Raw genomic sequence first — 114,985 nt, 5'->3', positions numbered from 1 at the left:
AACGCGCCTACGAGCACGTTTTCGTGATCCTCGCCGCGGCGAGCGCGGCTGCCGCCGGGATCGCCGGTGCCCGTGTCCTGCTTGACGAGGCCCTGGCCGTGTTCGACGAGCGCTTCTGGGAGCCGGAAGCGGGGCTGGCGGCCGACGTCTGGGACCGGGCGTGGACCCGGCTCGAGCCCTACCGCGGGGCGAACGCCAACATGCACGCTGTCGAAGCCCTGCTGGCGGCCGCCGAAATCACCGGCGATCCGCGGCTGCTCGATCGCGCCGCCGGTATCGTCGAGCGACTCGTCGGCCAGGTCGCGCGCGGCCACGGCTGGCGGCTGCCCGAGCACTTCACGGCGGACTGGACCGCGGTGCCCGAGTACCACCGCGATCACCCGGCCCATCCCTTCCGGCCGTACGGCGTCACCATCGGGCACCTCTTCGAATGGGCCCGGCTGGCGGTGCACGTCCGGACCGCGCTGGGCACCCGCGCGCCGGATTGGCTGCTCGAGAGTGCTTGTGCACTGTTCGACACCGCGGTCCGGGACGGCTGGTCGGTCGACGGCGCGGACGGCTTCGTCTACACCACGGACTTCGCGGGGACGCCGGTGGTGCGCGGCCGCCTGCACTGGGTCGCGGCCGAGGCGATGGCCGCGGCTTGGGTGCTGCACCAGACGACCGGGGACGCGCGGTACCTCTCCTGGTTCCGGCGGTGGTGCGACTACGCGGAGAAGTACTTCGTGGACCGGGAGGCCGGGTCGTGGCACCACGAACTCGACCACGGCAACACCCCGGCGGCCAGCGTGTGGCCGGGCAAGCCCGACGTCTACCACGCCTATCAGGCCGCGCTGATCACCGTGCTGCCGGTGTGCGCGTCGTTCGCCGGTGGCCTGGTGGCCGGCCGCGCGGTGTCAGGAGGCGGGTGACAGCGGGGGTTCGGACGGCTGGAGGTTCTCCGGTAGCCGCAGGCCGCTGTGCAGCGGCACGAGCTCGGACTGCAGCACCATCGCGGCGGCGCCGATCGCCGGCGCCGTCGCCGCCGCCCGGGACAGCCGCATTTCGACGCTGTGGTTGGCGCGGGCGAAGAACGTGCTGTGCAGTTCCCGTTCGACCGCCGGCAGGTAGCTCGGTCCGGCGATGGCGAAGCTGGGTCCGGTGAGCACCACGGCTTCGAGGTCCGTGATGTTCGCCAGGTTCCGCACCGCGACGGCGACGTAGCGAGCCGAGCGCTCCAGCAGGGCGACCGCGCCCTCGTCGCCGCGTCGCGCGGCCCGGCTGACCGCGGCGAAGTCCGGGATCACCGACTGATCCGCTGAGTGGTCCCGCCGGGACAGCCCGGCCGCGCGGGCGAGCCGCCGGTCGGCGCGCGCCGCGGCCACCACCGCGGCCGGTCCGGCGAGGATCTCGAGGCAGCCGCGCGCGCCGCACCAGCACTCGGGACCGTCCAGGTCGAGGCAGATGTGGCCCACCTCGCCGGTGTTGCCGCTCGCGCCCCGGTAGCTGATCCCGTTGACGATCAGCCCGGCACCGATGCCACTGCCCATGTACAGCGCGGCGAAGGTGGCCGGCAGATCGACGCCGCCGGACCAGTGCTCGCCGAGCGCCGCGGCGGTCGCGTCGTTGTCGAGCACGACCGGCAGGCCGGTGGCGCGGCGCATCTCGGCGCCCAGCGGGAAGTCGGCCCACTGCCGCATGGCTGGTGGCGTGATCGCCATTCCGTCGTTGGCGCTGAGCGGCCCGGGGAAGACCAGGCCGAACCCCAGCAGGCGCTCGCGGTCGACGGCGGCGCTCGCGACGAGCGCGGTGGCCTCTTCGGTCATCCGCTTCACCACCGCTTCCGGAGCGGCGTTCCCCGCGCCGGGCCGTGAGATGCGCGCGACCACGGCTCCCGCGAGGTCGGTGACCACGTACGTGATGTCGGCGTGATCGAGGTGAATGCCCACGGCGTACCGGGCCGACGGGTTCAGCTGCAACAGGACCCGGCGCTTGCCGCCGGTGGATTCGGCGCGGCCGGATTCCCGGACCAGGTCGTCGTCGATGAGCCCGCGGACGACGGTGGAGATCGTCGCGCCGGTCAGGCCGGTGGCGTTGACCAGGCTGACCCGGCTGATCGTGCCGGCGGCCCGGATGACGTCGAGGACCGCCGCCCGGCTACTGGTGTGCGGGGTCGTCCTGGTAGGCGTGCTCATCCGAACTCCTGATGACTTACTTAGGTCGGTACGCGAAGAGTAGCAACCTTGCCGTCCAGCTGGGTGCACTCTGTGCGCCTCGGCGAGCAGATGACACTCAAGGGTTGACTTAATTTCTTCGATGACTTAACAATGCCTCCAGTCTTGCGTCTGCCGTGATCGGCGGAAGGTCAACGGAGCCCAGCCAGGAGGACTTGATGTCGGTTCACCCATCGCGTCGCCGGATGTGCGGCGCCGTGCTCACCGCGGTCGCGGCCACCACGCTCGTCACCGGCTGCGGGTCGTCTGTCGGCGGATCCGCCGCGGACAGCACGCTGGTCTCCTACACCGGTCAGTCAGGCGACTACCAGATCAACTTCAACCCGTTCTCCTCCAGCACGATGGAGGGCCCGGGGACGATCTTCGAACCGCTGTTCTTCTACAACATCACCCAGGACGCGAAGCCCCTCCCGCTGCTGGGCACCGACTTCGCCTGGAACGCCGACGGCACGCAGCTGCTGGTCACCCTGCGGCCGAACGTGAAGTTCTCCGACGGCACCCCCTTCACGGCGAAGGACGTCGCCTTCACGCTCGACATGGTCGCGAAGAACAAGACCATCAACACCACCGGCTACGACGGCAAGGCCGTCGCCACCGACGACACCCACGTCAAGATCACCTTCTCGAAGCCGGCGTTCATGCAGGGCGCGCAGGTCCTCGGCAAGACCTTCATCGTTCCCCAGCACCTGTGGTCGAAGATCCCCGACCCGGCCAACGACGTGATCGCGCAACCGGTCGGCACCGGCCCGTTCGTGCTCGAGGAGTTCAAGCCGCAGGCGTTCACGTTCAAGGCCAACACCGGCTACTGGGGCGGCGAGCCCGCCGTGAAGCGGATCCGCTACCTCGCGCTGGCCGGCAACCAATCCGGCGCGGACGCGCTGAAGAGCAAGCAGATCGACTGGCAGACCGGCCCGGTCCCCGACATCAAGAACGTCGCGAAGAACTACCCGGGCTACCAGGCCATCACCGTCCCGATGAACCAGATGAACCTCACGACCTGTTCGAACGCCGCCCTCGGCTGCACCGGCCCGCAAACCGACCCGGCCGTCCGCAAGGCGATCTACTACGCGATCAACCGCACCCAGCTCAACTCCCTGGCCTTCGAAGACACCGCCTCCGACATCTCACCCGGGTTCACGCTGCTCGGCCGCGACGCCAAGTACGTCTCGCCGAAGCTGCAGGAGAAGCTCGCCCCGAAGTCGCCCGACCTGACCCGCTCTGCCGGGCTCCTGCAGGGCGCAGGCTACGCGAAGGGCCCGGACGGCCTCTTCGCCAAGGACGGCAAACCGCTGGAGCTGACGGTCCAGGTGCCTTCGGGCTGGACTGACTACATCACCGCCATCAACACCATGGCCCAGCAGCTTCTGCCCGCCGGGATCAAGCTGCTCGCTCAGCAGGTGTCCTACAACGAATGGGCCGACGCGCGCGTCCGCGGCCGCTTCCAGCTGCTGATCGACGCGATGAACCAGGGTCCGTCGGCGGATCCGTTCTACGACTACAACTATTACTTCTCGACCGAGACCACGGCCAAGGTCGGCGAGTCGGCCTACCCGAACTACAGCCGCTACTCCAACCCCGAAGTCGACGCGGCGCTCAACGCGGTCAAGGGCATCGACTCGACCGACGCGGCGAAGCGGCAGCCCTACTTCGACGTCGTCCAGACCCGGGTCGAACAGGACATGCCCTACATCCCGATCCTGACCGGCGGCACGACCAGCGAGTACCACTCGGACAAGTTCACCGGCTGGCCGACCAAGGACAACCTGTACGCCTTCCCGGCGGTGTGGAGCCGGCCGGACCAGGCCCAGATCTACAAGACGCTCAAGCCCGCCGGTCAGTGACGGGCGAGCCCGTGAACTACTACGTCCGGAAACTGGCGTTCTACCTGGTGGCCTTGTGGGCGGCGCTGACGCTCAACTTCTTGATCCCGCGCCTGCTCCCCGGCAACCCGGTGGACGTTCTGCTCGCGAAGCTGGCCCAGCGCGGCGCGACACCCGATCCGTCGGTGCGCCGCGCCTACGAGCTGCTGCTCGGCACCCACAGCGATGAGTCGCTGTGGGCCCAGTACCTCAGCTACCTCGGCCGGCTGGCGCACGGCGACCTCGGCGTGTCGGTCAGCGTCTTCCCCGCCAAGGTTTCCGACGTGATCGCCCAGGCGCTGCCCTGGACGGTCGTCCTGGTCGGCATCGCGACGCTGCTGTCGTTCGTGCTCGGCGTCGGGCTCGGCATGTTCGTCGGCTGGAAGCGCGGCACCTGGCTCGACGCCCTCGTGCCGGGGACCACGGTCCTGGCCGCGGTCCCGTACTTCTGGCTGGCGCTGCTGCTGGCGGCGCTGCTCGCCGGCGCCCTCGGCTGGTTCCCGCTGCTCGGCGGCTACGACGTGGCCCTCGACCCGGGGTGGAACGCCGACTTCCTCGGATCCGCCGTTTACCACGGCACGCTGCCCGCCCTCACCATCGTCGTCTCGTCGGTCGGCGGGTGGCTGCTCGGCATGCGCAACATGATGGTGTCCACCGGGTCGGAGGACTACGTGCTCACCGCGCAGGCCAAGGGACTGCGCGACGGACGCGTGATGCTGCGCTACGCCGCCCGGAACGCGGTCCTGCCGTCGGTCGCCGGGTTCGCGATTTCGCTCGGCTTCGTGGTGTCCGGGTCGATCGTCACCGAGCAGGTGTTCGCCTACCCCGGGATCGGCTCAAAGCTGCTGCAGGCGGTGCAGAACAACGACTACGCGCTGATGCAGGGCATCTTCCTGATCATCACGGTGGCCGTGCTCGGCGCCAACCTCGTGATCGACCTGGTGTACGGGCTGATCGACGCGCGCACCCGCGCCCGGGCCTGAGAAGGAGAACGACTCGTGACGAATCTCAGTCCCGAAACCACCACCGGTGCGCCGATCCTGACACCCGTCCGCCGGGGACGCGTCAGCGGGCTGCGCGCGGTCCTGCCGACCTGGTCCCCCCGCCTCGGCGTCGGACTCGGCCTGGTCACCGTCATCGCCCTGTTCGGGATCTTCGGCCCGCTGTTCGTCGGCGACCCCGACGCCATCCGTGACGCCGGCCTCGCCCCGCCGGGCGACGGTCACCTGCTCGGCCTCACCCAGACCGGGCAGGACGTCTTCGCGCAGCTGGCGTACGCCACCCGCGGCTCCCTCCAGATCGGCCTGATCGTCGGGGTGCTGGCGACCGTGCTTTCCGTGTTCTTCGGCGTCATCGGCGCATACGCGGGCGGCGCCGTCGACGAAGTGTTTTCGCTGTTCTCCAACATCATGCTGGTCATCCCCGGGCTGCCGCTGGTGATCGTCATCGCCGGGTTCGTGCCGCCCGAATCCCGCGGCGCGTGGACGGTCGCGCTCGTCCTGGCCATCACCGGGTGGGCGGCTTCGGCCCGCGTCCTGCGTGCCCAGACGCTGTCGCTGCGCAATCGCGACTACGTCGCCGCCGCGCGGGTCGCGGGGGAGAAGCGCTGGCGCGTCATCACCGTCGAGATCCTGCCCAACCTGCTGCCGCTGCTGGCGTCGCAGTTCGTGTTCGCGGTGATCGCGGCGATCCTGTCCGAGGCCGGGCTGTCGTTCCTCGGGCTCGGCGCGTCGAACTCCTCGACGCTGGGGACGATGCTCTACTTCGCCCAGAACGGGTTCGCCCTCCAGCGGGACGCCTGGTGGTGGTTCGTCCCGCCCGGGCTGGTCATCGCCCTGTTCGGCTGCGGGCTCGCGCTGATCAACTTCAGCATCGACGAGATCATCAACCCGAAGCTGCGGGTGGCGGGCCGGCGCCGCCGGGCCAAACGGCCGGAAACCCGGGCGGTGGCCGAGGTCGGGGCCGACGTCGTGCTGAGCGTCGACCACCTCGACGTGGTCTACCGCACCGCGAACCCGGTCCACGCGGTCAAGGACGTGTCCCTCACGCTCCGGCGTGGCGAGATCCTCGGCCTGGCCGGGGAGTCCGGGTGCGGGAAGACCACGCTGGCCTACGCGATCAACCGGCTGCACCGGCCGCCCGCGGAGGTCACCGCGGGCGCGGTCGTCCTGCACGGCCGCGACGGGCCGGACATCGACGTGCTGGCCCTGGAACACGAGGAGCTCCGCGCGTTCCGCTGGGACCGCCTCTCGATGGTCTTCCAAGGCGCGATGAACGCGCTGAACCCGGTGACCACCGTGCGTTCGCAACTGGCCGACGTGCTGACCACCCACCGCCCGGAAATGCCGAAGGCGCAACGGAAAGCCAAGTGCGAGGAGGTCCTGCGGCTCGTCGGCGTCGATCCCGGCCGGCTGGGCTCGTACCCGCACGAACTGTCGGGCGGGATGCGGCAGCGCGTGATGATCGCGATGGCCCTGCTGCTCGACCCGCAGGTGATGATCATGGACGAGCCCACGACCGCGCTCGACGTCGTGGTGCAGCGGGGGATCCTGAAGGAGATCCTGCGGCTGCGGGACGAGTTCGGCTTCGCCGTCATCCTCATCACCCACGACCTGCCGCTGCTGCTGGAGATCGCCGACCGGATCGCGGTGATGAAGGACGGCGAGATCGTCGAATACGCCGCGGCCGAGCAGATGTACCGCGCGCCGTCGCACCCCTACACCCGGACGCTGCTCGAGTCGTTCCCGAGCCTGACCGGGGAGCGCGGGGCGTTCCTGCGCGACCAGGCCCTCGCCGAAGGAGGTGTCCGATGACCGAGCTGGCGGTCCGCGACCTGGTCAAGGACTTCCGGATCCGCGACGGTGTGCGCCGGTCCCGGCTGCGCGCGGTCGACGACGTGTCCTTCACCCTGACGGCCGGCCGGACGACGGCGCTGGTGGGCGAGTCCGGGTCGGGGAAGTCGACGATCGCCCGGATGGTCGCGCGTCTCGAGTCGCCGACGTCCGGCCGGATCGTGGTCAGCACCGACGACGGCACCGAGGTCTCCGGCCGGACGTATCGCGACCACGTGCAGATGGTCTTCCAGGACCCGTTCGCGTCGCTGAACCCTTTCCACACCGTCGAGCACCACCTGGCGCGGCCGCTGCTGCTGCACGGGCGCACGCGGGGCCGGGAGGACACCTGGCGGCAGGTCCTGCACCTGCTGGAGCGGGTCAATCTGACCCCGGCCGAAGAAATCGCGAGGCGGCGGCCGCACGAACTGTCGGGCGGCCAGCGCCAGCGCGTGGCGATCGCCCGGGCGCTCGCGCCCGGGGCGAAGGTGGTGATCGCGGACGAGCCGGTGTCGATGCTCGACGTCTCCATCCGCCTCGGGGTGCTCAACCTCCTGGGGCGGCTGCAGCGCGAGGACCGCCTGGCCGTGCTGTACATCACGCACGACCTGGCTACAGCCCGCCACTTCGCCGACGACGTCGCGGTGCTCTACCGCGGCCGGATCGTCGAACGCGGACCGGCCTCGGAGGTGATCCTGCGGCCGAAGCACCCGTACACGCAGCTGCTCGCGGCGGCGGCCCCCGATCCCGACAAGCGGGGGACGGTGGTGGCGGAGCCGGCCGATCCGGTGGGCGGCGGACTCGGTCCCGGCGTCCACAGCGGCTGCACGTTCCGCGACCGCTGCCGCTTGGCGTTGGACGTCTGCGCCACGACCCCGGTGGAAGAGAAGGTGGGTGACGCGCACTTCGCGCGATGCTGGTTGTATGGGCCTAAAGATCGTTGACTTACTTAAGTCAGTTGAGTAACAATCTCGTCAGAGGACGTCCCTGTCGCGTTAGGAGTGCCCCAGATGAACCGCCAGGAACTGCACGAGGGCTGGCGGATCGAGGCCGTCGACGGTCCGGTTCCGGACGCGATCCGGGGCCGGGCGCTGCCCGCCACCGTGCCGGGCTCCACCCACCTGGACCTGCTGGCCGCCGGCCTGATCGATGATCCCTACCTTGACACCGCCGAGGCCGAGGTGGCGTGGATGCACCGAACCGGGTGGCGCTACACCCTCGAGTTCGCGTCCTCGGCACCGGCTGCGGCGGAACGCGCGGATCTCGTCTTCGACGGCCTCGACACCGTGGCGACCGTGACCCTCAACGGCTGGCAGCTCGGACGGGCCGCCAACATGCACCGCACGTACCGCTTCGACGTCCGCGGGGTACTGCGCGACGGCACGAACACCCTGGTCGTCGAGTTCGCGAGCGCGCTGACCCACGCCGAGTCGGTCGAGGCGGAGCTGGGCTGGCGCGACCACGCCTACCCGAGCCCGTTCAACATGATCCGCAAGATGGCCTGCTCGTTCGGCTGGGACTGGGGACCCGACCTGCAGACCGCGGGTATCTGGAAGCCGGTCCGGCTCGAGCGGTGGACCACCGCCCGGCTCGCGTCGGTGCGGCCGCTGGTGACGGTCGACGAGGACGGAACCGGTCGCGTCACGGTCCACACGGACGTCGAGCAGGCCACCTCCGGGGCCGGTGAGCGGCTCGAGCTGGTGGTGTCGATCCCGGGCGCGGACCTGACCGCTCGCGCCGTCATCGAACCGGGCGAAACCCGGGGGATCGTGACGCTGACGGTGCCGGACGTCCGGCTGTGGTGGCCCGCCGGCTACGGCGAACACCCGCTCTACGACCTCGAAGTCGACCTCGCCGGGTCCGGGACGGCGCTCGACGCCTACCGGCGCCGCATCGGTTTCCGGACCATCGCCGTCGACACCGAACCCGACGCGATCGGTACCCCGTTCACGTTCGTGGTCAACGGCGCGCCGGTGTTCGCCAAGGGCGCCAACTGGATCCCCGACGACCACTTCCTCACCCGGATCGCCCGCGACCGGCTCGCCCACCGGGTCGACCAGGCCCTCGGGGCGAACCTCAACCTGCTGCGCATCTGGGGCGGCGGGATCTACGAGACCGAAGACTTCTACGACGTCTGCGACGAACGCGGGATCCTGGTGTGGCAGGACTTCCCGTTCGCCTGCGCCTCCTACCCAGAGGAAGAGCCACTGTGGACGGAGGTCGAGGCGGAGGCGCGGGAGAACGTCGCCCGGCTGACGCCGCACGCCTCCCTCGCCCTGTGGAACGGCAACAACGAGAACCTCTGGGGATTCGCCGACTGGGGCTGGCCCGAACAGCTCGACGGCCGCACGTGGGGCCTGAAGTACTACACCGAGCTGCTGCCCGCCATCGTCGCCGAGCTGGACCCGACCCGCCACTACGCACCGGGGAGCCCGTACAGCCCCGGTGACGTCCACCCGAACGACCCCGACCACGGCACCCGGCACGAGTGGGACGTGTGGAACCGGATCGACTACACCCACTACCGCGACCACATCCCGCGGTTCTGCTCGGAGTTCGGCTTCCAGGGCCCGCCCACGTGGGCCACCCTGACCAAATGGATCCACGACGACCCGCTCACGACGACCTCGCCGGCGTTCCTGCGGCACCAGAAAGCCGAGGACGGCAACGGCAAGCTCGACCGTGGTCTCGCGGCGCACCTGCCGCGGCCGGAGGCGTTCCCCGACTGGCACTGGGCGACCCAGCTGAACCAGGCCCGCGCGGTCGCCTTCGGGATCGAGCACTTCCGGTCGTGGTGGCCGCGCACGGCGGGGACCGTCGTCTGGCAGCTCAACGACTGCTGGCCGGTCACCTCGTGGGCCGCGATCGACTCGGACGAACGGCTCAAGCCGCTGTGGTACGCGCTCAAACACGCTTTCGCCCCTCGGCTGCTGACGGTCCAGCCGCGCGACGGCGAAGACGTCGTCATCGCGGTCAACGACACCGGCACGCCCTGGTCGGGTGATCTCGAGCTGGAAACGCGGACGGTCGCCGGGCAGATCACCGGGCGCCGTACACTGCGGTTCACCGTGCCGGCCCGCGCCACAGCCGAGCTGGCACCGGCCGGGACCGGGGAGGAGGTGCTCGTGGCGACCACCGAGGACACCCGGCTCGTGCACGTCTTCGGCGAAGACCTCGAGCACGACTACGAGCCCGGTCCGCTGACCGCCGAGGCCGCGGCGGTGCCCGGTGGCTACCGCGTCGACGTCACCGCTTCCGCACTGGCCCGGGACGTCGCCCTCCTGGTGGACCGCGTGGCGCCCGACGCCGTCGTCGACGACATGCTGGTCACCTTGCTGCCCGGCGAAACCCGGTCGTTCGTGGTCCGCACCGCGGACACTGTCGATCCGGCCGCTTTTGCCGACCCGCTGGTGCTGCGGTCGGCGAACGCACTCGGCTCCCCGGTGATGAGGTCCTAGATGAGTACGCACCACCCCTCCGGCGCGATCGGCCTGGTGCTGGCCCGGCCGCCGCGGCTGCTCGGCACCGAGCCGTTCTTCATGGAGTTCATCGCGGGCATCGAGCAGCACCTCGCCGACTGGGAGCTGTCGCTGCTGCTGCACGTGGTGTCCACACAGGACGCGGAGCTGGCGGCGTATCGGCGGTGGGCCGCGCAGCGGATGGTCGAGGCGACCGTCGTGGTCAACCTGGTCGACGACGACCCCCGGCCGGCCCTGCTGCGGTCGCTGGACATGCCGGCGGTCCTGGTCGGCGAGCCTGCCGACAATCACGGCTTCCCCGCCGTGCGCACCGACAACGCCGGACCGGTCCGGGAAGCCCTGCAGGTCCTCCTCGACCTCGGCCACCGGCGCATCGCGCGGGTGACCGGACCCGAGCAGCTGCTGCACACCCGGGCCCGGACCGACGAGCTCGTCGCCGGCTGTCGTGGGGTGGGCATCGAGCCGCTCATCGCCGAGGGCGACTACTCCGAGGAGTCCGGAGCGAAACGCACCACCGAGCTGCTTTCCGGCGCTGAGCCGCCCACCGCCATCCTCTACGACAACGACGTGATGGCGCTGGCGGGACTCGGCGCCGCCAAGGCGCTCGGGGTCCGGGTTCCGGACCAGCTGAGCATCATCGCCTGGGACGACTCGACCCTGTGCCGCCTGGCCACGCCCTCGCTGACCACGATGAGCGTCGACGTGCACCAGTACGGCGTCTCGGTTGCCGAATCGGTGCTGGAACTGGTCGACGGCGGCCCGGTCACCGAACGCTGGTCACCTGCGGCGAAGTGTGTGCTGCGCGCCAGTACCGCGTCGCCTGTCTGAGGCTCGCTATTCGAGGCGGCGCATTTGCCGGCGCGACCTGTCGACAACTCCTTGTTTTGTGCTGCGCGATTCTGTTCGCGTGCCGAGCTAAACGTCTTAAGTTTCCCGCGCGAACTTATTTGCGCAGGGTTTCCCGCGCCAGGTTTGGTTGTTAGAATTTCTGATTGGAAGCGCTCTCAGACGCTGTTATCCCTTCATGCCGTGCCCCCTGCGAGGCGGGCCGGCCTTCATCGCGGTCAAAGGAGATGCGATGTCGTTCCCTCGAAGTTCGCCACAGGCACGAAGCCGGCCGGGCCACTGGGGGAGGAGAGCCGCCCGGGCCTTGGCAGCGTCGGCTCTCGCCGTCCCGTTGCTCGCCACCGGCGGTACCGCGTCGGCGGCCCAGACCGGAGCGCTCGTCAGCGCGGCGTCCGCCCGCTGCCTCGACGTGACCGGCAACGTGCAGACCGCCGGCACCGGGATCCAGATCTGGGACTGCAACGGTCAGGCCAACCAGCAGTGGACCGTCACCGACGCGGGTGAACTGCGCGTGTTCGGCGGTTCGATGTGCCTGGACGCCGGCCAGACCGCGGCGGGCACGAAGCTGCAGATCCAGGCCTGCACCGGTGCGGCGAAACAGAAGTTCACCCTGCGTTCCGACGGCAGCATCTACGGCGCCCAGTCGGGATTGTGCGCCGATGTGAACGCCGCGGCGACCGCGAACGGCACGACGGTCCAGCTCTGGGGCTGCCACGGCCAGGCCAACCAGCGATGGACTGTCAGTGGCGGATCGAACCCGCCCGGCGGCACCTGCTCGGCCAGTCCCGTCAACCCGCGCGCGACGGCCCAGGCGAAGAAGCTGCTCTGCTACTTCTACAGCCAGTACGGCAACCACATCATCTCGGGGCAGGAGGAGTCCACCTGGGTGGCCGGCTCCGAGTACGAGATGAACTACATCCACGACCGCACGGGCAAGTACCCGGCGATCCGCGGCATGGACATCGAACAGGACGGCGTCGGCGGCCGCGGCGTGTCCTGGTGGAACGCGGGTGGCATCCCGATGGTGGGCTACCACATGGGTGCGCCGACGAAGCCGGACACCTACGAGGGCAGTCAGATGGCCGTGTCGATCAACGCGGTGCTCACGCCGGGAACGGCCGAGTACGCCTCGTTCACCCAGCGGCTGGACAAGGCCGCCGCCCAGCTGCAGATCATGGAGAACGCCGGAGTTCCCGTGCTGTGGCGCCCGTTCCACGAAGCCGGGGGCACCTGGTTCTGGTGGAGCAAGGAAGGCGGTTCCCAGTACAAGCGGCTGTGGCAGTTCGAGTACAACTACTTCACCACCACCAAGGGGCTCGACAACCTGGTCTGGCTGCTGCCGTTCAACGGTCAGCCGAGCTCGTCGTTCTACCCGGGAAAGTCCTTCGTCGACATCGCCGGTTCGGACACCTACGCCGGTGACTACGGACCGCAGACCGGCCTGTTCAACGCCACCAGGAACATCGTCGGTGGCACGATCCCGATCGCGCTGCACGAGAACGGCCCGATCCCCGACCCGGACCAGCTGCAGTCGTCGAACACGCGGTGGGTCATGTTCAACACCTGGCACACCGACTGGCTGACCAACACCTCGCACAACTCGATCAGCCAGCTGCAGAAGACGTACAACAGTTCGTACGTGGTCACGAGGGACGAAGTTCCCAATCTGAAGTGACCGGCTCTCGCCCCGGACGGATTCTTCCGTCCGGGGCGGGTCTCGTCGAATTCGCGAAGATTTGCGACTGCGGGGTGGCCTGCGGCTGAACCGGTTTGTCCGGAGGTGTGATGAAGCGTCCGACCATCAGGGAAATCGCCGCGCACGCCGGGGTGTCGCAAGGGGCCGTCTCCTATGCGCTCAACGGCCGCCGTGGGGTCTCCGAGGCGACGCGCAACCGGGTCGTCGAGATCGCCCGGCAGCTCGGCTGGACGCCGGGCGGCGGAACCCATCGCCACGTTCGCCGGTCCCGGGCGCTGGGGATGGTGGTCAACCGGTCGGCGACCGGGCTCGCCGGGGAGCCGTTCTTCGGCGCCCTCATGTCCGGGATCCAGCGAGAGCTGGCCCCGGGATCGGTGTCGCTGCTGATGCAGACCGCGCCGAACTCTTCCGCCGAGCTCGAAATCCACCGGCGCTGGCACCGCGAGCAGGCCGTGGGCGGAGTCTTCCTGCTCGACCTCCGGATCGGCGACACCCGGCCGGACGAGCTTGCCGCGATCGGCTTGCCCGCCGTCGCGCTCGGCGGTCCGCTGGACCGGCTGGACGTGCCTTCGGTGTGGATGAACGACCGGCAGACGATGCGGGGGGTGCTCGAATACCTGGCCGCCCTCGGCCACCGGTCCGTGGTCCGCGTCGCCGGTCCCGAGACGTTCCTGCAAACACGGACCCGAACGGATGCGTTCGCGGCCGCGGCATGCCACCTCGGCCTGGCGGACGCGCGCACGGTTCACGCCGACTACAGCGAGGAAGGCGGCGCGGACACGGCCCGCCGCGTCCTGAAGTCGAAGCGGCCCCCGACCGCGCTGGTGTTCGACAACGACGTCATGGCGGTGGGTGGCCTGGTGGCCGCGCAGGGGCTCGGTCTCCGGGTCCCGGCGGACCTGTCCATCGTCGCGTGGGACGACTCGGTACTCTGCCGGCTGGTCCGCCCGGCGTTGTCCGCGGTGCAACGGCCGATCGCCGAGTTCGGTGCGCTGGCGGTGTCCGTGCTGCGGCGGAAGATCGACGGTGAGAAAGCTGTCGACACGTGCGCCTCGACTCCGGTGTTCGCGGTCCGGGGGAGCACCGGGCCGGTGCGCCGGCGCTGACCTCCCGACGACACGCGGACCGGGCGGGCCCGGTCCGCGTGCGATCTTCTCAGCGCCGGGACCAGCGCTGGTTCGCCTGCCCGTTGCAGGTCCAGAGCGCCACCGGAGTTCCGTTGGCCGTCTGCTGGCCACTGGCGTCGAGGCAGAGACCGGACTGCCGTCCGGTGATCGAGCCGTCGGCGTTGAGCGTCCACTGCTGGTTGGCCTGGCCGGTGCAGTCCCAGATGTCCACCGCGGTGCCCGGTGACGTGCCTTGCCCGGCGGCGTCGAGGCAGCGGCCGCTCCCGCCCCTGATCTCGCCGGCCGAGCCGAACGTCCACGCCTGGTTGGACTGGCCGTTGCAGTCCCAGAGCTGGAGCTTGGTCCCGTTGGCCGTGCCGGCACCGGTGACGTCGAGGCACCGCCCGGATTGGCCGCCCACCACGGTGGCGCCGGTCGGCGTGCTGCCACCGCCCAGGGCCGCGGTCAGCGCCGGATACCACCGGCTTTCCATCTTCTGGATTCCGGTGGTGCTGTTCGGGTGCACGCCGTCGACGGTGTCGGCGGAGGTGCTGAACCCGGTCCACTGGTCGACGACCGTGATCGGGGATGCGGCCGTCGAATGTGCCTGGGCCCAGCCGGGGATGGCGTTGTCGAGATCGACGACGCGCCGGCCGCAGGCGGCACAGTTGGCCGGGTTCATCGGGAGGATTTTCGCGACGAGGACCTTCATCGCGGGATTGCTCGCTCGCATCTGGCCGAGCAGGCGGCTGTAGGCGTCGAGGATCGTCGTGGTGCCGATGTTGCTCCAGATGTCGTTGGTGCCGAGGTGCATGAGCACGATGTCCGGCCGGGTCGCGCCGAGCCAGCCGGGCAGTTGGTTGTTGTTGGCGATGCCGGTGGCCAGGTAGCCACCGTGGCCTTCGTTTTCGCCGTCGTATGCGAACCCGCAGCCAGGGGCCGGCAGCGTTCCGACGAAGTCGGTGTTCGTGTGTCCGGTGCTCTGCAGGTGCCGCCAGAGCAGTGCGCGCCAGCAGCCCGGCGAGCCGGTGATCGAATCGCCGAGCGCCATGATGCGCACGGGCGCCGCGGCGGCCGCGGCCGTGGGGACGGTGAGAACGGCGACCAGCGCGGTGAGCACAAGTGCGCAGTAGCCGAGGAATCTGTGCACGATACCTCCTGAGGGCGATCGACCGGCCACTGTGGACGGTCGACTTGGAAGCGCTCTCAGGCGGGGAAGACGTTAGCTGCACGCGATCGAGTTGTAAAGCATCAGCCGGCGGTGACGGTGCGGCCGGTGAGCGCGGCGCGGATGGCCAGTGCGGCACCGGAACGCGCCCATTCGCCGAAGTCGAAGGCCTGCACGTCGAGGTCGAGCTGCGCGGGATCCGGTTCGTAGGACTTCTCGATACCTTCCCGCACCCGATCGGCGGCCACCTCGTACAGCGGCAACCCGTCGCCGGTCGGCACGACCTTCTGCGGGTCGACGAGGTTCGCGACCGTGCCGATGATGATGCCGAGTGCGAAACCGGCATCGCCGAACACCCGCCGCGCCGCGGGCTCGCCCGCCCGGGCCTGCGCGACGGCGTCGGCGTAGTCCGCGGCGCCGAGTGCCCGCACGATCGACTCGTTCAGGAGGTAGCTGGCGGCGCAGCCGCGGTGCCCGAGGTCGCACACCGGTCCGGACTGGTCGACGACGAGGTGAGCGGCCCGCCCCGCGGTGCCGTGCGCGCCCTCGACGAGTTCGCCGTTGAGCACCAGGCCGCAACCGATGCCGACGCCGATCGTGACGAGGACCAGGGCCCGCAGCCCGGCACCGGCGCCGAACCAGTGCTCCGCGGCGGTCAGTGCCTGGACGTCGTTGTCCACCGCGGTGGGGAGGCCGGTCGCCTCGGCGACGAGGTCGGCCAGCGGGACATTGGACCAGTGCAGATACGCGGATCCGTGCACCGACCCCGCGCGCACCGTGCCGGCCAGCGTCACGCCCGCGGCGGTCAGGTCCGGGAACGTGGTCCGCAGCGCCGAGGCGACTTCGGCGATCTGGCCGACGACCTCGGTGACGTCCGCCGAGCGCAGGGGAGTGTTGACCGACGCCACCACCTCGGCGTTGAGGTCGGTGACCACGGCGTAGAGGTGGTCGCCGGTCAGTTTCACGCCGAAGAAGTGCCGAGCGGCGCCGTTGACGTGCAGCAGCTCCGAAGGGCGCCCGGTCGTCGAACGCAGCTGCGTCCCGCCTTCGGCCAGCAGGCCGTCATCGAAGAGCTGTCGCGTGATCCGGCTCAGTGTCGGCCGCGACACCTGCAATCGCGCGGCGATCTCGGCGCGCGAGATGGGACCGTGGACGAGCACCTCGAGGAGCACCTGACGGGCGGCCTCGGGCAGCTGTGGCCAGGGGGCTGCCGTCTGTGCCCGGCCTTCGCGGGTTCCGGAACTCACCGGCCGAGCCTACCCGCCGGAGTGGCTCGTTATGTCACTTCTGAAACAAAGTCGCGGGGAGATGAGGCCGAAATCGCCTCCTTGACACACGTTAGTGTTGTGATGAAACTAACTGCGTGCTGACGATGACGTTCACCGAAGGCAACGACGAACCGGCGGGTCCCGGCGTGGTCCACCTGGCGGCCGCCGGCACCAGCCTCCTGCTCGACGCGACCGGCGACCGCCTGCCTCGCATCGTGTACTGGGGCGCCGATCTCGGACAGCCCACCGAAGCCGAGCTGGGGGACTTGGTGCGCGCGGCCCGGCCGCCGGTCGTCTCCAACAGCATCGACGACCCGCTCCCCGTCGGCGTCCTGGCCGAAGCAGCCACCGGCTGGTCGGGAACACCCGGCATCGCCGGCAGCCGCGCCGGTCGCGCGTTCTCCCCGCTGTTCACGAAGACCGCGGTGGACCTGACGGCGGACGGCACCCTGATCACGGCCGCGCAGGACGCTGCCGCCGGACTGGCTCTCGAGCTGCGCGTGGCGCTCTCGCCGTCGGGGGTGGTGCGGCTGGGCGCGACGGTGACGAACATCGGTGAGGACGCCTACGGCCTCGACGCGCTGACCCTCAACCTGCCGGTCCCGACGACCGCACTCGAACTGCTCGACTTCTCCGGGCGGCACCTGCGGGAGCGCGCCCCACAACGGCATCCGTTCACGTTGGGCTCCTACGTGCGCAGCGGACGCCGCGGCCGGACCGGCCTCGACGCGACCCTGCTCATGCTCGCCGGTGAGCCCGGCTTCGGCTTCCGCCGCGGCGAGGTCTGGGGCGTGCACACGGCCTGGAGCGGGAACCACACCACCTACGCCGAGCGCGACGCCGCGGGCACCGCGATCCTCGCCGGCGGCGAGATCCTGCTTCCCGGCGAGATGATCCTCTCTCCGGGCGAGTCCTACGCCTGTCCAACGCTGCTGGGTTCCCACGGCGATGGCATGGACGCTCTGTCGGGGCGGTTCCACGCGGACCTGCGGAGCCGGCTCGAGCACCCCGGTTCACCGCGGCCGATCGCCCTCAACACCTGGGAGGCGGTCTACTTCGACCACGATCCGGCGAAACTGCGCGAGCTCGCTGAGCTGGCCGCGCAGGTCGGCGCGGAACGGTTCACACTCGACGACGGCTGGTTCCGCGGCCGCCGGGCCGACAACGCGGGGTTGGGTGACTGGTTCGTCGACGAACAGGTGTGGCCGGACGGCCTGCGCCCGATCGCCGACCACGTCCGCTCGCTCGGCATGCAGTTCGGGCTCTGGGTCGAACCCGAGATGATCAACCCGGACTCCGACCTCGCCCGCACGCACCCGGAATGGATCCTCCGGCCGGACGCGCGGCTCCCGCCGGAGGCGCGGCACCAGCAGGTGCTGGACATCTCCCGGCCGGACGCCTATGCCTACGTGCTGGAACGCCTGGACGCACTGGTCACCGAGAACGGCGTCGGCTACCTCAAGTGGGACCACAACCGCGATCTTGTCGACGCCGGGCACACCGCGAGCGGCACGGCCGGAGTGCACGACCAGACCCGAGCACTCTACCGGCTGCTGGACGAGCTCCGCGCGAAGCACCCGGGCCTCGAGATCGAGTCCTGTTCGTCGGGCGGTGGGCGCGCCGATCTCGAGATCCTCGCCCGGACGGAACGGATCTGGGCCAGCGACTGCCTGGACGCGCTCGAGCGGCAGCACATCCAGCGCTGGACCGGTTTGCTCCTACCCCCGGAAATGCTCGGCTCGCACGTCGGCGCGCCGACGGCGCACACCACCGGCCGCACGCACACCCTCGACTTCCGCGCCGGCACTGCGTTCTTCGGTCACTTCGGCATGGAGTGGGACCTGACGTCGGCGAGCGAGACCGAACTCGCCGAACTCACGGCCTGGATCGCGCTGCACAAGCAGTTCCGGCCGCTCCTGCACAGTGGCACCGTCGTCCGCGGCGATCACCCGGACCCGGCGCACTGGCTCCACGGCGTCGTCGCCCAGGATCGCGCCGAAGCGCTCTTCGCGTTCGTCGCCCTGCAGACCGGCGCCTGGGCCCCGCCCGGACGCGTCCGGCTGCCCATGCTGGACGCCGGAACCCGGTACACCGTGCGGTTCCTGTCCGCCGTCGAGCGGCCGCGACGGCACGGGCTGCCCGCGTTCCCGGGCTGGGCGGACCGGCCGCTGACGTTGTCCGGCGCCGCACTGGCCACGGCCGGCTTCCAGGCACCCGCGCTGCAGCCGGAACAGCTGCAGCTGATCCACGTGATCGCCGAGCACTGAGGAGGCGGAGGTGAAGTTCCTGCCGGCCCGGGAAACGCGCGCCGCCTGGCTGTTCGTCGCGCCCGCCGCGGTGGGCCTGCTCGCCTTCACCCTCGTCCCCGCGGCGCGCGGGCTCTTCTACAGTTTCACCGACTTCAGCGTTTTCCAGCCCGGGAAGTTCGTCGGGGCCGGCAACTACCGGCAGCTCGCCGCCGACCCGGTCTTCTGGAACGCCCTGTGGGTCACCCTCGAGTACGTCGTGATCAACATCGGCGTGCAGACCGTCCTCGCGCTGGGGATCGCGGTGCTCATGCACCGGCTGACGCGGTCCATGGTGATCCGTGGCTTGATCCTCACGCCGTACCTGGTGGCGAACGTGATCGTCGCCCTCGTCTGGTTCTGGATCCTCGACTACCAGCTCGGCATCGGGAACCAGGTACTGGACTGGCTGGGCCTGTCGCGGATGGCGTTCTTCGGCGACCAGGCGCTGGCCATCCCGACGATTGCGCTGGTCAACGTCTGGCGGCACCTGGGCTACACCGCCCTGCTCATCTTCGCCGGGCTGCAGACGATCCCCAAGACCGTTTACGAGGCCGCGGCGATCGACGGGGCAACCGAGGCGAAGATGTTCTGGCGCGTCACGCTCCCGCTGCTGCGCCCGGTGCTGGCACTGGTCCTCGTCGTCAGTGTGGTCGGCTCGTTCCAGACGTTCGACACCGTCGCCGTCACCACCCAGGGCGGTCCGGTCAACTCGACCCGCGTCCTCTACTACTACATCTACGAACTCGCCTTCGGCCGGTTCAAGTTCGGCTACGCCTCGGCCGTGTCGGTCGTGCTGTTCGTCGTCCTCGCCGTGGTGAGCCTCCTGCAACTGCGGCTCACCCGGGCCGGCCAGTCGGACCTGGCGTGAGGAGCGAGCCATGACCACGGTGCTGCCGCGGGCTTCCGTCGCGGCCCCCGACGCGTCGACGCCGGTGCGCAGGCCGCGCGGGATCGGCCGGACGATCGCGTGGGCCGTCCTCGGCCTGGTCCTGCTGGTGACGTTGTTCCCCTTCTACTGGATGCTGCGGACGTCGTTCTCGAGCAACGGCGCCCTGGCGGCCAACAGCGGCAACCTGCTCCCGGCCGACTTCAGCCTGGGCGGCTGGAAACGGGTCCTCGGGCTGGCCACACCCGCCGAGGCCCGAGCCGACGGCGGCTCGGGTGCTTCGCTGCACTTCTGGCTCTACCTCCGCAACTCCGTGATCGTCGCGACCTCCACCACGGTGTTCCAGACGTTCTTCAGCGCCATGGCGGCCTACGCGTTCGCCCGGTTGCGGTGGCCGGGGCGCAATGCCGTGTTCTTCCTCTTCCTCTCCGCCATGATGGTGCCGCCGATCTTCACCATCCTGCCGAACTTCGTCCTCATGCGGGACCTGGGGCTGTTGAACACCTTCCTCGGCATCGTCCTGCCGACGCTGCTGATGGCGCCGTTCGCGGTGTTCTTCCTGCGCCAGTTCTTCCTCGCGATCCCGCGGGAGCTCGAAGAAGCCGCGATCCTCGACGGCGCGGGCCGCCCCCGCATCTTCTTCCGGCTCATCCTCCCGATGAGCTCCGCCCCACTGTCCACATTGGCCATTCTCACGTACATCACCTCCTGGAACGACTACTTCTGGCCGCTGCTGGTCGGCAAGGCCGACGACGTGCGCGTGCTCACGGTCGCGCTCGGCGTGTTCCGGTCCCAGACGCCCCAGGGAAATCCGGACTGGGCCGGCCTCATGGCGGCGACCCTGGTCTCCGCCCTTCCCATCCTCGTGCTCTTCGCCCTGCTCGGCAGACGCGTCATCAGCTCGATCGGCTCGACCGGGCTGAAGTAGCCCGGCGGAAAGGAACCCCCGATGAAGTGGCAACGAAGCCGGTTCGTCGCCGCCGCCGCGGCGAGCGCCCTGGTCCTGGCCGGCTGCTCGAGCACGGCGGGCAGCTCCGGAGACGTCACCCTGAACTACTGGATCTGGGATTCGGCGCAGCAGCCCGGGTACCAGAAGTGCGCGGATGCCTTCAGCAAAGCGAACCCGGGCATCGGGGTCAAGATCACCCAGTACGGGTGGGACGACTACTGGACCACGCTCACCGCGGGTCTGGTGTCCGGTGAAGGCCCGGATGTGTTCGTCTCGCACCTGAACCACTACCCGGAGCTGGCGAGCCAGAACCAGATCATGCCCATCGACGACGTCGTCGAGTCGAAGCAGGTGGACCTGTCGAGCTACCGCAAGGGCCTGGCCGACCTGTGGGTCGGCCAAGACGGCAAGCGCTACGGCCTTCCGAAGGACTACGACACCGTCGCGGTCTTTGCGAACCAGAAGATGCTCGACGACGCCGGGATCACGGCCCAGCAGTTGAATACGATGGCCTGGAATCCGCGGGACGGTGGGACGTTCGAGAAGACGATCGCGCACCTGACGGTCGACAAGAAGGGCGTCCGCGGCGACCAGCCCGGCTTCGACAAGGCGAACGTCGCGGTGTACGGCCTGGGCCTCAACGCTTCCGGCGGGGGGTTCGGGCAGACGGAATGGAGCCAGTACGCCTTCAGTGACGGCTGGACCCACTCCGACAAGAACCCGTGGGGCACCCGGTGGAACTACGGCGATCCGAAGTTCCTCGAGACGATCGGGTGGTTCCAGTCCTTGGCGAAGAAGGGGTACCTGCCGACGCTCCAGGTGGCCGGCGGCGGCAAGGTGGGGCGCCAGCCCGACAACTACGGCGCGGGCAAGTACGCGATGGTCACCGAGGGCAGCTGGAACACGAAGACCTATTTCCAGATGAAGGGCGTGAAGACGACGATCGCCCCGGTGCCGGCCGGCCCGAACGGTCAGCGCGCTTCGATGTTCAACGGGCTCGCGGACAACATCGCGGCCGGAACCCGGCACCCTGACGAAGCCAAGAAACTGGTGGCGTTCCTTGGCTCCAAAGCCTGCCAGGACCTGACCGCGGCCGAAGGGGTCGCCTTCCCCGCGGTGGAGTCCTCGGCACAGGTCTCGAAGGACGCCTTCGCCAAGCAGGGCATCGACACAGCGTCATTCCAGGTGCCGATCGACGAGAACAGTACGCACCTGGCCCCGGTGGCGCAGCACTGGACCGAGCTGCAGGCGGTGATGAACCCGGCGATGGACGCGATCATGAGCCTCACCGCCGAGCCGGACTCGCTCAAGGCGGCGAATCAGCAGGTCAACGCGCTGTTCGCGCAGTAGCCAACCGGTCGATAGCCTCGGCGATCGGGGTGTCTCCGGCGGTGACTTCGACGATGACCCGCCGGAGAGCGGGCTCGTGCAGGGCTGCATCGATGAATGCGGCGACGTCGTCTCGGTGGATGTCGCCGTATTCGATGGCGGGTCCGGCGGTGACGCGACCGGTGCCGGGTTCGTCGAGGAGGGTGCCGGGGCGGACGATGATCCAGTCCAGGTCGGTGTGGGTCAGGAACACCTCGGCGGTCTTCTTGACCTTGACGTAGTGCTCGAAGCCCTCGCTGGTGTCGTTGCCGCGCAACGCGTCCGGGAACACGGAGACGAGGACGAACCGGGATACTCCGGCCTGCGCGGCCGCGGTGGCGGCTTTTTCGAGGCCGTGGCCGTCGATCAGCGTGGTCTTGTCCATGCCGGTTCCGTGGGCGCCGGCGGAGAACACGACGGCGTCGTGGCCGCTGATCTTCTCCGCGAGCTGGTCCACGGTGTCCTCGATGAGATCGCCGCTGAGCGGGCGGGCGCCGGTGTCGCGCACGGTTTCCGCCTGAGCGGGGTTGCGATGCATGCCGGTGACGGTGTCGCCGCGGGCGGTGAGGAGCCGGGCGAGGCGGTTTCCGATGCCTCCGGCGGCTCCGATGACGAACACGTTCATGATTGTTCTCCTGGGGTGTTCAGGCGGCGAAGACCTGGGAGTCGTCGGCGAAGGCCTTGAACTCCAGGGCATTGCCGGCCGGGTCGAGCAGGAACATCGTCCACTGTTCGCCGGTTTGCCCCTCGAAGCGGACGTAGGGCTCGATGACGAACTCGGTGTTCGCGGCGCGCAGCCGGTCGGCCAGTTCCTGGAACTGCGGCACGGTGAGGATCAGGCCGAAGTGGGGGACGGGCACGTCGTGTCCGTCGACCGGGTTGTGGATCCGCTCGGGCCGCGCCGGCGCGAGGTGGGTGACGAACTGGTGGCCGCGCAGGTTCCAGTCGATCCACGTCTCGGCGCTGCGGCCCTGGGCCAGGCCGAGCACGTCGCCGTAGAAGGTGCGGGCGGCGGCCAGGTCGTCGACGGGCATGGCGAGGTGGAAGCGGGGGATGGGTGAGTCGAGGACGGTCATTTTCGTGGTGGTCCCTTCCGGTGGCCTGGCTCTTGTCGTAATGTTAACATTGTGACAAGTGAGCGCAAGTGATCCGGGTGTGAGCCCCCGCACGGCCGGCGGCCGTGGGCGACGGTCATGCTGAAGGGGAACGTTGCGAGAGGGAGGACGGCGATGAGTGGACCGGGTGGGGTGGTACCCGCGCGTCGTCGGGGGTTGGCCGACGAGGTTGCCGATCGGGTCCGGGACGCCATCTTCGGTGGTGCTTACCCGCCTGGTGCGCAGTTGCGCGAAGTCGAGCTGTCGGCGGCGTTGGGTGTGAGCCGTGGTCCGGTCCGGGAGGCTCTGCTCCGGTTGGAACGTGAGGGTCTGGTTCGCAGTGAATGGCATCGTGGTGCGACGGTGACGACGTTGTCCGATGAGGACGTCGCCGAGCTCGACAGCCTGCGTGCGGCGCTGGAACAGCTCGCGGTCCGGCTGGTGATCGCCACCGCTACGGACGCCGAGTTGACGGCGATCGATCAGGTTGTGGAGCGGATGGAGCGGGCGCGGGACGAGCATGAGATGGTGGGCTGCGACATCGACTTCCACGACGCCGTCTACGCCGCATCGGGGCACCGGCGGCTGAACGAGGCGTGGCAGGCGATCCGGTCCCAGGTGTATTTGTTCCTGCTGACCCGCATCGGCGTCGAGTCCGAGGGCTACCTCACCTGCGTCCCGGCCGAACACCGGCAACTCTCCGACGCCCTGCGCGCCCGCGATCGGGACACCGCCCTCGATCTCTTCGCGGCCCACCGCGGCGAAGCTTTCGACGTTCTCATCGGACGCCGTAGGCAGCCGGCTAAGCCGTGATCGCGGCTTCGCGGAGGTCGAGGAGCCGGATGGATTTCTCCCGCATTTCGATCTTGCGGACCTTGCCGGTGACGGTCATCGGGAACTCGTCGACGACCAGGACGTACCGCGGGATCTTGTAGTGCGCGAGTTTCCCGGTGGCGAACGCGCGCAGGCTCTCGGCCGTCACCTCGCCGGCGCGATCGCGGAGCTTGACCCAGGCGCAGAGCTCTTCGCCGTATTTGACGTCGGGGACGCCGATGACCTGGGCGTCGACGATGTCGGGGTGGGTGTAGAGGAATTCCTCGATCTCGCGGGGGTAGATGTTCTCGCCGCCGCGGATGACCATGTCCTTGATCCGGCCGGTGATGTTGACGTACCCGTCTGCGTCCATGACTCCGAGGTCGCCGGTGTGCATCCAGCGTGCGGCGTCGATCACCTCGGCGGTCTTCTCCGGGTCGTTCCAGTAGCCGAGCATCACCGAGTAGCCGCGGGTGCACAGTTCGCCCGCTTCGCCGCGGGGCACGGTCAGGCCGGTGGCCGGGTCGACCAGCTTGACCTCCAGGTGCGGGTGCACTCGCCCGACGGTCGAGACGCGCAGTTCGAGCGAGTCGTCTACGCGGGTCTGGGTCGAGACGGGGCTGGTTTCGGTCATGCCGTAGCAGATGGTGACCTGCTCCATGCCCATCCGGGACACGACCTGCTTCATCACCTCGACCGGGCACGGTGACCCGGCCATGATCCCGGTGCGCAGGCTCGTCAGGTCGTAGTCCGCGAAGTCCGGGTGGTTGAGTTCGGCGATGAACATCGTCGGCACTCCGTAGAGCGACGTGCACCGCTCCCGCTCCACCGCGTCCAGAGTGGACTTCGAGTCGAAGCCCTGCGCCGGGATGACCATCGTGGCGCCGTGGGAGGTGCAGGCCAGGTTGCCCATCACCATGCCGAAGCAGTGGTAGAACGGCACCGGGATGCACACCCGGTCGTCGGCCGTGTAGCCGCAGAGTTCGCCGACGAAGTAGCCGTTGTTGAGGATGTTGTGGTGCGACAGCGTCGCGCCCTTGGGGAAGCCGGTCGTCCCGGAGGTGTACTGGATGTTGATCGGATCGTCCGGGGACAGCGCGGCCTGCGCCTTCGCCAGCCGGGCCGCGTCCCCGCGTCGACCGGCCGCCAGCAGCCCGTCCCACTCCGGCGTCCCGATCAGCACCACCGAACGCAGCTCTGCACAGTTCCCGCGGACCTCTTCGATCATCCCGGCGTAGTCGGAGGTCTTGAACTCGCGTGCCGACACCAGCACCGAGATCCCGGCCTGCTTCAGCACGTACTCGAGTTCGTGCGTCCGGTAGCTCGGGTTGATGGTGACCAGGATGGCGCCGATCTTCGCGGTCGCGTACTGCAGAAGCGTCCACTCGGCCGTGTTCGGCGCCCAGATGCCGACCCGGTCTCCCTTGGCGACTCCGGCCTCCAGCAGCCCCAGAGCGAGGGCGTCGACCTCGTCGCCCAGCTGCGCGTAGGTCCACCGCCGTCCCGTCGGCACCTCGACCAGGGCCTCGCGATCCGGGTCCGCGGCGACCGTGCGGTCGAAGTTGTCCCCGATGGTGTCGCCGAGCAAGGGCACGTCGGAAGTGCCGGAGGCGTAACTGCCGTTCACGCCTGACCTTCCGCGGAAGCCGGGATCACGGGGAGCACGATGCGGGAGAGCCGCGCCGCGTCGTGGGCGATTTCCTGGTGGGCGGCTTGCGATCGCAGGCCGTCCCCGGTGTTGAGGTTGCGGTCCCATCGGGGGAAGTTGCTGGAAGTGACCTGCACGCGGATGCGGTGCCCGGCGCGGAACACGTAGCTGGTGGACCACAGGTCGACGACCTGCTCGGTGAACTCACCCGGCGTCGCCACCGCGCGCACGATCCCGTCGGCGATGTTCCGCGACACGCCCTGGGTGTCGACGTCGCAGAGGCGGACGACCCAGTCGGTCGTCGGGGCGTCGGTCGCGGCGGTGAGGTGGGCCCGGACGCGGCCGGTGACTTCGAGGTCCTCGGCGAGCGGGTCGCTCGTGTAGGCCAGGACGTCCGGTCGGGCTTCGACCTCGGCCTGGTCGAAGGGACCGGCCGGGAATTCGTTCGACATCAGCAGTGCGCCGCCGGTGGTCGGTACCGGGTCGGCGGGGTCGTAGACGAACGCGTCGGTCCCTTCCCCGGCGTCCGGGGCTTCGAAGGCGAGGTGGTTGCCCGCGCGCAGGAACAGGCCGGTGTCGACGGCGCGGGCGAGTGGCCACTCCTGCTCCTCGCGCCACTGGTTGATCCCCATGACGAACAGCAGGACCGGCGGCAGCTCCGGCTGCGGTGACTCCGCGTCGTCCGGTGCGAGCCACTGGCGGAGCCAGCGGAGTTCGACGTCGGCGAACCGGCCGCGGAAGCCGAGGAGTTCGGTGCTCGCGGCCAGCCCGAAGTTGACGTCGCCCAGGTACCCCAGGGTCCCGGTGTGGGACCAGGGGCCCATGATCAGGTTCGCCGTCCGGCCGGCCGCGTGCATTGCCGTGTAGTTGTCGAGGGTGCCCTGGCAGAAGATGTCGTACCAGCCGCCGGAATGCAGGCTCGGCAGGTCCACTTCCGCCTGTCGCCCGGCGACGCGGCAGTTCGCGCTCCACTCGGGTTCCCGGCGGGAGCGTTCGAAGCCGAGTTCCGGGATGCCGTGCCGTTCGAAGACGGGGTGGCGGCCGGCGGGCAGCTCCCAATACGTGCTGTTCGCGACCGCGTCGGTGTCGCCGACCAGGGCCATGAGTGCCTGTCCCTGGGCCATCGGGTCGTCGGCGTGCCGGCGCAGCAGCGTGTCGATGCCCTGCATGAGCGACCAGGGCACGGTGATCCCGAGTTCCTGCGCCCCGCCGCGGGCGAAGAGCCCGTCGTCGGGCTCGGCCCAGGTGACCATCGGCGAGATCGCCTTCAGCTCCGGCGGCTTGGCGAGCGCGGCCATCCACTGGGTGTTGCCGAGGTAGCTGGGCCCGTACATCCCGACCGATCCGTTCGACCCGGGGAGCGCGGCGGCCCAGCGGACGGTGTCGTAGCCGTCGTCCGTCTCGTGCGTCCACGGCTCCCACTCGCCGTCGGAGGCGAAGCGGCCCCTGGTGTCCTGGACGACGACGATGAAGCCACGCCGCGCCTTGCCGACCGGGTCCATCACGGCGGCGAGCAACGACTGGTTCTTGCCATAGGGCAGCCGGGCCAGCAGCACCGGCCACGGCCCCTCGGCCGAGGGCCGGTACACGTCGGCCCGCAGCACGACGCCGTCGCGCATGGTGGCCGGCACGTCGTGTTCGATCGTCACGTCAAGCACTGGTGGCCTCGTTCCTCGCACCGATGAGAGCGACCGGACCCTGACAGACCCGGCGCCACCCCGGCACACCCGAACGGGTGTAGCGACCCGTGACAGGGCCGGTGGGGGAAGTGTTTGATGTGGACATGCGGGCGCACCCCCTCCTCGAGCTCGGGGAGCAGTACGCGGACCTGCTCGCGGCGCTGGATCGTGGCGAGGCGCTGCGTCGCGCCTTGGCGCTGCTCGCCGACGGTTCGGAGGTCGCGTGGACGGCCTGTCCGGACGCGGACGGCGTGCTGACGCTCGAACAGGTCACCGGCGACTGGACCGGCGTGCTCCGCGCCCTCCAGGTGCCGCCCAACACGGGCCTGACCGGCAAGGTGTTCCAGGCCGGGCGCGCGGAGTGGGTGGACGACTACTTCGGCAGCCAGGAAATCACCCACGACTTCGACCGGCACATGGCAGGAGAAAAGGTGCGGCGCGTGCTGGCCGTCCCGCTGCTGCGCGACGGGGAAGCCCTGGGTGTCCTCGCCCTCGGCCCGCGGGAGGACGGGACGTTCGGCGACCGCGACATCGACCACGCCTCGGCGGTCGCGGCCCAGGCCGCGCTGGCGGTTTCGGTGGCCGAACGCGCTCGCCTGAGCCGGGAGATCGCGGTCCACGAGGAGCGCCGGCGGATGGCGGCGGACCTGCACGACAGCGTCGGAGCGTTGTTGTTCGCCATCGGGTCCGGCATGGCCGACCTCGCCGAGGTCACGAAGACGGACCCCGAACTGCGTGCCCGGCTCGAGCGGCTGCAGACGCAGGCCGCGGAAGCGACCACCGCGCTGCGCGATTCGTTGCGCACGCTGCGCTCGTCGCCGGCCGCGCTCGCGCTCGGGGTCGCCCTGCGCGCCGACTGCGCGGCTTTCGCCGACCGCACCGGCCTGCCCGCGGAACTCGTCATCCTCGACGAAGACCCGCCCGAACTCGCCCCGTCCCGATCGGACGTCCTGCTCACCGCGGTCCGCGAAGCTCTGCTGAACGTCGAAAAACACGCCCACGCCGGCGCCGTCACGGTCTCGGTGCAGCGACGCGATCCCTGGCTGACGATCGCGGTGCACGACGACGGTGTCGGTCTCGGCCCGGGCCACACACCGGGGCTCGGCCTCACCAGCACCGGCGAAGCGCTGGCCCGGCTGGGCGGTTCGGTGCGGGTGGTGTCCGATCCGGACGGTGGCACGATCTGGCGGGCACGGCTGCCGTGCTGACCCGCATCGTGATCGTGGACGACCACCCGGTGGTCCACGACGGCGTGGCCGCCCAGCTGCAGCGCTACCCCGACATGGTCGTCGTCGGCCGCGCGGGCACCGGCGCCGCCGCGGTCACTGTCTGCGCCGAGGAACGACCCGACGTCGTGCTGCTCGACCTGCGGCTGCCCGACTGCCTCGCCGCCGACGTCGTGCCCGAACTGCACCGGGTCAGCCCGGAGAGCCGCATCCTGCTGTTCACCGCGTTCCCTGAACACGCCGCCGTGGCGCCGACCCTGGCCGCCGGCGCCTGCGGCATCCTGGTGAAACACGCGGGCAGCACGGCCATCCGGGACGCGATCCGCAGCGTCGCCCGCACCGGTGCCTTCCACGACGGCACGCCCGCCTCCGTCACCACGCCGGTCACCGCTCGCGAGTACGACGTACTTCGGCTCGTCGCGGCCGGGCACACCAACCCCGAGATCGGCACCGAGCTGAACCTGTCGATCAACACCGTCAAGACCTACCTGCGCACGGTGATGCACAAACTCGCCGCCCGCAACCGGGCCCAGCTCATCGCCAACGCCCGCGGCCAAGGCCTGCTCTGACCGGAGCCCGGTCCGGCCTCCCGCAATTCGCAGAAGCGATCGCAACGCGTCTCCGACCGGGGACTATTCGCCCGACACAGGGCTGTAGTCGACTGGCGGGCAGGGAGCGGAGGTAGGAAAATCCCCGGGTGATCGACCGGGATGAAATCGACGCCACCAGCGAGCTCCTGGGGGTGCATGCGGCCGACGTGCAGCGCGACTACCTGTACGGGTGGCTGCTGGCTGGCCTGCATGGCGATGACCCGCTCACGAGCGACCGGCTCGTCCTCAAGGGCGGCAACGCGTTCCGCTAGGGGTACTTCGCCGATACCCGGTTCTCTGGTGACCTCGACTTCGCTGCTCCGACGGGGCTATAAGCCGACCGGTTTCTCGAAGCGTTGAACAACGCGCGCCGGATGATCCAGGCACCGCCCACTGCACGTCGTCAGGTCATGCCGCCTCACTGCCGCTACCGGAGACCTCTTCAGCTATCGATCACCGACACGCCACAACATCGACGCTCTACGAAACACGACCTAGTGGCGCAGGTGTCTGCCGACGAGAGCGGGGCCGATGACGCCGCAGTCTGGCTCCGTGAAACGCCAGCGGGCTCAGGAGCGACTAATGATCACCAGATCGACGCGGCCGGGAGGTGCTGATGGACGCAGCAGCCGCAGCGCTGTTGGGTGCGGCCATCGGGCTGACCGGCACCGTGGTCGCGCCGATGGTCACCGCCTATCAGGGCAAGCGAGCGAAAAGTCAGGACCTCATGCGGGAGGCCTACGCGCGTGGGTTTTCGTGCCTGGCGAAAATACCGCGTTGCGAGACAGTCGAGGACCATCGGAAGCTCCGCGACAAGATGCTCGACGCATTGGCGCATATCGAGATCGTCGGCACGAAGGCGACCAGCGATCTGTACAGCAACGTCGTCGATGCGTATGAGGCTTGGAAGATCAAGACTACGGCAGCGAACACCGACTTCGCCGCGAGCGCGAAGAAATTCGAGGCCTCGGCGCGGTCGGACATCGACTCGAACGACGCCATGGGCACCTCGACGCCGCTGCTGGTGACCCGGGTGGTCGTCGCCGTCCTGATGCTGACGATCTACTGGTGGGCGCGCTTCCCGGTGGCCATCCAGACGCCGAATCGGGTGCTGGGAGCGTTGGAACTGGGCGCCGTCATCCTGGCATCGCTGTTCGGCACCTACCTTGTTGCCGATGCGGTGATCAAGCTCGTGAAACTTTTACGTCGCGGCTGATCTCCGCTATTTCACTTGGTGCGGAAGTAGTCGCTGGAGACGGACACGAGTGATCGACCGGCACCGGCCCGCGCAACCGACCTTCGTACCCCGGTTAAGCCGCAAGGCAGTACGACATAGGGCGCACCACACGCCGACGCCGGCGTGTGGGAGGGCCGTTCTCTCCGGGGCAAAATGGGGCTGGCAGGACGGCCACCCGGCCTGGCGGCAGCCACGTTGGCTTGAGTGGTCACATTGCTTGCCCACGGCTGGGCCGCGCCGCGGTGCGAGCCGATCCGCCGCAGGCTCCGCGCCCGGCGCTCCAAGACCGTCGGCTACGACCTGCGTATGCGGCGCGGCCGACCCCGCCCCGATGTGCGGAGTGTGAGCCGACCAGGCTCAGAACCGGATGGTAACCGTCATTCGCCTTCGCAGATGCCCTCGACGGCGACCTTTCGGTACAGGTGCGGGTAGGCGAGGGTGCCGTCCGGGTACTGCTCGGTGTGCTTGGCGAATTCCGGCGTGGTGAACGCGGCCCGCAGGGCTGCGGGGGACTTCCAGACCGCAACGTTCGTGAACAGCCGGCTGCCGCCGATGCCGTGGTACAGCTGCACCGCGAGGAGGTTCCCCGTGTCCTTCATGTACTGAGCGTCGGCCGCCCATGCGGCCAGGACTTCGTCGGTCTTGCCTTCGGGTGCGACGAACGTGTTGATGATGGTGACCGATCCGGTCTGCACGTCGTGCTGGCCGACGAACGGGGTGGAGTCGTCGAGGTTCTTGAGGGTGAGCATGGTTCCTCCATCGGTATGCGGGGACGTTGTGGTGCGGCGGCGGCCGGCCCCGTTTGCTACGGGATGAGGACCACTTTCCCGCCCGCGTGGACGGTTTCGCTCAGCTCGTGGGCCAGGGCGGCGTCGGCCAGTGCGAAGGTCGCGGCGATGCGGACGCTGAGCGCGTCGTCCGCGACGAGCTGGGCGTACTCGGCGAGCTGCGCTCCGAACCGCCGGCTTTCGCCGGAGAACACGATGCCCAGGTCGAAGGCGCGCAGGTCGGTGATCGTCACGATCCGGTCGGTGCTGCCGCGCAGCTCGATCGACACGTCGAGGGCGTCCTGCCCGGCGGCGTCGAAGACCGCGTCGATGCCGTGCGGTGCGAGGGCCCGGACCCGGTCGGCGAGGCCGTCGCCGTAGGTGACCGGGTACGCGCCGAGCGAGCGCAGGTAGTCGTGGTTGCGCGGCGACGCGGTGCCGAGGACGGTGACGCCGCGGGCCACCGCGAGCTGGACGCCGAACGCGCCGACCGGGCCGGCCGCGCCGTGGACCAGCAGTGTCTCCCCGTCTGCCGCCATGAGGGTGTCGAGCACGCGGTCCGCGGTCTCCAGGGCCACCGGCAGCGCGGCGGCGGTCTCCCAGCCGAGGCCGGCCGGCTTGCGGGCGAAGTCGTCGGCCAGTGCGTACTCGGCGTAGGAGCCGGTCACGGTCGGGGCCAGTACCTCGTCGCCCACCTCGACGCCGGTGACGCCCGGCCCGACCTCGTCGACCACGCCGGCCGCTTCCACGCCGGGGATCGCCGGCAGGGACGCGGGCGCCATGTCCGGCATCCAGCCCCGGCGGATCTTGTAGTCCACCGGGTTGACGCCGGCGGCCACGACCTTCAGCCGCACCTGACCGGGCCCGGCGTGCGGCTCCTCGATGTCCTCCAGCCGTAGGACCTCCGGGCCGCCGTACTCCCCGTAAACGATTGCCTTCATTTCGCACTCCCTCGATCCGGTGATGACTCCAGTTTGGACACCGACCGGCTCCACCCTGGCCATCCGTTCGGCCAGTTCGACCTGGCCGGAAGAACAGGCGGACCGTGCGCCGCGCCGTCTACGCTCGACCCCATGGACCTGATGTCGGCTGTCGAGGTGATCCGGGCGCCGCTGAGCGAGACCCAGGCGCTGCTGTCCGCCTCGTTCGCCGAGGCGATTCCCCACCGGACGCTTTCCCAGCTGGCCGCCAACTGTCCCTTCGCGCCGTTCAAGACCCACGGCGTGTCGCCCGGCGCGCCGGGGTCGTCCGTCACGACCGCCGACCTCGCCGCGATCCGGCCGCTGATGCCCGCACGAGGCACCTGGCAGGGCCGGGCCACTATGGCGGGCGTCGAGGTGCCGGTGCTGGCCCTGGCCAGCGACGCCGCCGAGCAGGGTGCGCTGCTGGTCCTCGTACTGACCGAGGACACCCCGGTGCCGGAGGAGCACCAGGTGGCCGCCCTGGCGCTGTGGGACATGGTGACCGCCCATCGGGAGGGCCTGCGGAACGAGGCCGTGCCCGAATGGCTGGCCTTGTCACGGGCGGCCGCGGCGGCCCGCGCACTGGCCATCTCCGACCTCGGCGACGCGCACGGGGCCGCGCTGACCGCCCTGCTCGGCGTCCTGCGGGACCGTTCGCTGGACGACGGGGACGCCCGGACCCGCGCCGTCGACCTCGCCGTCACCGCGCTGGACGCGCTGCGTTCCCGGGCTGAACTGGACCATGCGATGGCCGAGGAGCGGGTCGGCGAGGCGTTCGACCGGCTGGCCAAGTCGCTGAGCCGCGTCCTGCGCCCCCGCGGCGTGCAGCTCGAACTGGGTACGCCCGGCGCGGAGGAAGGCGTGGACCGGGTACTGCCCGCCGACGTCGCCGCCACGGCCCGCGCGGTGGTCCGGGCCGTCGTGCACACGATGCTGGACGACCAGCGGCAGGTGCGGCGGATCCATGTCGGCTGGAAGATCGATGCGGCCGAACTGCGCGCCACCGTGCGGGACGACGGCCCCGGCGCGCTGTCCCGAGGTGCTCTCGACGCGCGCCGGGTCGGGGAACGACTGGGCCCTCTGGGCGGACGGCTGGAGGTGGACTCGGTGCCGGGCTGGGGTACGGCGGTGACGGTCGGCGTCCCGCTCGGACCGCCGGACACCCCGCGCGAGGACCCGCTGACGGTGCTGGGCGCGCGGGAGCTGGAGGTACTCGGTCAGCTGGCGCTCGGCCGGCGCAACCGGGACATCGCCCGCGAATTGCACATCAGCGAATCCACCGTGAAGTTCCACGTGGCGAACATCCTCGACAAGCTCGGCGTCGGCTCTCGCGGCGAGGCGGCCGCTTTGGCGCACGAGTGGGGCGCGACCGCACTTCGCACGTAACGCCGGTTATCCGGATCTGGCAGCCGGATAGCCACTTCTCGCAGAATATTGGCGGGGGCCGTTGATCGCGCCCTAACGTGGGCGGCGCGCCGTCGCGAATGGTGAGATCGCCGGCGAAGCTATCGAGGAGCAGAGATGACGACATCCCCGGCGACCGTGATCGAGGCGCCGGCAGCGATTCCCGCGACGATGCACGCCGTACGGTTGTACGAGTACGGCGGTCCGGAGGTGCTTCGGTACGAGGAGGTCCCCACACCGTCGCCGGGTCCGGGGGAGATTCTGATCCGGATGCGGGCGATGGCGGTCAACGGCTGGGACATCCGGTGGCGGTCCGGTCACGCTCCCCAGGTGCCCGGGCGGCCCGCTCCCTCGCTCCCGTTCCAGCTGGGCCGTGAGGGTGCGGGTGAGATCGTGGCGCTCGGCGAAGGTGTGTCGGACCGGGCTGTCGGCGAGCGGGTGGTGCTCCTGGCCGCTCCGGCGTGCGGGCGGTGCGTGTATTGCGACCGCGGTGACGGAGGGCTCTGCATCGGAGTCGAGTTACCCGGTCACACCCGTTTCGGGTGCAACGCCGAGTACGTGACCGCGCAGTCCGGCGACGTCCTGGTGGTCCCCGCGGACGGGCCGGCCTTCACGGAGCTGGCCCCGATCCTCTGGGCCTACGCCACCGCGCAGCACATGGTGAAACTGGCCCGGACCGGCGTCGGCGACGTCGTCGTGGTGACGGCCGCGGCGAGCTCCGTGGGCGTCGCCGCGATGCAGCTCGCGCGCCTCGCCGGGGCGAATCTCGTGATCGGGCTGACCCGCTCCGCGGACAAGCACGACGAAATCCGGGCGGCGGGGGCCGACATCGTGCTCGACCATCGCAATCCGGACGCGGTCGAGCGGATCCGCGCGTTCTGCGGTGGCCGCATCGGAGCCGATGTCGTGCTCGACGCCTACGGCTCGGAGGAGCTCGTCCGGTTCGCCATCCGCGCCACCGACCTCGGCGGCCGGATCGTGCTCGCGGCGACCCCCGCGGCCGACGTGCTGACCGACACGACCGCGCTTCCCCTCGGTCTCGTCTTCACCAAGCACCTGTCCATTCTGGGATCGCGGGGTTACAGCCGCGGGGACCAGCGGCAGGTCCTCGACCTCGCGGTGCGGGGCAAGATCTCGATGCCGGTCGCGAAGACGTTCCCCTTCGACCAGATCGCCGCAGCTCACGAAGCCCAGGCCGAGGCCAAGCACGTCGGGAAGATCGTGCTGACCGTCTGAAGTGATGCTAAATTCCCACGAGCGTCAGATCAGTGATACATGTTTGGGCGGGAGGCACGGATGCGGGCACGGTCGTTGGTGTTCGACCTGTTCGGCGACTACCTGCGCTACCGCGGCGGTGCGGTGCGCCTGCGCGCGCTGGTCGCCCTGCTCGGGTGCTTCGACGTCCCGGAGCCGACCACGCGCGTCGCCGTCGCCCGGCTGCGCAAGGAAGGCTGGCTCGCGGCGGAGCGGCAGGGGCGGGAGACGGTGTACTCGCTCACCGACATGGCGTGGGAGATGCTCGACGAAGGGCGGGAGCGCATCTTCGGCCGCGCCACCGCACCCTGGGACGGGATCTGGCACACGGTGATCTACCAGGTCCCGGAGTCCGACCGGGCGGTGCGTGAACAGCTGCGCAAGAAGCTGGCCTGGCTGGGGTTCGGGCCGCTGGCGCCTGCCGTGTGGGTGAGCCCGCACGCCCGCGGCGGCCAGGTCCGGGCCGCGTTCGACGACGAGCCGTCGGTGAAGCTCGACCTGCTGCAGTCCCGTTCGGAGGGGGCCGACGCCGACCGCGACATCGCCGCGCGGGCGTGGGATCTGCCGGAACTCGACCGGGCGTACGTCGATTTCTTGGAGGCGTACCGGCCGCGGCTGCCGCGCTACCGCGACGGAGACCTGCGGGGAGCGGAGTCGCTCGTCGAGCGGATGACGCTGATCCACGACTACCGCCGGTTCCCGTTCCGCGACCCGGATCTGCCGTACGAGCTGCTCCCGGCCGGCTGGCGCGGCCGCGCGGCCCACGAGGTTTTCCTCGAGGCGCACAGCCTGCTGCGCGGTCCGGCCGAGGCGTGCGTGGACGCTCTGCTGGAGCCCGCGGCTGCGTCCGCGGTGAGCTGACCCGGCAAGGACGGCGTTCAGCCGGGCTTCGATGTCGGCACAATACGTGTCAAAATACGGACGACCGTCATACAGTTGTTGTAATGTTGACGAGGAGGAGCGAGCAGCATGACCTCGACCGAGATCACCCCGGAGGAGAAGGAACAGCTCGAAGAGCTGTACGCCGGCTTCGCCGCGGCGCACATGACTCCACTGTGGACGCAGATCGGCGACCTGATGCCGTCGTCCCCGCGGCCGGCCGCGGTTCCGGCGCTGTGGCGCTGGTCGACCCTGCTCCCGCTCGCCGAGCGCGCGGGCGAGCTCGTCCCGGTCGGCCGGGGCGGCGAGCGCCGCGCCATCGCGCTGGCCAACCCCGGCCTGCCCGGAACCCCGTACGCCACCCCGACGTTGTGGGCGGCGATCCAGTACCTGGGCCCGCGCGAAGAGGCCCCGGCGCACCGGCACACGCAGACGGCGTTCCGGTTCGTCGTCGATGGCGAGGGCGTCTGGACCAATGTGGAGGGCGACCCGGTCGCGATGCGCCGCGGCGACCTGCTGCTCACCCCGGGCATGCACTTCCACGAGCACCACAACACCACCGATCACCCGATGGCGTGGCTGGACGGTCTCGACATCCCGCTGGTGCGCCAGCTCGACGGCGGGTTCTTCGAGTTCGGGCCGGATGAGCTGGGCACCCGGGAGACACCGGTGACCTCCCGCAACGAACGCCTCTGGGGCCACCCGGGCCTGACGCCGGTCGGCGCGCCCGCGACACCGGCGTCCCCGCTCAAGGCGTACCGCTGGGAACACACCGACGCCGCCTTGCGCGCCCAGCTGGAACTGGAGCAGGAGGGGCAGCCGGGCGTCGTCGAACCCGGGCATGCCGTCGTGCGCTTCACCAACCCCGCCACCGCGGGCGACTGCCTGGCGACCATCCGCTGCGAGATGCACCGGCTGCGGCCGGGGGCGCATACCGCAACGACCCGCACGGCGGGCTCGTCGGTCTGGCAGGTCTTCGAAGGCACCGGCTCGGTTTCCGTCGGGGACGAGACCTACGACGTCGCCGACGGTGACGTGTTCGCGGTCCCGTCGTGGGCGCCGCTGACGATCCGCACGGACGCGGGCCTGGACGCCTTCCGCTTCTCCGACGAGCCCGTGTTCGAAGCACTGGGCCTGACCCGCACTTCCTTAGAGGACGCTTCCCGAGAGGACGCTCAAGCATGAAGCTCGCCACCATCCGCACGGCCGCGGGCACGGCCGCGGTCCGCGTCGACCAGCACGACGCCGTCGAACTGGGCGCACCCGACGTCGGCACCTTCCTCGCCGACCCGGGCTGGCGCGACCGCGCGGCCACGGCCGACGGCCCGCGGCACCCGTTGTCCTCTTTGGAGTACGCGACCCTGGTCCCCAAGCCCGAGAAGGTGTTCTGCGTCGGGCTGAACTACCGCACCCACATCCTCGAGATGGGGCGGGAACTCCCGGAGTACCCGACGCTGTTCGCCAAGTTCGCCCGCGCGCTCGTCGGCGCGTCCGACCCCATCGTCGCGCCCGCGGGCTCGCCCAAGGTGGACTGGGAAGCCGAACTCGGCGTCGTCATCGGCACCCAGGTCCGGCACGCCACCCCGGAGCAGGCGGCCGCCGCGATCGCCGGATACACCGTCGTCAACGACATCACCGCCCGCGATTTCCAGAACCGCACGGTGGAATGGCTGCAGGGCAAGACGTTCGAGCGCAGCACCCCGGTCGGGCCGTGGCTGGTGACCGACACGGTTCCGGGCGAGATCTCGTGCGAGGTCGACGGCGACGTCGTCCAGAAGGCCGACACCAGCGATCTCGTCTTCAGCCCGGCCGAGCTGATCGCCTACATCTCGCAGATCATCACGCTGGTGCCGGGCGACCTGATCGCCACCGGGACGCCCGGGGGAGTGGGCCACGCCCGCAAACCGCCGCGGTACCTGGCGGCGGGCTCGACCGTCGTCACGCGGGTCGAGGGCGTCGGCGAGCTCCGCAACGTCGTGGTCCGGGAGGACTGATGCGCGTCGCCGTCGCGGGAGGCGGCCCCGGCGGGCTGTTCTTCGCCACCCTGCTCCGCCGGGCCGACCCGTCGATCGAGGTCACGGTCTTCGAACGCAACCGCGCCGACGACACCTTCGGGTTCGGCGTCGTGTTCTCCGACCGCACCCTCGCCGGGATCCACGACGCCGACCCGGTCCTGCGCGAGGCCCTCGCCGAGCACGGCAGGCACTGGGACGACATCGAGGTCCGGCTCAAGGGCGAGCGGCTCCGCTGCGGCGGCAACGGCATGGCCGCCATCGCCCGGCGGACGCTGCTGGCGCTGATGCAGGCCCGCGCCCGCGGCGTCGGCGCCCAGTTGCGGTTTTCGACCGAGGTCACCCTCGACGACCTCGCCGGCTACGACCTCGTGGTCGCCGCGGACGGCACCGGCTCGAAGATCCGCGGGCAGCTCGAAGCCTCACTGGGCGTGGAGGTGGAGACGGCGACGGCGAAGTTCATCTGGTTCGGCACCGACTACCGGTTCGACGGCTTGACCTTCGTCCACGAGCGCAGCCCGGACGGGGTGTTCGCCGTGCACGGCTACCCGATCTCCGACGAGGCGTCGACGTTCATCGTCGAGACCGACGAGGCGTCCTGGCGCCGTGCCGGGCTGGACGAGTTCGACGTCACCCAGCCGCCCGGCCCGAGCGACCCGGTCAGCAAGGACTACCTGGAGAAGCTGTTCGCCGAGCAGATCGACGGGAAACGGTTGCTGACCAACAACTCCCGCTGGGGCAACTTCCGCACCCGACGCACAAGCCGCTGGCACACCCTGGTGCCGCGGCCGGTCGCCTTCCTCGGCGACGCCGTGCACACTGCGCACTTCTCGGTCGGCTCCGGCACGAAGATGGCGATGGAGGACGCGGTCGCGCTGGCGAATGCACTCGCTCGTGGCGGCGACCTCGGTGCCGCGCTGGCCGCCTACGAAGCGGCCGCGCAGCCGTCGGTCCGTCGCATCCAGGACTCCGCCCGGCCGAGCCTGGCCTGGTGGGAGCACTTCGGCCGCTACCACGACGAGTTCGAGCCGTGGCAGTTCGCGTACCACTTCCTGTCCCGCAGCATCACCGATGCGCGGCTCGCCCGCCGGGACCCGGGTTTCGTGGCCGCCGGCCACCACGGCTGGGTCGATGTGCACGGCGCGGAGCCCCTGGAGACACCGTTCTCGCGGCGCGGCTGGGCTACCGGTGGCCGGATAGTCCGGATCTCCGGCTCAGCGGTGCTGGGGACGGGGGAGCCGCTGCCCCTGGCGACCGGCTTCGGTACTCGGGGTGCCTTGGTCGCCGCGCCGGACGACGAATCCGGCCTCCCGGCCGTGTTCGCGACGCTGGCCGAGCTGGCCCGCGACGAGAGCGTGGTGCTCGCGGCGGTGCACGGTGGAACGCCGCTGACGCGGACGTTGGTCTGCGAACAAGCCCGCATGGCGGAAGGCCTGCCGGCTCTACTGATCGAGCCGGACGCCGACCAGGACCGGGCAGTGACCGCGATCCTGTCCGGCCGCGCCGATCTCGTGGGGAGTCCGGCGTGACAACCGCCGCCCGAGCCCGGGCGGTGACCGCGGTTCTGCCTGGCCGCGCCGATCCGATGGAGAGCCTCACGTGACGACCACCGTTCCCGGCCGCACCGCCCGTGCCGCCGGACTCGAGGCGATGTTCGCTCCCCAGGGCATCGCTGTGGTCGGGGCCTCCCGCAGCCCTGGCAAGCTCGGTGCCGTGCTCGCCCGGTCGCTGTCCGGATTCGGCGGGCACCTCGCCCTGGTCAACAGCCGCGACGAAACGATGTATGACTCCGTCCGGGCCGCCGCCGCGGCCGGGCCCGTCGACCTCGCCATGATCTGCGTGCCTGCCTCGGCGTGTTCAGCCGTGCTGGCCGAGGCGGCGGCCGCCAGGGTGCGTGCCGCCGTCGTCTGCGGTGGCGGGTTCGCCGAGGCCGGCGGGGAAGGCGTCGATCATCAGCGGCAGCTCGCCAAGATCGTCGCCGAGACCGGGATCCGGTTGCTCGGACCGAACACGAGCGGCTTCCTTGCGCCGCACGCGGGCGTCACGGCCAGTTTCGTGCCCGGTGTCGCCGAGGTCCGGCCGGGCCGCGTCGCGGTCGTCGCCGCCAGCGGCGGAGTCAACCACGCGCTGGCCTTCCTGCTCGCCGAGGCCGGGCACGGGCTCAGCCTCGCGGCCGGCCTCGGCAACGCCGTCGACGTCACCGCCCCCGACGTCCTCGACCACCTGGCCGACGACGCGGACACGGCCGCGGTCGCCCTGCACGTCGAGTCCGTCGCGGACGGGCCGCGGCTGGTCGCGAGCGTGTGCCGCCTCTCAGCCCGAAAGCCGGTGGTCGCCCTGGTCGTGGGGCAGCACGACGTCGGCGCCTTCGCCGCCTCGCACACCGGCGCGCTGGCCACCTCCTGGCGGACCACCCGCGCCGCCCTCGCCCAGGCCGGGGCGGTGCTCGTCGACGACGAGCGCGAGCTGGTCGACGCCGTCGGCGCGCTGTCGGTCACCCGGCTGCCGCCGGGCGCCGATCCCGGGGTGGGTGTCGTGACCGCGCAGGCCGGTCCCGGGCTGCTGCTGCTCGACGACCTGCGCGGCCGCCGGGCCCGGGTGCCCGAGCTGGCGGAGTCCACTCAGGACACGCTCGCCACGCTGCTGCCGCCGTTGACTTACCAGCGGAACCCCGTCGACACCGGTCGCCCCGGTCCCGAGCTGGGCCGGGTCCTGGCCACGGTCGCCGCCGATCCCGGCGTCGACGTGCTCGCCGGGTACGCGCTGCACGAGCCCGACGCCGTCGACCTGCCGGGTGCGCTGCGCGAAGCGAGCGGGATCCCGGTCGTGTTCGGCGTCGGTGGCACCGGACCCGCCGTCACCGCGACCCGCCTGGCGTTGCTCGACGCCGGGATCGCGGTGGCCGCCGACCCGCGCGGAGTCGCCGCGGCCGTCGGTGCTTTGCTTGGCGACGCTCGCCGCCAAGCCGTGCCCCCAGCTTTGGAAACCCGAGACCAGGCCCCGGTCGTTGCTGCGGGGTCGTACGACGAACACCAGGCCAAGCAGGTGCTCGGCAGGCTCGGCGTCACGACGATGCCGGGCCGGGCGTGCGCGAACCGGGCCGAGGCCCACGCCGCGTTCGATGCGGTGGGCGGGCCCGTCGCCGTGAAGATCCTCGACGCGGCGATCCTGCACAAGACCGAGGTCGGCGGCGTCCACCTCGGCGTCGCGAGCCACGCCGAGCTGGACCAGGCCCTCGACCGGCTGCCCGGCGCCCGGCGGTTCCTGGTCGAGGCGATGGCCCCGCCCGGCGTCGACCTCGTCCTCGGGGCACGCCGCGACCCGGTGTTCGGGCCGGTGCTGCTACTCGGGCTGGGCGGGACGACCGTCGAAGCCCTCGCCGACGTCGCCATCCGGCTCGCGCCGGTGTCCCTTGCCGAAGCCGCGGCGATGCCGGGAGAACTCGCCGGGCGCGCCCTCCTCTCCGGCTGGCGCGGCGGGCCCGAACTCGACACCGCCGAACTCGCCGGGGTCGCCGCCGGCCTCGGCGACCTGCTCGTGGCCAACCCCGGCCTCGCCGAGATCGAGGTCAACCCGCTCCGGCTCACCCACGACGGTCTCGTCGCGCTGGACGCCGTAATCCTGAGTAAGGAGGCTGACGATGCCCACCCCGATCAGTGAGCACACCGTGCCCTGGCCCGAGGAGGACGCCGCCCGGTTCGCCGCCGACGGCTACTGGCGCGGTAGCCCGCTCGGTCACCTCCTCCGCGACGTCGCCGATCGCGTTCCCGGCGCCACTGCCGTGGTCGACGCGGCCGACGGCACCCGCCTCACCCACGCCGAACTCGCCGGGCGGGCCGACGCCGCCGCGGCTCGGCTGCTCGGCCTCGGCCTGGCCGCCGGGGACCGGATCGTCGTGCAGCTCGGCAACGGCTGGGAGTTCGTCGTGCTCACCCTCGCCTGCCTGCGGGCCGGGATCGTGCCGGTGATGGCGCTGCCCGCCCACCGCCGCCACGAGCTGAGCTACCTGGCCCGGCACGCCGAAGCCGCGGCCATCGCGGTGCCCGACCGGCTGCGCGACTTCGACCACCAGGCGCTCGCCCACGAGCTGGCCGCCGATGTCGAAGGCCCCTGGCACGTCCTCGTCGCTGGCACCGACCTCCGGCCGGACAGCATCGACCTGCGCGCGCTCTGCGGCCCCGGCGAGGCGGTCGTACCCCCGGCACCGGACAGCCGGGACGTCGCGGTCTTCCTGCTTTCGGGCGGAACCACCGGGCTGCCCAAGTTGATCGCCCGCACCCACGACGACTACGCCTACAACGCCATGGCGTCCGCCGAAGTCGCCGGGATGGACGGCGACACCGGGTACTTGGTGAGCCTGCCCGCCGGGCACAACTTCCCGCTGGCCTGCCCGGGAATCCTCGGCACCCTGCTGGCCGGCGGCACGGTCGTCATGCTGCCCTCGCCCGAGCCCGCGCGCGTCTTCGCCACGATCGCGGCGGAGGGCGTCACGCACACCGCGGTCGTCCCGGCCGTCGCGGGCCGCTGGCTGGAGCACGCCGTCGAAAATGGCGCCGGGGACCTCGCGAGCCTGCGGGTGCTGCAGGTCGGCGGCGCCCGGCTGGCCGACGAGCTCGCCCGCCGCGTCAAGCCCGTCCTCGGCGCGACGCTGCAGCAGGTGTTCGGGATGGCCGAAGGACTGCTGAACTACACGCGGCTCGACGACCCGGACGAAATCGTCTGCACTACCCAGGGCCGCCCGCTGAGCCCGGCCGACGAGATCCGGCTGGTCGACGAGCTCGACCAGGACGTCCCACCCGGTGCGCCCGGCTCGCTGCTCACCCGCGGGCCCTACACGCCGCGCGGCTACTACAAGGCCGCCGAGCAGAACGCTCGCGCCTTCACCGCCGACGGCTGGTACCGCTCCGGCGACATCTGCCGGATGACCCCGGACGGGAACCTGATCGTCGAAGGCCGGGACAAGGACATGATCAACCGGGGTGGCGAGAAGGTCTCGGCCGAAGAGGTCGAAAATCTCGTCTACCAGCTTCCCGCGGTCAGCCAGGTCGCCGCGGTCGCGATGCCCGACCCGGTGCTCGGCGAACGCGTCTGCCTTTACGTCGTCCCGCGGCCCGGCGCCACCGTGACGCTCGAGGAGATCCGGGCGGCCATGGAAGGGCGTGGGGTCGCCCGGTTCAAGCTGCCCGAGCACCTGGTGCTGGTCGACGAGCTGGTGTCGACGAAGGTGGGCAAGATCGACAAGAAGGCGCTGCGCGCCGACATCGCTGCCCGGGTGACCGCATGAAGCACGAAGTCTCCCTGACGCTGCCGTGGGTGCGCGAAGGCACGAAACACTTCCTCGCTGTCGTCGAGTCTCTTTCGGACAGTGACTTCCGGAGGGACAGCCGGCTGCCGGGGTGGAGCAAGGCGCACGTCGTCGGGCACGTGGCCCGCAACGCGGAAGCACTGGCGCGGCTCGCGACGTGGGCCCGGACGGGTGTGGAAACCCCGATGTACGCCGACCGCTCCCAGCGGGTGGCCGAGATCGAGGAGTCTGCAGTCCTGCCGCCGCCGGAGCTGCGAGCGTTTCTTGTGGACAGCGCGGAACGGCTCGACAGCGAACTTGACCGGCTGGCACCCGAGGGGTGGACAGCTCAGGTCCGCAGTGCGCTGGGCCGCACGATCCCGGCCGCGGAGGTGCCGTGGATGCGGATCCGGGAGGTGTGGCTGCACGCGGCCGACCTCGGGGACGACACGGTTTTCGACGAAATCCCGGACCGTGTCGTGGATCTGCTGCTGGACGACGTCTGCGCAAATCTGTCCGGAAAGGACGGCTGCCCGCCGGTCACGGTCGCTCCGGTGGACCGGCATACTTCCTGGCGGCTCGGCGCCGGTGATCCGGGCGCGACGGCCCGCGGGCGCGCGGCCGAGCTCGTCGGCTGGGTGACCGGCCGGGTGCCGCGGCCGGACCTGCCCCCGCTGCCGGGATGGCTTTGACCCTCAGCGGGCGAGCCGGGGGAACAGGCGCTGTGCGTTGGCCGTCGTCAGCGACCGCCAGCTGACGTCGTCGGCCGGTGGTGCGGCGGCGTCGACGGCGGCGATGTGCGTGGCGGCGACCGGCGGCGGGGTCCAGCAGTAGTCGCTGCCGAACAGCAGCCGGCCCGGGTCGGCCAATCCGAGCAGGGCGGGAACCTGGCGGGGAAAGGCGGGGCCCGCGATGTCGTAGTGGAGCCGCCGCAGTTGCTCGATCACATCGGCCCCATCCGGCGAGTTCAGGAACATCTTCCTGAACTCGTCGACGCGGTCGGCCAGGACGGGCAGCGCGCCGCCGCAGTGCGGGACGATCACCTGGATGTCCGGGTGACGGTCGAGCACCCCGGCCATCAGCAGGTCCACCACCGTGCGGGTGGTGTCGAAGAGGTACTCGATCATCGGCCGCGGCCGCCCCAGTGCCGAGTGTTCCCAGCCCACCGGCGAGGTCGGGTGCAGGAAGACGACGGTCCGGCGGCGGCCCAGTTCCGTGAAGACCGCATCCAGGATCCGGTCGCCCAGGTACCGGCCGAGGGCATTGGTCATCAGCACGACGCCGTCCGCGCCGAGATCCTCGACGGCGTAGGCAATTTCCTCGAGCGCTCCGTCCACATCGGGCAGGGGGAGGGAGGCGAAGAAGCCGAACCGGCCCGGGTGGCGGGCGGCCAGCCCGGCGGCCTCCTCGTTGACCTCGCGGGCGAGCCGCCGCGCGGCGGCGTCGTCGCCGAAGTGCACGCCGGGGGAGGACATCGAGAGCAGCGCGGTCTCGATGCCATGGCGGTCCATCAGCTCCAGGTGTTCCGCGGCCGACCAGGTCGGCCATCGGCCCATCCCGTCGGGATGCGCGTGGCCGGCCGCGGTGGCCTGGCGGACATAGGACTCGGTGACGAAGTGGGCGTGGACGTCGATCAGGGTCATGTGTCGGTCATTCCGCGGGTTCGGTGGGGGAGAGACGGACTTCTTCGAGGTCGAGTGCGGCCTGCACCTGCCGCAGCACGGTGTCGTCGATGTGGCGTTCGTCGCGCAGGCGCACGACGGTTTCCCGCTTGTGGGCGATCAGCGCCCGGTGGAGCGCGGTGTAGTGCTCGTCGTGGCGCACGGCCGGGTGGTCGGCGGAGCCGTCGGCTCGCAGGAGCTCCAGGCGCTCGCCGAGCTCCCGGCCCACGCGGTCGACGACGTCCGGGTCGGTGCCGAGGCCGGCGGCGAGCCCGGGCAGGGCGCCAAGGGCGTCCTCGGTCGCGCGGGTCTCGGCGAGCTGGTGTTCGATCTCGACGGCGGTGTCGCGGGGCAGCCGGGCCCACCGCACGATGCGGGGGAGCACGAGACCCTGGAGCAGGGTGAGCACGATGACCCCACCAGTGACGAACACGATCATGTCCCGGTCCGGGAACGGCTCGCCGGAGGCGAGCTGGTGCGGCACGGCCAGTGCGGCGGCCAGCGACACCGCGCCGCGGAAGCCGGTGAACGCGCTGACCAGCCGGGGCCGATGGTCGACCCGGCGCGCCCGCTGCCGCGGGCGGCGGTCGAGCAGGCGGACGAGGTACGGCACCGTGAACAGGAACACCAGCCGCGCGGCGAGCACCACGGCCGTGACCGCGGCGACCGCCCCCAGCGCACGCGGCAGGGCGGTGCCGGTCAGGCCCCGCACCGCGGACTGGAGCTCCAGTCCGACCAGGACGAACAGGGTGGCGTTGAGCAGGAAGGTGGCCATCGTCCAGAAGGCTTGCGCCTGCAGGCGCATATCAGCACGCACGACGCCGCGTGGGGCGGCCTGGCTCATGATGAGACCGGCAACCACCACGGCCAGCACGCCCGACGCGTGGATCGCCTCGGCGAGCAGGAACGCGGTGAACGGGATCAGCAGCATGGTGACCTGCCCGGTCAACGGGTCGGTCTGACGGCGGCGCACCTGCGCCGCGACCCAGCCGGTCACCGCCCCGGCCGCGGCCCCGCCGACGTAGGAGAGCAGGAACAGCCAGCCCACGTGCGCAGCACCGAGCTGCTCCTCGCCGACGGTGACGCCGACCGCGAGCCCGTAGATCACCAGTGCGGTGCCGTCGTTGACCAGGCTTTCCGCGCGCAGCACGGTGACCTGGCTCCGGGGCAGCAACCGGGCGATCACGCCGACCGCGGTGGCATCGGTCGGGGCGACGGCCGCGCCGAGCACCCACGCCGGCCCCCACGGCAGGCCCAGCGCGTGCGCCACGACCGCGACCGTCGCGGCCGTCGCGATGACCAGGACGGTGCTCAGCAAGACGATGCCGCGCAGGTTGGCGCGGATCTCGCGCAACGACGTGGTGAGGCTCTCCCAGTACAGCAGCGCGGGCAGGAACAGCAGCAGCACCAGCTCCGGCGGCAGGTGGACGGCACGAAGGGCGGGCACGAAGCCGAGCAGGACGCCTGCTGCGAGGAGCGCTATCGGCGGGGCGATCCCGAACCGGGCACTCGCGGCCCGGCCCAGCAGGACCGCCAGGCCGAGCAGCACGACGAGTTCGAGGCCGAGCATCGGGTGACTCCCGGGTCAGGGACGGACGAGGACTTTCAGCGCCTGCCGGTCGGCCATGGCGCGGTAGCCGTCCGGGACGTCGTCCAGGCCGACGGTGCGGTCGAACACCCGGCCCGGCTGGACGACGCCGTCGAGCACGTCGGGCAACAGTTCCTCGATGTAGGCGCGCACCGGGGCGATCCCGCCGGTGAGGGTGATGTTGCGGCCGAACACCGGGAAGCCGAGCGGCACCTCGGAGTACTGCGGGGCACCGACCCGGCTGACCGTACCGCCGTCCCGGACCACTTCGAAGGCCGTCTCCACGGTGGCCGGCGTGCCCACGCACTCCAGCACCGTGTGCGTCCCGAAGCCACCGGTCAGCTCGCGCACTCGTGCGCTGCCCTCCGCGCCGCGTTCGGCGACGACATCCGTGGCACCGAAGTCCCGGCCGAGTGCGGTGCGGCCGGCGTGCCGGCCCATCAGGATGATCCGCTCCGCGCCGAGCCGCTTGGCGGCCAGCACCGCGGACAGCCCGACCGCGCCGTCGCCGATCACCGTCACCGTGGTGCGCGGGCCCACGCCGGCCGTCACCGCGCAGTGGTGCCCGGTCGGGAAGACGTCCGCGAGTGTGACCAGGGAGGGCAGCAGTGCCGAATCCTCGCCGACGGGCAGCTTGACCAGCGTGCCCTGCGCCAGGGGCACCCGCACGGCCTCGCCCTGACCGCCGTCCACGCCCTGCGAACCCCAGACGCCGCCGTGCGGGCAGGAAGTCTGCAGTCCGGCCCGGCAGTATTCGCAGGTGTTGTCGGCGTAGACGAACGGCGCGACGACCACATCGCCCGCCGTCAGTCCGGAGACCTCGGAACCGGTCTCCTCGACGACGCCGAGGAACTCGTGGCCGATGCGGTCACCCTGTTCGGTGGCCGGACGCGAGCCGTAGGGCCACAGGTCGCTGCCGCAGATGCACGCCCGCAGCACCCGCACCACCGCGTCGGTGGGTTCGATCAGCTTCGGATCGGGCACGTCCTCGATCCGGACGTCACCGGCGCCGTAGATCAGTGTCGCTCGCATGTGTCTCCCTGCTTCAGCCGGTACGGCGCGAGAATTCCATCCGCGACGGCGTTCCTGCAGGGGAGAAAACCCTCCCCCTCAGCCCACGAGCATTCCCCGCGATTCACTGCGACGCTGGCGACCGTACCCCCCTGTCAGTCCACAAAGGAACAAGCATGCCCGAATCACCCGATATCGCCCTCGCCCGCCGGTTGTACGAATCGCACGCCGATCCGGCCGTGATGGCGCAGATCATGGCTCCGGACCTCGAGTGGGACATCACGCCGGGCTTTCCGTTCGGCGGTGTCTACCACGGCTTCGACAGCATGATGAACGACTTCTTCGGCTCGCTCCTCCCGCACTTCGAGTCCTTCGGTGCCCAGGCCGAGCAGTACTACGCCACCGACGACGGTCACGTGTTCGTGTCCGGCCACTACCACGGCGTGACCAAGGACGGGCAAATGGCGGACGCCCGGTTCATCCACCTGTGGACCATCCGGGACGGCAAGCTCGCGGCGCTGCGGCAGGCCGCCGACAGCCACGTCCTGCAGCAGGCGCTGAACGGGGCGACGCGATGACGAAGATTCTCTACCTGATCACCGCGGCCACCCACTGGACGCTGGCCGACGGGACCCGGCAGCCGACCGGGTTCTGGGCCGAAGAAGCCCTCGGCCCGTACGAAGTGTTCACCCAGGCGGGTTACGAGATCGCGGCGGCGACACCGGGCGGTGTCCCGCCGACGGCCGACCCCGCGAGCCTCACCCCCGAGTTCAACGGCGGCCCCGAGGGCGCGGAGCGGATGAAGACCCTGTTGCGCGACGCCACCGAACTGGCACGCCCGATGCGGATCGAGGACGTGCGCGTCGAGGACTACGACGCCGTGTTCGTCCCCGGCGGGTGGGGACCGATGGAGGACCTGCCCGACGACGCGGCGTCCGGGAAACTCCTTACCGCCTGGCTGGCCTCGGGCAAGCCGCTGGCCCTGGTCTGCCACGGTCCGGCGGCTTTGCTGGCCACTGTCGACGGTGCCGGGAAATCCCCGTTCGCCGGCTACCGCCTGACCGGCCTGAGCAACGCCGAGGAAAAGCTGAACGGTCTCGCCGACCGGGCGAAATGGCTGTTGCAGGATCGGCTGGTCGGCGATCTGGGCGCGGACTACCGCGAGGGCGAACCCTTCGGCCCGCACGTCGAGGTCGACCGCACCCTCTACACCGGACAGAACCCGGCCTCGGCCGTCCCGCTGGCCGGGGAACTGGTGAAAGCCCTGAGCTGACCCGCCTAGGGCAGTGGTTGCCGGGCGGCGAGGGTTCCGTCGCCGTCCGGCACCTCCTCGCCGTTCCAGGAGGCCAGGATGCGCAGCGCGTCGTGCGAGGGGGTGCCAGGCTCGGCGGTCAGCACGATCACGTGCTGGTCCGGGGCCGTGTCGCAGATGAGCGTGTCCCAGTCGAGGGTGAGGTCGCCGACGACCGGGTGGTGGAACCGTTTCGTGCCCTGGCCCTTGCTCGTGACGTGCTGACCGTGCCACCAGTCCCGGAAGTCGGCGTCCCGGGTGGACAGTTCCCGCACCAGCTCGGTGAGCCGGGGGTCGTCCGGGTGCCGGGCGGCGTCCATGTGCAGGTTCGTGACCGCTTTGCGGGCGACGTCCGCCCAGTCCGGGTAGAGCGTGCGCATCGCGGGGTCGGTGAACACCACTCGCACGTAATTGCGCTCGTGTTCGGGGATCCGGGCGAAATCGGTGATCAGCGCGGCGGCCAGGCGGTTCCAGGCGAGGATGTCCATGCCGCTGCCGAGCACCAGCGCGGCGGCTTCCGGCATCTGGTCGAGCAGCCGGCGCAGCTGCGGGCTGATCGCCCGGGCCTGCGTGACACGCGGCTTGCCGGCGGGCTTCCCGGCCAGCTCGAACAGGTAGGCCCGCTGGTCGTCGTCGAGCCGCAGCACCTGGGCCAGCTGGTCCAGCACCGGCCCGGACGCCGCTATCCGGCCCTGCTCCAGCCGCCGGTAGTAGTCCGTGCTGATCGCCGCGAGCCGGGCCACCTCCTCACGGCGCAGGCCCGGCACCCGCCGGGTCACCGGGCCGGCGGCCAGTCCGACGATCTGCGGGCTCAGCTCGGCGCGCCGCGCCCGCAGGAAGTCCCCGACTTCCTTCAGCCGGCCGTTGTCGCTGCTCATGGCTTCAGTGTGCCTCCTCGGCGGGAACGTCGCACCGGACGAGTGACCTCACGGACGCGGGTCCGGCGGGGTCCACTTCGGAAGGTCGTCGATGACCTGGTTCAGGAGCGCGCGGAGCTGCTTGTACCGCTGCGCCCCCAGGGATTCGCGCACGTGCCGTTCGAGGTCGCCGATGATGTGCTCGGCCTTGTTCAGCTCCGTCCGGCCCGCCTCGGTCAGGTGGAGTTCCTGCACGGTGCGGTGCCGCGGGTGGGCGCGTCGCTCGATCAGTCCCTGGTCGAGCAGCTTCGCCGTCAGCAGGGCGACCGCCTGCGGGGTGATGCCGACCAGCCGGGCCAGTTCCGCCGCGGTGATCCCGGGGACGGTTTCCAAGTTGATCAGCACCTGGTACTGGGAGCCGGGCACGCCGACCGCGCGCAGCGGCGGCTCCTTGGCCGCCTGCATGGCCAGGTCGGCCCGGCGCAACGCCCATGTCACCCGATCGAGGGATTCCTCGCCGGGTGCATCCTGGCCCGAACCGGGCTTGATTCTGCTGCTCACACCCGACAGCGTACAGGTGCTTGCTGTTTGCCTAGCACTTGTCATGTATCAAGAACTTGATAGAGTGACGGCATGACGAATCGACCTCTCGCCCTGATCACCGGCGCCAGCAGCGGCATCGGTGCCGCAATGGCCTTGACCTTCGCCGAGCGCGGCCACGACCTCGTGTTGCTCGCGCGGCGGCGTGATCGCCTCCAGGAGGTCGCCACGCGGGCCGGCGAGCGAGGTGCCGCGGTGGAGACCCTCGCCGCCGACCTCTCCACGCCCGAGGGGCTGGCGGCCGCCGCGGAGCGGGCTGCCGCGGGGGACGTGCGGTTGCTGATCTCCAACGCCGGGGCGTCCGGCTATGCACCGCTGCAGAACGTGCCGGCCGCCGATCTCGACGCGTTGTGGCGGCTGAACGCCACTGCTCCGGTCACCCTCGCCCACGCCGTGCTGCCCTCCCTCCTCGCCCGGGGAGAGGGCGGCATCATGGCGGTCGCGTCGCTGCTCGCCTTCAGCGGGGGCCTGAGTGCTCCCGGGATGCCGGCCCGCACCCTGTACGCGGCCGCGAAGTCCGCGACCGTCACGTTCGTCCGGACCCTGGCGGGGGAGCTGGCCGGCAGCGGGGTCCACGCCACGGTGGTCTGCCCGGGCCAGGTGGCGACCGAGTGGTCCGGCGGAGCCAACCGGAACCGCCCGGACGCGATGACCCCCGAGGAGGTCGCGACGGCGGCCGCGGTCGCCGTCGCCCGCCGGGAAACGGTCTGCGTACCGGGCTTGGCCGGGCCCGAGGCCCTGGATCGGCTCCAGGAGGCCGAACGGGCGCTGCTCGCCGCGGGCAGCCGGTCGTCCCTGGCCGAGCGGTATGCCACCGCGGCGCCCTGATAGCCCGCTCACCGCGCCATGGTGATCCTCGAACACTCTTGAGCCACCGGCCGATGCACCCGTACGAGGCGACGCAGGTCGTGCGCCGGCGTCCGGGGAACCGGAAGGGCGAAGCTGAGCCCGCCCTGTCGGCGGGCATGCGCTCGGCCGGCACGACTTCCTGGACCAGCTCATGACACGAGTGACGAATCTGCACGCGCGGATCGCGGCCGACGACGTCATCGTGGCGGAACTGCGCGAGAGCGAGCTGCCCCAGGTGTCCTGGTCGGACTTCGGGTTCGCGCACCACCAGCGGCAGTCCGAAGTGGACTGGGCAGCGAAGCTGATCGAAGACCTGGAAGCCGACCGCATTTCTTGGTCCGAAGGCGAAGATCGGGGCGACCGCTACCAAGCGTAGGCTTGCGGGGCTTCGCCTCCCGGGCCCGGCCAGATGTCGTCCAGCTCTCGGAGCGTCTCCTCGGAGAAGGATATCTCCAGCGCACGCCGGCTGCGGTTGAGCTGCTCGCTGGTTCGTGGCCCGACGATCGTGGCGGTCACGACCGGGTTCCGCAGCAGCCACGCCAGCGCGACGTCGGCGGGCTGCTCGCCGAGTTCCGCGCAGAGCGCCTCGTATCGTTCGAGCTGGGGGCGATGCCGCTCGACCTGTCGCTGCAGCTGCTCGTCGGCGCGGCGGCCTTCGTTCGCCTTCCGCAAGACGCCGGCCAGAAGGCCACCGGCAAGCGGACTCCAGGGGATGAGCCCGACACCGTAGTGGCGAAGAGCCGGGATCATCTCCAGCTCGACGGTCCGGGAGGCGAGGTTGTACAAGCTCTGCTCCGACACCAAGCCGAGCATGTTTCGCGTGGTGGCGGCGTTCTGTGCGGTGGCGATGTCCCAGCCGGCGAAGTTGCTGCTGCCGAGGTAGGTCACCTTGCCCTCGCGCACGAGCTGGTCCATCGCCTGCCAGATCTCCTCCCACGGCGTGGACCGATCGATGTGGTGCATCTGGTAGAGATCGATGTGGTCGGTCCGGAGCCGGCGGAGGCTCTCGTCGCACGCCCGGCGAATGTGGTAGGCCGAAAGCCGCCGGTCGTTGGGCCCGGTGTCCATCGGCTGGTAGACCTTGGTCGCCAGCACAATCCGCTCGCGCCGGCCACCGCTCTGGGAAAGCCAGCGGCCGATGATCTCTTCCGAGACCCCGTAGCCCTTCTCCATGTCCGGCGACTGAGGTCCGCCGTAGACGTCCGCCGTGTCGATGAAGTTGATCCCCATCGCCAGGGCGGTGTCCATGATTTCGAAGGCACCGGGCTGATCGGTCGTCATGCCGAAATTCATCGTGCCCAGGCCGAGCCGGCTGACCCGCAGGCCGGTGCGGCCGAGATGCTGATAGTCCATTCTGCTCCTCCGAGCTGGTCGAGGATCTCCGGCTCAGCGACCGGTCAGCCGCTCCAGGTCTTCCGGGTAGCGGGCGCCCTGAACGTCGATGCCGGCCGCGGCGGTTTCGATTTCGTCGAGGTCCTCCGTGGTCAGTTCAAGGTCGGCCGCGGCGAGGTTTTCCTCGAGGCGGTGCAGCTTGCGGGTGCCGGGGATCGGGACGATCCACGGCTTGCGCGCGAGCAGCCACGCCAGTGCCACCTGCGCCGCGGTCGCCTGCTTCCGGGCGGCGATGGTGTCGAGCAGGTCCACCACGACCTGGTTGGCCCGCCGGGCCTCGGCGGTGAAGCGGGGGTTGGTGGCGCGGATGTCGTTGCTGCCGAACGAGGTGGTGCTGTTGATGGCGCCGGTGAGGAAGCCCTTGCCCAGCGGGCTGTAGGGCACGAACCCGATGCCCAGTTCCTCCAACATCGGCAGCACGTCGGCTTCCGGCTTGCGCCACCACAGCGAATATTCGCTCTGTACCGCGGTGACCGGCTGGACGGCGTGCGCGCGGCGGATCGTGGCCGCGGCGGCCTCCGACATCCCGAAGTGCCGCACCTTCCCGGCCTGGATCAGTTCCCCGACGGCGCCGGCGACGTCCTCGATCGGCACATCGGGGTTGACGCGGTGCTGGTAGAACAGGTCGATCGTGTCGGTCCGCAGCCTGCGGAGGCTCGCGTCGGCGACCTGCTTGACGTGCTCGGGCCGGCTGGACAGGCCGGTTTGCCTGCCGTCGGCGTCGAACGCGAAGCCGAACTTGGTCGCGATCACGACCCGCTCGCGCACCGGTTCGAGCGCCTCACCGACGATTTCCTCGTTGGTGAACGGGCCGTACACCTCGGCGGTGTCGAATAACGTCACGCCGCGATCGACCGCGGCGCGGATGAGTGCGATCGCGTCGCGCCGGTCGGGCAGCGGCCCGTAGCTCTGGCTCATGCCCATGCAGCCGAGTCCGATGGCGGAGACACGGAGGTCCGTGCCGAGAATCCGGGTTTCCATGGTTGCCGCCTCAGTTGCCTTCGAAGACCTGCTTGGCCACGGCCATCGCGGACATGGCTTTGGGCCAGCCGGCGTAGAAGGCCAGGTGGGTGATGGCCTCTTTCAGCTCGTCCTCGGTGGCGCCGTTTTCTTTGGCCAGCCCGAGGTGATAGGTGAGCTGCTCGGTGTTGCCGCCGGTGATCAGCGCAGCCACCGTGATCAGGCTGCGGTCCTTCGGCGAGAGCTGCTCACGGGGCCAAACCTGCCCGAACAGCACGTCGTCGGTGAAGGTGACCAGTGCCGGCGCGAAACCGCCGAACATCTTCTGCGCGCCGGACGGCTCGTTGTTCGTCATGTCCACTTTCTCCTTTTGCCGGGTGTTCCGTTGTCAGTCGCGGGGCCGCAGCCGCAGCGTGGTGGCCGAGGCTCGGTCGGACAGCATCGGGGGCAGGTGGCTGCCGGCGTAGCGGGCGTACTTGCCGCGGTAGGCGTCGTCGATCGCGGGCGTGTCTTCGCCGGTGGGCTCGACGGTGACGTCGCGTTCGACGCCGGTCGCGCGGACACGAGCGATGCCCTGGCCGGCCGCATGCCGGTACCAGCCGCCCTCAGTGCCGCGGTAGGAGCGCACGTACAGGCTGTCGCCGACTCGCACGCTCCAGATCGGCACCCACGTGCGCAGCGACCCGTCGCCGCGGCGGGTGGTGATCTCCAGCTCTTCGGCAGTGCCGATGCGGTCCAGTTCCTGGTCGGTCCAGTCGGTCATCTGGCGCCCTTCATCTTCAGGTGTCCGTCAGCGTGGTCCGGACAATGCGCAACCGCAGGGCGGCGATCGCGGTCGTGGCGGCGACCGCCGCGGCGAGCAGCAGGCTGGTGCGCACTCCCTGCTGGAACGTGGCCGGGTCGGCCAGCAGCGCGCCGAACACCGCGACCGCGAGCGCGCCGCCGACCTGGCGGCTGGTGTTGAACACACCGGACGCGGTCCCGGTGTCACGGGCGGTGACGGCATCGAGCAGGACGGTGGCGGCGGGCGGCGAAACCAGCGGGCCGCCGAGCCCGACCAGCATCATCAGAGCCGACAACGCCCAGAGCGGAGTCGAGGCCGGGAGCAGGCTCAGCACGATCGATCCGGCCGTCATCGACAGCAGCCCGGCCACGATGAGCACCTTGTGGCCGAAGCGTTCCGCCAGCCGGGCCGAGAACGGCGTCAATGCCGCGCCGATCAGCATCATCGGCAGGAACGCCACGCCGGTGGCCAACGCGGACAGTCCTCGAACCTCCTGGAACCAGAGGCTGAACACGAACGGCAACCCGAAGTAGCACACCATGAACGCGAACCCGGTAGCCACGATGATCACCACAGTGGGGGAGCGGAACAACCCGGGCGGCGTCATCGGATGTGCCACCCTCCGCTCCGTCACCACGAACAGCGTCAGCGCCGCCACGGCGATCGCGAACGCGCCCAGCACCCGGGGCGCCGTCAGGCCCGCCGTCCCGGCCTCTATTGCGCCGTAGGTCAGCCCGCCCATCGCGAGCACGCCGGTGACCTGGCCCACCGCGTCGACCGGGGCGGGACGGCGGGACGACCGGGAAACACGAGTGAGCAGCAGGAGTGCCAACGCGCCGACGGGCACGTTGACGAAGAAGATCCACCGCCAGTCGATCGCGTCGAGCACCCCGCCCAGAACGGGCCCGGACGAGGAGGCGACCGCACCCCCCATCGCCCACATGGCCAGCGCCCGCCCGCGCGTCACCGGCTCGGGAAACGCCTGGCGGATCATCGCCATCGACGACGGTGTCATCACTGCCGCCGCGCTACCCTGTACGAACCGTGCCGCCACCAGCGCCGCCAGCGTCGGCGAGAGGCCGCAGGCCACCGACGCCAGCACGAACCCCGCCAAGCCGGCGCCGAACGTCCGGCGAGCTCCGGTCCGGTCCGTCAGAGAGCCCGCCGTGAGGAGCAGTGCGGCGAACAACACGGTGTAGGCGTCGATCACCCACTGCAGCCCGGCCACGCTGCCGCCGAGATCGGCCCGGATCGACGGCAGCGCCACGTTGACCACGACCGCGTCGAGGGTGATCACGAAGAACCCGAGCACGGCCGCGATCAGTGCCGGGCGTGCTTGCGCCGGAGCACCCGCGGGGCCGGCGCAGCGTTCCGCGCTGCCGGCGGCCACCGGAAAGGACATGCGGAAAGGTCTCCTGGTACACGAATGGGGAATTCGGTCTCGGTTGTCTGATATTCGCCGGCCGAACTGCGCGGCCACCCTCGACAAAACCTAACACCGGGCCCGCGTGGGAGGGCGGAGTTATCGGGGGAGAAATTCGACCCCTCTTCCAACGGGCGGAGCGTCGTACGGTGGCTTATATGGACCACCGAGCGGAGATCCGGGACTTCCTCACCACCAGGCGCGCCAAGATCACCCCGGAGCAGGCGGGCCTGCCGCCGGGTGGCGGCCGACGGCGCGTGCCAGGACTGCGCCGCGAGGAGGTCGCCATCCTGGCAGGGGTGAGCACGGACTGGTACACGCGGCTGGAAAAAGGACACATCAGTGGAGTGTCCGAAGAGGTCATCGACGCGGTCTCCCGCGCCCTGCAGCTGGACGAGGCCGAACGAACGCACCTGTTCAACCTCGCCCGTGCGGCCAAGACCACCAAGGCACCGCGGCGTCGCACCAAGCCGACGCTGCGGCCCAGCGTGCAACGCCTGCTCGACTCGATGACCACGGCCGCGGCTTTCGTGCGCAACGGTCGGTTGGACATCCTCGCGATCAACGCGCTCGGGCGCGCGCTGTACGCCCCGGTACTCGACGTTCCGGCGCACCGGGCGAACATCGCGCGGTTCAATTTCCTCGATCCCCGCGCCGAGGACTTCTACCCCGATCGGGACGACGCGGCGGACACGACGGTGGCGTTGCTGCGCACCGAGGCCGGGCGCGATCCGCACAGCCGCGAGCTGTCCGAGCTCATCGGCGAACTCGCCACGCGCAGCGACGCCTTCCGCACCCGATGGGGTGCGCACAACGTCCGGTTGCACCGTGCGGGCGTCAAATCCTTCCGGCACCCGGTGGCCGGTGCGCTGGATCTCGATTTCGACGCGATGGATCTGCTCAGTGGTAGCAGCGAACAGCTCACCCTGACCGCCTACACCGCCGAACCCGGCACCCCGTCCGGTGACGCGCTGGCCCTGCTCGCCAGCTGGGCCGCCACCCAGATCGACACCTCGGCCGACGAGAGCGCCCGCTAGCGACGCCAGTCCGGCTGCGAGCGGGCAGCTCTCTCAGTGCGCCAGCATGATGCCGCCGTTCACCGGCACCACGACGCCGGTGGCGTAACTGCAGTCCTCACTGCCGAACATGGCGATCACGCGGCCGATGTCGACCGGGTCCGCCACCCTGCGCAGCGGGGAGTGCTCGGTGATCCTCGCTTCGATGCCCCTGAGCGCCGTGGCCGCCGCCGCGGTGGCGTCGGTGCGGACGTAGCCGGGTGCCACGACGTTGGCGATGATGCGGTGCGGTCCTTCTTCGTGCGCGATGTAGCGGGCGAAGGTGTTCAGCGCGGCTTTCGCCGTACCGTGCCCGATCATGTCCGGGGCGCCCGGGCCTTCCGCCATGCCGCTGGACACGTACACCAGGCGGCCGTAGCGCTGCTCCCGCATGATCGGCAGGGCGAGCTGCGTGACGTGGTAGGAGGCGGCCAGTTCGTCGGTCACTTTGGCGGCGAAATCGTCCCATGGCAGGTCGGCGAACGCGGCCCGCTTGACCTGGATCGCGGCGTTGCACACCAGGGTGTCCACGCGGCCGAAGTGCTCGACCGCCGCGTTGATCAGACCGGCCGCCTCGTCCCGCATACGCATGTCGCCGGGGACGGCGATTCCCTTGCCGCCGGCCTGTTCGACCGCCTCGACCACGGCGTCCGCCGCGTCCTTGCGGCTGTGGTAGTTGACCACCACGGCATAGCCGCGCCGGCCGAACTCCACCGCCGCCGCCGCGCCGATTCCGCGGCTCGCTCCGGTGATCACCGCTACTTTTGTCATCGATGTCAGCACACTGTCAGGGTACCTGACGGTATGCTGGGAAGCATGCCGCAGCAGAGAACCGCGTTCGAAACGCTCGACCAGGACGGTCCCCTCCTGGGGCCCTTGGTCAGAAAGGCCTACCGGTGGTACCGGGACGGCGTGCAGTCGCGGCTCGCGCTCCAGGGCGATCCGGCGCTGAGCATGGGGCAGTTCGAGATGTTTGCCCAGGTCGACTGGGACGGGACCTCGATCGCGGAGCTGGCCCGGCGCATGGGCACCACGCGCCAGTCGGCGCACCAGGCGGTGCGTGAACTGGTCCAGGCCGACCTGCTGGAAGTCGGGCCGGATCCGTCGTCGGCGCGCAGCAAGCTGGTCCGTCCGACCGCCAGAGCTGCCGACCGGCTGCGTGCCGCGCGCAAGGTTCTCGTCGAGCTCGAAGACGAACTGGCGAAGCGCCTGGGCCTGGACCGGGTCGAGCAGCTGCGCGAAATCCTCGGCGCCGACTGGGGAACTCCGTTGCCGCGGGATGCGGGCTAGCCGTGGTGCTCAGCCGCGCAGGGCCAGTGTCGCGCTGATTTCGGTTGCGGCGTCGCGGACGGCTTCGGCGAGCGCGGGAAGCCGGCTGTCGGGAACGCGGGCGGAGACCCCGGCGATGCTGACGGCCGCCACGACGGCGTCGTTCTCGTCGCGGATCGGGGCGGCGACGCCGAGGACGTCCGGGTCGAGTTCGCCGCGGCTGGCCGCGTAGCCGAGCTTGCGGGTCTCGGTCAGCCGGCGCGCGAGGTCGCGCTTGGTGGTGAGGGTGCGTTCGGTGAAGGCGGGGAACCGCACACCGGCCAGCACCGCGTCGATCTGCTCCTGGGGCAGCCAGGCGAGCAGGACGTGGGCCGCCGCGCCGGCGTTGATCGGGAGGACTTCGCCGCGCTCGTAGGAAATGCGGACCGCGCGGGCGGCGGCGTCCTCTCGTTCCAGGCAGATCACCGCGGCGCCGGCGAGGCGGGTGAGCAGGACGACTTCGCCGACGTCGGCGGCGAGCCGTCGCATGACCGGCCGCGCCGCTTCGGAGAGACCGAGCCCGCGGCGGGCCAGCCGTGCCAGCTCGAGTACTCGGCTGCCGAGGCGGTAGCCCCCGGTGTCGGCTTCTTCGAGGAATTGGGTGCCGACGAGGCTTTGCAGGTAGCGGTACGCGGTCGAGCGGGCGACGCCCAGCTGCCGGGCGACGTCCGCCGCGGACAGTGCCAGGTGCTGGTCGTCGAACATCATGAGGATGTCCAGCGCTTTGTCCGCTGTGGAGTTGCGTTCCCGGTAGGTGCTGCCGGAGCGCGCCGAATCCCCTGTCATACCCGACAACCTAACCGAAACGGCCGGCACCGGTGTACTCGGCCGCACCTCGGGTTTGTCCTGTAAAACAGGACTTGTGTTTCATAAAACAGGACCATAGCCTGAGGCTGAGATCGCCGGAACGGGAAACCAGGCTGTCGGAGAAGGGACAACGTGTGGGCAGGCAGGACAGCGACGTCGTGGTCGTGGGCGCCGGACCGGTCGGGATGACGGCGGCCGCGCTGCTCGCCGCGCGCGGTGTCCGGGTGACCGTGCTCGAACGCCGCACCCGGACCAGCGACGAGCCCAAGGCGATCAGCATCGACGACGAGTCGTTGCGGGTCTATCAGTGGGCCGGGCTGGCCGACTGCATCCTGAAGATCATCGTGCCCGGCACGGGGACCCGCTACTACGACGCCACCGGACGGCCGGTGTTCCAGACGCGGGCGGCCCAGCCGTGCCGGTTCGGCTACCCGTCCAAGAACCCGTTCGCACAGCCGGACCTGGAACGCGAACTCGCGGCGCACCTGCGCGCCCGGCCGAATGTCACGCTGCATCTGGGGACCGCCGTCACGGCGCTGGCACAAGACGCCGACGGTGTCGAGCTGCAGACCACGCGAGGACCGGTGCGAGCCCGCTTCGTGCTTGGGTGCGACGGGGGCCGCTCGACCGTCCGGGAACAGCTGGGCATCGGCATGACCGGCCGCAGCTACGGCGACGCGTGGCTGGTGGCCGACCTGCTCGGCGACCGGCACGACGAGCGCTACGGGATGCACCACGGCGACCCGGATCGCCCGCACGTCATCATCCCCGGGCGGGACGGGCGCTGCCGGTATGAGTTCCTGCTGCGGCCGGGCGAAGGCGAACCGGGCGTGCGACCGGACCTCGGCTTGGTGCGCCGGTTGCTGGCGCCCTACCGGGAGGTCACCCCCGCGCAGGTCGAACGACTGGTCACCTACCGGTTCCACGCCGTGGTTGCCGACCGCTGGCGCGTGGGCGGCACCTTCCTGCTCGGCGACGCGGCCCACATGATGCCGCCCTTCGCCGGTCAGGGCCTCAACTCCGGCATCCGGGATGCCGCGAACCTCGCGTGGAAGATCACCGATGTGCTGGCCGGTCGGCTGGCGGAGTCCGCTTTGGACACCTACGAGACCGAACGGCGACCGCACGCGGAAGCCACCGTGCGGCTGTCGGAGCGCCTGGGCCGGATCGTGATGACGACCCGCCCGCGCCTGGCACGGCACCGGGATCGGCTGATCGGCGCCGCGGTGGAGACCGACGCGGGGCGTTCGTTCTTCGAGCAGATGCGCTTCCGCCCGCCCCACGTCTACACCGACGGCCTGCTCTCGGGGCCACGCGAGCTGGTCGGGGTGACGGTCGGGCAACCACGGGTGTTCGACACCGGCAGCAGGCGGATCCGGCTGCTGGACGACGCGCTCGGCCCGGGCTGGGCGCTGGTGGGTGTCGGAGTGGGCCCGGCCGACGTGCGCCGCGCGGCCGAATCGGTGGCCGTGCTGTCACCGTCGCTGGTGCAGGTGCCGGTCGACGACCGCATGCCCGCGGCCGGCGACTTCACCGCGTTGATCGATCTCGACGGCCGTCTGGACGAGGAGTTCGCCGCCTACCGGGGCCGGCTCGTGCTGCTTCGTCCGGATCGGTTCGTCGCTGCCACGTGGCCGGCCGGTCAGGCACCCGACCTCACTGCTTTGCACCTGGCCGCGCGGCCCGCGACGGCGGCCGCGTAACACGAAAGGAACGGACGTGCCACACCAAGAACGGGTCACCCTGCCCGAACCGGAAACCGCTGGGACGTTGCGCAGGACCGCCACGTCACACCTCGGCCTGCGGGTGCCCGATGTCGCCGCGTGCAGCGAGTTCTACTGCCGCGTGCTCGGCATGGAACCGCAGGCGGAGCTCTCGGGCGGCGGCGCGCGGCTCGGCTGGGGCCGCGGGCACCACGTCATCGATCTGCTGCCCGGCGAACCGGCGGTGGACCACATCGCTTTCGAGATCGCCGACCCTGGCGGCTTGGACGCACTGGAGAAGCGGCTTCGCGAAGCCGGTCACCCGGTGTCCCGGTTGGACGAGTCCTTCGTGGACGAGGCCGTGGCCGAGCCGTCCGGATTGGTGTGCACCGACCCGGACGGCACCACGGTGCACTTCCACGGTCCGGTGCGGCGCTCGGGTGAGCACGCCGCGGACACCGGGCGGCGGCCGATCAAGTACCAGCACGTCACGCTCGCCACGACCGACGTCGCCAGGATGGCCGCGTTCTACACCGGGGTGGCCGGATTCCGCATCTCGGACCAGCTCGCCGACGGCGGTTTCGCCTGGCTGCGCAGCAACTCCGACCACCACACGCTCGCGATCGTGCGGGGCCCGCGGGCGGGACTGGACCACTACTCCTACGACCTGGCGCAGTGGGAAGACTTCAAGGCCTGGTGCGACCGGCTCACCGAGGAAGAAGTCGACGTCGTGTGGGGGCCGGGCCGGCACGGGCCGGGCAACAACCTCTTCGTCTTCTTCGACGACCCCGCCGGCAACCACGTGGAGCTGTCCGCGGAGATGGAGAAGTTCCACGACGACCGTGTCACCTACGTGCCCCGCCGGTGGACCCCGGTGCCGCGCAGCGTCAACCTCTGGGGTGGCCAGCTGCCGGGCTGGCGCAAGACGTCATGAGCTCGGCTTTGTTGTCTCACCGGCCGGTGCACGGCTTCGTTGACGACGAGTTCGCCGTCGGGTTCGCCGCATCCGGCCTCGGTCTCGAAGCGATCGCCTCGGCCCAGCGGGAATCGTCCTACCTCGTGGTCTTCGGAATCTTCGGTGAACTCCCCATCGAGCGGGACGGGCAGCGGCTTCGGGTCACTCGCTCGGTCGCCGCGGTCGTGAACCCCGGTGAGCGGCTGGTGGTCCGGCCCGGCGGGGGACCGGCCGGGATGCTCGTCGTCCGGTTGTACCGCCGGTTGGTGCGGCGGGAACTGACCGCGTTGCTCGGCCGGGAACCCGGGACGGATCCGCGGTTCACGCTCGCCCTCGACCTCGCGCAGCCGACCGGGCCGGGCATCCGCGACCTCGTGCACGGCCTGCTGGGCCGGCCCGCCGTCCGCGAGGCGGAGGTGCGATCACTCGTCACGAGCCTGCTGCTCGCGCACCGCCACACGCATTCCGGGCTGCTTCCGGAAGACTTCGGTCCGCGGTACCTCGCCCGGGCCGTCGAGTACATCGAGGCCCACCTCGCCGAACGGATCACGCTGGGGGACCTCGCGCAGGCAGCGGGACGCAGCGCGCGCACGGTCGACGCGGCGTTCCGCGAGCACCTCGGCGTGTCACCCATGACGCACGTCCGCAACCTCCGGCTGGACCGGGTCCGTGCCGCGTTGCCGGCGTCCCGGCAGAAGACGGGCGTGATCGCCCTGAATGCCGGGTTCACCCATCTCGGCCGGTTCGCGGCCGCCTACCGCGAGCGTTTCGGCGAACTTCCGTCGGCGACGCGACGAACAACTTTGCGATGAAAGGTGGAAGGTGATGGAGACGGGTAACCCGTGGGACTACATCCAGCCCTGGGACGAGGACCTGATGGGTCCGGAGATCCGCGATCCCGAGGCGCGGCGGAAGTGGGAGCTCGCGGTGTCGATCGCGGGCGGGCTGCCCTACATCTGGCGCGAGCCGGCCAGGCCGGTGTCCGAGATCGTGTACGGATTGCTGGAGCTGCGGCCCGGCGACCGCGTGCTGCTGATCGGGGAGGGCGTCGGTCCGGCGGGCTGGGACAAGGAGATCCAGGCACTCGTCGGTCCGGAAGGGACGGTCGACTCGACGGAGATCATCCTCGACGGCCGCCGCGCCGTGCTGTCCGGTACGAAGGGCCGCAACGGAGTGCGCGGGTGCTGGCGGTGGGACTACGCCGACGGAGCCGAGGACGAATCCTACGACTGCGTCGCCGTGCTCCAGGCCACGCAGCATTGCGACGACTGGGCGGAGACGGCCGGTGACCTCCTGCGCGTCCTGAAGCCCGGAAGGCGGATCGTGCTGGCCGAAGCGGTCCTCCGGGGACCGACCTTCGAGTCGCGCGTCGACGCCGACGTGCACCTGAGCCAGTGGTTCCGGAAGATGTTCGAGTTCGTCCCACCCGTCGAGATCCCGTACTACTCGGGTGAGGAGGTCCGGGCCGCTTTCGGCGACCGCGTGGCCGATCCGCGCGTGTTCGAGTGGCGTGGCATCGAAATGTTCTGGGGCCGGAAGAAATAAGGGCAATCGCGCCGATGCCAGTTCGAGACGAGGAGGCCTCCCCGTGCGGGTAGTCGAAGACATCATCGCTCTGGGTTCCGCGGAACCTCTGCAGAGCGTCGTACGCGACGAGCACCTGCTTCTGTCGCCTCCGCACCCACCGAAGGTGCCGGTCAAGCTGTGGGGTGAGCACCCGCCGTTGTCGGTGGTGCACTACCCGCAGGAATACCAGGATCTGCCGTACGCCCCGCCACGCGGTGTCTACGAGAACGACGAGGTCCGCGTCGAGTGGCAGATCCTGGAGGGCCGGCAGCCGTTCTACCACCGCAACTGCGACGTGGACGAGATTTCCTACCAGATCGCCGGCGAACGTGCCCTGATGACCGAGCTCGGTGTGCTCGACCACCGGCCCGGCGACTTCTCCCGCATCCCCCGTGGGGTGGCGCACGACAACTACTGCGTGGCCGACAGCCACCTGCTGTTCTACATTCCGGCGCCGGTCAGCGAGCTGGTGCCGGGCACGCGCGAGTCCCAGACGAGGTTCCCCGCGTTCCCCGGCTGGCGGGCGGGGGAGGCCAACGAGGCGATCACCCAGTGCATGGGTTCGGTCGGCCACGACATCACCGTCTTCCCGGCCGACGAAGAGCAGCTGCTCGGCCACGTCCACGGTGCGCGCCGCCGCATCCAGCTCCTGCGGCCCGACCCCGGCCAGGCCACCACCTGGCTGTACGGGACCGACCGCATCCGGCTCGGTCACGTGCGCGTCGCCCCCGGCGGCGAGCGGCGCTACCGGCGCACCCTCGACGCCGACGAGATCCAGTACCAGGCGCACGGCCGCCGGACCCTGCTCACCCAGCGCGGTGTCGTCGACCTCGAGCCCGGTGACTTCGTGCGCATCCCGCTCGGGATCGCCCACGCCAGCGCCGCGACCGAGGCCGGTGCCTACCTCAGCCTGCTCTCGCACCGCGAACTGCCGCAGATCGCCGAGACCAGCCGCATCGCCGACACCTACACGCCCGAACGGCTCGCCACCCTCGGCGCGGAGGTTTGCTCATGACCACGATGCTCGCACTCCGCGCCCATCGCGGCGCGGAAACGCTGGTCCTGGAAGAGGTTCCCGTCCCGGAGCCCGGTCCGCTCGACGTGGTCGTCAAAGTCGCCTCGGCAGGCTTGGCTCCGGGCATCATGCGCCTGCTGCAGATGGGCGTGTTCAAACACCTGCCCACCACCGTGGGCCACGAAGCCGCCGGCACCATCGCCGCCGTCGGCCGTGACGTGCGCGGCCGCACCGTGGGCGACCGCGTCCGGGTGCACCCGGTCCTGAACTGCCGTGACTGCGCCCACTGCCGCACCGACCGCGACATGATGTGCGCCCAGAGCGCCCTGCTCGGGCACGCGGCCCTCGGCCAGGGCGCCATGCCGCTCTACGCGGAGTACCACGACGGCGGGCTCGCGGAGTACATCCGGGTTCCGCACTGGCTGATCGACGCCCTGCCGGACTCGGTCGGTTTCGACGTCGCGGCCAAGGTGCACGACCTCGCCAACGCGGTGAGCGCGCTCAAGTGCGCCGACCTGCCGGTCGGGTCCACCGTCGTCGTGACCGCCGCGACCGGCACCATGGGCACCGCGACCGTCAAGCTCGCGGAACACTTCGGCATCGCGCAGCTCGTCCTGGTCGGCCGGGACCGTGCGCGGCTCGAGCCCGTCGCCGGGCTGGCCGGCGTGCCGACCGGTCTCGTCGCCCTCGACGACCTTCCCGAAGGCTGGGCCGCGAGCGGCGCACTGACCGGACGGCTGCGGGAACTGGCGCCCGGCGGAGCCGATGCCGTGATCGACTTCATCCCGGACGGACCGGCCACCGGCCAGGCGATGGCCGCACTGGCCACCGGCGGCTCGCTGGTCCACATGGGAGCCAACGCCACCCCGCTGGCGCTGCCACCGGTGGCGATGATGATGCGGTGCTGGCGGTTCCTCACCACGCGCGCCTGCACCCGCAACGACACGCGGGCGGTCTTGCGGTTGCTCGAGACCGGTGCCCTCGCGTGCGACGAGCTCATCACCCACCGGTTCCCGCTCACCGACGCGATCAAAGCCGTGGACGCGATCCAGCAGCGCGTCGACAAGCCGATGTGGATGACCGTCGTCAACCCCTCATCGGAAGGGATGGCTTCCGGATGACACAGCAGGTTGCGGTGATCGGAGCGGGCGGTCACACGGGGCGGCACGTCGTCGCCGAGCTCGCCCGGCGCGGGATCAGGACCCGAGGCCTGGTGCACAGCGAGCGCTCCGCCGAGACCGCCCGGGAGGCCGGTGCGCACGACGTGGTCTCCATCGACCTCGACGGGCCGGGCTCGCTGAGGGCGGCGGTGACCGGGTGCGACACGCTGGTGTTCATCGCGCCGCCGTTCGACGCCGGCGAGGAGACCCATACCGCCGACGCCCTGCGTGCCGTGACAGCCGAGCACGTCGGGCACTTCGTGTACTACTCGGTGCTGCACGCGAATCTGCCCGACATGCCGCACCACGTCCGCAAACTGCATGCCGAAAGCCTGGTCCGGCGGTCTTCGGTGGGCTGGACGATCGTGCAGCCCGCCATGTACCAGCAGTCGCTGCTGCGGTTCGTGCAGGCCCCTCGCGACGGCGTGGTCCGGCTTCCGTTCCGGCCCACGGCGTCGTTCCAGCTCGTCGATCTCCGTGACGTGGCGGAAGTCATCGGCCTGGTCTGCGCCGAGCCGGGTGAGCACGTCTATGCGAGCTACGAGCTGGCCGGGCCGGAACGGCTGACCGCGGGCGAGATGATCCAGCGGATCGGGCAGGCCACCGGCGTGGACCTGCGGGCCGAGCACGTTTCGCCCTTGCAGTGGCCGCTTCCGCCGGAGCTGCCCCTCCCGACCGCGCTGGAGATGCTGACGATGTTCGCTCACTACGACCGCAGCGGGTATCCCGGCAATCCCACCGTCCTGAAACATCTTCTCGACCGTGGGCCCACGCCGTTGGCCACCACCGCACGCCGTGAGCGGTGAGGACGTCGTGGGCCCGGATCCCGCGCGGGCCCGGGCCCAGGGACGGTCAGGGCAGGAGCACGACCTTGCCGCCGGGGTGACCGCCGGCCACCAGCTCGTGCGCGGCCGCTGCTTCGGACAGCGGGAACGTCCGGCCGATCGGGAGTTCGAGCCGTCCCTGCGCCGCGAGCGGCAGCAGCGTCCGCCACGCCTCGCCCCGGATCTCGGTGCCGGGATCGGCCCCCGGTCCGCCGCCGATCAGCCGGATCCCGGCGGCCGCGCGGCCGAACGCCACCGCCGAAACGATCTGCGCCGGGTCGCTGACGAGCTCGAGGGACGCGTCGATGGCTTCGTCGGTGCCGGCGACGTCGAACACGCCGTCCACCCCGGACGGCGCCGCCTCGCGCAGCCGGTCGAGCAGCCCGTCGCCATAGGTGACCGGTACGGCGCCGTGCCGGCGCAGCAACTCGTGACGCGTGCCGCCGGCCGTGCCGACGACCTTGACGCCCGCGGCCACGGCCAGCTGCACGGCGAGAAGGCCGACCGCGCCGGACGCGCCGTGCACCACCAGCGTCTGACCCTCCTTGAGATCCAGCAGCGTCAGCGCGTGGACGGCGGTGCCGCCGGCCGCGAGCAGGCCGGAGGCGACCTCCCACGACACTTCGGCCGGTTTCGGCACCACGACGGCGGCCTTGACGGTCACCGCGGTGGCATAGCCGCCGCTCGGGCGCGCGACGACTTCGTCTCCCACGCTCAGCGGCCCCGCCGGGCCGGTCGCCCCATCCCCGACGGCGGTGACCACCCCGGCGACCTCCACGCCGAGCGAGATCGGCAAGGTCGCCGGATCGGTGCCGAACGCGCCGCTGTACACCTTGGTGTCGAACGGGTTCACCCCGGCGGCCCGTACCTCGATCGTCACTTCCCCCGGTCCCGGCGGAGGGACCTCACGGTTCACGAGGGACAGGTTCTCCGGTCCACCGAAGCCGGTGGCCACCACTGCTTTTGCCATGTCCGCGACAACCCCGCGACCTGCACCGGTATTCCGGCCGGACGTCCGCGGGACCTTGCTCACTCTAAAGGAGTTAATTAGCATCAAGTGCTTGATGCAAGACAGGTACTTGAGTACGGTGAAGGCAAGCAGGGCCAGGTTGGAGGAGATTGTGCGCGTTATCGCTGTGGAAGAAGCGTTCTCGGTCCCCGGGGCGATCAAACAGGAAGGTTCGATCCGGCAGGGCTTCGCGGTGCCGGGTCCGACGGCGCAGGAGTGGTTCCGGCGCCTGGCCGATCTCGCCGAGCTGCGGCTGGCGGACATGGACGCGAACGGCGTCGACATGCAGGTTCTTTCGCTGGCCTCGCCCGGTCTCGAGATGATCGGCGATCCAGGAGAGGCCGTCGCCGCCGCGCGGCTTGTCAATGACCACCTGGCCAAGGCGGTCGCTGAGCACCCGGACCGATTCGCGGGCTTCGCGGCCCTTCCGTTGCAGGACCCCGCGGCCGCGGTGGTGGAGCTGCGCCGGGCCGTGGAGGAGCTGGGGCTCAAGGGTGTCCTGTACAACGACCACGTGCGCGGCCACTACCTGGACGAGCCGCAGTTCAGGCCGGTTTGGGCGGAACTCGAGCGTCTCGGGGTGACGCTGTACCTGCACCCGGGCACGGTGCCGGCCGACAACTGGCGGGTTTTCGAGGGACATCCCGTGCTGGCCGGGCCGTCGTGGGGGTGGACCGCGACGGTGGCCGCCCACGCGCTGCGGGTGATCTACCGCGGCGTGTTCGACGAGTTCCCGGGCGCGTCGCTGACGTTGGGGCACATGGGGGAGCTCCTGCCGTTCCAGCTGGCCCGCCTCGACAGCCGCTACGCGCACGTGGCACCCGAGGACCGGACGCGGCAGCTGCCCTCGTACTACCTGCGGAACAACGTGTACGTGACCACCAGCGGTGTCATGTCGCACGCCGCGCTGCTGGGCGCCACCCACGCGGTCGGGATCGACCGGGTGCTGTTCTCGATCGACTACCCGTTCGAGTCGAGTGCCGAGGCGGTCGAGTTCCTGCGCACCGCGCCCTATTCCCCGGCCGACCTGGAGCGCATCGCCCACGGCAACGCGGAACGCGTCCTGGGATTGTGAACGTCGGTCCCCCGTCCACACAGGAGGGTGAGAGACGTGCGTCCGACCGGGTGACCTGGGCGCTCCGACGGGCAGAGCTGGCCATGCAGGCGCTGAAGGAACAGCGGCTGCGCTCGCTGGGATTGTCGGTGGCGCACTATTCGCTGCTCTATTCCGTCCACACCCATCCCGGCTTGACCGGGGCGGAGCTGGCCCGCCGCCTGGGCGTCACCCCGCAAGCGGTGGCCGCGCTGGCGGATCGGCTGGAGGAGCGGGGCCAGGTGGAGCGCAGGACGCATCCCCGGCACCGGCGGGTGCAGGAGCTGCACCTCACCGCGGCCGGACGCGCGGTGCTGGGCCTGGCCGACGCTGTCGTCGCGGAGATCGAACAGAAGATCACCGAGCAGCTGGGGGACGCGGACACCGCAACGCTCAGAGCTCTGCTCGGACGGGTCGCCGTTGCGGCCCGCGAACTGTGAAAGAGGCATCACGATGTCCGAAGTGAATGTTGTCCGTACAAAATGGTCGTCCGAAGAGGACGCCGACCGCTTCACCGTCGAGAACCCCGCGACCGGAGCGCCGTTGGCCGTGGTCCAGGGCGCCGGTGAGAAGGAAGTCGACTCGGCCGTGCGCGCCGCCTACGACGCGCACCTCTCGTGGAAGGCGCGGCCGCCCCGCGAGCGAGGCCGGTGGCTGCGGGCGGTCGCTCAGGCAGTGCGCGAGAACGCCGACGAGATCGCCGCGCTCGAGACGAGCGACAACGGCAAGCCCCTGTCGCAGGCGCGGCAGTTCGACCTCATGGCCGCGATCGGGATCTTCGAGTTGTTCGCGAGCCTGTGCGAGGCGATGCCGGGGCAGTTCCGCGACGAAGGGAACGTCCTGGATCTCACGCTGCTCGAGCCGTACGGTGTCGTCGGCGCGATCGTGCCGTTCAACTGGCCGCCGATCCACACCGCGAGCAAGCTGGCCCCGGCGTTGGCCGCCGGCAACGCGGTGGTGATCAAGCCACCCGAACAGGCGCCGCTGTCCGCCCTCCGGCTCGTGGAAATCATCCAGTCCATCCTGCCCGACGACGTCGTGCACATCATTCCCGGCACCAACCGGATCGGCGCGGCGCTGGCCGGCCACCCGCTCGTCGGAAAGATCTCGCTCACCGGCTCGCCCGCGACCGGCTCGGCGGTCCTCAAGACCGTCGCCGACAACCTGACGCCCACCTTGATGGAGCTCGGCGGCAAGAACCCGTTCATCATCTTCGGCGACGCGGACCTCGACTCCGCGCTGCCGTGGGCGATCGAGGGTGGCTTCTTCAACCAGGGCGAGGCGTGCACGGCGGCGTCGCGCGTCCTGGTCCAGGCCGACATCCACGACGAGGTCGTCCGCCGCTACGCCGAAGCGGTGCCGCGGCTGCGCGTAGGCGACGGCGCCGACCCCGGGACCCATGTCGGACCGATGGTCAGCGCCGCCCAGCGCAAGCGAGTACTGGACTACATCGACATCGGCGTCAAGGAAGGTGCGACGATCGCGGCACAGGCGCCACTGCCGGACGACCCCCGCCTGGCCGGCGGGTTCTACGTTCCGCCCACGCTGTTCACCGGCGCCCACCCGGACATGCGTATCGCCAAGGAAGAGATCTTCGGCCCGGTGGTGACGCTCATTCCGTTCCGTGACGAGGAAGAAGCGGTCCGCATCGCCAACGGTACCGACTTCGGCTTGCTGGCCGCGGTGTTCACACGTGACTCGGAGCGCGCGCTGCGCGTGAGCCGGGCGCTGCGGGCCGGGTTCGTCATGGTGAACAACTACAACCGCGCCTTTACGGGAACTCCGTTCGGTGGCGTCGGCGCGAGCGGGTACGGCCGTGAAGTCGCGCTGGAGACCTTGCACGAGTACGGCTACAGCAAGAGCATCCGGCTGCCCTCCGGCACCGCCGACATCCGCCGTTGGGCGCCGTCGGTCGAAGTCAGCGGGTGAACTCGGCGTCGTAGCCGTAGATCCAGCCGTTGCGCACCAACGGGTCCGTCCCGGCGAGGGCGGCGTCCCGCGCCTGCTGCCCGGGACCGTCGGGCAGGTGATTGGTCTTCCGGCGGGCGCGGCTGGGAACATCGGGTGCGCCGCATCGCCCAGCAGCGTGATCCGGCCGCGACTCCAGTGCCGCAGCGGCGGGCGGTCCAGCAGCGCCCAGCGGCCCGGGACCTCGCCGGCGGTGATCAAGTCCGTGACCTGCGGGTCCCAGTCCGACGCACCACGCTCACCACACGGTTGACCGGTGCCGGCCGGGCCTGGTCGCCCGCGGAGGCCGAGAGAGCGCGCGAGTTCTGGATGACAATGACGATCACCGCGTTGACGATCGCCGCGGCGATGCGGAGGCTGTGATGGCCACCCCGGCGCGCTGCCGCTCCAGCCGGTGACTCACGACCTCCTTATGGCCCTTATCCGACGGGCCGCGAGTTGGTTGACTTCCTGCGTGAGGATCTTGGGTGCGCTGCTCGCCGTCCTGCTCGCCGCCGCCGCTCTCGCGGTTCCCGTGACCCGGGCCGAGGCGGACCCGCCGTCCTGGACCGGGCCGCTCAGCACCCGCGGCCGGTACGTCGTCGACGCGCACGGCGACCGCTTCAAGCTGAAGGCCGCCAACTGGCACGGTGCGAGCGGAACGTGGACCGGCTCCGGCGACGTGACCGACGCGGCGAACCACCACGCCGGCGAGATGGCCTACCAGACCCCGCTCGGGCTCGACCGCGCGTCGATCGACACGGTCGTCGACGGGCTCGCGCAGCTCGGCCTCAACAGCGTCCGGCTGCAGTTCTCCAACGCGATGCTCCACGACACCCGGCCCGTCCCGGACCTGGTCGCCAACCCGGACCTGCACGGCCTGACCCCGCTGCAGGTCTACGACCGCGTCGTCGACCGGCTGACCGCGCGCGGGTTCGCCGTCATCCTCAACAACCACACCACGACCTCGCGCTGGTGCTGCGGGCTCGACGGCAACGAACGCTGGAACACCGCGCAGACCGAGCAGCAGTGGCAGGACGACTGGTTGTTCATGGCGCGCCGCTACGCCGCGAACAAGCGCGTCGTCGGCGCCGACCTGTACAACGAGGTCCGTCGCAACACCTTCGACGATCCCAATTGGGGCTGGGGCAACGGCACCGATTGGCAGCGCGCGAGCCAGCAGGTCGCCGACCGCATCCTGACCGAGGCGAACCGGGACCTGCTGATCTTCGTCGAGGGCATCAACTGGACCGGGCTGCCCATCGACGGCTTCGCGCACGGCCGGCCCACGCTGGAACCCGCCCGGACGCTGTCGCACACGCTCGTCGACTCGGGCAAGCTCGTCTATTCGGCGCACTTCTACGGCTACACCGGGCCCAACCACTCCGGCGCGACCGGGATCGGCGAAACACACGATCCGCGCTACCGCGACCTCTCACCCCAGGAACTGCGGGACATCCTGTACCGGCAGGCGTTCTTCGTCTCCGCCGACACCGGCAAGCACTACACCGCGCCGCTGTGGATCAGTGAATTCGGCGAAGGCCGCAACACCACCGACCCGGCGTCGCGCGCGTTCTTCGAGAACTTCGTGAACTACCTGGCCGAGACGGACACGGACTTCGCCTACTGGCCCGCGGTCGGCTTCCAGGCCAACGGCTCCGGCGACGGTTGGGGCCTGCTCGAATACGACTCGGCGGGCCGCCGCATCGACGTGCTCGACGGAACGGACTGGCGCGGCCCGGCGTGGCAGCGGCTGATCTCCGCCCCCGCCCGGACCGGGCCGATCCCGGCAGCCGAGCGCTGGTCGATGCTGAACCTGGACTACGGCGACTTCCAGGAGTCGCGCCAGGTGCGGGCCCTGCCGGACTGGGACCCCGGCGCCCGCAAGGGTGCCTGCCCGGACGGCCAGTGGCTCGCCGGCCTGGCCCACACCGGCAACCGCGGCCTGTGTACCGGGACGCTCGGCGCCCCGGCCGGGTACGTGGTCGTGCGCGACGAGACCTACGTCGACACGGACTGGGCGTCCGGCTACACCAAGACGCAGTGCCCGCCCGGCCACGCGGTCGTCGGGTACAGCGTCCGGGGCGCGGCCTTCTCGGCGGTGTTGTGCGGCCGGTCGGCGGCACCGCCGGGCCGCACGGGCCGCACGGTGTGGTTCGACCGCGGCGACAACCGGCCGTCCGGTGACCCCGGCGGCGACTTCGCGACCGGGAACTACAAGGGCCAGTGCGCACCGGGGGAGTACGTCGCCGGCGTCGCCTACACCGGCCGGATCGGCTCGAGCCGGACGCCGGACGCGCTGCTCTGCCGGTCCGCGCTTGAGTAGCACCCTCACCGTTCGCCTTGTGACCCCCTCACTGCGCGATGAGCCAACCCGCGAGCACAGCGAATGCCACCGGTTCACGGATGAACCGGCCCGCAAGCAGATGAACGCCCCGGAGGCGCCTGCTGGGCCTTGCTGCGGGCCGGCAACGGCAACTGCCGCCACCGCCGATCATGATGCCGCGGCTGTTCCTCCGGCCGATCGGACGAACCGCGGCAGCGATGCCGTCGAAGCCGGCAAGGGCGGGGGTGCCGACTCTGCATCGGCTCGCTTTGCCGGCATTCATCGCGGACCTCCTCGGTGTCATCCTTGGTCGAGTTTGCTCATGGTGTCGAGCTTGCAATGGGAAGGCGGGGGCCTCTCGTGCGCATGCTTTGTCTCGCGGCCGCGGTGGATGAACGGCTGATTCCGCCTCCGCGAGAAGCGTTCGCCGGCGCGGCCGGCATCGCCCGCTTGTCGGCGGTCCGACCCGGTCGGGTGAATGCGTGAACACGATCGGACGCGGCGCGACCCGGGCTGCTCAAGGTAATCTCAGCGCTCACTGTCAAACGGCCGGCACACGTGACCACTCGCGAAGCCGGCAGGACAGGAGTGGCGAGAGATGCGGCTCTCGGACCGGTTTCCCCGGGTGGTCATCGTCGGAGCGGGTCTGGGAGGCACTGCCACCGCGGTCCGGCTGCTCCAGTTCGCGCGAGAACCCGTGCAGGTGGTGCTGATCGAGCGGCACCCCGGGTACCGCAGCGCGGGCGTGGCCTACCACCGGGCCGGAAACCACTGGCAGCACGTCTTCAACATCCAGGCGGGCCGGATGTCGATGTTCCGTGAGGACGTCGACGATTTCGTGGACTGGGCGAACAGCGAGGCCGACCGGGCCGGCTGGCCCGCGGAGTGGAGTGGCTTCAGGTTCACCGAGTCCGGGCCGGCGCCGCGCCGGATCTACGCCGACTACCTGGCCGACCGCCTGGCTCAGGCCGCGCGGGAGGCGGCGGACGGCGTGAGCCTGGTCGAAGCCGACGGCGAGGTGGTCGACGTGGAAGCCGCCGCCGGCGGGCACTGCGTCGTCGTCGACCGGTTCTGCCTGCCCGGCGGCGATGCCGAGCCCGGGCGCGTGACTCTCCGGGCCGACCACGTCGTCATCGCGACGGGCTTGGAAGAACGGGACCTCCCCTTCGCGGCCGAGGTGGTGAACCACCCGGCCTTCGTGCGGCGCCCGTACTCCGAAGCGGGGGTTGCGCGCATCCTCGGCACCGGGCCGGACGCGACCGTCGTCATCATCGGCACGTTGCTCACCGCCTACGACGTGGCCGCGTTGCTGTTGCGGCGCGGGCACCGGGGAAAGATCGCCATGATCTCCCGCTCCGGCCGGATGCTGCGGACCTACCCGCCGGACCACCGGCACCGCGTTCTCGATCTGCCGGCGCCCCGGCTGCACCGCGAAGGCTACGAAGGCCGCCAGAACCTGCTTCTGCGCGTCGTGGCCGAATGGGAGCGGGCGTGTGCGATCGTCGCTCGCGAGCACCCCGACGTTCCGCCTTCGGTCGTGTCGGAACGGGTCTCGAAGTCGTGGGAGCCCCACCTGCCCGGGGTGCTGGCCCGGATCCCGTCCGCCGACCTGCGTGGGCTCCTGGACCAGTACGGGACGCTGCTGGCCACCCTGCGGGTCGGCGCGGTCGCCTACACGACGGAGATCGTGGACGCGGCGATCGACGGCGGCGGGCCGATCACCCTCGTCACGGGAAAGGTGGACCGGATCGCCGGCACCGAGGCAGGCACGCTGATGGTGTCGGTGGCCGGAGCGTCGTCGCCGCAAACCCTCGAAGCGGACCTGGTGATCTCGAACTTCGGACGGGAGCCAGACTACGGACGAACCGGGTCGGCGCTCTGGGCGGCGCTCCTGCGGAAGAAGATCGCCGTGCGGCACCGGCGTACCGGGCGCGGCGTGGAGGTCGACGGGTCCGGTGCCCTGCTCGGGCCGTCCGGGGTCCCGTCCGGTCCGGTCTCGGTGATCGGCGGTCCTCGGGAGGGCGACGAGATCGTCCGGAACGGCCGGGTCGGCGCGTTCACGTTCAACCTCGCCGCGATCAAGAACCATTCGGTCGGTGTCGCCGCGACCGTGCTGCGCCGGCTCGAATCCTGTTACGACGAACATGCCGGGAACTTGGCCGCGATCCTGATCGAAGATCCCGGCGCACGGGAGGCGTTCGCAGCTTCGGTCATGCTCGAGGTGCGCCGGATGACCGCCCGGGGTGGGCTCGATCGGGAAGCACTGGTGGACCGGCTCGAGGTAAGCCTGAAGTCGGTTCGTGACGCTGCTTCCGGCGGCGAGCTCCCTTGGCCCGATCGCGCTCTGCGAGCCGCCGTGAACACGACCGCCACGAGGAAGCTCAACGACCTGTCCGTGACGCCGCGCGAACTGCGGGGCCTGCTCGGCCTCGACGAGCCACTGGAAGCGTCCACATCGGACTGATGAGGCCGCAACGCTGAGGACGCGCCGACGGCGGGCGGACGGCCGGCCTTGGGGCACGCATACCGCCCGCGCCGGTCCGGCGTACCGACACGACCTGGCGGCAGTTTCTGCGCACGCAGGCTTCGACGATGCTGGCGTGCGACTTCTTCCACGCCGACTGCGCGCTCACTCTCAAGCGGATCTACGTGTTCTTCGTGTTGGAGGTCGGCAGCCGCCATTCCACTCGGCACGCCATCGGGCCCGAGGTCGACGCCGCTTCCCGCAGAAAGCCCGTCATGAACGCGTTCGCTTCGAGGAGGCTGTCAGCTTCAGGCGCCACTGCCAGGTGTAGGTGTCGCCGGTGAGACGGTGCGTGGGATGGGTGTCGGCGCCGAGCATGGCCGTGCCGACGCCGCGGTGGGCGATGTCCAGGACGACGTGGGTCAGCTGTGACTGAGGCAGTTCCCACCAATGCGCGGTCCGCTCGAGGTCGCCTATTTGGTGCCGCGTGATCGTCGCCGACATCGGCGCCGAGGAGGCGATCTCGACCCGGCCGGCGGATCCTGTGACCATCAGTTCGTCGATGCCTCCGCGGGTTCCATTTTCCTGAGGTTTGATGTACGGCGTGGCGAGCTCGTCCACTTGCGCGGACCATCGTGCGAGGAGGGCAGAGGCCTTTCGGTCGGGATAGTTCTCCCAGGGGCCGAGGCCCGTCCACTCCGCGGACGCGAAGCCCTCGTCGAGGGTGAACTGCACCCCGACGCGCAGACCGTCTCGGGTGCCTTCGGGCAGAGCGACCTGCTCGTCGATCAAGTAGTCGCCTTCGTCCAGAGCCGTGATCGTCGACCGGTGCACGACGGTGTCGCCGAACGCGGTGTGGTAGACGATCTCCACGTCAGCGGCTTCGTTGGCAGTGGCAATGATCACGTCGGCCGGCACGAGCCGGAAGAACCCTGAGCGCACGAACCGGTTGTCCAATGCGAATGAGGCGTCGTTGTCGGTCAGCGCCCGCCACAACAACAGCTTCGGCGGCGTCATCAGCAGCGGATGGCTCAGTGCGCCCTCCTCCGTGACGAGGGCAGGCTTGCCGCCGCGGGTTGCCCGGGCGTCGAGGGCAGGCACGCGTGGCAGAACGACTTGGTGCGCGGACAGTTCGGTGCCGGCTGGGCCCCACGGTGTGTCGTGGCCCAGCACGACCGTGATCGTCAACGCGAGTGCGTGGGGATCGTGCAGTGCCCGCACGACCTCGTCCGGCAGCCGTATGCTCTGTTCGCTCCCGGCGGTGATCTGCGCCGTCAGCTCGGTCAGGGCGACAGGCCCGGAGCGAGTGTCGACGCGGGCGGTGAGTACCAGGTCGGAGAGGTCGGCGAAGGACCGGCGGTTACGGACCCGCACGAGGCCTGCGAGTGCGTCCGTGGCGTCCGAGACGAGGCGGATCGGGCTGAAGATCCCGCGGGCCTCGTAGAGCGCGGGCTTCGGGGTCAGGTCGGCGAACACGACACCGTTCAGCAGAGTGGGGCCGTCGTTCGGAAAATCGCCGAAGTCACCGCCATATCGGTAGCGGCCGTCCCCGTCGGGGTCGAGCGCGTGGTCGGTGAATTCCCAGATGAACCCGCCCTGCAGCCCAGGCAGTGTCTCGAACAACTCCCAGTAGTGCGCGAGGCCTCCGGTGGAGTTGCCCTGCGAATATGCGTACTCACAGGTGATGAACGGGCGGTCTGCACGGGGATCACGCGCGTACGCCTCCAATGCGGCGAACGAGGGGTACATCGGGCAGAGGATGTCGGAGGCGGCGTGGCCGGCGTGCCAGTCTGCGGCGACCGCGCCCTCGTACTGCACGGGCCGGGTCGGGTCGACCCGCCGCACCCACGCGGCAGCGGCATCGTGGGCGGCCCCATACCCGGTCTCGTTGCCGAGCGACCAGGTGATGATGCTCGGGTGGTTGCGGTCGCGGAGCACCATCCGCTTCACTCGCTCAACAATCGGCCCGAGGTAACGGGGGTCGTCGGCGATCGTGGACGCGAATGCGTGCCCTTCGACGTCGGCCTCGTCGACGACGTAGAACCCGAACTCGTCGCACAGGTCCAGCAGGTACGGGTCATTGGGGTAGTGCGAGGTGCGAATCGCGTTGACGTTGAACCGCTTCAGCAGCGACAGCTCCTCCCGCATCCGCTGCCGAGAGATGACACGTCCCGTCCGCGGGTCGGCATCGTGGCGGTTCACGCCCTGGATGAGCACGCGCTGCCTGTTGACCAGCAGGTCGCGGCCTACGATCTCGACGCGGCGGAACCCGACGCGGTACTCGGCGGCATCCACAACCCTGCCCGCCGGGTCGATCAGTTCTACGCGCACGCTTTCGAGATGTGGGATCTCCGCTGTCCACGGGGCCACCTCGAGGCCGTCGAGGTCGAGCACCGCGGAACCAGGGGCCGTCGATGGGCCCTGGATCGCTGTGGACATGCCGTTTGCGATCGCCCGAAACTCCGGGGGCACCGGTGCGGACGCAGCCTGGATGCTGAGGAGGTCCATGAAGTCCTCCGGCAGCACCTGCGGCGGCCGCTGCGACCGATCACTGCTCGACAACGGCATCGTCGGCGCGATCACGCGCGCACCGATCGGAACATCGTGGGCGCTACCCACCGCGTGTACTCGCACGGTGTGCTCGACCGTGTGCAGGTGCGCAAGCCCCAGAGTGCGCACGTCGATCTTCACCGATCCACGTTCGGAACCCGCGTCGTAGTCGGCCGTGATGACGACATCCGACAACCGGACCGCAGGCACGACGTGCAAGCTCACCGGCCGGCTGAGCCCGAACTGCCACCAATGATCCTGGTCTTCGAGGTAGCTCTCCGCCGACCATTTCGTGACGGCGAGCTCGAGCTCGCCGTCCCCGTCGACGAGGGCGTCGGTGATGTCGAACTCGGCATGCAGGTGCGAGTCCGTGCTCGTTCCGACGTGCGTGCCGTTCACCCGCACTGCCAGGAACCCTTCCGCGGCTCCCACGTGCAGGATCACCCGGTCGCCGCCGTGCTCGGGAGGTGTGAACTGCCGCCGGTAAACACCAACAGGGTTGTCCGCGGGAACATCCGGGTAGACCTCGTCGAACGGCATGGTCACGTTCGTGTAATGCGGGTGTCCGAAGCGTGCGTCCATGGTCCACAGGGACGGAACCTTGACCTCGGTCCAGCCGTCGGGCGCAGGCTCGACGTCCACCCCGGCCAGCAGTTGGAACTGCCAGGAGCCGTCCAGGGACATCCTCGGCGCACGGCGGATGCTGCTCATCGGCTCCCTTCCGGCTTGCCGTGCGCTGATCAAGCTGTCGCCGGTGAGCGCGGTCACGAATTTGGTCCTTCCGTCGCTTGTGGTCAATGCTTCCCGCGGCCCCGTTGCCCATGTGCGCCGGTCAGCCTTGTGCATCCTGCAACTCCGCCTCGGCGACGGTCACGGAAGACAGGAATGCGCGCCGCCCTTCGAGGTCGACCGGGTCCCCGGTGACCTCGATTCGGGTGCGACTGCGCAGATCCTCGGAGCTGCTTCCGGCGACGAAATCCACTGGACCCGGCTCGAGTACGAACCTTCCATCCACGCCCGAGTAGCCGAGCTGAGCCATTGCCACGTCGAAGGTGACCGAGGCGGCGGCCTGGGGCGCAAGGTCGACCCGGGCGAACCCGATGAGCTGTTGTGCCGGGCGGGTGAGCCGGGGTGCGGTGACCGACGCGTAGAGTTGCACGACTTCTGTTCCCGCCCGCTGCCCGGTGTTCGACACCGTCAGCGTCATGGTCAAATGGTCGTCACCGGTTACCTGCGCTCGGCTGGGCTTCAGGTCGCCGTACTCGAAGGACGTGTAGCTCAGGCCGTGCCCGAAGCAATAGAGGGGAGTGGTCGGAAGGTCCATGTAGCCCCGGTATTGCTCGACATGCCCACGCCGGTATCCGCTGCCGTGTTTTTGCCCCGCATAAATGGGTACCTGGCCGGTGGCGCGCGGAAGGGTGTAGGGAAGCTTCCCGCTCGGGTTGGTCAGCCCGGCGAGAACCGAGGCGATCGCGCGGGGGCCGTACGGGCCGGGGTAGTAGGCGATCACCAGTGCGCTCAACAGGTCGTCCACGTCGGCCAAGCCGTACGGGCGTCCCTGGTAGACCACACCGACACAGGGCGTACCGGTGGCGGCAACGGCTCGCACGAGTTCGACCTGAGGCCGGGACAGGCTGATGTCGGCGGCGTCGGTGGCTTCACCCTCGGTGATTCGGTGAGCGAACCATCCTGCGCGACCACCGATCGCGAGAACCACGAGATCGGCCTCCCGCGCCGCAGCCACCGCCGATTCGATGTCCTGTGGGTCGTCTTCCAGAACACCCACGCCTCGGACCACCTGCACATCGGCTTGCGGCATCGCCTCTCGGACAGCCTGGGCAAGATCGGCCGTATCGTGCTCATGTCGCACCAGCGCGTCGGTGTCCAGGGCGGCCAGCTTCGCAGCCTCTGCTGCCATCTGCTCCTTGAGCTCAGCTGGAATTTCGGCCATGGATTCGATGCCTGCCATCGTCGATTGGCCGGTCATCAGGGCCTTGACCATGTCGAGGTGTGCCGGGTGTGTGTATGCCGCGAAGTTGACGATCGCCGAGTCGGCGTGCGGACCGATCACGGCGATGCGCTTCGTGCCGCTCGCTATCGGCAGGATTCCGTCATTCTTCAGAAGGGTGACGGACTCGTCGGCGAGCCGGCGTGAGAGGTCCCGTCCCTCGCTGGAGATGGCGCGCAGGACGATAGGTTCCTCAGTGACATAGGGATTTTCGAACAGTCCCAGCTTCGCCTTCGAGATGAGGACTCGGCGCACAGCGTCATCAAGGACCTCGCGTTGTACGCGCCCGGCCGCCACAGCTTCTTCCAGGACCGGACCGAAACTGACCACTGAGGGCAGTTCGATGTCCACTCCGGCCTCCAGGGCGAGGATGCCCGCGTCCTGCGGAGAAGATGCGACCCTCTGACGCGTATGTAGCCATTCGACAGCGCTGTAGTCGGCGACCACGGTGCCATCGAAACCAAGGCGGCCGCGTAGGAGGTCGGTCAGAATCGCCCGGCTCGCCCCCACCGGGACGCCGTCGATCTCCGAGTAGGAATTCATGACGCTCTCCAGACCCGCCAGACGCACTGCCGCCTCGAACGGGGCCGCATAGACGTCGTACAGTTCGCGGCTGCCCAGATGAGTGACCGCCTGGTTCTGACCGGCCTCGGTCAAGGCGTACCCCAGAAAGTGCTTCGCAGTCGCGATGACGCCTTCGAGCAGGTTGTTTCCCTGCAGGCCCTGCACGTAGGCGACCCCGAGTGCCGAAACGAGATAGGGGTCTTCTCCGTACGTTTCGTGCACCCTGCCCCATCGGGCGTCCCGTGCGACGTCGAGTACGGGAGACAATGCTTGGAGTACACCCACTGATCGCATCTGGCGTCGGATGATCCGTGCCATGTCCTCCACGCCTTCGGGATCCCATGTCGCGGCAAGGGCGATGGCGGTCGGGAAGGATGTGTAACCGGCAGCCACGAACCCGTTGAGTGCCTCGTTGTGCACGATGGCCGGAATCCCGAGCCGGGTGTGCTCGACGAGGTAGCGTTGGATCCCATTGACCCTTTGAGCGATCTCGGAAGGCGAGGAGAAGCCCGCGACGCCGGAGATATGGCCGATCCCGAGTCCGAGGTGATGCTCCATGGCCGGAGAGCTGAGTCCCTCCCGGCCAAGCAGCATGTGCGGCATCACGGCGGACAGCTGCTGCGTCTTCTCGCGCGTGCTCATCCGGGACAACAGGTCATTCGCTCGTTGGCTCGGCGTCATTGCACTGGCGTCCATCGATTCTCCTTCGGCGATTAGTGAACTGGCGCGAGCTAGCCGTGCGGCACCACAACGGACAGCCTTGTGGACTCCGCCGTCCCGGTTCGGGCACGCAGGGACGAGCGCCCAGCTAGGAGTCGCGAATCACGCTAGCACGTGCTAGCCGAGCTTCGTCAAGATGTCCTCGCAACCTGTTCTGAACCGACTCCTTGAGCGCGACCAGTCGTCCTCAGGTTGGTCTCCCGCTCACTGGAACAACGTCCTCCGAAGCCCTCACCGAGCCGTTGTACTGCTCCGGTGTCGTCCTTCGCATTCACCAAGATCGTCGTCGATGACCTCGACGCGCAAGCCGCCTTCTACTCGACCGTGCTCGGGCAGGTGTCCAAACACCGGTTCACCGGTGGTGAGGGTCATCAGGCGTTCGAAGAGATCGTCATGGGCTCCGCGGCCGGTGACGGACCGTCCCTGCTGCTGATCCGCTACGTCGACGGGAGCTCGCAGCCAGGGGAGGCCGTGTTCGGGTTCGCCGTCGCCGATGTGGAGGAGACGGTCCGCGCGGCACGAGCTGCAGGCGGCTCGGTGCGGTCCGAGCCGAAGTCCCTGCCCGAGGCCGGGGTGAAGGTCGCCGAGCTGGCTGATCCGGAAGGGCACCTGCTCGAAATCGTCCAGCAGCTGTGAAAGAGGAATCGATGTTCGATCTGTCAGGCCGTACCGCGCTCGTGACGGGCGCCGGCCAGAACGCCGGTGCGGGCATCGCGCGGGCGTTGGCCGCACAGGGCGCCGCCGTGGTGGTGAACGACCTCGTGGCCGATCGGGCCAAGACCGTAAGCGACGAGATCACCGCCGCCGGCGGGCGTGCCGTCCCGATCGCCTTCGACGTCACCGACGCGGACGCGGTACGGGAGGGTGTCGGCCAGGTTTGTACGGAACTCGGGCGGCACATCGACATTCTCGTGCACAACGCGGGGATCCCCGCCGACTTCGGGCAGGGGCAGTTCCGCACCCTCGACCCGGCCCGGTGGCGAGCGCCGGTGGAGATCAACCTGTTCGGCGCGATGAACTGCCTGACGGCCGTCATCGGCGACATGTGCGACGCCGGCTGGGGGCGGATCGTGCAGATCTCCTCGGGATCGGCGCGCACGGGCTCCGATCAGGGCCTGTCGCTCTACGGTGCGGCGAAGAGCGGGGTCGAGGGCTTCATCCGGCACATCTCCCAGGAGGTCGGGCCCTTCGGCGTCACCGCCAACACCCTTGCGCTCGGCTTGCAGACCAACGCCGGCGGGCCCGCCACCGACGCCATCGCCGCGCGGATCGCCACCCGGCGGCTCGGCACGCCGGAGGACGTCGGTGCCGCGGTCGTCTACCTCGCGTCGGCTGAGGCGTCTTGGATGACCGGGCAAACGTTGAACCTCAACGGCGGCAGCGTCACCACTTAGGAGCCCGCGTGACCATCGACCTCTCCGCGCACCGTCTGGACCCGGCGGCGAACACCCTGCGGACCGAGGTGTGGGAGTTCCTCGCGGCCCAGCGGACGGCCGGGGCGTTCGAGCCAAGGTGCGACGCCTGGATGACGGCGGCGGACCCGGCGTTCAGCAGGCTGCTCGGCGAGCGCGGCTGGCTGGGCATGACCTTGCCGCGTCAGTACGGCGGTCACGAGCGGTCGCCTTTGGACCGGTTCGTCGTCACCGAGGAACTCCTCGCGGCGGGTGCTCCGGTCGCCGCGCACTGGATCGCCGATCGTCAGATGGCGCCGTCGATCCTGCGCCACGGCACCGAAGAGCAGCGGCGACGCTACCTGCCGGCGATCGCCCGCGGTGAGTGCTTCTTCGCCATCGGGATGAGCGAACCCGACGCGGGGTCGGATCTGGCCGCGGTCCGGACGCGAGCCCGGCCGGTCGGCGACGGCTGGGAGCTCACCGGTACGAAGCTGTGGACGACCGGAGCCCACTTCGCGCACGCGATGGTGGTGCTGGCGCGCACCGACGGCACGCCGGAAGACCGGCACGCGGGGCTGTCGCAGTTCATCGTGGACATGCCGGCCGACGGCGTGGCGATCCGGCCGATCGTGACCATCGACGGCGAGCACCACTTCAACGAGGTGGTCTTCGACGGTGCCGTGGTGCCGGACAGCAGCTTGCTCGGCGAGCGGGGCGCGGGCTGGCGGCAGGTCACCGCCGAGCTGGCGAACGAGCGGTCCGGCCCGGAACGGCTGCTCAGCACGGTCCCGCTGCTGCGGGCCTGGGCCGACGTGGTTCGCGAAACGGGTGATCCAGTCGCGGCCCGGGAACTGGGAAGACTGACGGCCCGGGCGTGGACGCTGCGGCAGCTCTCGCTGTCGATAGCGGCTGCGCTGGCCGGCGGGCGTTCCCCGGACGTCGCGGCCGCATTGGTCAAGGACATCGGTTCCCGCTTCGAAGGAGATGTGGTGGAAACCGTGCGGCGCATGGCCGGCCTCGAACCGCGGCGAGGGGCACCCGGACTGGCTGGGCTGCTCGCCGAAGGGATCCTGCATTCCCCGGCGTTCACCCTGCGCGGCGGGACGAACGAAATCCTGCGCTCGGTCGTGGCGCGTGGGCTGGGGGTCCGGTGAGCGGCGACCTGCGCGCGGAAATCCGCTCGGTCGTCGGCGCGATGCTGAACGGCCGCAACCCCGAGGAGGGGTTCGACCGTCCGCTGTGGAAGGACCTGGCCGGCGCCGGATTTCACCTGCTGGGCGTGCCCGAGGAAGCGGGCGGCAGCGATGGCGGGCTGCGGGAACTCGCCGCGGTGGTGGATCTGCTCGCCTTCCACGCCGCAGCGGTACCGGTCGCGGAGTCGGCTTTTCTGGCCGGCTGGCTGTTGTCGCGGGCCGGACTCGCGGTGCCCGAGGGCCTCACGGTCGCCTCCCTCGACGAAGCCCGGGGCGCGTCTCGGCTGTCCGGCCGGGTGCGGGCACCGTGGGGCCGGCACGCGGACCACTTGGTGACCTTGGCTCGGGGCGATGACACGGTCCTGGTCGTCTTGGTGCCGGCTGCTGGGCTGCCGATCGAGTGCGCCGAGAACCTGGCCGGTGAGCCGAGGGACACGCTCGTGCTCGACGGTGTCACGGCGACGCAAACCGCGGCGGCTCCGCCCGACGTCGATGGGCAGGCGCTTCGGCGACGGGGTGCGCTGGCCAGGTCGATCCAGCTTGCGGGCGCGGCGCGGGCGGTGCTCGAATCGGCCCGTCGCCACGTCGGCGAGCGGGAGCAGTTCGGCCGTCCGCTGGCGCGGTTCCAGGCGGTGCAGCAGCACTTGGCCTCGCTCGCCGCCGAGACCGTCGCCATGCAGGTCAGTGCGGACGCCGCGGTGCTCGCGGTCGAAGCCGGCGACCCGGCGGCGGACGTGGCCGTCGCGGCGGCCAAGGCGACGACGTCGGCGAGCGCCCACGTCGTCGCCGCGATCGGCCACCAGCTGCACGGCGCCCTCGGCTACTCGCGGGAACACCACCTCGGTGCGGCGACGACCCGGTTGTGGGCGTGGCGCGAGGAATTCGGGAACGAGAGCCGATGGCAGGACGAGCTCGCGGTGGGCGGGGGAGACGCGTGGTGGTCCCTGGTGACGGGCGGTTCGCGGTGAGCGCCCTGGCCGGCCTGCGGGTCCTCGACCTGAGCCGGGTGCTGGCCGGGCCGTTCTGCGCGCAGATGCTCGCCGACCACGGCGCGGAGGTGATCAAGGTCGAGGCTCCGTCGGGCGACGAGACGCGTCGCTGGGGTCCGCCGTTCGCCGACGCCGCCGAGACCATGAGCACCTACTACGAAGGCCTCAACCGGAACAAGGCGAACCTGCAGCTGGACCTGCGGGTCGAGGAAGCACGGGCGGTACTGCACGACCTCATCGCGGACGCGGACGTCGTCGTGGAGAACTTCAAAGCCGGGACCATGCAGCGGTGGGGGCTCGGTTACGAGACGAGGCTCGCGGAGGAGTTTCCCCGGTTGGTCTACTGCCGGATCAGCGGCTACGGCGTCGACGGCCCGCTCGGCGGCCTGCCCGGTTACGACGCGGTGCTGCAGGCCTATGGCGGGCTCATGAGCGTCAACGGCGAGCGGGACGGCGACCCACTGCGTGTGGGCGTCCCGATCGTGGACATCACCGCCGCGCACCAGGCGTTCGCCGGCATCCTGCTCGCCCTCGTGGAACGATCGGTCAGCGGCCGGGGCCAGCTGGTCGACATCACGCTCCTGGACGCCGTGCTGTCGCTGATGCACCCGCATTCGGCGGCTTACCTCCGCGCGGGCGTGGTGGCCGAGCGCCTGGGCGCAGCGCATTCGAGTGTCGCCCCGTACCAGGTGTTCGCCACGGCCGGGCAGGGAACCCTCTTCGTGGCTGCGGCCAGTGACGCGCAGTTCGCCGCGCTGACGGACGTGCTCGGCCGCCCAGAGCTCGCGGACGACGTCCGCTTTCGCCGGAACCGGGACCGGGTCACGAACCGCGAAGACCTGGTGGCCGAGCTGCGGCCGTTGTTCCTCGCGGTCGGCGCTGACGACCTCGCGGAGAAACTTGCCGAGCGAGGTGTGCCGGCCGCCCCGGTCAACAACGTGGCCGAAGCGTTGACGTCGCCGCAGGCGCGGCATCGCGCCATGGTGGTGGACGACGGCGGGTACCGCGGCGTGGGTGTGCCGATCAAGCTGAGCCGTTCGGCGCCGGTTCCGCCGCGGGCTCCCGCGCCGCCGGGAGCGGACACCGCCCGCGTCCTGGCCGAGCACGGATACACGCCGGATGACATCGCTGTGCTCCGCCGCTCCGGGGCGCTCGGTCAGCTGCCGCTCGCCTGAGCGGAGACGCCGGCGAGCACGCTGCGCAAAGCGTCCCGGAGCAGGTCCGCGATGTCCTCGCCGGAGTCGGAGGACACCGAGTAGTCGAAGACACGGCGGGTCGCCTGCACGACGAGGTAGGCGGGCAGGCTGCGGTACAGCGGGTGGTCGCCGAGCGCGATGCGCTGGTGGAGGAACTCGGCGACGGCGTCGCACAGCTCGTCGTCGACCTCCATCCACCGCAGCCGGTACTGCGGCGTCGTCGACATCAACCGGAGGAAGCGACGCTCGAGGTCGGTCAATGAGCCTTCGTGCAGCTGGGACGTCCACGCCGAGACGAGCGTCTCCAGGACGTCGCTGTCGGCCGGCGCCGCACGAAGGTGGGCGATGACCTCAGCGGAACTCCGCCGGAACAGCGGCCGGACCACATCCTCCTTCACCGGGAAGTGCCGGTAGAAGGTACGGGGCGAAACGCCGGCCGCGTCGGCGATGCGCTCGACCGTGGCGGAAGTGTCGCCGTCCGCGACGAAGATGTCGGACGCCGTCTGCGCGAGCATGAGCCGCAGTTCTTCGGCGCGCCGCTCGGTCAACGTAGGCCTCACCACGGTCCGGAGCCTACTTCGTCCGCGGAAATTCCCGGCGGTTGGTTTACAGGGGTAACTCCCGCGGCTACGCTCACGCATGTCAGTTTGTGCCAAGTTGGCACAATGTGCAAGGTAGGCAACGGTGCCGGAGGTGACGATGACGACGGCTCGGAGCCAGGAGACGCCCACCGCGATGATCGACAGGGTGGCGTCGCTGCTGCAGTCCTTCGACGGTCATCCCCGGCTGACGCTGGCCCAGATCTCGCGGCTGGCGAACCTGCCGCGCTCGTCGGCGCACCGGATCCTGCAGCGGCTGGTCGACCTGGGCTGGGTTGAACGGGACGGCTTTCAGTACGGCCTCGGCCTGCGCATGTTCGAGCTCGGCTCCCAGGTTGTCCGGCGGGACCGAGCCCACCAGGCCGCGCTGCCGTTCCTGCACGCGCTCCACCGCTCCACCGGCCTGACCGCCCACCTGAGCGTGCTCGTGTCCGCGGACGTGCTCCACCTCGAACGCATCGGCACCCGCGCCGAGACGGAACTGGCGTGGTGCCCGGGCGGCCGGCAATCCGCAGTGCATTCGGCGGCCGGACGCGCCTTGCTCGCGCAGCTCGACGAATCGGCCTGGCCGGAACTGACCTTCCCGGCGGCGGCGAGTTCCCACGGCATTCGCGGCCTGCCGCAGCTGCGACGGGACCTGGACCAGGTCCGCGAGCGTGGCGGGGTGGCGGTCGACACCCAGTGGTGCACCGCGGGAATCACCGCGGTCGCCACCGCGATCGGCCCCGCCGAAGCCGAGCTGGGCGCCGCCGTTTCCCTCAGCGGTCCCGCCGGGACCATGCCCGTCGAGAAAGCCGTTGCCGCCGTCCGGATGGCCGCGATGGACATCTGGTACGCGGCCTCCGGGGTGACCCGGCTTCGCGGCCGTGGCCCCCGTCCGATCATCCTGCCGCCCGCCGTCGCGGCGCACGGCTGAGCCCCATTCTTCCGAAGGAACCGGTAACCGATGACTGTGATCCGCCCGGACCAGCCCACCCATGTCGTTTCCCCGGTGACCGACGTCGACCAGGAAGCCTTGGCCGCAGCGATCGACGTCGCCGAACCCGGCGCCGTGCTCATGGCACTGGTGCACCTCACCGGCGACACCGGCCTCGTCGACGAATTCGCAGCCAAGCTCGGCGACACGGTGATCATGGGGGAGTACCCCGCGGAGGTCGCCGCCGAGGTTCGCGACCGGGCACGGCACCTCCTGGGCGGCTCGCTGACCCCGCGGATCACCGTGCCCGACGACGACCTGTTCCGCCGGATGACCGAGGTCTGCGTCGCCGACGCCGTCGGTGCCGAGTACGTTCCGCACCTGCGCGAGCAAGGTGGCTTCGAACCCGCGCAAGCAGTGGTTGCCCGGACCCGCAAGCCGCCCGAGCACTTCACCGTGGCCGTGATCGGTGCCGGCATGATCGGGCTCAACGCGGCGATCAAGCTCGGCGAGGCCGGCTTCCGCTACCGGGTCTTCGAGGAGCGCGACGACCTCGGCGGGACGTGGTCGCGCAACGTCTACCCCGGCGCCGCGGTCGACACGCCGAGCCACTTCTACTCCTATTCGTTCGAGGTCAACCCACTGTGGTCGAAGTACTACCCGACGGGGCCCGAGTACCTGGACTACCTGCACGGTGTCGCCGAGAAGTACGACCTCTACCCCAACATTTCGTTCTCCACCAAAGTCCTCGGCTGCGAGTGGCTGGAGGACGAGCAGGTCTGGAACGTCATCGTGCACGAAGACGGCGTGACGCGGACGTACCGGGCGAACGCCGTCGTCACGGCGACCGGGGTGCTCAACGGCGCGTCGATCCCGGACGTCCCGGGGAAGGACACCTTTGCGGGCGAGATGATGCACACCGCCGAATGGCGGTCCGATGTGGACCTGAGCGGCAAGCGGGTGGTCGTCCTGGGGACCGGCTGCACGTCGGTGCAGGTGGTCGCGAGCATCGCCGACGAGGTCGAGTCGCTCGACGTCGTCATGCGCCAGCCGCACTGGGTCATCCCGGAACGCAAGGTCAGCGCCGACGTCCCGGACGGGATGCGGTGGGCGCTGGAGAACATCCCGTACTTCCACCAATGGTTCCGGGTGAAGACGTACTGGTGGGCCGCCGACAAGGGCTGGGTCATCCCCCGGATCGACCAGGAGTGGTATGCCACCCACGTGTCGGCCTCGCCGGCGAACGACGCGCTGATGCAGGTCTGCCTCGACTACCTGGACCGGAGTTTCGCCGATCGCCCCGACTTGAAGGCGAAGCTGACGCCGGACTTCCCGCCGTTCGCGAAACGGATCGTGAAGGACCCCGGGTTCTTCGAGGCCGTCAAGCGGGACAACGTGGCGGTGCACGCGGCGTCGTTCCGGGAGATCCGGCCGGACGGAGTCGTGACGACCGAAGGTGAGTTCCTCCCGGCCGACGTCATCATCTGGGCCACCGGGTTCAAGCTCGAATACCTGGGCTTCCTCGATGTGGTGGGTCGCGACGGCGTCAAGCTGGCCGATGAATGGGCCGACCAGAACCCGCGGGCCTACCTGGGGATCACCGTGCCCGGCTTCCCCAACTTCTTCGTCACGGCGGGCCCGAACGCCGCTCCCAACCATGGCGGCGGGCACAACGTCACCAGCGAGGAGCACGTTCACTACGTCGTGGAGAGCCTGCAGTACCTGGTCGAGCACGGGCTCACGGCGATGGAGCCGACGCGCGAAGCAACTGATGAGTACAACCGGCGCGTCGACGAGGAGCTCGACCAGACGGTCTGGACGCACGGGCGCACGGCCAACGGCTACTACCGCAACAAGTCCGGGCGCGCGTGGATCAGTTGCCCGTGGCGTCTGGTGGATTACTGGTCGATGCTGCGCGAACCCGCACCGGAGGACTACCGGTTCACGCCCTGACCTTATTCGCCGTGGAACACCGGTGTGCGGCGTTCGAGGTTCGCCGCGATGCCCTCGGCGCAGTCGCGGGTCGCCCACAGCCGGGCCTGCTCCGCGAGTTCGTGATCGAGGGCGCTCCGGACCCGCTCGGCGATGCCGGACCGCAGCGTCGCCCGGATCGACCGGACCGCGAGCGGCGCGGCCGCCGCCACCGTCCGGGCCCATTTCAAGGCGGCCTCGCGCTGGCGTCCGGGGTCGGAGAGCCGGTCGGCCAGTCCGATGTGGACGGCCTCCTCGCCGTCGACGCGCCGTCCGGTCATGAGCAGGTCGGCAGCGACGCGCTGGCCCACGAGGTCGGGCAACGTCACGCTCAGCCCGAAACCCTGGTGGAACCCCAGCAGAGCGAAGTTGGCGACGAACCGGGTCGAGGAATCCACGACGCGGAAGTCGGCCGCGCAGGCCAGGCCGAGACCGCCGCCGACCGCCGCGCCCTGGACCGCGGCGATGATCGGGGTCCCGACCTCGAACAGCTGGATTGCCCGCCGGTACAGGCGCCCGGACACCGCGACCCGGTCCTGCTCGAACCCGCCACCGGTGCCGAAGTCCGCTCCTGCGCAGAAGTGCTTGCCTTCCGAGGCCAGGACCAGCGCTCGGCATCGTGGGTCGTCATCGAGTTCGCGGGCCGCGTCGACCAGTTGCCCGATGAGCTGCTCGTCGAAGAAGTTCGCCGGCGGACGGCGCATCTCCAGCAACCCGACCCCGTCCTGCAGCACCACCGAAACGTCCGTCATGGACCCAGCGTGCCCGGGCGGTGTCCGGGCAGGCCGAAAGTGTCCGGTCAGTGGACCATCCGGCCCCACGGCGATGCCGTCCGAGGGAGATTGAGGAGGTGGAGCTCACCAACGTGCTGGCCGCGTTCGCGCGCTTGGCCGACGAAGGAACCCTCGCGGAACTAGGGACCTTGTTCGCCGAGGACGTCGAGTGGTCGATGACCGGAACCACGTGGCGCGGCCGGGCCGAGGTCTTGGCCGGTCTCGGCTCGATGCGCGAACTCGGGCACGCCGGTCCGGACTCGGGTAATCGCCACGTGCTCACCAACCAGGAGGTGTACGTCGACGGTGACCGTGCGACGGCGCGCTCGTACTTCCTCCTGGTGAACAGCGAAAGGATCCTGGCCATCGGCGCGTACCAAGACGAACTCGTGCGTGCGCAGGACGGCTGGGTCATCGCCCGGCGTGAGGTCCGCGCATGACCGCCGATTCGCGCATCCGCCAGGCGCTCGATCGCGCGATCGAGCTGGGGGAGAGGGGCATCGCCGTCGCCGCCTACCACCGGGGCGAGCTGATCGTCGAGGCGGTGGCGGGCGCTGACAGCGACACCCTCTTCCCGATCTTCTCGGTGACCAAGGGCGTCACCGCGACGGCGGTGCATCTCCAGGCCGAGCGCGGCCTGGTCGACCTGCACGCACCGATTGCGCGCTACTGGCCGGAGTTCGGTACCTACGGCAAAGAAAAGGTCACTGTCGAGCAGGCCCTCTCGCACCGCGCGGGCATCCCGCAGATGCCGGACGGCGTCACGCCGGAGCTGATGGCCGACTGGGACTGGATGACCGCCCGCATCGCCGAGTTCACGCCGGTCTACGAGCCCGGCACTGCGAACGCCTACCACGTGCTCGTTTGGGGCTGGATCCTCGGCGAGGTGGTGCGCCGCACCGATCCTGCCGGGCGGTCGTTCGACCGGTTCGTGGCCGAGGAGATCTGCGCGCCGCTGGGGATCACCGACTTCCACCTCGGCGTTCCCGACGCCGACCTGCCCCGCGTGGCGAAGCTGCACGGCGGCAACGAATTCTCGATCGTCGACGAGCACAACATCAGCCCGCGTGCCGTCTTTCCCGGCTCCGACGTGCACAACCAGCGCACGGTGCTGCAGGCGGTCGATCCCGGCGCCGGCGCGGTGGCCACGGCCGGAGCGGTCGCCCGGATCTTCGCCATGCTCGCCGAGGGCGGGACCCTGGAAGGCGCCCGGCTGCTCTCCCCGGAACGGGTCGCGACCTTCGCCCGGCCGCGCGAGAACGCTCACGATCCGGACAAGGTGCTCACGATCCCGGTCTGGTTCGGTGCCAACGGCTTCTGGCTCGGTGGCGAGGAAGGCGCGTCCGATCCGCTGGTCGGTGACCACCGCGACATCATCTACAGCCCCGGCGCCGGCGGCTCGCTCGCCTGGGCCGATCTGCGCGACCGCGTCGCCGTCGCGATCTGTCACAACGACATGGACACCCCGGCGGTCGTGGAGCCCGAGCGGACCTTCGCGCCCGTCGTCCGGGCGATCCGCGAAATCGTGAACGAAAGGGAGCGCCGATGAGCACAGCCGAGGAGCTGTTCGGCGGCGGCACCGCCGTCATCACCGGCGCCGGTGCGGGCATCGGCGCCGGGCTGGCGCGCTACGCGGCCCGGGAACTGGGCATGAGGGTCGTCCTGGCCGATGTGGACACACCCGCGATCACCGCGCTGGAGTCCGAGCTGCCGGACGCCGTCGCCGTGACCTGCGATGTGCGTGACCCAGCCGCGGTCGAACGGCTCGCCGGACCGGCCGGGCCGGTCACCCTCCTGGTGAACAACGCGGGCGTGGAGCAGTTCGGCTACCTTTGGGACACGCCGGTCGCGAACTGGGACCGCCTGCTCTCGATCAACATCAGCGGTGTCTTCCACGGCATCAGAGCGTTCCTGCCCCGGATGCTGGCCGACGCACGTCAGTCGTGGGTCTGGAACCTCTCCTCGGTCGGCGGTGTCGGCGCGAGCCCGCTGCAGGCGCCCTACATCATGAGCAAGCACGCCGTGCTGGCGCTCACCGAATGCCTGCACCAGGAAGTCGAACTCGCGGGGCACGCCGATCACGTCCATGTGCAGGCTGTTCTGCCGGGCGCCGTGGCGTCGAACATCTTCGAATCCGCCGGCGCGGTCGACGCCGGTGACGTCTCCGCGGCCGAGGACCACCGGGCCGCGATGCTCAAGATCAAGCAGCAGGCGATGGACCCCCTCGACGCGGCCCGCGTCTTCTTCGACCAAGCCGCCGCCGGCGAGTTCTATCTGACCTCGCAGGACTTCGTCGGGGACGCCATGGCCGCCAGAGCGGAAATGCTGGTCCACCGGCGGGCGCCGGTCCTTCCGCCGGGCGAGTTCACCTTCCCCACCGACTGACCCGGAGCGCCCGATGCCCCTGCCCCCGCTGGACCCCGACGCCGCGGCCATCGCGAAGGCGACGGCCGACCTGCCGCCGATGCGCGCGCGGGGCATCGCCGCGATCCGCGAGGCCCTCGAAGCCATCCCGCATCCGCCTGGGCTGCCCACTGCGGACATCGAGGACCGCGAGCTTCCCGGCTGCATCCCGGTGCGGATCTACCGGCCGGTCGAGAACGACCAGGCACCGGTGCTGGTGTACTTCCACGGCGGCGGCATGTGCATGGGCACGATCCACTCGTTCGAGCCCCTCGCCCGCAACCTGGCCGCCGCGAGCGGCGCGACCGTCGTGTCGGTCGGCTACCGCCTGGCTCCTGAGCATCCGCCGCCGGCGCAGTTCGACGACGCCTTCGCCGCCACGGCCTGGGTCGCCGAGCACGCGGCCGAGCTGCGCGTCGACCCCGGGCGGCTCGCGGTCGTCGGGGACAGCGCCGGTGGCACCCTCGCGGCGGCCGTCGCGCTGGCGGCCCGGGATCGCGGCGGGCCCGCCATCACCTGCCAGGTCCTGATGTACCCGGGCCTCGATCGCGACCTCGGCGCCCGGTCCATCGTCGAGTGCGCGGACGCGCCGCTCCTCGGCCGCGACGACGTGCTGTACCTCAACGAGCTGGCCGACAGCGGGTTCGGTTACCCGGACAACGCCTACCGGATCCCCGCCTACGCGACCGACCTCACCGGCCTGCCCCCGGCCATCGTGGTCACCGCCGAATGCGACCCGATCCGCGACTGGGGCGAACGCTACGCGCACCGCCTTCGCGAATCCGGTGTGCAGACCACCCTGACCCGCTACCCGGGCGCCTACCACGGGTTCGCGCTCCAAGCGGCCTATCTCGCGCGCGGGCGCCTGGCCATCGCCGAGACCGGCGCGCTGCTGCGGGCCAAGTTCGCCCACCCCCTCCCGTTCTGACCACCAGGAGCACTTCCGTGACCGACCCCTTCGCCGACGCCGTCGACATCGCCCCGCGGGAGCTGTCCCGCGGCTACACCTGGGCCGAATGCCCGCGGTGGCACGACGGCGCGTTCTGGTTCAGCGACATGTACCACCATCGGATCCTGCGGCTCGACGCCGCGGGTACCCCGGAGACCATCGTCGACCTCTCGACGCGCACCCCGGTCAACGGCGGCGAAACCATCCCCGGCGGCTTCGGCTGGTTGCCCGACGGGCGGCTCATCGTCACCTCGATGCACGAACGCCTGCTCCTGGCGTTCGACGGTGAGAGCCTCACCGAGTACGCCGATCTACGGGAACTGGCCACCGGGCCGATCAACGACATGGTCGTCGACGCCGATGGCCGCGCCTACGTCACCCAGCTCGGGTTCGAGCTGTTCGCCGGGGAATCCCCGAAGGACTCGGACCTGCTGATCGTGGAACCCGACGGCACCGCCAGCGCGCTGACCGAGCTGGGCGGCTTCGCCGGAGCCAACGGCATCGCCGTCAGCGGCGACGGGAGCCGGGTGGTCACCGCGGAGGCCTTCGCCAACCGGATCACCGTGCTCGACCGCGACGAACACGGCCGTCTCGGCAACCGTCGCGTCTTCGCCGAAACGCCGTCCCTGCCGGACGGCATTTGCCTGGACGACGACGGCGGCGTCTGGGCCGGGCTGCCCGCGGTCCCGGCCGTCGCCCGGATCACCGAAGGTGGTGCGGTCACGGACATCGTCCGCTTCGACGCGACACAAGCTTTGCCCCCGGCGTGCGTTCTCGGCGGGCCTGACCGGCGCACTCTCTTTGTCTGCGCAGGCCTGGACGTCATGGACTTCGAAGAGTCGCGGCGCAACCGGAACGGCACCATCTGGACCGCCGAGGTCCGGACGAGCGGAGGGGGCAACCGCCCGTGAACGAGAGGAAAGCTCCGATGGACAAGCTGTCCTTCCAGGGCCGCGTCGTCATCGTGACCGGCGCCGGCCGTGGCATCGGCCGTGCACACGCGCTGCTGCTGGCCGAACGCGGCGCCTCCGTGGTCGTCGCCGACCTCGGCGCCCGCGTCGACGGGTCCGGCGTGGACGGTGACGACCCCGCAGCGGACGTCGTCGCCGAGATCCGGGCCGCCGGCGGCCGGGCCATGGCCTCGCGCGCGGACGTCTCCACCGAAACCGGCGCCGCCGAACTCGTCGCAGCGACGATCGAGAATTTCGGCGAGCTGCACGCGGTCGTGAACAATGCGGGGATCGTCCGCACCGCGCGCTTCGATGAGCTGAGCACCGCGGAGTACCAGCGCTACCTCGACGTCCACTTCTTCGGCTCCTTGTTCGTGTGCCGGGCGGCGTGGCCCCACTTGATCGCCTCGGGCAGCGGACGCGTGGTCAACACGGTTTCGGCCGCGATGCTGGGCAACCCGCTGATGACCCACTACGGCAGCTCCAAGGGCGCGGTCTTCTCACTGACCCGCAACCTCGCCGTCGAAGGCGCCGAGCACGGCATCCTCGTCAACGCCGTCGCACCCGGAGCAGGCACCCGCATGGCCGAGAACGCGGCCGAGTCGCTGTCCCCGGAGGTCATGGCCTACCTGCGCACTCAGTTGCTGCCCGAACACGTCGCACCGGTGGTCGCCTTCCTCGCCCACCCGGCCTGCCAGGTGACCGGCGAAGTCTTCAACGCCGCCGGTGGCGCGGTGAACCGCCTGGCCGTGGTGACCACCACCGGCATCCACGACCCCGCCCTGACCGTCGAGACCGTCGCCGAGCGCTTCGACGAGGTCATGGCCATCACCCCCGAAGCCCAGCCGGCGACCGTCGCCATCCCTCAGACCACCTGACGTATGGAGCATCCGATGACCGAAACCGCCACTGCCGGCACCGAGTTCCCGTTCGCGCCGTTGCCGCCGGCGGATGCGATCGAGCACCTCAAGCGGCTGATGGCCGACCGGCCGATGACCAAGACGACCATGCCCTACGGCGGCGACGTCTGGATCGTCCACCGCAACCAGGCCGCGCGGACGATCCTCGCCGACCGCCGGTTCGTCCGGGAGCCGTTCCGGACCGGCGAGCGGGTGGTGCCGTTCTTCGTGCCGTTCCCCGACTTCCTGCGCACGACGCTGCAGTTCGAGGACCCGCCCCAGCACACGAAGCTGCGCAAGCTGGTCCAGAAGGCGATCTCGCCGCGCCGGGTGCGGGACATGCGTGCCTCCGCGGTCGCCTTCGCCAACGAACTGATCGACGGCATGCTGGCCCGTGGCGGCGTCCGCAACCTCATCGACGAGTACTCCGTGCCGCTGCCGATCGAGATGTTGAGCTCCCTGCTCGGCGTGCCGTCGGCCGACCGGGAGAAGTTCGAGCGGTGGAGTTCCTCGACGATGGCGGTGGCCGGGAAGTCCGAGCAGGAGGTCGCCGCCGACATGGGTGAGCTGGCGGCGTACATGACCGACCTGATCGCGCAGCGGCGCGAGGAGCCGCGGGACGACCTGCTCAGCTCGCTGGCGCACGCCCGCGAGAAGGACGAGACGCTGACCGACGCGGAAATCCTGCCCATCGCGTTCATCCTGATCGTCGGCGGGTTCGACAACACCGCCAACTTCCTCAGCACCGGCGTCATGTCGCTGCTGCACTCCGACGAGCAGCGGGAACTGTTCCTCACCGATCCCGACGGCCTGGCCCCGACTGCCGCCGAAGAAGTGCTCCGGCACGGCGCGTTCTCACTCGGCGGCCCGGTGGGCGGCGGGGGCGGGCTGGTGCCGTTCGTGGCGACCGAGGACGTCGTCGTGGACGGTCAGCTCATCGCCGAAGGTGAGGCGGTCAGCATCGATCCGGGCTCCGCCAACCACGACCCCGAGGCCATCGAGGACCCGGGCCGCTTCGACATCACCCGCCAGGACAACCCGCACCTGATGCTCAGCCACGGCCTGCACCACTGCCTTGGCGCGCCGCTGGCCCGCATGGAGATGCAGGTCGGCCTGGCCGAGATCTTCAAGCGCATCCCGACCCTGCGGCTGGCCGGCGAACCGGTGGTCCGCCGCGACGTCCTCACCCAGCCCATGACCGACCTCCCGATCGCCTGGTGAAACCCGTGCCCAAGGTCTTCTACACCCAGCCCGACGGCGCCGAGACCGTCATCGAAGCCGTCGCCGGGGATTCGGTCATGCAGACCGCGGTCCGCAACGGCGTCAGCGGCATCGTCGGCCAATGCGGCGGGGTGCTCTCGTGCGCCACCTGCCACGTCTTCCTCGCCGACGGCGACTTTCCCCCGCCCGGCGAAGACGAGGACGAGATGCTCGACTGTGCGGCCACCGAACGCGAGGACAACTCACGGCTCTCGTGCCAGCTCGTCCTCGCCTACGGTCAGGAAGTCCGGGTGACCGTCCCGGAAGCGCAGCTGTGAGCGGTCGGTTGCTCGTGGTCGGTGCTGGCCAGGCGGGGGTGCAGGTGGCGAGCTGCGCCCGTGAACTCGGCTGGGCCGGTCCGATCACCCTGATCGGGCAGGAACCGCACGCGCCCTATGCGCGCCCTGCGTTGTCGAAGGCGTTCCTCAAGGGCGAGGCCACGGTCGAATCTCTCGTGCTGCGCACGCCGTCCTTCTACGCGGAGCAGGGAATCGACCTCGTCCTGGACGAGCAGATCAGTCATCTGGATCTGTCCGGCGAGGAGGCGGTTTCGGCGTCTGGACGGCGTTGGCCGTACGACCGCCTCGTGCTGGCGACGGGTGCTGAACCACGGCCCCTGCCGATCGACGGTGCCGATCTCGACGGAGTCGTGACGCTCCGGGACGTCCGGGACGCGGGTGTTCTCGCGCAGCGCCTGGCGGCCGTCACCGACCTCGTCGTGATCGGCGGCGGGTTCATCGGCCTCGAGGTGGCTGCCACGGCGACCGCGGCGGGTGTGCGGACCACCGTGGTGGAGGCGGCGCCCGCGCTGATGAACCGGGTCGTCAGCACCACCACGGCCGGCTTCGTCGAGACCGCACACAGCGCGGCCGGTGTGCAGATCCTCACCGGCGTGCGGCCCCGCCGGGTGCGTGGTGAGGGTGCCGTCAACGCGGTCGTGCTGGAAGACGGCCGGGAACTGCCGGCCCAGCTGGTTCTGGTCGGTGTCGGCGCGCGTCCCCGGGACGATCTCGCCCGCGCCGCCGGTCTCGCCTGCGACAACGGCATCGTCGTGAACGAGCACTCGCTCGCCTCCGACGGCCGCACCCTGGCTGTGGGCGATTGCGCGAACCTGCCCGGTCCGTCGCCGCACCCGGCACTGCGGTTGCGGCTGGAGAGCGTGGACAACGCCGTCGAGCAGGCCAAGGCCGCCGCGACCACCCTCCTCGGCGAGCCACGGCCGTACCGGAGCGTGCCGTGGTTCTGGTCCGATCAAGGCCCGCTCAAGCTCCAGATCGCCGGGCTGGCCCGAGCGGACGACGACATCGTCATCCGTCGCGGCCGGCCAGGACGGATGAACGTCCTGCGGTACCGTGGCGCAGACCTGGTTGCCGTCGAATGCATCAACGGTCCTGCCGAATTCCTGTTGCTGCGCAGGGCACTCGGAACGGGAGTTTCGTTGCCGCGAGAGGTGGCCGAGGACACGAGCCTGTCCCTGAAGGAAGCTCTTGGCCGCCGGGTAACCGAAGTGCCGAACGCGATCTGAGGTGAGCAGTGCCCGAATCTCGCAGCATCGAAGACCTGCCCTACTTCCCCCACCTGCAAGCGGAGGAGCACCTCCCGGAGCAGGGAGACGAGTTCGACACCGCCCTGTTCCAGGACCTTTCATTCGAGCGTGTCCACGCCGGCGGCGGCCGCTACCTGGAGTCCGCGTTCACCGGCGTCGAGTTCGACCACGCCCACCTGCGGCGAAGCCGGTTCAACGACGTGTGGATCGACAACTGCCGGATGAACGGGGCCGACTTCGCCGAGACGAGCATGCAAGCTGGTCGGAACCAATCTGCGGAACGCCGACCTTCGTGACGTCACGTTCACCGACTGTGTCATGCAGGACGTCGATTTCGCGGAGGCGAAGCTGACCAACGTGGGTTCGACTCGCTGGCCGGTGTGCGGATCAGCAATGTCCAGCTGCTGCAGCTGTCTTCCGCGCGTTCGCCCAGGCCCTTGGCTTGGTATTGGAAGACTGAAAGGTCTCCCTTCGAACGCGCCTGGGGGCCAATCGGTGGCCGGAGAACCCACGGTGGTGCTGCACGCCTGGTGTGGCTGCACGGCGGGGCGTTCGCCAACGGGGGACTCGACCATCGGAATCCCCCGCGCCGGCTTGCTCGATCGCCCAACTCCGGATGGCCCGTGGTCACGTCGACTACGGCCTGACTCCGCTAGTGAACTGGTTCCGCGCCTGGCGCCCGCTGCGGCAGGCGCGGAACCAGGCGGATCTCACCGGGCCGGACCTCCCTCCGGCGCCGGCATCCCGGCGTGCACCTCCGCAACGAGCCGATCGACGGTCTCGGCCGGGAACCGGCCGCCGCTGTACATCGCCATCTGCGTGAGCGGCATCCCGAACGCCGGGGCGAGGGTCTCTTCGTCCGCTCCCTGGAGCAGGCCGCGCAGCAGCTCGCCGCCGATCGGGTGCTCGAGCCACTCCAGAACGGTGTTGTCGCCGGAGAGCGGACCCGCAGCACGGAACGAAGCGGCGCTCCGCGTGACCGTCTCGACATCGGGGTCCACCGGGACCGCCGACACCGAGCTGGTGAGCGGGCGCTCCCGGCCCGGCCGGTGCACGTCACCGGTCAGCGTGACCGACGTGCGCAGCCGAACCTGGGCGGACGACCCGCCGATGAAGAACTTGATCTTCCCCGGCTCGACGAGCCAGCCCTCGCGGGGGTCCCACAGCGCGAACAGGCTCGCGGGCACGGTCGCCGTGATCCGCGCGCCCTCGCCGGCTTCCAGCGACAGCCGCCGGAAGGCGACCAGCTTGCGCCGGGGGCGCACGGTCCGGCCGGTCACGTCCTGCCCGTACACCTGGACGACCTCGTCTCCGGCCCGCTCGCCGACATTCACCACGGTGAACGAGAGCTCGACCGCACCATCGGTCGGGACCTCCGGCTGCTTGATCTCCATGTCGCGGTACTCGAAGTCCGTGTAGCTCAGGCCGTGTCCGAACGGGAACGTCGCTCCGGCACGCCCTTCGATGTACGGGGGTGTCTGGGCCGCTCGCCAGTACGGCAGGGGCGCGCTGCCGGCGAAGTCGAGGAACGAGATGGGCAGCCGACCGCCGGGGTTGACGTCACCGAAGAGCACGGCCGCGGTGGCGCTGCCGGCCTCCTCGCCGCCGAACCAGCTCGTCACGATCGCCGGAACGGAGTCGGCCATCCACTTCAGCGAGTACGGCCGTCCGTGGCTGAGCACGACGACGGTCGGCGTGCCCGTGGCCAGGACTGCCTCGACCAGTTCCCGCTGCACGCCGGGCAGCTCGCAGGTGGCGCTGTCCAGGCCCTCGCCGACGGTGCCGAAGGCGTTGATTCCCCCTTGGTCCCCGACGACGACCACGGCGACGTCCGCGGACTTCGCCGCTTCGACGGCCGCGGGAATGCCCGAGCGGTCCTCGTCTTGGATGGGACATCCGCGCTCGTACCGCACTGTCGCATCGCGGGCCCGGGCGCGGATCCCGTCGAGGAACGTGACCACGGGGACCGACTCCACCATCAGGCGCGCTTGGTCCGGTCCCGTGTTGCCGGCGAATTCGGCGGCCTCGTCCGCACGGGCCGTCGGGTCGGCGGCGAGCGCGAATCGCTTCGCCATGCTTTCGAGCACCGGGTAGCTGTAGTTGCCCAGCTGGCCCAGCAGGCGGTCGGCGTTCGGGCCGATCACCGCGATCGTCCTGGTGTCCGGGTCGAGCGGAAGCAGGGGAGTGCCGTCGACCGGCTCGTTGCGGAGCAGGACGACCGACTGCTCGGCGATCGTGCGGGAGAGGGCGCGGGTTTCCGCCGGGTCGAGGGTTTCCGGCACCGCGTCCAGTTCGACGTAGGGCCGCTCGAACAGGCCCAGCTCGAACTTCGTCCGCAGCACGGTGCTCACGGCCCGGTCCAGGTCTTCCACCGGGAGGAGCCCAGACTCGACCGCCTCGATCAGGTGGTGGGTCGTCAGCCTGGGGACGAGGTCCAGGTGCACCCCGGCCTGCACGGCCTGGGCGCTGGCGGCCGCGTCGCCGTGTGCGGTGCCGTGCTTGGTGTAGAGCTGGTTGACGGCGCCGAGGTCGGACATGACCAGCCCGTGGAAGCCCAGCTCGCCGTGGAGCAGGTCGGTGAGGTACTCGCGGGAGCCGGTCACCGGAACGCCGTCGATGTCGACGTACGCCGGCATGATGCCGCGTGCCCTGCCGTCGCGGATCACCATCTCGAACGGGACCGAGTGGACCTCCCGCAGTTCGCGCGGGCCGATCGACGCCGATTCGGTGTTGCGGCCACCGGCGCTGGCGCTGTAGCCGAGGAAGTGCTTCACCGTGGCGACGAGCGGCGTCTCGGCGTCCGCCTCCTGCAGGCCACGGACGAACGCGGTGGCCATCGAGCCGACGAGGTACGGCTCTTCACCGTAGGTCTCCTCCACCCGGCCCCAGCGGGGGTCCCGGGTCGTGTCGGCCAGCGGCGACAGCGCTTGACGTGCGCCGGTGCGGGCCATCTGGATCCCGATGGCGGTGCCCATCCGCTCGATCAGCTCCGGGTCCCAGGTGGCGGCCTGGGCGATTGCGTCGGGGAACACGGTCGCGCCGTGGATCTTCAGTCCGACCAGGGCTTCCTCGGCGACGAGGACGGGGATGCCCAGCCGGGTGTCCTCGACGTGCTTGCGCTGCAGCTCGTTGACCGCGGCGGCGATCTCGCGCGGGGACGCTTCGACGCTCGCCAGCGCGGCGACGACGCCACCCCATCCAGTGGACGGCGGCTCGTGGACGTCGACCGCCGGCGCGGTGGGTGCGGTGAGCTGCGCGGCTTTCTCATCGAGGGTCATCCGGCCGAGCAGGTCCGCGACCCGGTCGCCGACCGGCAGCGACACGTCACGGTAGGGCGGTGGGGAAGGCAAGGCGAAGGTCCTTTCAGTGGCTGACGTGCTTGGCGCCGCCGATCGCGGCGACGAGGTCGGATTCCAGGTCGGACGGCGTTTCCGGGAAGTACCCGAGCACGGTGTTGAGCGAGACATCGGGGGTGGTGCCGTCGATCGGGACGTGGGGGAGGTGCCTGCCGAACACGGCCGAGACCGCGCGCCAGACCTCCGGATCCCCGGCCAGTGTCTCGAGTGGAGTGTCCAATGTGTACTCGCGCTGTGGTGGCCGGGGCAGTTCGTACTCCCACGCGTGATCGCCCGCGGTGACTTCCTCCACCAGGCCGTCGGGGTGCTGCGGCAGCACGACCGTTGCGGTGGTTGCCTCGGGGATCGTGATCTCCAGGCACATGCGGTCGTCGTCGGCGCGCCAGGCGACCGTGACCCGGCCGTGGACGGTGTCGTGCGTAAGCGTCGCGTGGGTGAGTCCGCCACCGGGCCGGGGTGCGATGCGCATGGTGCGGTAGCCGGGTTCGAGGGGAGTGAGGCCGCCGACGACGCGGTGCAGCCAGTTCGCGACCGCTCCGAGCGCATAGTGGTTTTGGGAGTCCAGCCCGGTCGAGTGGAGGGTGCCGTCCGGGCGGATGGCGTCCCAGCGTTCCCAGATCGTGGTGGCGCCCATGGTGACCGGGTACAGGAACGACGGGCAGCCGGTTTCGAGGAGGACCAGGTAGGCCTCTTCGAGGTGACCGGTACGGCTGAGAGCCTCGCAGACGTGCGGGGTGCCCGCGAACCCGGTGGAGATCCGGTAATCGGCCTTGGTCACCAGCCGTGCGAGCTGGTGACCGGCGTGGACTTCCTGCGCAGCATCCAGGATGCCGAAGCAGATGGCGAGCGCATACGCGGTGACGGTCTCGCCGCTGACCCGGCCGGCGGCGGTGACGTACTCGCGGCGGAAGTCGTCTCGCACCCGTTCGGCGAGCGTCGTGAAGTGGTGGGCGTCCTCGTCCTGCCTGAGCACCGCCGCGGTGTCGGCCATCTCCCTGGTCACGCGGCACAGGAATGCCCCGGCGACGAGGTACCGGTCGGTCTTGCCACCCGCCGCGTCCTCGTCAGGCGCGTCGGGGTCGAGCCAGTCGCCGAACTGGTACCCGCTGCTCCACAGCCCGTTCTCGTCGAGCCGTCCTTCGACGTCGCGGACGAAGGTAGTCATGGAGTCGTACTGACGTCGCAGGATTTCCGCGTCGCCGTACTCCCGGTAGAGGGCCCACGGGACGCTGACCGCGGCATCACTCCACAACGCCGTCGGCGGCGCCGGAGTGGACAGCACGTCCGGGACGACCATGGACACGTAACCCTTGGCCCGCTGCTCGGCGGCCAGGTCCTCAAGCCAGGAGCCGAGCACTCCGCGCACGTCGTACAGGAACGCCGCGGTGGGGCCGAACGCGTTGATGTCTCCGGTCCAGCCGAGCCGTTCGTCCCGTTGCGGGCAGTCGGTCGGCACGCCGACGAAGTTGCCGCGCATCGACCAGACGACGTTGGCGTGCAGGCGGTTGAGCAGGTCGTGCGAGGAGTCTAACCAGCCCGTCCGGGGCATGTCGCTGTGCACGACCACGGCCCGGACCTCGTCGAACGGCCCGTCCACCTCGGCGTAGCGGAAACCGTGGAAGGTGAATCGGGGCTCCCAGGTCTCCCCACCGCCCCGGCAGGTGTAACGATCGGTTGCCGCCGCAGTGCGCAGGCTCGTGGTGTCCAACTCGCCGCCGGAGAGGAGTTCCGCATGCCGCAGGGTGATCGTCGTCCCGGTGGCGCCGGAGGTCGTGATGCGGACCCAGCCGGCGATGTTCTGCCCGAAGTCGACGATCTTCTTGCCGGACGGGCTCGTCGTCACCGAGACGGGGGCGAGTTCCTCGATCCGCCGGATCGGCTGCGCCTCGGTAGTGACCAGCGTGCCGAGGTCCCAGTCGAACGGGGTGGCCGGCGTCCAGCTCCGGTCGTCGAATCCGGGCGTGCTCCAGCCCTCGGGTTCGAGCCGCGCGTCGTAGGTCTCGCCGTCGAGTAGATCACCCGCGAGCACCGAGCCGGTCCCGCAGCGGAACTCCTCCGCCGAGCTGACGATTTCCGTGCGGTCGCCGTAGTCGAGCTCCAGTTGAAGGAACAGGGCGGGCCGGTCGGTGTAGTGGTTGCCTCTGCCCTCGTACCCGATCCGGCCCACTGCCCAGCCGTCACCGACGATCGCGCCGACGGCGTTCGCGCCTTCTCGAATCAGGCCGGTGACGTCGTGGCGGCTCACGTGCAGTCGATGGCGGTAGGAGGTCCAGCCCGGCGCGAGCACTTCGTCGCCGACACGGACGCCGTTGAGGTAGGGCTCGACGATGCCGAGCCCGGTGACGTACAGCGTCGCGCGCCGGGGCGCTGTGGCGGTGAACTCGCGCCGGAAGTACGGCGCAGCGCTGCCCGGCGCCGGGGGTGCGGCGAAGGACGCGTGCCAGGCGGTCGGCGTCGTCACCGCTCACTCTTCTCCGCGGTCACCACGACTTCGGCACGCAAGCCGGTGTCGTCGGTGACGACGATCCGGATCTCGCCGGGCCCGGTGGGACGGATCACCGCCAGCGCACACCCGTTGAACGTCGGGTGGTTGTCATCGGTGAACGGTTCGGTGCTCGCCGGGTCGCCGCTGCCGAGGCCCTGCAGCAGGCCCGGACCCTCGACCGTGACCCGCACCCGGCGTTCGACGCTCGTGAAGCCGACACCGCCGGCGTCCACGAGAGCGATGTCGATGAAAGCCAGGTCGTCCACGTCGGCCCGGACAACTTGGCGGTCCGCGATCGCGACGAGACGCGGCTCGCCGGTGGCGGTCCGAAGCTCGGCACCTTCGCCCGTGGAGGCGATGGCTTGGAGGACGCCCGGCGCGTACGGCACCTCGAATTCCGCGCGGTATCGGTGCCGGCTGCCCGCCGGACGCCGGCCGAGCGACTTCCCGTTGAGCAGCAGTTCGACTTCGTCGGCGGTGCTGTAGACCTCGACGACGACCGGCCGGCCTTCGTAGCCGGGCCACGTCCAGGTCGAAAGGGCGTCGGACCAGGCCCACGGCGTGGCATCCACGGCGCGCCCGTGGTTTTCCGGTCGCTGGACCGCCAGGTACGGCGTCGAGCGCAGTCCGAAGACAATCTCGCGGTAGTACGACGCCGGACGCCGGTTCCCGGTGATGTCGATGTCGCCGCACCAGGCGGTGAGCCAGGGGTAGGCACCCATGAATCCGGCCGGGGTGTCCGCGTACTGGGAGCGGCCGACGCCGGCTTCGCCGAGGTAGTCCCAGCCGGTCCAGGTGAAGTCGCCGATGACGTGCGGGTGCCGCTGGACCAGGTCCCAGAGCTTGTCGATGTGGGTGGGGAAGGTTTCGGAGCCGACGATGACCCGGTGGGGGAACAGGTCGTGATCGATCTCGTAGCGGCTTTCGAGGTAGTTCATGCCCGCGATGTCGAGCGTCGCGAACACCTCGGCGGTGCGCTCGGTGACGAGGTCCGAGGCACCGACCTGGTCGAGCACGTCACCCCAGCTCGCCATCGCCGTGTTGACACCGGTGCCTTCGGCGGCTGCTGTCTTGATGTCGTCGAGCACGGTGAGCAGGCCGTTGACGCCGCTGGTCACGAACCGGGTGTCGTCCAGGGCCCGCACGCGCTCGGCGAGCCGGCGAGCCCACACCGCTCCGTGCGGCGTGCCGACCTCGGGGATCTCGTTGCCGATGGAGTAGGCGAAGACGCAGGGGTGGTTCTGGTCCTTGCGGACCATGGCCTCGACGTCGCGTTCCCACCAGTCGGCGAAGTCGAGCGCGTAGTCGAAGTCGCTCTTGCTCCTCGTCCACATGTCGAAGGTCTCGTCCATGACGAGCACGCCGAGCCGGTCACAGGCGTCGAGCATGGCCCGGCTCATCGGGTTGTGCGCGCTGCGCAGGGCGTTGAACCCCGCTTGCTTGAGCAGCTCGACCCGCCGTTCTTCGGCCCGGCCGATCGCCGCGGCGCCGAGCACGCCGTTGTCGTGGTGGATGCACGCACCCCGCAGGTCGACGACCTCGCCGTTGACGCGGAACCCGCGGACCGGGTCGAGCTGGAACGTACGGATCCCGAACGTGGTCTCGGCCTCGTCGAGGACGTCGTCGCCGGTGCGGACGGTGACGAGCGCCCGGTAGAGGTATGGCGTGTCGGGGCTCCACAACGCGGGAGCCGGCACGACCAGGCGCTGGCGGAAGACGGCGTCCTCACCGGACAGCACGCTGACCGGCGCCTGGTCCGTGACGACGGTTCTGTGCTGGGCGTCGAGCAGCGTGGTTTCGACGGTGATCGTGCGGAGGCGGGTGTCCTCGTTCTCGATCGTCGTGGCGACCTCGACGACGGCTTGGCCGGCGTCGACGTCGCGCGTCACCACGCGTACGCCGTCGAGGGCGACGTGGACGGGCTCGGCGACGATCAGGTGGACGGGGCGGTGGATTCCCGCGCCGGAGTACCAGCGCGAATCGCGATGGGCCCGCGCCTCGACCCGCAGCACGTTCTGCTCGCCGTAGCGCAGGAAGTCGTCGGCCGTGATCGAGAAGCCGGTGTAGCCGGACGCCCAGCGGCCGGCGAGGTCGCCGTTGAGGTAGACCAGCGCCGACCGGTAGACGCCTTCGAAGTCGATCCGGACCCGTTTGGCGGCGTAGTCCTCGGGCACGAAGAACTTCTTCGTGTACTCCCAGGTGCCGCCGCGGTAGAAGCCGGTGGGAGCGCCGTCACCGTTTTCGGGATCACGAGGTGTGCCGATGACGGCGTCGTGCGGCAGGGTGACGGTCTCCTCGGGGGGTGAAACACCGAGCTCGGCGAACTCGTTCACCTTCGGGCGGACGGTCCAGTCCTCGCAGAACTGCTGCCGCTTCACGCGTTCACCTCCGGCAGCCGGACCTCGTCCTGTGACACGGGCACCGTGCGGCTGATCTTCATGAGGTGTTCGAGGGTGTCTTCGGAGAAGAGCCCGGGCGCCTGCCGCGTGAACAACCGCATCGGCAGGTTGGCGGCCATGGCGAGACCGTCCTGGTTGGCCTTCTCGAAATCCGCCGATTGCTCGGCGGGCAGATTGCGGGTCATGCTCTGCCGGAATTCCGCACCGACGACAGGGTGCGCCGACCACTCGCCGAAGGTCGACTCCATCGTGAGCTCCCGGACGACCGGGTCGCCGGTCAGGGAAATGCCGTCTTCGGCGACGATCGTGGACGCGCTTTCCCCGATCTGGATCCGGTAGGCGCCGCCCGCGACGACCCAGCCCCACGTGGTCACGTCCCAGTAGGCGAACGCCCGGCGGTCCAGGTCGAACGTGACCTCGATGGACTGGCCCGCGTCGAGGAACACCTTCCGGAACGCCCGCAGTTCGCGCTCCGGCCTCCGGACCTCACCCGTGGTGGTGGCGACGTACAACTGCACCACGTGCTTGCCGGACCGCGTACCGGCGTTGGTGACCCGCACGGTCGCCGTGGCGGTGTCCGGCCCGGTCACGGCGACGGCCAGGTCGCTGACCTCGAACCGGGTGTAGCTCAGGCCGTGCCCGAAGGGGTAGCGGACCTCCCGGCCGACGGTTTCGTAGTACCGGTAGCCGACCAGCACGCCTTCGCCGTATCGGACGTGCCCGGCCTCGCCGGGGAAGTTGATGTGTGACGGGGTGTCTTCGAGCCGCAGCGGGATGGTTTCGGCGAGCCGGCCGGACGGGTTGACCACGCCGAACAGCACGTCGGCGAGGGCGCCGCCGCCGGCCTGGCCGAGCAGCCAGCCTTCGACGATGGCGTCGACGTCGTCGTGCCAGCCCTCGAGCGAGACGACGCCGCCGTTGCTGAGCACGACGACCGTGCGCGCGGCCGCGGCGGCTACCGCCCGGATCGTCTCGACCTGTTCGGCGGGGAGGGCGAGCGATGTCCGGTCGTAGCCTTCGGCCTCGATCGCCGTGCCCGCGAACACGACGGCGACGTCGGCTTGGCGGGCCACGTCCGCAGCGTCGGCGGGGGAGTAGCCGCGTGCGTGCCCGACCGTGGCGCCGCGTTCTCCGGCGAGCGCGGTGATCTCTTCGAGCGGAATGTCGACGGCGGTGGAGTTGACCCGTGAACTGCCGTCGCCCTGGTACCGCGGGGTCACGGCCAGCTCGCCGATCACCGCGATCGTGGTTTCTTCCAACGGCAGCACGGCGTTGTCGTTCTTGAGGAGCACGACGCAGTCGGCCGCGAGCTTGCGGGCGAGCGCGTGGTGAGCCGGTGCGTCGAAGGTGCCTTGTTCTTCGTCGTTGCCAAGCCGGGCCAGCTCCGCGACGCGGGCCACTGATCGGTCCACTATGGATTCCTCGATCCGGCCGGACCGGACCGCGTCGACGATCTTCTGTGCGCTGTGGCCACCGGTACCGGGCATCTCGAGGTCGAGTCCGGCCACGAGTGCGGCGACCCGGTTCACGACGGCTCCCCAGTCGGAGATCACCGTGCCGGTGTAGCCCCACTCGGTGCGCAGGACGTCGGTCAGCAGCCACCGGTGTTGCGAGGTGTAGACGCCGTTGAGCCGGTTGTAGGAGCACATGACGGTGGCCGGGTGCGCCTCGGTGACGACGCGTTCGAAGGCGGGGAAGTAGATCTCCCGCAGGGTGCGTTCGTCGACGTCGGCGCTGATGCGCATCCGGTCGGTTTCCTGGTTGTTGGCGGCGAAGTGCTTGACCGAGGCGCCCACGCCTTCGTTCTGCAGGGCGCGGACGTAGGCGCTGCCCAGCACGCCGGAGACGAGCGGGTCTTCGGAGAAGTACTCGAAGTTCCGGCCGCACAACGGGGACCGCTTGATGTTGACCCCCGGCCCGAGCAAGAGGTGGACGCCCGCGGCCCGGGCCTCCCGGCCGAGTGCGGCACCGAGGCGCCCGGCCACCTCGGGGTCCCAGCTGGAACCGATCGCGACCGCTGGCGGGAAGCAGGTGGCGGGCACGCTTTCCGGGATGCCCTTCGAGTAGTCCTCGACCACCTCCCGCCGGACCCCGTGGGGGCCGTCGCCGAGGAAGATCGAGCCGAGGCCCGCCTCCGGGTAGCCGTGCGTCCGCCACTGGCCCTGGCCGCTGAGCAGTTCGGCCTTCTGCTCGAGGGTCAGCTTGGTGGTGTCCATGATCGGGTGCGCTTCCTGTCCTGGTCGGTGGTGCGGCTTACAGTGCGTTCGCGCGGGCGACGGATCCCAGCCAGCCGAGGCTCGGCTTGGGGCGGCGCTCGAAGGTCTCGCGGTCGACGGCGATGAGCCCGAAGGTGGGTTCCCAGCGTCCCCATTCGAAGTTGTCGAGCAGCGACCAGTGCACGTAGCCGCGCACGTCGGCGCCGTCCTCGATGGCGTCGTGCAGGCCCTGCAAAGCGCCCTTGGTGTAGGCGATGCGGCGTTCGTCGTCGGGGGTGGCGATGCCGTTCTCGGTGACGACGATCGGGACGTCCCCGACGACCTCGCGGGTGTGCCGGACGGCGATCCCGAGCGCGTCCGGGCGGTAAGCCCAGCCCACCAGGGTGTTGTCGGGGTGCTCGGGATGCGGCACGATGCCGTTCTCGTCGACGGGCTGGCTGGTGTAGGACTGCACGCCGACGAAGTCGTCGCCGCGGGCGGCTTCGAGGTACATGTCCTCCCAGATCCCCTGCACTTCGGCGTGCTTGGCTTCCCCTCCCTCAGCGGGCACGAGCGCCTGGTTCGCGACCGTCCACCCGACCTTGGCGCCGGTGGCCCGCCGAACGAGGGGCGCCACGGCCCGGTGTGCCTCGATCAGCGCCGACCCGATCTTGACATCGGGCAGCGCCCCGAACGGGTACGGCCGCCCGGCGGCGACTTCGGCCAGCGACCAGTGGTTGACCGACAGGACGTTGGGCTCGTTGATGGTGCACACCCACTCGACGCCGTCGAGGATGGTGACGGCCTGCTCGACATACCGCGTAAAGAGATCGACGGCGTCGTCGCGCAGCCAGGCTTCGTGGGCGCCCAGCCACCGGGGGTGGGTGAAGTGGTGCAGGGTCACGACAGGGGTGAGTCCCAGCCCCAGCGCGGTGTCGATCATCCTCCGGTAGTGCGCCAGTTCTGCCCGGGAGAACTTCCCGGGAAGCGGCTCGATGCGCGACCACTCGAGGCTGAACCGGTAGGCGGTGAAACCGGCTTCCGCCAGCAAGCGCATGTCCTCTTCGTAGCGGTGGTAGCTGTCCACCGCGTCCCCGCTGTACTGGACCTGCGGGGCAGCGTCCTGCTCGAGCTGCCACCAGTCGTTGTTCAGGTTGTTGCCCTCGACCTGGTGGGACGCGGTCGCGGCACCCCAGAGGAATCCGTCGGGGAACGTACGTGGCACAGCAGATCTCCTTCGAGTTGTCTTACTTGACGCCGCGGATGCGCCAGGCCGTCAAGCCGGCACCGGCGGCGAGAACGGCCGCGGTGAGGAACAGCGCGGCGTAGTTGCCGCCACCGCCGATGGCCAGCACCAACGGCGCGAGGACCGGGGCGATCGCGCCGGCCGGGTTGCTGGCGATGTTGTAGTAGATGCTCATGTACTTGCCGGCCTGGGTTTCCCGGTCCGGCATCACGTCGCTGACCAGCGCCAGGTCGACCGTGCCGAACATGCCGACGCCGAGCGTCAGCAGGATCGCTCCCACGCTGTAGAGGACCAGTTCGTGCGCCGCGGAGGCGACGACCAGGCCGGCGGCCATCGCCGCCGTTGCTCCGTAGATGAACGGCTTCCGCCGCCGGATCCGGTCGGAGACCATCCCGCTGACGATGGCGGATCCCATCCCGACCAGCAGCCCGATTCCACCGAGCAGCGCGAGCTTCTGCCCGGCCTCCGCAGGGACGAGCTTCAACCGGTCCAACAAGAAGTAGAACTGATAGGTGATGAAGAAGTTCGTCGCCAAGGTGAGGAGGAACTTCCCGATCAGAACAAGAGAGAAGTCCCGGTGGGCGAACGGGTTGAAGGCCAGGTCCTTGAAGAACCCGAACACCGACGTCGACGGCCGGCCGGCGGGGGCGGGCCGGTCGGGAACGGTGAACACGAACAGGACCGAGGTCACCGCCAGGACGAGCACCGGCAGGAGGAAGAGCAGCACCTGGTTGCCGAGGAGCAGACTCCCGGTCAGGGTGGCCGCCACGCCGGCCAGCTGTCCGGTGACGCCGCCCAGCGCACTCAGCTTGCCGCGCTGCGCTTCCGGGACCCATTCGGCGATCACGGGTGAGACCGCGGTCGCCGCGAACGTCCCGCCGATGTTCGCGATCACCCACCCGATCATGACCGCCGTGACCGACGACGCCGCGGCGATCATGAGCGAACCGGCGACGTTGATGACAATGCCGAGGAGCAGGTACGGCCGCCGACGTCCCCACGCCAGGCGGGTCCGGTCGCTGAGGGTGCCGATGATCGGGCCGACGATGATCGTCCCGAGCGCGCCGATGCCGATGACCAGCCCGAGGCTGCTCTCCTTCGTGGCCGGATCGATGAGCTGGATCTTGTAGGCGAGGCTGAATAGCGCCGGCATGAGGATCACGAGCCCCAGGCCGAAGTTGGTCAGCGAGTAGACGGTCATGAACCACGCGCTGACGGGCTTGAGGTCCAGCTCTGCCGGTTGGGCGGGCGCGGTGTCGATGGTGGCGGCGGCCACCGCGGGGAGCTCCGGGGGCGGCTGGGTGCCAAGGGGTTCAGTAGTCATGCGGACTCCGTTGTCTCGACCAGGCTGCCGCGGCTGTGGTGGCGCGCGCAACCAAACTTTGAGCAGTGACGGTACGTCGCCGTGATTGCGCGCGCAAGCAGAACTTCTCCTGCTACTCTGCGTGTGGTTGCGCGCACAAGCACACGCTGGGGACAACACATGGTTGACGGTGACGTGAAGGACAAGAACGGCCGGAGGGTGACCGCGGCCGACGTGGCGCGGTCGATCGGGGTGTCCCGGGCGACCGTGGGGTACGTCCTGAACGACACGCCGGGCGCCCGCATCTCCCCGGAAACGCGCGAGCGGGTCCTGGAGGCGGCCGAGCGGCTGGGCTACCAGCCCAGCACGGTCGCGCAGGCGCTGGCGCGGGGCCGGTCGCGGGTCGTCCTCATCGTGCTCCCGGACTGGCCGCTCGAGTTCTCCCTGCGCACGCAGCTGGACGAGGCGGCCCGGGTGCTGGATGAGGCTGGCTACGCGACGATCACCTACACCCACCACGAGTCCGAACACGCCCAACCGCTGTGGAAGCTCGTCGAGCCGGAAGTCGTCGTCGGCCTGATCCCGTTCACACCCGACGAGGTGCGGTCCATCCGCGCCGCCGGGATCACGCGAATCGTGCCGGATCCGGACGACCACCTCGAGCTCGACGCCATGCCGGTCGTGCTCGCGGGCCCCCAGCTGCAGGTGCGTCACCTCGCGTCGCTCGGCCACCGCAAGCTGGCGTTCGCGGCGACGCCGGACATGCGTCTGGCCGGCCTGTCCGCGGTCCGCCAACGCGCGGTGGAACGGGAAGCTGCCCGGCTGGGGCTGGACCTGCTCGACGCTCGCCCGATCGACTATCGGGACGACGATCTGGCGGGGGTGCTGCACGAGTGGCTCGCGGCCGGTGTGACCGGCGTGGCCGCGTTCAACGACGAAGTCGCGGGAACGATCGTGGGCGCCGCGGTCCGCGCCGGCATCCCGGTGCCGGAAGGCCTGGCGGTGATCGGGCACGACAACACGCCGCTGGCGTCCTATTTCGCCCCGAGGATTTCGACGGTCGGCCTCGACAGCGTGGGCGTCGGCCGCTGGATGGCCGACCAGGCGGTCAGCAGCGCCGAAGGACGACCGGTGAAAGCCGATTTCCCGGAGCCTACAACCTTTTTGATCGAGCGCGAATCAACCGTCGGTCGAAAGAAAAGTTGAACGGCGCGGGCCGGTTGAAGGACACGAAGCAGGCTGGCATGACCAACGTCGGGATTCCCTGCGGGGCACGATCGCGCTCGGCAGTCGGCCATCGCCTCGGGTTCACCGAAATGCTCGGCGCGGGTGGACGGCTCTGATCCACGGCTGTCCACCCGCGCCGGCTACACCTCGCAGCTGTCCACGTGCGTGCCGGGACCTGCCGTGAACCCGTGTCCGTCCGGCAGGGTCACGGTGGCGGTGGCCCCCGGTGGAACCGTGACCGTCAGGTGGAAGCGGCCACCCTCGATCCGCCAGCTCGAGGTGATGCGTCCGTGGACGGAGTCGAATTCGGCCTCGGCCCAGGTGAGGCCGCCGCCGGGTTCGGGACGGACCTCGAAGTGCCGGTAGCCGGGCGCGTCCTCCCGTAGCTGGATGCCCGCGGTGTGCCGGTGCAGGAACGACACGACCGCGCCCTTGCTGTAGTGGTTGAGGGAGGCGTGCGGGGTGCCGTGCTCGTCGATGCCGTCCCAGAGTTCCCAGATCGTCGTCGCGCCGCGGTCGATCATGGTCAGCCAGGAGGGCGACGTGTCCTGGAACAGCAGCTCGTAGGCCACGTCGAGGTGTCCGGTGTCGGCGAGGACGGGCAGCAGGTACGGCGTCGCCAGGAAGCCGGTGCCCACGTGGGTGCCCGCGTCGCGGATCAGCGTGACGAGCCGGTCCGCCGTGACGGCACGCAGCTCTTCCGGTACCAGCCCGAAGGCGAGCGCGCGCACGGACGTCGCTTGGGCGGCGGGGGTGAGCGAGCCGTCGTCGGCGATGAACTCCGTGCGCCAGGCGTCGAGGGCGTTCGCCGCGAGCTGCCCGTACCGTTCGGCGTCCGGCTGGTGGCCGGTCGTGGTGGAGATGCGGGACAGCAGGGACGCCGAGCGGTACAGGTACGCGGTGGCCACGGCGCCGTGGTCGGCGGTGCGGAAGGCCTCTTCGTCGACGTCGGGTTCGCACCACTCGCCCCAGTGGAAGCCGCCGTCCCAGAGGAATTCCTCATGGGGTGCCGGAGCCGCCGTCCGGCTGGGGTAGCGGCGGGTGCGGGCGCGTTCGGCGGCGAAGTCGACCCAGCGGGCCATCATCGGCCGGAACTCGGCCAGGACGTCGAGGTCGGCGTAGGTCAGGTACAGCTCCCACGGCACGATGACCGAGGCGTCGCCCCAGCCCGAGGACCCGGCGAACTGGTCCAGGATCTCCGCGGGTAGGTGCTGGACCTGGCGTCCGCCCGGATCGGGCGCGAAGTTGGTGAGGCAGCCGTCGTCCCACTGGTCGACCGCGAGGTCGCGCAGCCACTTCACCGAGAAGCCCGCGACGTCGTAGAGGAACGCGGCCGTCGGCACGTACAGCATCCAGTCGCCGGTCCAGCCCGCGCGTTCGCGTTGCGGGCAGTCGGTGGGGATGTCGCAGGCGTTGTCGCGGAAGCTCCACACCGCGGCCTCGTGCAGCCGGTTGACGCGGTCGTCGCTGCAGCGGAACCACCCGGTGCGGCGCAGGTCGGTGTGCACGACGACCCCGCGCACGTCGCCGGCCGTGAGTGGTTGGGACGCGCCTTCGACGCTGACGTACCGGAACCCGTGCGTGGTGTGCCGGGGCTCGAAGACCTCGTCCGCCTGACCGCCGGAGATCACCTGGTCGACTTGGCCCGCGGACAGCGGCTCGCGGGTCTGCCAGTCGACCCCGCGCAGGTGCTCGACGGTGACGTTCCCGTCCGGGCCGAGAGCTTCGCCGTGGGTGAGGACGAGGTGATCTCCAGATGGGACGCGTACCCGGAGCCGGCCGTTGATGTTCTGGCCCAGGTCGACGACCTGCCGCCCGGACGGCAGCTGGGCGATCGAGACGGGCGTCAGCTCTTCGATGTTCCGGACCGGCGGCGCGGGTGAGGCGGTGAGCCGGGCGAAGTCGTCGTAGAGCCCGCCGGTGCCGGTCACGGCTTTCGACCAGGATGCGTCGGCGTAGCCGGGCGCGGACCAGCCGGGCATCGCCTGGCGCAGGTCCACTGTCTGGCCGTCCATCAAGTCCGCCGTGAACCACGCGGGCGTGGTCGTCCAGGTGGCGTCGGTGACCAGCACCGTCGTGGACCCGTCCTCGTGCCGGAGGTGCAGCTGGCATAGCAGGGCGGTGCGGTTGCCGAAGGAGTCCGCGAGCCGCATCGCGCCGGTGCGGCCGCGGAACCAGCCGTCGGACACGGTGGCACCGATCGTGTTCTCCCCGGCTCGGAGCAGGTCGGTGACGTCGTAGGTCTGGACGTGCAGCACGTCCCGGTACGCGGTGAAGCCGGGCGTCAGTTCGAGGTCGCCGACCCGCTCGCCGTTGAGGAAGGCCTCGTAGATGCCGTGCGCGGTGACATACAGCCGCGCGCTGACCGCCCGGGGCACCGTGAAATCCCGCCGGAACAGGTGCGCGGGCCTGCTGCCGGGTTCGGGCACGTCCTGTTCGGACGGTTCGATCCAGGAGGCCGTCCAGTCCTCGGTGCCGAGCCCGCTCTCCCAGAAGGCGGGCTCCGACCACGCGCTCTCGCCGAGGTCGGTCCACACTTTGACCTGCCAGGTCACGCGCTCCCCGGACCCGGGCAGGGGACCGGTGTACCGGACCAGCACGTGCTGATCGTCATCAACCCGCCCGGAATCCCAGTCGCCGGTCCGGACGTGATAGGCCGACTGCGTCGTGGCGCCGGCCGGGAGCCACCAGGACAGCCGTGGCCGGGCCAGGCTGGTGCCCAGCGGGTTCTCGAGGTGTTCGACGCGCAGGTGGGTGGGTGCGGTCACTGGTGGGTTCCCCCGTCGACGCGGATCTCGGTGCCGGTGATGAACGCGCCGTCCTCGGAGGCGAGCATGGCGATGACCCCGGCGACGGACTCCGGCGGGGCGAAGCCTTCGCCGATGGCGGGCTGGAGCTTGCCGAACAGCTGCCAGTCGACGTCTTCGGGCAGGTGCTGGACCGTGGTTTCGGTGATGCCGCTGCGGATGCTGCCGGGCGCGACGCAGACCGCGCGCAGGCCCTGCTTGGAGTACTCCTGCGCGATGGAGTGGGTGAAGGACTGGATGCCGCCCTTGCTGGCCGAGTAGGCCGCCATGTACGGGTGGGCGAACGAGGCCGACGTCGAGCTGAAGTTGACGATCACGCCGTGCCCGGTCTCCAGGAGCGCGGGCAGCGCGGCGCGGGTGACCAGGAACGTGCCGGTCAGGTTGACGCCGATGATCCGGTTCCAGGTCTCCAGCTCGCACTCGTGGGTGTGCGCGCCGCGCAGGATGCCGGCGGCGTTGACGAGCACGTCGAGGCCGCCGAGCTCGGCGATGCTCTCCACGACGACGGCTTTGACGGCTCCTTCGTCCGAGATGTCGAGCGAACGGGTGGTGAGCCGCTCACTGTCGGCGCGGTCCGCGGTCTCCTTGAGGCCGGCTTCGGCGACGTCGGCTGCGACGACGTGCGCGCCTTCG

Annotated in this window: 98 protein-coding genes and 1 pseudogene (2 of these 99 running past the window's edge); 63 read left to right on the top strand and 36 right to left on the bottom strand. The window is 70.2% G+C overall.

The window, feature by feature from the left end; translation table 11 throughout:
- On the top strand, positions 1–911 hold the 3' portion of the coding sequence (locus tag A3CE_RS0109875; protein WP_026468329.1) for an AGE family epimerase/isomerase. It extends 334 nt beyond the left edge of the window; the window shows 911 of its 1,245 coding nt (coding positions 335–1,245); the start codon falls outside the window, past its left edge; it ends in the stop codon at positions 909–911.
- Here the strand turns inward: A3CE_RS0109875 and A3CE_RS0109870 are convergent.
- Positions 897–2,174, bottom strand: a complete 1,278-nt coding sequence (locus A3CE_RS0109870; RefSeq protein WP_020639917.1) for an ROK family transcriptional regulator — start codon at positions 2,172–2,174, stop codon at positions 897–899. The two genes, A3CE_RS0109875 and A3CE_RS0109870, sit on opposite strands and share 15 nt — an antisense overlap.
- Before the next feature lie 197 nt (positions 2,175–2,371).
- Between A3CE_RS0109870 and A3CE_RS0109865 the strand changes: the two genes are divergently transcribed.
- The 8 genes from A3CE_RS0109865 to A3CE_RS0109830 all read left to right on the top strand — a co-directional run bounded on the left by A3CE_RS0109865 (position 2,372) and on the right by A3CE_RS0109830 (position 14,030).
- Entirely contained in the window at positions 2,372–4,054 is a 1,683-nt protein-coding gene (locus A3CE_RS0109865) for an ABC transporter substrate-binding protein (protein WP_245589477.1), read from the top strand.
- An 11-nt stretch (positions 4,055–4,065) separates the two neighbouring features.
- Positions 4,066–5,055, top strand: coding sequence for an ABC transporter permease (locus tag A3CE_RS0109860; RefSeq protein ID WP_026468328.1), 990 nt, complete (start codon positions 4,066–4,068; stop codon positions 5,053–5,055).
- Positions 5,056–5,070: 15 nt separating this feature from the next.
- The gene (locus A3CE_RS0109855; RefSeq protein ID WP_020639914.1) at positions 5,071–6,885 is read left to right on the top strand and encodes a dipeptide/oligopeptide/nickel ABC transporter permease/ATP-binding protein; all 1,815 of its coding nucleotides are present in this window, start codon (positions 5,071–5,073) and stop codon (positions 6,883–6,885) included.
- Complete coding sequence (locus tag A3CE_RS0109850; protein ID WP_020639913.1) at positions 6,882–7,847, top strand: ABC transporter ATP-binding protein; 966 nt, start codon at positions 6,882–6,884, stop codon at positions 7,845–7,847. The genes A3CE_RS0109855 and A3CE_RS0109850 overlap by 4 nt, the downstream gene beginning before the upstream one ends.
- 66 nt (positions 7,848–7,913) lie before the next feature.
- Complete coding sequence (locus A3CE_RS0109845; RefSeq protein ID WP_020639912.1) at positions 7,914–10,361, top strand: glycoside hydrolase family 2 protein; 2,448 nt, start codon at positions 7,914–7,916, stop codon at positions 10,359–10,361.
- On the top strand, positions 10,362–11,210 hold the full coding sequence (locus tag A3CE_RS0109840) for a LacI family DNA-binding transcriptional regulator (protein WP_020639911.1): 849 nt from the start codon (positions 10,362–10,364) through the stop codon (positions 11,208–11,210).
- A 322-nt stretch (positions 11,211–11,532) separates the two neighbouring features.
- The gene (locus tag A3CE_RS0109835; protein WP_020639910.1) at positions 11,533–12,903 is read left to right on the top strand and encodes a glycosyl hydrolase; all 1,371 of its coding nucleotides are present in this window, start codon (positions 11,533–11,535) and stop codon (positions 12,901–12,903) included.
- Positions 12,904–13,013: 110 nt separating this feature from the next.
- Positions 13,014–14,030, top strand: coding sequence for a LacI family DNA-binding transcriptional regulator (locus A3CE_RS0109830; RefSeq protein WP_020639909.1), 1,017 nt, complete (start codon positions 13,014–13,016; stop codon positions 14,028–14,030).
- 49 nt (positions 14,031–14,079) lie between these two features.
- Here A3CE_RS0109830 and A3CE_RS0109825 read toward each other — a convergent pair whose 3' ends face one another.
- A complete protein-coding gene (locus A3CE_RS0109825) occupies positions 14,080–15,180 on the bottom strand; it encodes an SGNH/GDSL hydrolase family protein (protein ID WP_026468326.1) in 1,101 nt (366 codons plus the stop codon).
- 101 nt (positions 15,181–15,281) lie between these two features.
- Entirely contained in the window at positions 15,282–16,445 is a 1,164-nt protein-coding gene (locus A3CE_RS0109820) for an ROK family transcriptional regulator (protein ID WP_245589476.1), read from the bottom strand.
- A 125-nt stretch (positions 16,446–16,570) separates the two neighbouring features.
- On the opposite strand from A3CE_RS0109820, the gene A3CE_RS0109815 reads away from it, so the two are divergent.
- The 4 genes from A3CE_RS0109815 to A3CE_RS0109800 are packed head-to-tail and all read left to right on the top strand — an operon-like array spanning position 16,571 to position 21,939.
- Positions 16,571–18,733, top strand: a complete 2,163-nt coding sequence (locus A3CE_RS0109815; protein WP_051183889.1) for an alpha-galactosidase — start codon at positions 16,571–16,573, stop codon at positions 18,731–18,733.
- Between the two features lie 10 nt (positions 18,734–18,743).
- Positions 18,744–19,622 carry a carbohydrate ABC transporter permease gene (locus A3CE_RS0109810; RefSeq protein ID WP_020639905.1) on the top strand — a complete coding sequence of 293 codons (879 nt, stop codon included), beginning with the start codon at positions 18,744–18,746 and terminating at the stop codon, positions 19,620–19,622.
- Positions 19,623–19,632: 10 nt separating this feature from the next.
- On the top strand, positions 19,633–20,568 hold the full coding sequence (locus A3CE_RS0109805) for a carbohydrate ABC transporter permease (RefSeq protein ID WP_020639904.1): 936 nt from the start codon (positions 19,633–19,635) through the stop codon (positions 20,566–20,568).
- Positions 20,569–20,589: 21 nt separating this feature from the next.
- Entirely contained in the window at positions 20,590–21,939 is a 1,350-nt protein-coding gene (locus A3CE_RS0109800) for an ABC transporter substrate-binding protein (RefSeq protein ID WP_020639903.1), read from the top strand.
- On the opposite strand, the gene A3CE_RS0109795 is transcribed toward A3CE_RS0109800, so the two are convergent.
- Positions 21,917–22,582 carry an NAD(P)H-binding protein gene (locus A3CE_RS0109795; protein WP_020639902.1) on the bottom strand — a complete coding sequence of 222 codons (666 nt, stop codon included), beginning with the start codon at positions 22,580–22,582 and terminating at the stop codon, positions 21,917–21,919. The two genes, A3CE_RS0109800 and A3CE_RS0109795, sit on opposite strands and share 23 nt — an antisense overlap.
- Positions 22,583–22,601: 19 nt before the next feature.
- Complete coding sequence (locus A3CE_RS0109790) at positions 22,602–23,033, bottom strand: VOC family protein (protein ID WP_020639901.1); 432 nt, start codon at positions 23,031–23,033, stop codon at positions 22,602–22,604.
- A 153-nt stretch (positions 23,034–23,186) separates the two neighbouring features.
- Between A3CE_RS0109790 and A3CE_RS0109785 the strand changes: the two genes are divergently transcribed.
- Entirely contained in the window at positions 23,187–23,864 is a 678-nt protein-coding gene (locus A3CE_RS0109785) for a GntR family transcriptional regulator (protein WP_026468325.1), read from the top strand.
- On the opposite strand, the gene A3CE_RS0109780 is transcribed toward A3CE_RS0109785, so the two are convergent.
- Complete coding sequence (locus A3CE_RS0109780; RefSeq protein WP_020639899.1) at positions 23,854–25,491, bottom strand: AMP-binding protein; 1,638 nt, start codon at positions 25,489–25,491, stop codon at positions 23,854–23,856. The genes A3CE_RS0109785 and A3CE_RS0109780 overlap by 11 nt on opposite strands.
- Positions 25,488–27,161, bottom strand: a complete 1,674-nt coding sequence (locus A3CE_RS0109775; RefSeq protein ID WP_020639898.1) for a CocE/NonD family hydrolase — start codon at positions 27,159–27,161, stop codon at positions 25,488–25,490. Before A3CE_RS0109775 ends, A3CE_RS0109780 begins: the two co-directional genes overlap by 4 nt.
- Positions 27,162–27,295: 134 nt before the next feature.
- On the opposite strand from A3CE_RS0109775, the gene A3CE_RS0109770 reads away from it, so the two are divergent.
- The 4 genes from A3CE_RS0109770 to A3CE_RS0109755 all read left to right on the top strand — a co-directional run bounded on the left by A3CE_RS0109770 (position 27,296) and on the right by A3CE_RS0109755 (position 30,223).
- Positions 27,296–28,399, top strand: a complete 1,104-nt coding sequence (locus A3CE_RS0109770) for a GAF domain-containing sensor histidine kinase (RefSeq protein ID WP_245589475.1) — start codon at positions 27,296–27,298, stop codon at positions 28,397–28,399.
- Entirely contained in the window at positions 28,393–28,986 is a 594-nt protein-coding gene (locus A3CE_RS0109765; RefSeq protein WP_020639896.1) for a response regulator transcription factor, read from the top strand. Before A3CE_RS0109770 ends, A3CE_RS0109765 begins: the two co-directional genes overlap by 7 nt.
- Before the next feature lie 128 nt (positions 28,987–29,114).
- Positions 29,115–29,279 (top strand): hypothetical protein, encoded by a 165-nt coding sequence (locus A3CE_RS56375; protein WP_020639895.1) that lies wholly within the window; start codon positions 29,115–29,117, stop codon positions 29,277–29,279.
- A 344-nt stretch (positions 29,280–29,623) separates the two neighbouring features.
- A complete protein-coding gene (locus tag A3CE_RS0109755; protein ID WP_125591748.1) occupies positions 29,624–30,223 on the top strand; it encodes a hypothetical protein in 600 nt (199 codons plus the stop codon).
- 398 nt (positions 30,224–30,621) lie between these two features.
- Here A3CE_RS0109755 and A3CE_RS0109750 read toward each other — a convergent pair whose 3' ends face one another.
- Entirely contained in the window at positions 30,622–30,993 is a 372-nt protein-coding gene (locus A3CE_RS0109750) for an antibiotic biosynthesis monooxygenase family protein (RefSeq protein WP_020639893.1), read from the bottom strand.
- 56 nt (positions 30,994–31,049) lie between these two features.
- The gene (locus A3CE_RS0109745; RefSeq protein WP_020639892.1) at positions 31,050–31,952 is read right to left on the bottom strand and encodes an NADP-dependent oxidoreductase; all 903 of its coding nucleotides are present in this window, start codon (positions 31,950–31,952) and stop codon (positions 31,050–31,052) included.
- Between the two features lie 132 nt (positions 31,953–32,084).
- Between A3CE_RS0109745 and A3CE_RS59250 the strand changes: the two genes are divergently transcribed.
- From A3CE_RS59250 to A3CE_RS0109700, 9 genes are all read left to right on the top strand, one after another.
- Complete coding sequence (locus A3CE_RS59250; RefSeq protein ID WP_020639891.1) at positions 32,085–33,359, top strand: helix-turn-helix transcriptional regulator; 1,275 nt, start codon at positions 32,085–32,087, stop codon at positions 33,357–33,359.
- A gap of 135 nt (positions 33,360–33,494) precedes the next feature.
- Positions 33,495–34,613 carry a zinc-binding dehydrogenase gene (locus tag A3CE_RS0109735; RefSeq protein ID WP_020639890.1) on the top strand — a complete coding sequence of 373 codons (1,119 nt, stop codon included), beginning with the start codon at positions 33,495–33,497 and terminating at the stop codon, positions 34,611–34,613.
- Between the two features lie 60 nt (positions 34,614–34,673).
- On the top strand, positions 34,674–35,492 hold the full coding sequence (locus A3CE_RS0109730; protein ID WP_020639889.1) for a PaaX family transcriptional regulator: 819 nt from the start codon (positions 34,674–34,676) through the stop codon (positions 35,490–35,492).
- 108 nt (positions 35,493–35,600) lie between these two features.
- Entirely contained in the window at positions 35,601–36,695 is a 1,095-nt protein-coding gene (locus A3CE_RS0109725) for a cupin domain-containing protein (protein ID WP_020639888.1), read from the top strand.
- The gene (locus A3CE_RS0109720) at positions 36,692–37,504 is read left to right on the top strand and encodes a fumarylacetoacetate hydrolase family protein (RefSeq protein WP_020639887.1); all 813 of its coding nucleotides are present in this window, start codon (positions 36,692–36,694) and stop codon (positions 37,502–37,504) included. Before A3CE_RS0109725 ends, A3CE_RS0109720 begins: the two co-directional genes overlap by 4 nt.
- Positions 37,504–39,051, top strand: a complete 1,548-nt coding sequence (locus tag A3CE_RS0109715) for an FAD-dependent monooxygenase (protein ID WP_020639886.1) — start codon at positions 37,504–37,506, stop codon at positions 39,049–39,051. The genes A3CE_RS0109720 and A3CE_RS0109715 overlap by 1 nt, the downstream gene beginning before the upstream one ends.
- A 70-nt stretch (positions 39,052–39,121) precedes the next feature.
- A complete protein-coding gene (locus A3CE_RS0109710; RefSeq protein ID WP_020639885.1) occupies positions 39,122–41,182 on the top strand; it encodes an acetate--CoA ligase family protein in 2,061 nt (686 codons plus the stop codon).
- Positions 41,163–42,806, top strand: a complete 1,644-nt coding sequence (locus A3CE_RS0109705; protein WP_020639884.1) for a (2,3-dihydroxybenzoyl)adenylate synthase — start codon at positions 41,163–41,165, stop codon at positions 42,804–42,806. Before A3CE_RS0109710 ends, A3CE_RS0109705 begins: the two co-directional genes overlap by 20 nt.
- Positions 42,803–43,498 (top strand): maleylpyruvate isomerase family mycothiol-dependent enzyme, encoded by a 696-nt coding sequence (locus A3CE_RS0109700; protein ID WP_020639883.1) that lies wholly within the window; start codon positions 42,803–42,805, stop codon positions 43,496–43,498. The genes A3CE_RS0109705 and A3CE_RS0109700 overlap by 4 nt, the downstream gene beginning before the upstream one ends.
- A 3-nt stretch (positions 43,499–43,501) precedes the next feature.
- Here the strand turns inward: A3CE_RS0109700 and A3CE_RS0109695 are convergent, their stop codons facing one another.
- Genes A3CE_RS0109695 through A3CE_RS0109685 form a run of 3 tightly spaced genes read right to left on the bottom strand, consistent with a single transcriptional unit; the run spans position 43,502 to position 47,087 of the window.
- Positions 43,502–44,449, bottom strand: coding sequence for an amidohydrolase family protein (locus A3CE_RS0109695; RefSeq protein WP_020639882.1), 948 nt, complete (start codon positions 44,447–44,449; stop codon positions 43,502–43,504).
- Positions 44,450–44,456: 7 nt separating this feature from the next.
- On the bottom strand, positions 44,457–46,037 hold the full coding sequence (locus A3CE_RS0109690; protein WP_020639881.1) for a Na+/H+ antiporter: 1,581 nt from the start codon (positions 46,035–46,037) through the stop codon (positions 44,457–44,459).
- A 15-nt stretch (positions 46,038–46,052) separates the two neighbouring features.
- A complete protein-coding gene (locus A3CE_RS0109685; RefSeq protein ID WP_020639880.1) occupies positions 46,053–47,087 on the bottom strand; it encodes a zinc-dependent alcohol dehydrogenase family protein in 1,035 nt (344 codons plus the stop codon).
- Between the two features lie 155 nt (positions 47,088–47,242).
- Between A3CE_RS0109685 and A3CE_RS0109680 the strand changes: the two genes are divergently transcribed.
- Together A3CE_RS0109680 and A3CE_RS0109675 are read left to right on the top strand one after the other, a co-directional pair.
- The gene (locus A3CE_RS0109680; protein ID WP_020639879.1) at positions 47,243–47,644 is read left to right on the top strand and encodes a nuclear transport factor 2 family protein; all 402 of its coding nucleotides are present in this window, start codon (positions 47,243–47,245) and stop codon (positions 47,642–47,644) included.
- Complete coding sequence (locus A3CE_RS0109675; protein WP_020639878.1) at positions 47,641–48,339, top strand: type 1 glutamine amidotransferase domain-containing protein; 699 nt, start codon at positions 47,641–47,643, stop codon at positions 48,337–48,339. Before A3CE_RS0109680 ends, A3CE_RS0109675 begins: the two co-directional genes overlap by 4 nt.
- Positions 48,340–48,344: 5 nt before the next feature.
- Here the strand turns inward: A3CE_RS0109675 and A3CE_RS0109670 are convergent, their stop codons facing one another.
- Together A3CE_RS0109670 and A3CE_RS50695 are read right to left on the bottom strand one after the other, a co-directional pair.
- Positions 48,345–49,235 carry a helix-turn-helix domain-containing protein gene (locus tag A3CE_RS0109670; RefSeq protein WP_020639877.1) on the bottom strand — a complete coding sequence of 297 codons (891 nt, stop codon included), beginning with the start codon at positions 49,233–49,235 and terminating at the stop codon, positions 48,345–48,347.
- Positions 49,236–49,283: 48 nt separating this feature from the next.
- On the bottom strand, positions 49,284–49,775 hold the full coding sequence (locus A3CE_RS50695) for a MarR family winged helix-turn-helix transcriptional regulator (RefSeq protein ID WP_245589474.1): 492 nt from the start codon (positions 49,773–49,775) through the stop codon (positions 49,284–49,286).
- 72 nt (positions 49,776–49,847) lie between these two features.
- Here A3CE_RS50695 and A3CE_RS0109660 point away from each other — a divergent pair, with 72 nt between their 5' ends.
- Together A3CE_RS0109660 and A3CE_RS0109655 are read left to right on the top strand one after the other, a co-directional pair.
- Positions 49,848–50,642, top strand: a complete 795-nt coding sequence (locus tag A3CE_RS0109660) for an SDR family NAD(P)-dependent oxidoreductase (RefSeq protein ID WP_020639875.1) — start codon at positions 49,848–49,850, stop codon at positions 50,640–50,642.
- 172 nt (positions 50,643–50,814) lie between these two features.
- Positions 50,815–51,039, top strand: a complete 225-nt coding sequence (locus A3CE_RS0109655) for a hypothetical protein (RefSeq protein ID WP_125591752.1) — start codon at positions 50,815–50,817, stop codon at positions 51,037–51,039.
- Here A3CE_RS0109655 and A3CE_RS0109650 read toward each other — a convergent pair.
- The 5 genes from A3CE_RS0109650 to A3CE_RS0109630 are packed head-to-tail and all read right to left on the bottom strand — an operon-like array spanning position 51,027 to position 55,201.
- A complete protein-coding gene (locus A3CE_RS0109650; RefSeq protein WP_020639873.1) occupies positions 51,027–52,016 on the bottom strand; it encodes an aldo/keto reductase in 990 nt (329 codons plus the stop codon). The genes A3CE_RS0109655 and A3CE_RS0109650 overlap by 13 nt on opposite strands.
- A gap of 33 nt (positions 52,017–52,049) precedes the next feature.
- Complete coding sequence (locus A3CE_RS0109645) at positions 52,050–53,036, bottom strand: aldo/keto reductase (protein ID WP_020639872.1); 987 nt, start codon at positions 53,034–53,036, stop codon at positions 52,050–52,052.
- A gap of 10 nt (positions 53,037–53,046) precedes the next feature.
- Entirely contained in the window at positions 53,047–53,370 is a 324-nt protein-coding gene (locus A3CE_RS0109640; protein WP_020639871.1) for a carboxymuconolactone decarboxylase family protein, read from the bottom strand.
- Between the two features lie 33 nt (positions 53,371–53,403).
- On the bottom strand, positions 53,404–53,778 hold the full coding sequence (locus A3CE_RS0109635; protein ID WP_020639870.1) for a DUF2255 family protein: 375 nt from the start codon (positions 53,776–53,778) through the stop codon (positions 53,404–53,406).
- Positions 53,779–53,794: 16 nt separating this feature from the next.
- Positions 53,795–55,201, bottom strand: a complete 1,407-nt coding sequence (locus tag A3CE_RS0109630; protein WP_020639869.1) for an MFS transporter — start codon at positions 55,199–55,201, stop codon at positions 53,795–53,797.
- Between the two features lie 179 nt (positions 55,202–55,380).
- Between A3CE_RS0109630 and A3CE_RS0109625 the strand changes: the two genes are divergently transcribed.
- Positions 55,381–56,259 (top strand): helix-turn-helix transcriptional regulator, encoded by an 879-nt coding sequence (locus tag A3CE_RS0109625; protein ID WP_020639868.1) that lies wholly within the window; start codon positions 55,381–55,383, stop codon positions 56,257–56,259.
- 33 nt (positions 56,260–56,292) lie between these two features.
- On the opposite strand, the gene A3CE_RS0109620 is transcribed toward A3CE_RS0109625, so the two are convergent.
- Positions 56,293–57,048, bottom strand: coding sequence for an SDR family NAD(P)-dependent oxidoreductase (locus A3CE_RS0109620; RefSeq protein ID WP_125591754.1), 756 nt, complete (start codon positions 57,046–57,048; stop codon positions 56,293–56,295).
- A gap of 45 nt (positions 57,049–57,093) precedes the next feature.
- Here A3CE_RS0109620 and A3CE_RS0109615 point away from each other — a divergent pair, with 45 nt between their 5' ends.
- Positions 57,094–57,567, top strand: coding sequence for a MarR family winged helix-turn-helix transcriptional regulator (locus A3CE_RS0109615; RefSeq protein ID WP_063714245.1), 474 nt, complete (start codon positions 57,094–57,096; stop codon positions 57,565–57,567).
- A gap of 9 nt (positions 57,568–57,576) precedes the next feature.
- Here A3CE_RS0109615 and A3CE_RS0109610 read toward each other — a convergent pair whose 3' ends face one another.
- Entirely contained in the window at positions 57,577–58,371 is a 795-nt protein-coding gene (locus tag A3CE_RS0109610) for an IclR family transcriptional regulator (RefSeq protein ID WP_020639865.1), read from the bottom strand.
- A gap of 32 nt (positions 58,372–58,403) precedes the next feature.
- Here A3CE_RS0109610 and A3CE_RS0109605 point away from each other — a divergent pair, with 32 nt between their 5' ends.
- The 7 genes from A3CE_RS0109605 to A3CE_RS50685 are packed head-to-tail and all read left to right on the top strand — an operon-like array spanning position 58,404 to position 65,597.
- Positions 58,404–60,095: a bifunctional 3-(3-hydroxy-phenyl)propionate/3-hydroxycinnamic acid hydroxylase gene (locus A3CE_RS0109605; RefSeq protein ID WP_125591756.1), complete on the top strand. Its 1,692-nt coding sequence runs from the start codon at positions 58,404–58,406 to the stop codon at positions 60,093–60,095.
- A gap of 16 nt (positions 60,096–60,111) precedes the next feature.
- Positions 60,112–61,029 carry a VOC family protein gene (locus A3CE_RS0109600; RefSeq protein WP_020639863.1) on the top strand — a complete coding sequence of 306 codons (918 nt, stop codon included), beginning with the start codon at positions 60,112–60,114 and terminating at the stop codon, positions 61,027–61,029.
- Between the two features lie 26 nt (positions 61,030–61,055).
- Positions 61,056–61,862, top strand: a complete 807-nt coding sequence (locus A3CE_RS53415) for a helix-turn-helix transcriptional regulator (protein WP_020639862.1) — start codon at positions 61,056–61,058, stop codon at positions 61,860–61,862.
- Positions 61,863–61,875: 13 nt separating this feature from the next.
- Positions 61,876–62,595 carry a methyltransferase domain-containing protein gene (locus A3CE_RS0109590; RefSeq protein ID WP_020639861.1) on the top strand — a complete coding sequence of 240 codons (720 nt, stop codon included), beginning with the start codon at positions 61,876–61,878 and terminating at the stop codon, positions 62,593–62,595.
- 43 nt (positions 62,596–62,638) lie between these two features.
- Entirely contained in the window at positions 62,639–63,631 is a 993-nt protein-coding gene (locus A3CE_RS0109585) for a cupin domain-containing protein (protein WP_020639860.1), read from the top strand.
- Positions 63,628–64,752: a zinc-dependent alcohol dehydrogenase gene (locus A3CE_RS0109580; RefSeq protein WP_020639859.1), complete on the top strand. Its 1,125-nt coding sequence runs from the start codon at positions 63,628–63,630 to the stop codon at positions 64,750–64,752. The genes A3CE_RS0109585 and A3CE_RS0109580 overlap by 4 nt, the downstream gene beginning before the upstream one ends.
- On the top strand, positions 64,749–65,597 hold the full coding sequence (locus A3CE_RS50685; RefSeq protein WP_020639858.1) for an SDR family oxidoreductase: 849 nt from the start codon (positions 64,749–64,751) through the stop codon (positions 65,595–65,597). The genes A3CE_RS0109580 and A3CE_RS50685 overlap by 4 nt, the downstream gene beginning before the upstream one ends.
- 46 nt (positions 65,598–65,643) lie before the next feature.
- Here A3CE_RS50685 and A3CE_RS0109570 read toward each other — a convergent pair whose 3' ends face one another.
- Positions 65,644–66,495 (bottom strand): NADP-dependent oxidoreductase, encoded by an 852-nt coding sequence (locus A3CE_RS0109570; protein ID WP_245589473.1) that lies wholly within the window; start codon positions 66,493–66,495, stop codon positions 65,644–65,646.
- Between the two features lie 241 nt (positions 66,496–66,736).
- Here A3CE_RS0109570 and A3CE_RS0109565 point away from each other — a divergent pair, with 241 nt between their 5' ends.
- The 4 genes from A3CE_RS0109565 (at position 66,737) to A3CE_RS0109545 (ending at position 71,990) form a co-directional block, all read left to right on the top strand.
- Positions 66,737–67,699, top strand: a complete 963-nt coding sequence (locus A3CE_RS0109565; protein ID WP_026468320.1) for an amidohydrolase family protein — start codon at positions 66,737–66,739, stop codon at positions 67,697–67,699.
- A gap of 50 nt (positions 67,700–67,749) precedes the next feature.
- Positions 67,750–68,157 carry a MarR family winged helix-turn-helix transcriptional regulator gene (locus A3CE_RS0109560; protein ID WP_020639855.1) on the top strand — a complete coding sequence of 136 codons (408 nt, stop codon included), beginning with the start codon at positions 67,750–67,752 and terminating at the stop codon, positions 68,155–68,157.
- A 13-nt stretch (positions 68,158–68,170) separates the two neighbouring features.
- Positions 68,171–69,646, top strand: a complete 1,476-nt coding sequence (locus A3CE_RS0109555; RefSeq protein ID WP_020639854.1) for an aldehyde dehydrogenase family protein — start codon at positions 68,171–68,173, stop codon at positions 69,644–69,646.
- Positions 69,647–70,139: 493 nt separating this feature from the next.
- Entirely contained in the window at positions 70,140–71,990 is a 1,851-nt protein-coding gene (locus A3CE_RS0109545) for a glycoside hydrolase family 5 protein (RefSeq protein WP_376741605.1), read from the top strand.
- A gap of 28 nt (positions 71,991–72,018) precedes the next feature.
- On the opposite strand, the gene A3CE_RS57955 is transcribed toward A3CE_RS0109545, so the two are convergent.
- Entirely contained in the window at positions 72,019–72,273 is a 255-nt protein-coding gene (locus tag A3CE_RS57955; protein ID WP_211231835.1) for a hypothetical protein, read from the bottom strand.
- Positions 72,274–72,588: 315 nt separating this feature from the next.
- On the opposite strand from A3CE_RS57955, the gene A3CE_RS0109540 reads away from it, so the two are divergent.
- Positions 72,589–74,454, top strand: a complete 1,866-nt coding sequence (locus tag A3CE_RS0109540) for an FAD/NAD(P)-binding protein (RefSeq protein ID WP_020639851.1) — start codon at positions 72,589–72,591, stop codon at positions 74,452–74,454.
- A 273-nt stretch (positions 74,455–74,727) separates the two neighbouring features.
- Here the strand turns inward: A3CE_RS0109540 and A3CE_RS0109535 are convergent, their stop codons facing one another.
- The 3 genes and pseudogenes from A3CE_RS0109535 to A3CE_RS0109530 form a co-directional block, all read right to left on the bottom strand.
- The gene (locus tag A3CE_RS0109535; protein WP_245589784.1) at positions 74,728–77,145 is read right to left on the bottom strand and encodes a glycoside hydrolase family 2 TIM barrel-domain containing protein; all 2,418 of its coding nucleotides are present in this window, start codon (positions 77,143–77,145) and stop codon (positions 74,728–74,730) included.
- Between the two features lie 75 nt (positions 77,146–77,220).
- A pseudogene (locus A3CE_RS58490) lies at positions 77,221–77,688 on the bottom strand (sugar-binding domain-containing protein); the annotation flags it as partial.
- 148 nt (positions 77,689–77,836) lie between these two features.
- The gene (locus A3CE_RS0109530; protein WP_020639849.1) at positions 77,837–80,272 is read right to left on the bottom strand and encodes a beta-glucosidase family protein; all 2,436 of its coding nucleotides are present in this window, start codon (positions 80,270–80,272) and stop codon (positions 77,837–77,839) included.
- A gap of 279 nt (positions 80,273–80,551) precedes the next feature.
- Between A3CE_RS0109530 and A3CE_RS0109525 the strand changes: the two genes are divergently transcribed.
- The 5 genes from A3CE_RS0109525 to A3CE_RS0109505 are packed head-to-tail and all read left to right on the top strand — an operon-like array spanning position 80,552 to position 85,047.
- Complete coding sequence (locus A3CE_RS0109525) at positions 80,552–80,932, top strand: VOC family protein (RefSeq protein ID WP_020639848.1); 381 nt, start codon at positions 80,552–80,554, stop codon at positions 80,930–80,932.
- A gap of 11 nt (positions 80,933–80,943) precedes the next feature.
- Entirely contained in the window at positions 80,944–81,690 is a 747-nt protein-coding gene (locus A3CE_RS0109520; RefSeq protein WP_020639847.1) for an SDR family NAD(P)-dependent oxidoreductase, read from the top strand.
- Positions 81,691–81,698: 8 nt separating this feature from the next.
- The gene (locus tag A3CE_RS0109515) at positions 81,699–82,844 is read left to right on the top strand and encodes an acyl-CoA dehydrogenase family protein (RefSeq protein WP_020639846.1); all 1,146 of its coding nucleotides are present in this window, start codon (positions 81,699–81,701) and stop codon (positions 82,842–82,844) included.
- Entirely contained in the window at positions 82,841–83,851 is a 1,011-nt protein-coding gene (locus A3CE_RS0109510; RefSeq protein ID WP_020639845.1) for an acyl-CoA dehydrogenase family protein, read from the top strand. The genes A3CE_RS0109515 and A3CE_RS0109510 overlap by 4 nt, the downstream gene beginning before the upstream one ends.
- Positions 83,818–85,047, top strand: a complete 1,230-nt coding sequence (locus tag A3CE_RS0109505; protein ID WP_020639844.1) for a CaiB/BaiF CoA transferase family protein — start codon at positions 83,818–83,820, stop codon at positions 85,045–85,047. Before A3CE_RS0109510 ends, A3CE_RS0109505 begins: the two co-directional genes overlap by 34 nt.
- Here A3CE_RS0109505 and A3CE_RS0109500 read toward each other — a convergent pair.
- A complete protein-coding gene (locus A3CE_RS0109500) occupies positions 85,029–85,631 on the bottom strand; it encodes a TetR/AcrR family transcriptional regulator (RefSeq protein WP_211231834.1) in 603 nt (200 codons plus the stop codon). The genes A3CE_RS0109505 and A3CE_RS0109500 overlap by 19 nt on opposite strands.
- 136 nt (positions 85,632–85,767) lie before the next feature.
- Here A3CE_RS0109500 and A3CE_RS0109495 point away from each other — a divergent pair, with 136 nt between their 5' ends.
- A complete protein-coding gene (locus A3CE_RS0109495) occupies positions 85,768–86,583 on the top strand; it encodes an IclR family transcriptional regulator (RefSeq protein WP_026468317.1) in 816 nt (271 codons plus the stop codon).
- Between the two features lie 30 nt (positions 86,584–86,613).
- Positions 86,614–88,536, top strand: coding sequence for a flavin-containing monooxygenase (locus A3CE_RS0109490; protein ID WP_020639841.1), 1,923 nt, complete (start codon positions 86,614–86,616; stop codon positions 88,534–88,536).
- A 2-nt stretch (positions 88,537–88,538) separates the two neighbouring features.
- Here the strand turns inward: A3CE_RS0109490 and A3CE_RS0109485 are convergent, their stop codons facing one another.
- Positions 88,539–89,306, bottom strand: a complete 768-nt coding sequence (locus A3CE_RS0109485) for an enoyl-CoA hydratase/isomerase family protein (protein ID WP_020639840.1) — start codon at positions 89,304–89,306, stop codon at positions 88,539–88,541.
- Positions 89,307–89,404: 98 nt separating this feature from the next.
- Between A3CE_RS0109485 and A3CE_RS0109480 the strand changes: the two genes are divergently transcribed.
- From A3CE_RS0109480 to A3CE_RS0109435, 10 genes are read left to right on the top strand one after another with little or no spacing between them, the layout of a single operon-like run.
- Positions 89,405–89,767, top strand: coding sequence for a nuclear transport factor 2 family protein (locus tag A3CE_RS0109480; protein WP_020639839.1), 363 nt, complete (start codon positions 89,405–89,407; stop codon positions 89,765–89,767).
- Positions 89,764–90,876 (top strand): serine hydrolase domain-containing protein, encoded by a 1,113-nt coding sequence (locus A3CE_RS0109475; protein WP_020639838.1) that lies wholly within the window; start codon positions 89,764–89,766, stop codon positions 90,874–90,876. The genes A3CE_RS0109480 and A3CE_RS0109475 overlap by 4 nt, the downstream gene beginning before the upstream one ends.
- On the top strand, positions 90,873–91,712 hold the full coding sequence (locus A3CE_RS0109470) for an SDR family NAD(P)-dependent oxidoreductase (protein ID WP_020639837.1): 840 nt from the start codon (positions 90,873–90,875) through the stop codon (positions 91,710–91,712). The genes A3CE_RS0109475 and A3CE_RS0109470 overlap by 4 nt, the downstream gene beginning before the upstream one ends.
- 13 nt (positions 91,713–91,725) lie before the next feature.
- Positions 91,726–92,658 (top strand): alpha/beta hydrolase, encoded by a 933-nt coding sequence (locus A3CE_RS0109465; protein ID WP_020639836.1) that lies wholly within the window; start codon positions 91,726–91,728, stop codon positions 92,656–92,658.
- Between the two features lie 17 nt (positions 92,659–92,675).
- Entirely contained in the window at positions 92,676–93,590 is a 915-nt protein-coding gene (locus A3CE_RS0109460) for an SMP-30/gluconolactonase/LRE family protein (protein ID WP_020639835.1), read from the top strand.
- A 17-nt stretch (positions 93,591–93,607) separates the two neighbouring features.
- Entirely contained in the window at positions 93,608–94,507 is a 900-nt protein-coding gene (locus A3CE_RS0109455) for an SDR family NAD(P)-dependent oxidoreductase (RefSeq protein WP_020639834.1), read from the top strand.
- 15 nt (positions 94,508–94,522) lie between these two features.
- Positions 94,523–95,749 carry a cytochrome P450 gene (locus A3CE_RS0109450; protein WP_020639833.1) on the top strand — a complete coding sequence of 409 codons (1,227 nt, stop codon included), beginning with the start codon at positions 94,523–94,525 and terminating at the stop codon, positions 95,747–95,749.
- The gene (locus A3CE_RS0109445; protein WP_020639832.1) at positions 95,746–96,066 is read left to right on the top strand and encodes a 2Fe-2S iron-sulfur cluster-binding protein; all 321 of its coding nucleotides are present in this window, start codon (positions 95,746–95,748) and stop codon (positions 96,064–96,066) included. The genes A3CE_RS0109450 and A3CE_RS0109445 overlap by 4 nt, the downstream gene beginning before the upstream one ends.
- Positions 96,063–97,313: an NAD(P)/FAD-dependent oxidoreductase gene (locus A3CE_RS0109440; protein WP_020639831.1), complete on the top strand. Its 1,251-nt coding sequence runs from the start codon at positions 96,063–96,065 to the stop codon at positions 97,311–97,313. The genes A3CE_RS0109445 and A3CE_RS0109440 overlap by 4 nt, the downstream gene beginning before the upstream one ends.
- A gap of 8 nt (positions 97,314–97,321) precedes the next feature.
- Positions 97,322–97,630, top strand: coding sequence for a pentapeptide repeat-containing protein (locus A3CE_RS0109435; RefSeq protein WP_026468315.1), 309 nt, complete (start codon positions 97,322–97,324; stop codon positions 97,628–97,630).
- Between the two features lie 414 nt (positions 97,631–98,044).
- Here A3CE_RS0109435 and A3CE_RS50680 read toward each other — a convergent pair whose 3' ends face one another.
- The 6 genes from A3CE_RS50680 to A3CE_RS0109405 are packed head-to-tail and all read right to left on the bottom strand — an operon-like array spanning position 98,045 to position 110,339.
- A complete protein-coding gene (locus A3CE_RS50680) occupies positions 98,045–100,684 on the bottom strand; it encodes a glycoside hydrolase family 3 N-terminal domain-containing protein (protein ID WP_211231833.1) in 2,640 nt (879 codons plus the stop codon).
- Between the two features lie 13 nt (positions 100,685–100,697).
- Positions 100,698–103,151 (bottom strand): glycoside hydrolase family 78 protein, encoded by a 2,454-nt coding sequence (locus tag A3CE_RS0109425; RefSeq protein WP_020639829.1) that lies wholly within the window; start codon positions 103,149–103,151, stop codon positions 100,698–100,700.
- Entirely contained in the window at positions 103,148–105,553 is a 2,406-nt protein-coding gene (locus tag A3CE_RS0109420) for a glycoside hydrolase family 2 TIM barrel-domain containing protein (RefSeq protein ID WP_020639828.1), read from the bottom strand. The genes A3CE_RS0109425 and A3CE_RS0109420 overlap by 4 nt, the downstream gene beginning before the upstream one ends.
- Positions 105,550–107,790 carry a beta-glucosidase gene (locus tag A3CE_RS50675; RefSeq protein ID WP_020639827.1) on the bottom strand — a complete coding sequence of 747 codons (2,241 nt, stop codon included), beginning with the start codon at positions 107,788–107,790 and terminating at the stop codon, positions 105,550–105,552. The genes A3CE_RS0109420 and A3CE_RS50675 overlap by 4 nt, the downstream gene beginning before the upstream one ends.
- A gap of 37 nt (positions 107,791–107,827) precedes the next feature.
- Positions 107,828–108,994, bottom strand: coding sequence for a glycoside hydrolase family 1 protein (locus A3CE_RS0109410; protein WP_020639826.1), 1,167 nt, complete (start codon positions 108,992–108,994; stop codon positions 107,828–107,830).
- A 22-nt stretch (positions 108,995–109,016) separates the two neighbouring features.
- Positions 109,017–110,339 (bottom strand): MFS transporter, encoded by a 1,323-nt coding sequence (locus tag A3CE_RS0109405; protein WP_125591764.1) that lies wholly within the window; start codon positions 110,337–110,339, stop codon positions 109,017–109,019.
- 159 nt (positions 110,340–110,498) lie between these two features.
- On the opposite strand from A3CE_RS0109405, the gene A3CE_RS0109400 reads away from it, so the two are divergent.
- Positions 110,499–111,524, top strand: coding sequence for a LacI family DNA-binding transcriptional regulator (locus A3CE_RS0109400; protein ID WP_020639824.1), 1,026 nt, complete (start codon positions 110,499–110,501; stop codon positions 111,522–111,524).
- A 161-nt stretch (positions 111,525–111,685) separates the two neighbouring features.
- Here the strand turns inward: A3CE_RS0109400 and A3CE_RS0109395 are convergent, their stop codons facing one another.
- Positions 111,686–114,313, bottom strand: coding sequence for a family 78 glycoside hydrolase catalytic domain (locus A3CE_RS0109395; RefSeq protein ID WP_020639823.1), 2,628 nt, complete (start codon positions 114,311–114,313; stop codon positions 111,686–111,688).
- Positions 114,310–114,985, bottom strand: the 3' portion of a protein-coding gene (locus tag A3CE_RS0109390) for an SDR family NAD(P)-dependent oxidoreductase (RefSeq protein WP_020639822.1). The gene runs 83 nt beyond the window's last position; the window shows 676 of its 759 coding nt (coding positions 84–759); its start codon lies off the right edge, out of view — the gene reads right to left on this strand; its stop codon occupies positions 114,310–114,312. The genes A3CE_RS0109395 and A3CE_RS0109390 overlap by 4 nt, the downstream gene beginning before the upstream one ends.

Origin of the sequence: Amycolatopsis balhimycina FH 1894, from assembly GCF_000384295.1 — a bacterium.
In the GTDB taxonomy this organism is placed as follows: Bacteria; Actinomycetota; Actinomycetes; order Mycobacteriales; family Pseudonocardiaceae; genus Amycolatopsis; species Amycolatopsis balhimycina.
The sequence above is the reverse complement of the archived record's forward strand: the minus strand, read 5'-3'. Positions and strand labels throughout refer to the sequence as shown.

What these genes read in the sequence shown, in the direction of transcription:
- A3CE_RS0109800 (WP_020639903.1), top strand. Translation starts at nt 20,590, where the DNA reads ATGAAGTGGCAACGAAGCCGGTTCGTCGCCGCCGCCGCGGCGAGCGCC.
- A3CE_RS0109615 (WP_063714245.1), top strand. Translation starts at nt 57,094, where the DNA reads ATGCCGCAGCAGAGAACCGCGTTCGAAACGCTCGACCAGGACGGTCCC.
- A3CE_RS0109670 (WP_020639877.1), bottom strand. Translation starts at nt 49,235, where the DNA reads ATGAGCAGCGACAACGGCCGGCTGAAGGAAGTCGGGGACTTCCTGCGG.
- A3CE_RS0109485 (WP_020639840.1), bottom strand. Translation starts at nt 89,306, where the DNA reads ATGACGGACGTTTCGGTGGTGCTGCAGGACGGGGTCGGGTTGCTGGAG.
- A3CE_RS0109405 (WP_125591764.1), bottom strand. Translation starts at nt 110,339, where the DNA reads ATGACTACTGAACCCCTTGGCACCCAGCCGCCCCCGGAGCTCCCCGCG.
- A3CE_RS0109675 (WP_020639878.1), top strand. Translation starts at nt 47,641, where the DNA reads ATGACGAAGATTCTCTACCTGATCACCGCGGCCACCCACTGGACGCTG.
- A3CE_RS0109650 (WP_020639873.1), bottom strand. Translation starts at nt 52,016, where the DNA reads ATGGACTATCAGCATCTCGGCCGCACCGGCCTGCGGGTCAGCCGGCTC.
- A3CE_RS0109805 (WP_020639904.1), top strand. Translation starts at nt 19,633, where the DNA reads ATGACCACGGTGCTGCCGCGGGCTTCCGTCGCGGCCCCCGACGCGTCG.
- A3CE_RS0109785 (WP_026468325.1), top strand. Translation starts at nt 23,187, where the DNA reads ATGAGTGGACCGGGTGGGGTGGTACCCGCGCGTCGTCGGGGGTTGGCC.
- A3CE_RS57955 (WP_211231835.1), bottom strand. Translation starts at nt 72,273, where the DNA reads ATGAATGCCGGCAAAGCGAGCCGATGCAGAGTCGGCACCCCCGCCCTT.
- A3CE_RS0109495 (WP_026468317.1), top strand. Translation starts at nt 85,768, where the DNA reads ATGACGACGGCTCGGAGCCAGGAGACGCCCACCGCGATGATCGACAGG.
- A3CE_RS0109635 (WP_020639870.1), bottom strand. Translation starts at nt 53,778, where the DNA reads ATGACCGACTGGACCGACCAGGAACTGGACCGCATCGGCACTGCCGAA.
- A3CE_RS0109580 (WP_020639859.1), top strand. Translation starts at nt 63,628, where the DNA reads ATGACCACGATGCTCGCACTCCGCGCCCATCGCGGCGCGGAAACGCTG.
- A3CE_RS0109750 (WP_020639893.1), bottom strand. Translation starts at nt 30,993, where the DNA reads ATGCTCACCCTCAAGAACCTCGACGACTCCACCCCGTTCGTCGGCCAG.
- A3CE_RS0109475 (WP_020639838.1), top strand. Translation starts at nt 89,764, where the DNA reads ATGACCGCCGATTCGCGCATCCGCCAGGCGCTCGATCGCGCGATCGAG.
- A3CE_RS0109690 (WP_020639881.1), bottom strand. Translation starts at nt 46,037, where the DNA reads ATGCTCGGCCTCGAACTCGTCGTGCTGCTCGGCCTGGCGGTCCTGCTG.
- A3CE_RS0109645 (WP_020639872.1), bottom strand. Translation starts at nt 53,036, where the DNA reads ATGGAAACCCGGATTCTCGGCACGGACCTCCGTGTCTCCGCCATCGGA.
- A3CE_RS0109685 (WP_020639880.1), bottom strand. Translation starts at nt 47,087, where the DNA reads ATGCGAGCGACACTGATCTACGGCGCCGGTGACGTCCGGATCGAGGAC.
- A3CE_RS0109520 (WP_020639847.1), top strand. Translation starts at nt 80,944, where the DNA reads ATGTTCGATCTGTCAGGCCGTACCGCGCTCGTGACGGGCGCCGGCCAG.
- A3CE_RS0109610 (WP_020639865.1), bottom strand. Translation starts at nt 58,371, where the DNA reads ATGACAGGGGATTCGGCGCGCTCCGGCAGCACCTACCGGGAACGCAAC.
- A3CE_RS0109840 (WP_020639911.1), top strand. Translation starts at nt 10,362, where the DNA reads ATGAGTACGCACCACCCCTCCGGCGCGATCGGCCTGGTGCTGGCCCGG.
- A3CE_RS0109705 (WP_020639884.1), top strand. Translation starts at nt 41,163, where the DNA reads ATGCCCACCCCGATCAGTGAGCACACCGTGCCCTGGCCCGAGGAGGAC.
- A3CE_RS0109790 (WP_020639901.1), bottom strand. Translation starts at nt 23,033, where the DNA reads ATGACCGTCCTCGACTCACCCATCCCCCGCTTCCACCTCGCCATGCCC.
- A3CE_RS0109850 (WP_020639913.1), top strand. Translation starts at nt 6,882, where the DNA reads ATGACCGAGCTGGCGGTCCGCGACCTGGTCAAGGACTTCCGGATCCGC.
- A3CE_RS0109655 (WP_125591752.1), top strand. Translation starts at nt 50,815, where the DNA reads ATGACACGAGTGACGAATCTGCACGCGCGGATCGCGGCCGACGACGTC.
- A3CE_RS0109620 (WP_125591754.1), bottom strand. Translation starts at nt 57,048, where the DNA reads ATGACAAAAGTAGCGGTGATCACCGGAGCGAGCCGCGGAATCGGCGCG.
- A3CE_RS0109795 (WP_020639902.1), bottom strand. Translation starts at nt 22,582, where the DNA reads ATGAACGTGTTCGTCATCGGAGCCGCCGGAGGCATCGGAAACCGCCTC.
- A3CE_RS0109725 (WP_020639888.1), top strand. Translation starts at nt 35,601, where the DNA reads ATGACCTCGACCGAGATCACCCCGGAGGAGAAGGAACAGCTCGAAGAG.
- A3CE_RS0109470 (WP_020639837.1), top strand. Translation starts at nt 90,873, where the DNA reads ATGAGCACAGCCGAGGAGCTGTTCGGCGGCGGCACCGCCGTCATCACC.
- A3CE_RS0109680 (WP_020639879.1), top strand. Translation starts at nt 47,243, where the DNA reads ATGCCCGAATCACCCGATATCGCCCTCGCCCGCCGGTTGTACGAATCG.
- A3CE_RS59250 (WP_020639891.1), top strand. Translation starts at nt 32,085, where the DNA reads ATGGACCTGATGTCGGCTGTCGAGGTGATCCGGGCGCCGCTGAGCGAG.
- A3CE_RS0109630 (WP_020639869.1), bottom strand. Translation starts at nt 55,201, where the DNA reads ATGTCCTTTCCGGTGGCCGCCGGCAGCGCGGAACGCTGCGCCGGCCCC.
- A3CE_RS0109870 (WP_020639917.1), bottom strand. Translation starts at nt 2,174, where the DNA reads ATGAGCACGCCTACCAGGACGACCCCGCACACCAGTAGCCGGGCGGCG.
- A3CE_RS0109455 (WP_020639834.1), top strand. Translation starts at nt 93,608, where the DNA reads ATGGACAAGCTGTCCTTCCAGGGCCGCGTCGTCATCGTGACCGGCGCC.
- A3CE_RS0109590 (WP_020639861.1), top strand. Translation starts at nt 61,876, where the DNA reads ATGGAGACGGGTAACCCGTGGGACTACATCCAGCCCTGGGACGAGGAC.
- A3CE_RS0109660 (WP_020639875.1), top strand. Translation starts at nt 49,848, where the DNA reads ATGACGAATCGACCTCTCGCCCTGATCACCGGCGCCAGCAGCGGCATC.
- A3CE_RS0109770 (WP_245589475.1), top strand. Translation starts at nt 27,296, where the DNA reads ATGCGGGCGCACCCCCTCCTCGAGCTCGGGGAGCAGTACGCGGACCTG.
- A3CE_RS0109555 (WP_020639854.1), top strand. Translation starts at nt 68,171, where the DNA reads ATGTCCGAAGTGAATGTTGTCCGTACAAAATGGTCGTCCGAAGAGGAC.
- A3CE_RS0109755 (WP_125591748.1), top strand. Translation starts at nt 29,624, where the DNA reads ATGGACGCAGCAGCCGCAGCGCTGTTGGGTGCGGCCATCGGGCTGACC.
- A3CE_RS0109400 (WP_020639824.1), top strand. Translation starts at nt 110,499, where the DNA reads ATGGTTGACGGTGACGTGAAGGACAAGAACGGCCGGAGGGTGACCGCG.
- A3CE_RS0109735 (WP_020639890.1), top strand. Translation starts at nt 33,495, where the DNA reads ATGACGACATCCCCGGCGACCGTGATCGAGGCGCCGGCAGCGATTCCC.
- A3CE_RS0109865 (WP_245589477.1), top strand. Translation starts at nt 2,372, where the DNA reads ATGTCGGTTCACCCATCGCGTCGCCGGATGTGCGGCGCCGTGCTCACC.
- A3CE_RS50685 (WP_020639858.1), top strand. Translation starts at nt 64,749, where the DNA reads ATGACACAGCAGGTTGCGGTGATCGGAGCGGGCGGTCACACGGGGCGG.
- A3CE_RS0109450 (WP_020639833.1), top strand. Translation starts at nt 94,523, where the DNA reads ATGACCGAAACCGCCACTGCCGGCACCGAGTTCCCGTTCGCGCCGTTG.
- A3CE_RS0109830 (WP_020639909.1), top strand. Translation starts at nt 13,014, where the DNA reads ATGAAGCGTCCGACCATCAGGGAAATCGCCGCGCACGCCGGGGTGTCG.
- A3CE_RS0109745 (WP_020639892.1), bottom strand. Translation starts at nt 31,952, where the DNA reads ATGAAGGCAATCGTTTACGGGGAGTACGGCGGCCCGGAGGTCCTACGG.
- A3CE_RS0109700 (WP_020639883.1), top strand. Translation starts at nt 42,803, where the DNA reads ATGAAGCACGAAGTCTCCCTGACGCTGCCGTGGGTGCGCGAAGGCACG.
- A3CE_RS0109540 (WP_020639851.1), top strand. Translation starts at nt 72,589, where the DNA reads ATGCGGCTCTCGGACCGGTTTCCCCGGGTGGTCATCGTCGGAGCGGGT.
- A3CE_RS0109695 (WP_020639882.1), bottom strand. Translation starts at nt 44,449, where the DNA reads ATGACCCTGATCGACGTCCACGCCCACTTCGTCACCGAGTCCTATGTC.
- A3CE_RS0109720 (WP_020639887.1), top strand. Translation starts at nt 36,692, where the DNA reads ATGAAGCTCGCCACCATCCGCACGGCCGCGGGCACGGCCGCGGTCCGC.
- A3CE_RS0109530 (WP_020639849.1), bottom strand. Translation starts at nt 80,272, where the DNA reads ATGGACGCCAGTGCAATGACGCCGAGCCAACGAGCGAATGACCTGTTG.
- A3CE_RS50675 (WP_020639827.1), bottom strand. Translation starts at nt 107,790, where the DNA reads ATGGACACCACCAAGCTGACCCTCGAGCAGAAGGCCGAACTGCTCAGC.
- A3CE_RS0109845 (WP_020639912.1), top strand. Translation starts at nt 7,914, where the DNA reads ATGAACCGCCAGGAACTGCACGAGGGCTGGCGGATCGAGGCCGTCGAC.
- A3CE_RS0109625 (WP_020639868.1), top strand. Translation starts at nt 55,381, where the DNA reads ATGGACCACCGAGCGGAGATCCGGGACTTCCTCACCACCAGGCGCGCC.
- A3CE_RS0109490 (WP_020639841.1), top strand. Translation starts at nt 86,614, where the DNA reads ATGACTGTGATCCGCCCGGACCAGCCCACCCATGTCGTTTCCCCGGTG.
- A3CE_RS0109465 (WP_020639836.1), top strand. Translation starts at nt 91,726, where the DNA reads ATGCCCCTGCCCCCGCTGGACCCCGACGCCGCGGCCATCGCGAAGGCG.
- A3CE_RS0109815 (WP_051183889.1), top strand. Translation starts at nt 16,571, where the DNA reads ATGACGTTCACCGAAGGCAACGACGAACCGGCGGGTCCCGGCGTGGTC.
- A3CE_RS0109730 (WP_020639889.1), top strand. Translation starts at nt 34,674, where the DNA reads ATGCGGGCACGGTCGTTGGTGTTCGACCTGTTCGGCGACTACCTGCGC.
- A3CE_RS0109640 (WP_020639871.1), bottom strand. Translation starts at nt 53,370, where the DNA reads ATGACGAACAACGAGCCGTCCGGCGCGCAGAAGATGTTCGGCGGTTTC.
- A3CE_RS0109715 (WP_020639886.1), top strand. Translation starts at nt 37,504, where the DNA reads ATGCGCGTCGCCGTCGCGGGAGGCGGCCCCGGCGGGCTGTTCTTCGCC.